Below are 112,572 nucleotides of genomic sequence, written 5' to 3' on the forward strand. Positions count from 1 at the left end.
CGGGCTCGCTGGATGTGATGACCGCCGCAGGCGGGCAGTTCCTCAACACCTTCTTCACAGCGGCCTACATTGCCGGCTGCATCGGATCGGCGCTGACGTCACAGGCCTCGGTGGCCAGAATCCTCTACGCGATGGGGCGCGACGGTATTCTCCCGCGGCAGGTGTTCGGCCGAATTCTGGCGCGCTTCGCAACGCCGGCGCTGGCCATTTTGGTGGTGGCGGTGATCTCGCTGGCCGCGATCTGGATCAAATTGGACTTCCTGGCCTCTATCGTGAGCTTCGGTGCGCTGGTGGCCTTCTCGGCGGTCAACCTGACGGTGATCAAGCACTACTTTGTCGATCAGGGTGAACGCGGTCTGCTCGGAGTGTTGCTCAACGTGGTGCTTCCGGCGATCGGTTTCCTGCTGACGGCGTGGCTGTGGACAAGTCTGTCCGGGTTGACGCTGAAGGTCGGAATCATCTGGCTGGCAATCGGTTTCGCATGGTTGCTCTTCGTCACCCGCGGATTCCAACGCCCGACGCCGGTTCTCGCTCTGGAGGAATAGCATTTCGAGTCAGGATTCCGAACCTCCGGGCGGCGCGGGAGAATTGGCACTGGTCTGCGTCGCCGCCATGATCGCCGGGGTCTTCATCGGCTTTATCGGCGGCGCGTTCCGCTGGTGTCTTCAAAAAGCTGACGTGTTGCGGGTGGATCTGTCCGAGTGGGCGCATCAGCTGCCGGGACCGGGTTGGCTCATCCCGATGGCCGCGACCGCTGTCGGTGCGGCACTTGCTGCCGCGGTGGTGCGGTGGATGCCGTTGGCGGCAGGCAGCGGGATCCAACACGTCGAGGCGGTGTATCGAGGGGACGCCGCACCCCCGGTGCTGCGCCTGCTTCCCGCCAAGTTCGCCGGCGGGGTCCTGGGGATCGGTTCGGGTCTGGTGTTGGGCCGTGAGGGACCAACGGTGCACATGGGTGCGGCGGTCGGGGCGACTGTCGCGCGATGCGCCCGGTTTTCCGATAGCACCGTGCGCATGTTGCAGACCGCCGTCGGCGGTGCCGGCCTGGCCGTCGCCTTCAACGCGCCCATCGGCGGCGCCCTGTTCACCCTCGAAGAGGTGACGAAATCCTTTCGGCTGCAGACGGTGCTGGCCACTGCCTTCGCCGCTGCCACGGCGGTGGGCTGCTCGCGGCTGGTGGTCGGGGATCATCCAGATTTCCTGGTGCAAGGAGTTGCCTCACCCGCTCTGGGGTGGCTTCCGTTGTTCATCGTCTTCGGATTGGCGACCGGATGCCTTGGCGCGCTGTACAACCGGTTGACATTGGGGTTCGTCGACCGGGTGAAGCTGCTCTCCGGTGTGCCCTCAGAGGTCAAGGCGGCCGCGATAGGCGCACTGATCGGCTTGATGATGTTCATCCAACCGCTTGCAGTCGGCGGCGGTGACACGCTGACGCAATCGATTCTCGGTGGGAATTCGATGATCCTGCCCGTGGTGATCGGACTTCTGGCGTTGCGGTTTGTGGCCGGCCCGCTGTCGTACGCCGCTGCCGTACCTGGCGGTCTGTTTGCCCCTCTTCTTGCGGTTGGCGCGCTGTGGGGACTGCTGTTCGTCGGTGGCTTCGGTTTTGTGTTGCAGCAGACTGGGTGGCCCGGTGACACGGCCGCACTGGCAGTACCGATGGCGATCGTGGGAATGGCGGCGTTCTTCGCGGCAACGGTCCGGGCGCCGGTGACGGGAATCGTCCTCGTCGTCGAGATGACCGCCACGACGTCGGTGCTCGTGCCGATGCTGGCGGCCACCGCTGCCGCAGTGCTGGCGGCGGAACTTCTGAGGTCGCCGCCGATCTATGACAGCCTTCGGGAACGGATGCCTCCCGAACCCGGTCTCACCCGCGCATAGCGTCGGGATTCACCAGCTTCGGGCGGCCGCAATCAGTCCGTGCACCAGCGCTGATGTTGCTCGCGACAGGCCGTCCTCGCCGGCCATCGGGCTCCGCGGGCTGATACCGCGTATCCGGGGGGAGAGCTCGAGCTGGGTACCGCCGCCACGCATCCGGTTGACCGGATTGTCGGGGTGCAGGCCGCGCAACTCCCTGGGGATGGCCTCCAGATCGGTGATCACCTGATAGCCCGGTATCTCGATGCTGCGGGCCAGATGAGCCGCCAACACCCGGTTGCCGCCGCCAGCCAGCACGTGGGTGCTGCGGCCCATCCGCCCGTAGCCGTGTAACGACACCGCCACGTCGACGTGGTCGAGGAACTCGGCCAGGCGCGCCGATTCCGTTGCGAGGTAACGCGCCGACGGCAGGTGATGCGGATAGCGATCGGGGTGCCGGACCAGATACACCGATGCGCCCGCCACGTCGGCGGCGCGTTCGGCGATGACGTCGGTCATCTGTTCCAGCCCGCCGCCATGGATCGCCAGGAAGCCGAACCGCGATCGCAAGGTACTGGTCTCGACGACGCCAGGTTCGGTCAGTAGTGCCGAAAGTGTCTGGGGCCCAACCGATGTAGATGACGCTACCGGGCGCGGCCAGTTGGCGGGATCCCACCGGCGCAGGAACTCGATCCAGCGGTAAGGCAGTTCGTGGTGGTGCGCACCGTCGATGATGCGTTCCAGATAGCCGGGCCTGGGCGGACCAGGATCGACGCGATGGTCGATATATACCCAGGCGTCCGATGGTCCGTCGTCGGTGTGCACGGTCAGCCGGTCGCGGCGATAACGCACCGGAACACCCTCGGCACTGTCCAACGTGGCCAGATCGCGGTCGGACACGTGCCACACCACACCGTGCACTTCCGAGCCGGCCAACGGCTCGATGGTGGCGACCCCGCGCTCGTTGATCAGCCAGTCATGGTCGGCGAGCGTTGCGCGGCGGGGCGCAACGGCGTCGGGGCAGCGCGCAGCCATCTGCTGCACGCACAGATTCGATCCGTACGCGAAGTAGGTGTGGCGGTCTGTGTGCACTCAGCCCGTCACGGTCAGATAGATGAGCACCACGTTCAGCAGCGTAATCACTGCGGCGACAATCCAGCCAAGCGCGGAGGTGACGCGGTGGTTGGCATCACTGCCCATCAGGGTGGTGTCACTGGTGAGCCGGATCAGCGGAATCAGGGCGAACGGAATACCGAACGACAGCACGACCTGCGATAACACCAATGCCCGACTCGGGTCGAAGCCGACGCCGAGGACCACAAGGGCGGGGATCAGGGTGACGACGCGACGCACCAGAATCGGGATGGAGATCTTCAGCAGCCCGCCCATGATCATCGCGCCGGCGTAGGCGCCGACGGACGTCGATGCCAGGCCCGACGCCAACAGGCCGATCGCGAAGAACAACGCGATCGTCGACCCGAGGGTGTCCTGGACTGCGTGGTAGGCGCCCTCGATCGAATCGGTGTCGTCGCGGCCCTGCAGGTTGGTCGCGGCAATCAGCAGCATAGACAGGTTGACCGCGCCGGCGACCAGCATCGCCAGCGTGACGTCCAATCTGGTGGCGCGCAGCAGTGTGCGACGCCGCGGACCTGCATCCGGATGACCGTGCCGGTCCCGGGCCAGCCCGGAATGCAGGTACACCGCGTGCGGCATCACCGTCGCCCCGAGCATGGCGGTGGCCAGCAAGACACTCTCGGCGCCGTCGAACCGGGGGATCAGGCCCTCGGCCACCTGGGCGGGATCGGGCGGCTCGACGAACAGGCTGGTCAGAAACCCAACTGCGATCACCATCAGTAGCCCGGTGATGACTCGCTCGAACATCCGCTGGCCGCGCCGGTCCTGGATCACCAGCAGCAGCAGCGACACCAGCCCGGTGATGACGCCGCCGACCAGCAGGGGTAGGTGGAAGAGCAGGTTCAGTGCGATCGCGCCGCCGACGACTTCGGCGAGATCTGTTGCCATAGCTACTAATTCGGCCTGTAGCCAGTAGGCGATCCGGGTCGGCCTGCGGGTGTTGTCGGCCACTGCCTCTGGCAGGTTTCGTCCGGTGACCAGGCCGAGCTTGGCCGACAGGTACTGGACCAGGCCGGCCATCACGTTGGCGACCACGATAACCCACAGCAACAGGAAACCGAATTGCGCGCCGGCGCTGACGTTGGCGGCGACGTTGCCGGGATCGACATACGCGATCGAGGCGACGAAGGCGGGGCCTAGGAGATAGAGGATGGGCCGCAGCGGAGCCTGGGTGCCCTGCACCAGCGAACCCACTTTCTACACGCGCGCCATTGATCCGCCGCGACGAACTAGAAAGTTAGGGTAGCCGAAAACTCACCGGCTGTCCCGTTGATCACCCGTTGATCAGCGGCCGATGATGATGCCGCCGCCCCACCCGCCGCCGAGGATGCCCCAGCCATAGTTATTCGACCTCACCAGCGGCGGTGAAGTGATGATCTGGGTGCTGCCGCCGGTGGTGCATTGTGTGGTGTACGGCGCGGTGGTGACGCACTCCGGCAGCGCGGCTGCGCTCGGAGCCAGGATCACGGCAGAGCCGAGTCCCGCCATCACCATCGCTGATGCAAAGAAGCCGTATTTTTTGGCCATGACCTGCTCCGATCGCTGGAGCAAGCATACGCGCGCGCGTGGCGGAAAGAGCCGACTAGCGCCGACCGCCACCGCCCCAACCGCCGACCATCAGGGCGGGTCCGAAGAACTCGTCATTCCACGGGTAGAGGTAGTTCTGGTCCTCGATCGGCGGCGACGCGTTCAACTGCACATTGCCCGGCGTCGCGCATTCGGTGGTGGTGCCGCCGGCAAACTGGTCACCCCCGACATTGGCGCACGCGGGGAGGCTGGGGGCCGGCGCTGGGGCCGCAGTCTCATCGGCGGCCGCCACCGGGGCAACCAGGATCGCGGCGGCTCCGGCCGCCACGACCAGGGGCGTGAGGTAGCGCAGAGCGTTCGTAGCCTTCATAACTGGCAGCGTATCCCCAGACAGAAGGCCTGTCACAGATCGGGGATGGGCAGGTCGAGATTGGGGAAGGTGATGCCGCCGTCGACCTCAAGGGTCTTGCCAGTCAGGTAGCTACCAGCAGGTGAAGCCAAATAGACTGCGGCAGCGGCGATATCGAGGGGATCACCGAGCCTGCGCAGTGGCGTCGCCTTTTCCATCGGGGTGCGCAGCTCCTCGTTCGAGGCCACGATGTCAAGCGCAGAGGTGAGGATCGAGCCCGGTGCGATGGCGTTGATCCGGATCCGCGGGCTCAGGTCGAGCGCGGCGAGCCGGGTGTAATGCGCCAGCGCGGCCTTGGCGGTGCCGTAGGCAGCAAACCCTCGCCCGGCCAGGCGCCCCATCGTCGAGGTGATGTTGATGATGCTGCCGCCACCGGAATGTTCCAGCATCAGCGGGACCGCGGCCGAAACCAGCGCGTGCGCCGTCATCACGTTGAAGGTGAAGGCATCCCGGAAATCTTTGGTGGAGGTGTTGAGTAGCGCATTCGGCATCGTCCCTCCGACATTGTTGACGACGATGTCGAGCTTGCCGAAAGCCGATACCGCGGCAGCGGCGAGTTCGGCCGTCGTCTCCGGATGGGCGAGATCGCCCACGACGATGTGGGCACGTCGGCCCGTTTCGCGGATCTGCGCCGCCACCGCTTCCAGCTCGGATTGCGTGCGGGAGGCGATCACGACATCGGCGCCGGCTTCGGCAAAAGCCAAGGCCATCGCCGCGCCGAGCCCACGTCCGGCCCCTGTGACGATGGCCACCTGATCGTCGAGTTTGAATCTGTCGAGTATCACCGGCCGAACGTTAACAAGCCGCTCCTGCCCAGGTGTGCCAATTGCGAACGTTGGTAGAACATGTTCTAGTTTTTCAGTTGGGCGACTATTGAACCGCCAGGAAGGGCATACCGTATTCCTCCATATGAACGCGCGAACACATAGCCTGAGCCGATGATCGACAGTAAGTCAGCGCCAGCGATCGCGGCTGCGGCCGTTGAGTTTCCGGCGGAGCGACATTCGCAGGACGAGGTCATCTCGGCGCTGGCAAAGTTCGCAGGCCCGGAGTTCCTCCGGTTTGCCGCCGCCAGCGGCGTGCAGAGCCGGCACCTCGCTCTGCCCCTGGCGCGTTATACCGAGCTCACTGGCTTCACCGAAGCCAATCAGCTGTACCTGGAGGTGGCCCTCGAAATCGGCGAACGCGCGCTGCGGTCCGCCTTGGACGCCGCCAAGATCAGGCCCCAAGACGTCGACGTCATCTTCTCCACGACCGTCACCGGACTTGCGGTCCCGACGCTGGATGCGCGACTGGCCGGGCGGGTCGGACTGCGCCCGGATGTCAAGCGGGTCCCGCTGTTCGGCCTCGGGTGCGTCGCGGGTGCTGCCGGGGTGGCCCGGATGAACGACTATCTGCGGGCCTATCCGAGCGAAACGGCGGTGCTGTTGGCGGTCGAGTTGTGTTCGCTGACGATTCAGCAGAACGACCTGTCGGTGGCGAACCTGGTGGCCAGCAGCCTGTTTGGTGACGGCAGTGCGGCGGTTGTCGCCAGGGGTGCACAGTGCTCGGTGCAGGGTCCACGCGTGCTGGCCAGCCGCAGCCGGCTCTATCCCGACACCGAGAACGTGATGGGATGGGAGATCGGCACCGACGGCTTCCGCATCGTCCTGTCCGCCGATGTGCCGACGGTCGCCGAGAAATATCTCGGCGAGGACGTCCGGTTGTTCCTCGCCGAGTTCGGTCTGGTCTCCAGCGATATCAGCACATGGGTCTGCCACCCCGGGGGGCCCAAGGTGATCGAGGCTGTCGAAAACGTACTCGAACTGTCCGATACCGCATTGGACCGCACTCGGGAATCGTTGCGGGACAACGGAAATCTGTCGTCGGCGTCGGTTCTGGACGTGTTGCGCGCCACCCTGGCCGATCCGCCAGCCCCCGGATCGCTGGGCATGATGATCGCGATGGGTCCGGGGTTCTGCTCCGAACTCGTCCTGCTGAGATGGTGACGGCGTGTACTACCTGTTGATCTTGGCGGTCGGTGTCGAGCGGCTGGCCGAGTTGGTGCTCTCCAAGCGTAATGCCCGGTGGGCATTTGCCCACGGTGGCAGGGAGTTCGGCCGTCGGCACTATCCGGTGATGGTCACCATCCACACCGCCCTGCTGGTGGGTTGCGTCGTCGAGGTGTGGGCGTTGGACCGGCCGTTCATCCCCTGGCTTGGTTGGCCGATGTTGGTGATCGCGGTGCTCGCCCAGGTGCTGCGCTGGTGGTGTATCACCACCCTGGGGCACCGGTGGAACACCTTGGTGATCGTGCTGCCCGACGCGCCTTTGGTGCAGCGGGGTCCGTACCGGTGGATCCACCATCCGAACTATGTCGCCGTCGTCGCCGAGGGTATCGCTCTTCCGCTGGTACACACCGCATGGGTGACTGCGCTGTGCTTCACCATCGCCAACGCGCTGTTGTTGACCGTGCGCATCCGGGTCGAGAACGCCGCACTGGGTTACGCGGTGGCAGCTGATCGATGACTGACTACGACGCGGATCTGCTGGTGGTCGGGGGCGGCCCCGGTGGCTTGGCCACCGCATTACACGCTCGTGCGCAAGGGCTTTCGGTGATTGTCGCCGACCCGCGTGACGGCCCCATCGACAAAGCCTGCGGGGAGGGACTGATGCCCGGCGGGTTGGCCGAGCTGACGAGTCTCGGCGTGGATCCGGCCGGAATGCCCTTACGCGGTATCGCCTATGTCGCGGGGGATCGGCGGGCGGAGGCGTTTTTTCGACACGGTCGCGGTCCCGGGCGCGGGGTGCGCCGCACGACGCTTCATGCGGCGATGGCGGGACAGGCCAAAGCGGTCGATACCGAGTGGGTTTCGGCCAAAGTGGGCACCGTCACCCAAGATGCCGATGGCGTGACCGCGGCCGGTATCAGGACCCGCTATCTGGTGGGGGCCGACGGCCTCCATTCGGCTGTGCGCCGGGCTGTCGGTATCGATGCGGTGGCTGGCACCCCGCGTCGCTTCGGTGTGCGCAGGCATTACGCGGTACCGACCTGGTCGGAGATGGTGGAGGTGCACTGGTCGCCTTACGGGGAGGCCTATGTGACGCCGGTGGAGCCTGATTTGGTCGGGATCGCCATTCTCAGTAATCGCCGGCCCGATCTGAGTTGGTTTCCTTGGCTGACAAGGTATCTCAAGAATGCCGAGCCCGGCCCCGAACGTGGGTGTGGTCCGCTGCGACAGGTGGTTTCCCGCCGCGTGGCAGGCCGCGTGCTGTTGGTCGGCGATGCCGCCGGGTATGAGGACGCCCTGACCGGCGAGGGTGTCAGCCTGGCCGTCAAACAGGCGGGAGCAGCCGTCGCGGCTATTGCCGCTGACCGGCCGAGCGCCTACGAACAGGACTGGCGGCGGATCACCAGGCCCTACCGATTACTCACCCGCGGACTGGTGTTGAGCACCAGCACCGAAATCGGCAGTCGCGCCATCGTGCCTGCCGCCGAGGCGTTGCCCTGGGTGTTCGACAAGGCCGTCAACATCCTGGGCCGGTGAGCGCGCTACCGCAGTCGCTGGACCAGTTCGGCTTCGACATCGCGCAACGGCTGCACCGAGCGCAACGCGCGGGCCTGCAGTAGCGCGCCCTCGATGGCACTGACCGTGAACGAGGCCAGTGCGACGGCGGAATCCATTTGAGTGCCGGTCATCGCCAATGCGGCCGAGACCCGTTCGCGCAGTAGCACAAAGGACCTGGCCGCTGCCGCGGTGATCTCCGGTTCGTCCGGACCTGCCAGGGCGGCCGCGGCGATGGGGCATCCGGTTGCAAAGTCCGTCTTCTCCAGTTCGGCGACCCAATGCGCGAGCATCGCGCTGATCACCTCTGCCGGGGTGTCGGCGGCGGCGGTCAGCCTGTCGATATACGACGCGGTGCTCTCACCCGCCGCCTCTGTCGCCGCCACCATCAGGTCGGTTTTCCCGCCGGGAAAATGCTGATAAATGGAATTGCGTGCTGTGGCACTGCGCCGCAACAGATCTGACAATCCGGTGGCGTGCACGCCGCGTTCCTGCACCATCGCGATCGCATTCGCGATCAATCGATCCCGTGGGCCGGGTGACCTCGTCATTTCTTGGATGTGCCCTTTTCCGCAGAAGCCTTCTTGGCAGGTGCCCTCTTCGCCGGCGCTTTTTTCGCGGCCGCCTTCTTGGCCGGCGCCTTCTTCGCAGGTGTCTCGGCCGACGCTGCGGACTGCCGCTTCTTCACACTCGCCTCCAGCTTGGCCAGCAGGTCGGAGACATCCTCGGTCTCATCGAGCTCGGTGGGCGTCTCGTCGACGGTGAAGGCCTCTCCGCCTTCGAGTTTGGCCTCGACCAGTTCCTTGAGCTGGATCTGGTAGTCGTCGTGGAACTGGTCGGGGTCGAAATCGTCGGCCATCGAATCGACCACCTGCCCAGCCATTTTCAGCTCGGCGGGTTTGATCTCGACCTTGGTGTCGAGTACCGGGAAGTCGGGGTCGCGGATCTCGTCTGGCCACAGCAGCGTGTGAATCACCATCACCTCGCGCTTGCTGAAATCCTTGACCCGCAGCGCCGCCAGCCGAGTCTTGTTCCGCAGCGCGAAGTGCACGATGGCCACCCGGTCGGTCTCCAACAGGGTCTTCGCCAACAGGACGTAGGACTTCGACGATTTCGAGTCCGGCTCCAGGAAGTAGCTGCGGTCATAGAGAATCGGGTCCAACTGGCTTGCCGGGACGAACTCCAGGACCTCGATCTCGCGGCTGCGCTCCTCGGGCATCGTGGCGATGTCCTCGTCGGTGATGATCACCGTCTGCCCGTCATCGGAGTCGTATGCCTTCGCGATATCGCGGTATTCCACCACCTCGCCGCAGACTTCACAGACCCGCTTGTAGCGGATGCGACCGTTGTCCTTGGAATGCACCTGGTGAAACTTGATGTCGTGGTCCTCGGTGGCGCTGTACACCTTGACCGGGACGTTAACCAGCCCGAAGGCGATGGAACCCTTCCAGATGGACCGCATTAAGCCAGTATGGACCAGATGACGGGTCGATCCCGGGTCGTTGGACCGGACGGTGTTGCGTGGACGGTGCGGCGGCGATGGTTTGCCTGGCGACGGGCGCTGGGTTTGCGGGAGGTCTGGTACAGCTCGACGGCGAACTCCGCGACGTCAGATTCCGACAGCGGGAGCGATTCGAAGCCGGACACAGAGCGCGGGAACCCCGTCGCCCGGGCGGCGCTGACGGTCGTCGGCCTGGCGCTGTGGCTGATCATCACCGGGGGCAAAGCGGTGCTGATCGCGATCGCGGTGGTGTTGGTGGTGATCGCCTCGACCGTAGATCTGGCCCTGCAGATTCTGGTGCTGCCGGTGGCGGTGGCGGCCCGGTTGGCGGGGATCGCGCGGTGGCCGGTGCAGGTCGAACGCGACAACCTGCACGTGCGCACCGAGCACGCCCGCACCTACGGCGCGGCCGCCGCCCTGCGTGACGAGCTGGTGGCTCAGATCAGGGCTGGTTCGCCGCCGCTGAATCTGAAGCAACAGCAGCATCCCTCGTAGCGCGGTCCGGCAGCTCGGCACCGGCCTTGGCGACGGTCAGTGCCGAATTGAGGACGGCGGCGTCGAGCACACTGCGCAGGCTCTCGGTGTCGATGCCGTGCAGCGCAGCTCGCCGGTCAGCCCCGAGTAGGTCCAGGGACCACAGTGCGTCGAGCAGCCCCGTCATGAAGGAGTCGCCCGCCCCTACCGTGTCCACGACCTGCACCTTGCGGGCCGAGACCCGGACATCGCCGGCAGCGCAGGTCGCGAAAGCGCCCTCATCGCCCATCGTCACGGCGACGACGGCGGGGCCCATCTGCAGCCAGCGCCCAGCCTGCTCCTCGGGGCTCACGCCCGGGTAGAGCCACTGCAGGTCCTCGTCGCTGGCCTTGACCACATCGCAACGCTCCACGAGCCTTTCGATACGGGTTCGGGCCAGGTCGGCATCTTCGATGAGGGCGGGACGAATGTTCGGGTCGAAGGTGATGGTCGCCGACACCCGGTAGGTGTCCAACAGGGCGGCCACCGCCAGGCAGCCGGGGTCGAGCACCGCCGCGATCGACCCGGTGTGCGCCACCAGTGGCGGGCGCACCTCCGGTGTCCCGGTCAATCGCCAGGCGATATCGAACCGGTAGGTCGCCGCCCCCGAGGCATCCAGCTTCGCCATCGCCACCGGGGTGCGGTCCGCGCTGATGCTGCCCGCGACAAGATGGGCACCCGACGCAGCCACATAATCGGCGATCCGGTGGCCTCGTGCGTCATCGCCGATGTGGGTGAGGAAGTCGACGTCGCGGCCCAGGCGAGCCAGCCCGACGGCGACGTTGAGCGGGCTGCCGCCCACATGCTCGCCGGTGACCGCACCGTCGCGTTCGACGATATCGATGAGCGCTTCGCCGATGACCAACGCGCGTTGTGTCGTGTCTTGAGTGCTCACGGCCGGACCAGCCTCTCCAGTGTGGCGCGGGAACCGTTGCGGTGCAGTGAATCCAATGCCCACAGATAGGCCTCGACGAATCGCGGCTGTTGTGCGAGGTCGCCGAACAGTGCGGTGTTCTCGATGAAGGCCGTGGGGTTGTCCCGTTGCGACTTGGCCAGCGGCACCAGGGAATCGGCGAGGTTGTCCTGTACGTCAATGGGCTCGCCCTGTTCGTCGACGCCCTCGGCGTAACGGGCCCAGCTCGCGACGACGGCTGCCGACAATGCGATGGGTGCGCCGGTCCTCAGGTTCTCCCGGATGACGGGTAGCAGCCACTGCGGGATGCGGTCCGAGGAGCCGAAACAAAGTCGGACGATGGTGTCGCGCACACCGGGATTGGCGAAGCGCTCGATCGCCGTCCGTTTGTAGTCGGGTAGGTCGATGCCGGGCACGGGCTTCAGCGTCGGCGTCGACTCCTCGTCCATGTACCGGAGCAGGAACTCGGCGAACAGCGGGTCGCCTGCGGCGTCGTGCACCAGTCGGTAGCCGGCCAGATAGGCGAAGTAGCACAGCGCCTGATGACCGGCATTGAGCAGTCGCAGTTTCATCAGTTCGTAGGGCATGACGTCGTCGACCACCATGACGCCGACATCCTCGAAGTGCGGCCGTCCGTCGGAGAAGTGGTCTTCGAGAACCCACGCCGTGAACGGTTCGGCCGCGACGGGCCACTGGTCCTCGACGCCGAAGTCGGAGGCCACGGTCTCGATCACCTCGGGTGTGGTGGCCGGGGTGATGCGGTCGACCATGGAATTGGGGAAACGGGTGTGCTCGGTCATCCATTCGGCCAGGCCGGGGTGCGTGCGCTCGGCGTATGCGGTGAAGGCCTTGTGGGCGATGTCGCCGTTGCCTTCGATGTTGTCGCACGACACGATGGTCGGCGACGGCAGACCGCGTTCCTTGCGCCGCGCGAGGGCTGCGGTGACGAGTCCGAATACGCTGTCGGGCCCGGCTTCGTCGATGGTGTAGCCGCCCTCGGTGATGGTCAACGACACGATCCGGGTGCTCGGCGCGGCGATCAACTCGACGACGCCCTCGGGATCGTCGGGCGCAAAACGATATTCGATGATCGATCCGATCACTCGTGCCTCGCGGCCGCCGTCGGCGCGTAGCGCGAGAAGTGTGTACAGGCCGTCCTGCGCGGCCATCACATCGGCCATCCGGCGGTCGGCGGGTAACACTCCGACTCCGCAGATGCCCCAATCGTCGGCATTGCCTGCTGCCAGCAGTCGGTCCACGTACATCGCTTGGTGCGCTCGGTGAAACCCACCGACGCCGAAATGCACTATGCCGACGTTGATTTTGCTGCGGTCATAGGTCGGCTTGACGATCGGGATGTCGGGCAGGGTCTCGCTTGTCAGTTTCATGACGGTGATTCACCGATCTCATCTGTGGGTATCGAAAGTGTTGCGTACGTCACATTTACCATGTTAGCGTGTTGAGCATATACACGCACCCTTGAGCAAATGCTCACGGGGGAGGAAGGCGACGCGGTGTCGATAACCGGTGCGGATGGCGCAGCCAACGGTCAGGCCGTTGGGGCTGTGATGGCTGCTGCCGGATCGGTCGCACCGGCGGGAACCAAGGCCGAGGATCTGCGGTTGGCCCTGCGTGCGGCCACCATGTACTACCTCGACGGCCTCACGCAGGCCGAGATTGCGCAACGCCTCGGGGTTTCCCGGCCGACTGCGGGACGCCTGGTCGCCCGCGCCAAGGCCAACGGTTTGGTCCGCATCGAAGTCGTCGTCCCGCCGGATCTGCGCGATGACCTGCATGCCGAGGAAGAGCGGGCACTTGAGGAGCGGTTCGGCCTGACCGAGGCTGTCGTGGCCGGCCACGGTGTCGATATCGGCGCAGTGGGGCGGCCCGAGGCGTACGCGAGTGTCGGTCGTGCCGCGGCGACTCTGCTGATGCGGCGGCTCGCGCCGGGTGACACCCTCGGATTCACCTGGGGCCCGGAGCAGGTGGCCGTCGCGACTGCCCTGTCGACGGGCGTGGCGGTCTGCCGGGCGGTGGTGCAACTCGACGGCGCCATGTCGACGGCCACGTATCAGACCGGCGCCGACTTCATCCTCAGCCGCTGCGCCGAGGTGTTTCATGCCGATGCGTTGCGACTGCCCGCCCCGCTGTATGCCGACCCTCCGACAGTGATGTCGATGCGCAGTGATTCGGTGATATCGCGAACGCTGGAAGCGGGCCGACACGCGGATGTGATGCTCTTCGGCGTCGGTGCGGTCTCCACGTCCACCACTCTTTTCGAGGGTAGCTTCCTCGACGTTCGGATGCTCGACGAGCTGATCACGCTTGGCGCGGTCGGCGAGATCGGTGGCAGATTCTTTGACGCTGACGGCAATCCGATCGCTACCGAACTGCAGGACCGCACCATATCGGTTGTGCTGGAAGATATTCGGTCCTGCCCGAAGTCAATTCTGGTCAGCAGTGGCGCAGCAAAGCATCACGCCACTCTCGGCGCGTTACGCGGCAAATTTGCCAAGCATCTGATTTGCGATATCGATTGTGCCCGTTGGCTACTGAGCCATTGATAGTTGAGGTGAAGTGAGGTGAAGGTGAAATCACTACAAAGAGGTGCGCGCCGACTGGCCGTATGTCTGGCCGCATCCGGCCTGGTGTTGACGTCCGGCTGCGCGGGCGCGGGCAGTTTGGGGGCCTCGGATAACGAGGTGACCATTGCCCTGGTATCCAACTCGCAGATGACGGACGCACAGAAACTGTCGTCGGAGTTCGAAAAGGACAACCCCGGTACCAAGCTGAAGTTCATCTCGCTGTCGGAGAATCAGGCGCGGGCGAAGATCACCATGTCGGCCGCCATGGGCGGTAGCGAGTTCGACGTCGCCATGATCAGCAATTTCGAGGCACCGCAGTGGGCCAAAGACGGTTGGCTGATGAATCTTTCGGAGTTCGCCAAGAATACCCCCGGGTATGACACCGATGACTTCATTCCGTCGCTGCGGGATTCACTGTCGTATGAGGGCAACATGTACGCCGTCCCGTTCTATGGCGAATCGTCCTTCCTGATGTATCGCAAGGACCTTTTCGAGCAGGCCGGGATCAAGGTCAATCCGGACCCGGCCTACCAGCCCACCTGGCAGGAGGTCGCTGGCTGGGCGAAGCAGTTGAAGACCGACGACCGGGCGGGCATCTGCCTGCGCGGCAAGCCCGGCTGGGGTGAGGTACTCGCGCCACTGGACACGGTGATCAACACCTTCGGCGGCCGCTGGTTCGACGATCAATGGAACGCACAGCTCGACAGCCCCGAGGTGAAGCAGGCCGTCAACTTCTACGTCAACACCATCAAGGAGTCCGGCGAATTGGGCGCCTCCTCAACCGGTTTCCAGGAGTGCGCCAACCTGTTCGGACAGGGTCAGACGGCGATGTGGTATGACGCGACGTCGGCGGTTTCGGTCCTGGAAGACCCCAAGACATATCCGGATCTGGTCGGCAAGATCGGCTACCTGCCCGCGCCGATTGTGGAGAAGCCCAACTCGGGTTGGCTCTACACCTGGGCGCTGGGCATTCCGAAGCACGCCAAGAATCCCGATGGCGCCTGGAAGTTCATCTCGTGGATGACCAGTAAGGACTACATGAAATTGGTGGGCGAGAAGCTGGGCTGGGCGCGCGTCCCACCCGGTAGTCGCACCTCCACGTACACCGATCTTCCGGAGTACGAGGCGATCTCGAAGTCCTATGGCCCGCTGACCCTGCAGTCGATCACCAACGCGACGCCGAATAAGCCGACGGTGCAACCGGTTCCCTACACCGGAGTGCAGTTCGTCGGGATTCCGGAGTTTCAGGATCTGGGCACGCGGGTGAGTCAGCAGATCAGTGCCGCGATCGCCGGGCAGATCTCGGTGGATGACGCATTGGCCCAAGCGCAGCAATATGCCGAGGTCGTCGGCAAGACATACCAGGAGAAGTGATGACGCTTACTGCTGATACAGGAACCCAAGCCGCCGAGACCGAGGTAGCCGAACGGGTCCGCAAGATCCGGGAGGCACAAGACACCGGCGTCAGCCGTGCCGAAGGGTGGCGCAGGCGGGGTCCGCTACTTCCGGCGTTGATCTTCATGATCGCCGTGACACAGGTCCCGTTCCTGTTCACCCTGTACTACTCCACGTTGTCGTGGAACCTGGTCAGGCCGGGGTCGCGGCAGTTCGTGGGATTGAACAACTACGTCGCGGTCGTCAAGGACAGCCAGTTCTGGTCGGTGGCCGGCAACACCGTCATCCTGATTGTCGGGGTGGTGCTGATCTCAGCAGTGCTCGGCCTGGGTATCGCCTTGCTGTTGGATCGCGCGTTCCTTGGACGCGGGGTGGTCCGGACACTGTTGATCACACCGTTCCTGATCACTCCCGTTGCGGGCGCACTGATTTGGAAGACCACGATTCTCGATCCCACCAACGGCATCTTGAACTGGGTGCTCTCCCTGGTGGGCCTTGGTCCGGTCGACTGGATCGGCCAGTTCCCGCTGACCATGGTGATGGTCGAATTGATCTGGCAGTGGACACCTTTCATGATGTTGCTGATCCTGGCCGGTCTGACGTCAATGCCTCGCGACCAACTCGAGGCGGGTCGGGTGGACGGGGCCGGCGCGCTCCAGCTCTTCCGGGAGCTGACCCTGCCGCACCTGCGCCGCTTCATCGAACTCGGCGTGGTCCTCGGTGCGGTCTATCTGGTCAACACCTTCGACGCCATCTTCATGATGACCCAAGGTGGACCGGGCGTCGCCAGCGCGAACCTGCCGTTCTACATCTACCAGCGCGCGTTCCTCGGTTTCGATATGGGCCAGGCCGCCGCCATGGGCGTGGTGGTCGTCATCTTCACGATGATCATCGCCAGCTTTGCGCTCCGATTGATCTTCAAATCATTCTCCGGCAAGGAAGAGGCGGCCTGACATGACCACTACTGCTACCGAAAAGGCCTCCGCAACAGCGGCTCCGGAAACTCCTCGAAAAAAGAAGTCCAAGAAGTTCAGCCCGTGGGCAGTCGTGGCCTGGCTCGTCGGGATCGGCTTCTTCTTCCCGGTGTTCTGGATGGTCCTGACGTCGTTCAAACAGGAGAGCGCCGCGGCGACCAATCCGCCGACGCTGTTCTTCACCCCGACCCTGGACCAGTACGCGGCGGTCTTCGATCAGGGCATCGGGGTGGCGATGCTGAACTCGGTATTCGCCACCGGCATGTCGACAATCCTGGTGCTGCTTCTGGGTGTGCCCGCCGCCTTCGCGTTGTCGTTGCGGCCGGTCCGCAAGACCTCGGATGCGCTGTTCTTCTTCATGAGCACCAAGATGCTGCCCGTCGTCGCGGCGATCCTGCCGCTGTATGTGATCGTGTCCAATACCGGTCTGCTGGACAATATCTGGGCCCTGGTCATCCTCTACACCTCGATGAACCTGCCGATCGCGGTCTGGATGATGCGCTCGTTCTTCCTCGAAGTGCCGGGTGAACTCCTCGAAGCCGCCAGCCTCGACGGTGCGAGCCTGTGGCGATCGGTGCGAGAGGTGATCCTGCCTTTGGTCTCACCCGGTATCGCGGCAACGGCGCTGATCTGCGTGATCTTCGCCTGGAACGAGTTCTTCCTCGCGGTGAACCTGACCGCGGTGAATGCCCAGACCATGCCGGTCTACCTGGTCGGTTTCATCGCCGGTGAGGGTCAGTACTGGGCCGTGCTGTCGGCGGCCGCAACCATGGCCGCGCTCCCGGTGATCCTGTGCGGTTGGTTCGCGCAGAACAAGCTGGTACGCGGACTTTCCTTCGGCGCCATCAAATAACGTCCCCCACTTCTACGAACAGAGAGCACAGACATGGCATCGATCACCTACAAGAACGCCTCCTGCATCTACGAGGGGTCGGACAAGCTTGCCGTCGACAACCTCAACCTGGATATCCAGGATGGCGAATTCGTCGTCCTGGTCGGCCCTTCCGGTTCCGGTAAGAGCACCGCCCTGCGCATGCTGGCCGGCCTCGAGGACATTGACGAGGGCGCCATCGAGATCGGTGGCAAGGATATGACGGGCGTGCCGTCCAAGGACCGGGATATCGCGATGGTGTTCCAGAACTACGCGCTGTATCCCAACAAGACGGTCGCCGAGAACATGGGCTTCGCACTCAAGCTGCGGGGCGTGTCGGCCGAAGAGCGGCGCAAGAAGGTCGAGGAGGCCGCCAAGGTGCTCGACCTGACCGAGCACCTGGATCGCAAGCCGGCCAAGCTCTCGGGCGGTCAGCGTCAGCGCGTCGCGATGGGTCGCGCCATTGTCCGTGAGCCGCAGGTGTTCTGCATGGACGAGCCGCTGAGCAACCTGGATGCCAAACTGCGTGTGCAGACCCGCACCCAGATTGCCGCACTGCAGCGTCGGCTGGGCACCACCACGGTCTACGTCACGCACGACCAGGTCGAGGCCATGACGATGGGCGACCGGGTGGCGGTCCTGCGCTTCGGGAAGCTGCAGCAGTTCGCGGCTCCGAATGAGCTCTACGATCGCCCGGCGAATGCTTTCGTCGCCGGTTTCATCGGTTCGCCCGCGATGAACCTGTTCACCGCGGCCGTCACCGATAGCGGTGTTCGGGTCGGCGACTCGGTGTTCGAGCTTGAGCGAGACCAGATTTCACTCCTCTCGGGAGCGGGGCTCAAGGAGGTGACCGTCGGGATCCGACCTGAGCAACTCGAAGTGACCGAATCCGGCGGCGTGGAGGTCGTCGTCGACCTCGTCGAAGATCTCGGCAGTGAGGCGTATGTCTACACGCACGCAGGCTCGGGTTCGGGCGGTGTCGAATTGGTGGCCCGTTGTAACCCGCGCACGGCACCGAGGTTGGCCGATACGGTGCGGTTGCGCAGGCATCCGGAAGGTGCGGTGCACCTGTTCCACCCGGAAACTGGCGAGCGTCTCAACTAGCGTGCCTCCACCGGAGCTGCGGCTCCGCGCGCCGACGCCGGAACTTCTCGGGTTGCCTTGGGATCGACCGCTTTCGGAGTGGGTGGTGCCGGAGGTCCCGCTCCGCGATATCGCGGTGGGGATGAGCAGGCACCTGGTTAAATTCGTCGACGCCGATGGCCACCTGTGGGCGGTCAAGGACATGCCGCCGCGGATCGCGATCAAGGAGTACAACGTACTGCGGCAGCTCGAGGAGATGGGGCTGCCCGCGGTCCGTCCGGCGGGGCTGGTGCTGCAACCTGAGTTCGAAACCGCGATCCTGGTCACCCGCTACCTGGAGGGGTCGTGGCAGTACCGCAGGTTGTTCATGCGGCTGCCAACAGACCAGCCGCGGCATCGGGCGCGGTTACTCGACGCGATGGCGGGGCTGTTGGTGGAATTGCACCGGCACGGGGTGTTCTGGGGAGACTGTTCCCTGGCCAACACGCTGTTCTCGCGGGACGGTCAGCTGCTGCAGGCCTGGTTGGTGGATGCCGAGACCTCGGAGGTGCACCCGTCGTTGAGCCGTGGCCAGCGCAACCATGACCTCCAGATTCTGGTGGAAAACGTCGCAGAGGGTCTGGTCGATCTGGCCGAGCGGTTGGGTACACCGGAGTCGTTGCAGGACACACTGATTGCCGAAGCGCAGCAGGTTCAGGCCCGTTACGACACACTGTGGGATCTTCTGCACGCCGAGCCGGTGTTCGGATTCACCGACCGGTACCGCGTCGAAGGGACCATCCGGCGCCTCAACGAGCTCGGCTTCGCCGTGGATGAACTGTCATTGGCCCCGGATAGCACCGACCCGAGCCGGTTGCGGGTGCGGGTCGCCGTCGGCGATCGGCGTTACCACGCACAGCATCTGCAAGAACTGACCGGTTTGGATGTGGGGGAGGGGCAGGCGGCCATCCTGCTGGGTGATGTGGCGGCCTACCAGGCGCAGTTGTGTCGCGAGAGCGGCCACGATGTCGACGAATCGACCGCTGCCCGGCTGTGGGTCATCGAAGTGCTGACACCGTATGAGCAATTGGCGCACGAGGCGGTGGGCTACACGGGTACCGCCATCCAGGCGTACTGCGATCTTCTCGAAGTGCGCTGGCTGCTCAGCGAAAAGGCCGGTCGCGATGTCGGGACCAATAAGGCCCTGGCCGCGTTGGCCGGTGACGTCATCCCCACCGATTCGGCGGCGAAGATGGCGATCGCCGAGGTGCCCACCGCACCGTTCGCGGTGCTGCGAGACGACGACCAGGTTTAGTTCGCTGGGAGTGCCTCACCGGAACCCGTGCCCACCGGCACCTCCGGATTGGCGCCGGGATTTCCGTCGTGAGTGAAGACCTGCGTGGGTGCGACGCGGCAGTTGCTGTCCATCGGTGTCTGATCGCCCGAGCAGTACGGCACGTGGTCGTCCGGTTCGGCCGCAACCGGCGCGGCGCACACGATTGCCGCCGTCGCGCCTAGTGCGGCGAGTACCGCAGCCAACCGGGTCATCTACACAGGTTAACGCTGCGAAGCGGGTATATGTGAACCCATGGAGCGCTTCGATCGGATTCGGCTGACCAATGCCGACAAGGTGCTCTACCCCGCCACGGGCACCACGAAGGCGGAGGTCTTCGACTATTACGTCGCGATCGCCCATGCCATGCTGCCGCATATCGCCGGTCGACCGGTCACCCGCAAACGCTGGCCGAACGGTGTCGGGCAGCCGGAATTCTTCGAAAAGCAACTGGCCTCGTCGGCGCCGGAGTGGTTACACCGCGGTTCCGTCACGCATAAATCGGGCACCACGACCTACCCGATCATCGACACGGCTGAGGGGTTGGCCTGGATTGCCCAGCAGGCATCTCTTGAGGTGCACGTACCGCAGTGGCGGTTCGTCAACTCAGAGCCCGGCCCGGCGACTCGCATCGTGTTCGACTTGGATCCCGGCGACGACGTCACCTTCCGTCAACTCTGCGAGGTCGCGCACGAGGTACGCGACATCATCGCCGATATCGGTCTGACCACGTACCCGTTGACCAGTGGCAGCAAGGGCCTGCACCTCTACGTTCCGCTGGCCGAGCCGGTGAGTTCCCGGGGGGCGTCCGTATTGGCCAAGCGGATCGCGGTGCAACTGGAAAAGACGATGCCGAAACAGGTCACCGCGACGATGACCAAAAGTCTGCGCACCGGAAAGGTCTTCCTCGACTGGAGCCAAAACAGTGCGGCGAAGACGACGATCGCGCCGTATTCGATGCGCGGCCGCGACGAGCCGACTGTCGCAGCGCCGCGCACCTGGGAGGAGATCGCAGATCCCGATCTGCGGCATCTGCGCTTCGGCGAAGTGCTGGAGCGGGTGGCCCGCGACGGTGACCTGTTGGCCGGGCTCGATGAGGTGATTCCGGTGGCGAGCCAATCGGATAAGTTGAGCACCTACCGCAGCATGCGCGACTCCTCGAAAACGCCGGAGCCGGTGCCGAGATCCAAACCCGCTGTCGGTCAAGATAATACGTTCGTCATCCAAGAACACCACGCCCGGCGACTGCACTACGACTTTCGGTTGGAACGCGATGGTGTGCTGGTGTCATGGGCAATACCGAAGAACCTGCCGGACACCCCGTCGGTCAACCACCTGGCCGTGCACACCGAGGACCATCCGCTGGAATACGGCACCTTCGAAGGCGATATCCCGCGGGGTGAGTACGGCGGCGGGAAGGTAATCATCTGGGACGCCGGTACCTACGAGGCGGAGAAGTTCCGGGACCCACCGCAGAAGGGGCAGAAGGGGGAGGTCATCGTCACGCTGCACGGCGAAAAGATCTCTGGCCGCTATGCGCTGATCCAAACCGACGGTAAGAACTGGTTGGCGCACCGCACCAAAGAGCAGCCGGAGCCCACCCCCGCTGATCTGGCACCGATGCTGGCCACGCACGGGTCGGTGGCGAAACTGACTGCGGCGCAATGGGCATTCGAAGGTAAGTGGGACGGCTACCGGGTGATCTTCGATGCCGACCACGGCCGGGTCACTCTGCACACCCGCAGCGGTCGTGACGTCACCGGTGAGTACCCCCAATTGGAATCGGTGGCCGCGGATCTGGCGAACCATCACGTGCTGCTCGACGGTGAGATGGTGGCGTTGAACGACTCAGGCGTGCCGAGCTTCGGGGAGATGCAAAACCGGGTGCGATCCACCCGCGTCGAGTTCTGGGCATTCGATCTGTTGTCGATCGACGGCAGGTCGCTGACGAAGGTGAAGTACCGAGACCGTCGGCGACTGCTCGAAACGCTGGCCGAGGGAACGAGTCTCATTGTTCCTGCGCAGCTGCCTGGCAGCGGTGCCGAGGCGCTTGAGTACTCACGTTCTCGGCGCTGGGAAGGGGTGGTCGCCAAGAAGTGGGACTCCACCTATCAGCCGGGCCGGCGATCGGCGGCGTGGATCAAGGACAAAAACTGGAATACCCAAGAGTTCGTGATCGGGGGGTGGCGCAAAGGCGAAGGTGGCCGGTCCAGCGGAATCGGCGCGCTGATGATGGGCATCCCCGGTCCGGACGGTCTGGACTTTGTCGGCCGGGTCGGCACCGGCTTCAGTGAGAAAGAACTGACCAAGCTCAAGGGGCTGCTCGCGCCACTGGAGACGGACGAATCACCTTTTGCGGCCCGGCTTTCCGCGTTGGACTCCCGAGGGGTGACCTATGTGCGGCCCGAACTGGTCGGCGAGGCACGCTTCAGCGAGTGGACATCCGACGGCCGGTTGCGTCAGCCGAGCTGGCGCGGGTTGCGGCCGGATAAATCGCCCGACGAGGTGGTGCGGGAATCCTAGAGATGGTCGGAAGTGCTCGTCTGTTCCATCCAATCCCACAGTGCCCGCTCGCGATCGGTGTCATACGACTCGGCGGAAGATGCCGTGGACCGGGTCCGGTGCCCCTGACGCCCCGGACGAATACTGCAAGCTTCGAATATCGCCTGTTGGAGGAGCCGACCTCAGTTGGTGGTCGCCTGCTGTGGTTGGAAGGGTGTGTACCACCACCATTGGGCGCGTTCTCCGGTAGGTCCGGGGCATGGTGGGACGTCGGGTGGGGGTGTGGTGGGGGGTCGGGCCAGGGAGCCGGGCTCGAGGGTGCGCCCGTCGCTGTCGGTGACGGTGAGGCGGTCGGCGGGACCGGTGATGGTGATGGCGCCTCGGTGGTGCTGCCGGTGATGAAACGGGCAGACCAACACCAGGTTGGCCAGGTCGGTGGGGCCGCCGTCTTCCCAGTGGATGATGTGGTGTGCGTGCAGACCGCGGGTGGCCCCGCAGCCGGGCACCACGCAGCAGTGGTCGCGGTGTTCCAGGGCGCGACGTAGTCGGCGGCTGATGGTCCGGGTCTCCCGCCCGGATCCGATCACCTGGCCGGCACGTTCGAACCATACTTCGCACGTCGCATCGCACAGTAGGTAGCGGCGGTCGTCGTCGGACAGCAACGGCCCCAAATGTAGTGAGGCGATGCGTGCTTCGACGTCAACGTGCGCGACGACGGTGGTGCGCTGCCCGTGCGGTCGGGCTGCGACGTCGGTGTCCCACCCGGCCTGGATCAGACTCATGAACCCGTCCACGGCGTTGGGGAATGGTGGGGTGTGCTCGGACACGGTGTCGGCGTGGTCGCGTTTCCACTCGGCGACCACCCTGTCCTGATGGGACTGCAGCGCGGCGTCGAACACCGCTGCTTCGTCATGCGGCAGGGTGATGTGCCACGTGGCGGACTGCTCGTCGGAGGTTGTGGTGATCGACCGTGGCGGTTCCGGGCGCAACTCCGCCTCCACCTCCGGCTCGGGTGTGGGTTCTGGCTGCGGTGGGGGTTCGAGTGTGACGGCGGTGCGCAGTTGGCTGACGGTGGCGCTCTGCGCCAACTGTGCGTAGTGCTCATCGGAGCCGTCGGCAGCCTTCTGGGCGATGACCCCGACCTGATCGAGGGAGAATCGGCCCTCGCGCATCCCGGCCGCGCACCGCGGGAACTGCGGCAACCGGTGGGCGATGGTGGCGATCGCGCCGGCATTGGCCGATGACAGGCCCAGCTTCCACGCCACCAACCCCTGCACCGATCGCGCCCCGGTGTTACCCCATAATCCGTCGTGGTCGATTTCGGCGACGATCTCCACGATGCGCCCGTCAATGGCATTGCGCTGACCGCTCAGCTCCGCGAGCTGTTCGAACAACACCTCCAGCCGCTCCTTGGGACTGAGCTCAGTCACCAAAGATGTTGCGGTCGAAGACATGACACCATCATGGCAAAGAGGTCCGACATTTTTCGGGCTGTGCTCGAGTGGTGCAGCGAAGCGCGGAGAGTGCGAGTTCGAGATGGCTTATCGCGCTACGGAGGCGATCGCTTCTTCCATACCCCGGGTGGCCAGTACGTCAGCGAGTTCGTTATCGGCGACGCCCGAGTGTCCCTTCACCCAGAACCACTCGACTTGGTGTTGAGCGCAGGCCAGCTGGAGTCGCTTCCAGAGGTCCACGTTTTTCACCGGTTGCTTCGCCGACGTCATCCAGCCGTTGCGTTCCCAGCCGAGGACCCACTTGGTGATGCCGTTGCGGACGTAGGTGCTGTCGGTGTGCAGATGCACGACCACCGGCCTGGTCAATGCCTCCAGCGCCATGATCGGCGCGGTCAACTCCATCCGGTTGTTACTGGTCTCGCCGGGCTCGCCACCGAACATCTCGCGGACATGCTCACGCATCCGCAGCACTGCCCCCCACCCGCCGGGACCGGGGTTGGGCCGGCACCCGCCGTCGGTGTGGATGACGACGACTTCCTGGTTAACGAGCCCGGTCATGCGCCGAGAATAGGCGCACTGATGAACGCCGACCGAACCGACATTCCGAACTCCTGCTGCTTGAGCGTGGTAATCCGGCGGCCTGGCTGCACGGCGTCCTTGACAGGCAGCGTGCGGTCTCCGAAGAACGCCACTGTCGCGTCGATATCCGCGACGACGTAGGTGATTCCCCAGAGGGTTGACGGGCCGTCGCTACTCGTTTCCGGCGAGCCGACCACCTCGACGATCACCTCACCCAACCGGAAGAAGACCTGACGGATCGGGCGTCCGCTGAGTTCGGCGTCGCGTACCCGGCGTGGCTCCAGGTCGACGGCTGCCAGCGCGGTGAGCGTGCGGGTCAGATCGGGGGAGAGCAGCACGACATGGTCGATCGCGGTGACGCCGTTCGGATGGGTAGCCGGGGCTGCGGTGCCGTGGGCGGAGCTGGCTGTTGTCGGAATACCGTCGATGTCATGGACCGTGCCACCGGGCAGACCACTCAGCGACCAGCCGACGATGCCGCTGCCCCGGCCCCGCCCGACCAACCGGATACCGACACCGCCGATCCGGCAGGTGTCGTCGTCGTCGTCGACATGGAACCCCGCGCCCGCCCAGGCGTCCGAAGGATCAGCGACGTCGAGCTGGTCGACGGTGAGGGTCATGGCGGAGAGAGTACTGGCTAGGACGTCGCGTCGAGGTCGCCGATGCAGGTGTCTGCCTCGGCAGCCGCGAGAGGCGTGAACGTGTAGCCGTTGACCCGCTCGAGGCACTCAGCGGTCAGGTTCTCGCTTGCACTGATCGCTGAACCCCGAGACATGGTACCGGCGACGTACAGGGCAACGCGTATCCGTCGTACGTTCGAGACCCGTTGTGCGGCATGGCTAGCCAGGCAGCCAATCATGACCCCGGCTGCGGCTGCGTGCTGAGCCGCCATCCGGCCGGTGTAGCCGATCGCGCCGCAGATCATCAAGCCGGCATGGTCAGTGCTGCCAGCTCTTGTAGGTGAATTCGAGGCTGTAGCCGTCCGGATCGAAGACGCTGGCCGCGTAGTAGCGCGGGTCGTAGTACTCCCGCACCGATGGCGGGATGTTATCCGTCGCGCCGGCGGTTATCGCCGCGGCGTAGGCGGCATCCACCTCGGCCTTGCTGTTGGCGACGAAGCCGACATGAACGGCGCGGCTGTCGGCAGCTCCTGCCCGCAGCCAAAAGAAGATGCGGCCTCCGGCTCCGAAGCCCTTCAGGTCCGGATGCCCTGGGGGACCGTCAGTTCCGTCGTAGTCAACCCGAATCGTGATGCCGAGCGGCGTCAACGCCGCGGTGTAGAAATCGATCGACCGGTCGATGTCGCGCACGGTGATGAAGATGTGATCAAGCATGTCGGTCTCGCCTTCTCAGTGGGTCTGTCATGTCACGTGATCGAACTCCAAAGCTTCCAGGTCGTCGACCAGTCGCCGCACCTCGCCGTCCCAGAGCTCGATTACGGCGGAGCGGTCAGTGAAAGCGCAATTGATGGCGAACTTCATGGAACCCACTCAACTGAGGATTCCGAACCCGGGGAAGGGCGAGCCTTCCTAGGAGTGCTGCACCCACCCTCTAATGGGGGCAGAAGTCAGGGACCCCAGCAAGACCAACGCATCCGCACTGGCCGATCCGGGGGCGGCGGTAGCCACTGTCAGCTGCTGGCCCGGGGCGCTGCGTACGTCAAAGACCTGGTGGGTAATCTGCAGCAGGCCGACGTCGGGATGGCGGATCGTCGTCCGTGTTGCGGTGAGGCCTTCCACGGTCTGGTCATCCCACAGGCCGCGGAACGCCGGACTGTCGCGGTAGAGACGTTCCATCAGGTCCGTGACCTCCGGATGCGCCGGGACGAAGCCCTCAGCCAGTCGGAGTGCGCTGACCGCGGCCTTGGAAACTTCCTCCCAATTGACGTAGAACTCCTGAGCGCAAGGGTCCAGGAAGATCGCAGCAATCACGCTTTCCTCTTGCCGTAGAAGCGGAGCCATGAACGCGTTGGCCGCGGGGTTGGCGACAAGAACACGGAGTGCGGGATTGGTGACGTATGCGATGGCGTTTGTGAACGCGTCCATCGTTTGGAGCAATTCCGGGCTAACTGTTTCACCGGCTGGTGCGGAACCGGGTGAGAGTTTCGCGAGGCGGAAGGCGTGCGCCCGGGCATCCGATGTGAGCCGCAGTGCGTGACAGATCGCATCGACGACCTGCGCGGACGGGGTTCGCTCGCGGCCCTGCTCCAAGCGGGCGTAGTAGTCGGCGCTGACGCCGGACAGGACGGCGACCTCTTCGCGCCTCAGGCCGACGACGCGTCTACCCGAGACCGCGGTAAGCCCCGCTTCCTGCGGTGTCACCCGCGCGCGTTGAGCGCGCAGGAAGTGCCCGAGCTGACTGGGTTCTGGCCGAGATGGACTACTCGGCATCGGCGAGTTCGCCGGTCGTGATCCGGTGTGAGGTACCAACCCCGTCGTCGGTGCCCCGGAGGTCGGAAGCGATCCACGTCAGCACATGAACGGACAGGGTCATCCTGCTGTTCGCGCTCATTTCTGCACCCATCCCGAACTCCGTGGGGGCTCATCGGCGGAAGTCGGTTCACTGTAACCGTTGCGGTTACAGAAGTCATCCGAAACTGGGTGCAGCACACCTAGGGAGGTTCGCTCTTCCGGCTGCGTCGGCTCGGGCGTTCGCTGGCCCTGATCGGCGAGCGATGTTGCGCCACAACATGATAAAGAACGCTCGTGGTGTGGGTGTGGGTGTGGGCAACGTTCAGCGCGCGAAGTCCGCAGGGCGGAACTTTCCGTCACTGAGCTTGCCTTCGATCTCCTCCAGGCTGCGTCCGGTGAGATCGGGCATTCTGAAGTAGACGAAGATCCACGCCGCGACGTTGAAGAGTCCGTAGAGCCACATCGCCGGACCCACCCCGATCCCGCTGATCAACGTGAGCAGTGTGAGCGTGATGAACAGGTTGGTTCCCCACAGCGCCGCGGACTGCGAGGCGGTGCCGGCGGGCCGCACGGCCAGCGGGTAGGTTTCGGAACCGGTCAGCCACCCCATAAGTTGCAACCCGCCCGCGTTGAAAAGCATGAACACGACGAGGCAGGCGATGATGAACGGCACCGATTCTTTGCCGCTGTTACCGGTGACGAACAGCGTGCCCAGGACGAAAAGACTAAGGGCTGCACCAGGAATCATGATCAGCGTGAGTCGCCGTCGGCCGACCTTGTCGATGATGGCCAGCCCGACGAGTTGAGCGACCAGGTAGCTCACCCCGAGCGCCACCGACACCTGCAGCGCGACGGATTCAGAGAACCCGTTGTCAGTCAGGATGGTCGGCGAATAGTAGATGATCATCTCGATACCGCTGAGCTGCGTGAAAATCGCTATGCCGCAACCGAGTATGAGCGCCGGCCGGACCCACGTCGCCCGCAGGCCAGGCCATCCGCGGGTCTTCGCGGACTGCTCCTTGTGGACCAGTTCAGCCATTTCGTCCAGCTCACCGTCCACGTCGTAGCCGGACGGGCGGACCCGGTCCAAGACCTCGCGGGCCTTATCGCGGTCGTCGTCCTTGAGGAGCCAGCGTGGGCTTTCCGGCAATCGCAGAAGTAGCGCGAGCATGATGGCGGCGGGCACGGCTGCGGCGCCGATCGACCAGCGCCACGGAATCGCCTCCGAGGCGCCAACGATGGTGGCGATCACGATGCCGACGCCGATGGCGATCTGGAAGCACAACACGAGCCGCCCGCGATATTTCGGCGGCGCCAACTCCGCGACGTACATGGGCGCGGTCTGGGTCGCCCCGCCGACCGCGAAGCCGAGGACTAGCCTGCCAAGCGACAGCATGACCGGATTCGGGGACAGGGCGCACCAGAGCGCGCCGACGACGAACACGATGGCGAGCATCACGAGCGTGCCCTTGCGACCACGCTTCTGCGAGAGATAGCTACACACCAGCGCACCGATGACCGCGCCGAGCAGAATGCTCGCCGCGATTACCTGCTTCCACGATTCTGCTAGACCGAAATCCTTCGTGATCTGCAACAGCGCGCCCGAGATGATGCCCGTGTCGTAGCCGTAGAGCATCCCGGACACCGCCGAGACCAAGGCGACGATGACGACCGCACCGGTCAATTGGCCGGGCGCTTTCGCCCGCGAGTCATCAGGATGCTTGGGGTCGGTGTCGGTGGAACTCATCCGGGGACGCTCCTGGTCAGATGTGTGGGGCGTCACACAGTTACCCGGCCTGCGCGCAGTCAAACGTGGTCGCGGCAGGCAACTATGACCGACTTTCGGTCGTTATCCTCCAGCCGGCCCCTATATCTAGCCCGCGATCGGGGCTGTGCCGGACCGAACTTACCGGCCCACCCCAGGTCAACCCGACTACGCCATCCGCAGGAGCCGGGCGAGGACGATCCGTGATGCCGAAACTCTTACTGCGGCCGCAGGATTGGACGCAACGCATCAAGGACACTCGGGTCCTCGATGGTCGAGGGGATGGGTTCATCCTTACCTGCGGCGATTCCGCGCATCGTCTTGCGCAGGATCTTGCCGGAGCGGGTCTTGGGCAGCGCGGGCACGACGTCGACGAGTTTGAACGATGCCACCGCACCGATCTCGTCACGCACGGCTTTCACGAGACTGGCGGGCAGACCTTCGCCGGATGCCCCCGCCTTCAGCACCACCAGGCCGTGGGGGACCTGGCCTTTGATCTCGTCGTCGATACCGATCACCGCGCACTCGGCGACCGCTGGATGGGTCGCCAGCACCGCCTCGATCGATCCGGTCGACAACCGGTGTCCCGCAACGTTGATGACATCATCGATGCGGCCCATCACGAACAGATAGCCGTCCTCGTCGATGTACCCGCCGTCGCCGGTCAGGTAGTAGCCAGGATGCTCCGTCAGATACGACCGCACATACCGGTCATCGTCACCCCACAAGGTGGGCAGGGTTCCCGGCGGCAACGGCAACCGGATGCAGATCGCGCCTTCTTCACCAGCCTTGCAGTCTTCCCCGTCGGCGTGCAAGATGCGCACGTCGTACCCGGGCATGGGCACGGTGGGCGAACCGGCTTTGAGTGGAAGTCGCTCCACGCCAATGGGGTTGGCGGCGATCGCCCAGCCGGTCTCGGTCTGCCACCAGTGGTCGATGACGGGGATGCCGAGCTTCTCGGTCGCCCAGTGATAGGTGTCGGGGTCCAGACGCTCGCCGGCGACGAACAAATAGCGCAGTGCCGATAGATCGTACTTGGGAATATAGGCCCCGTCCGGGTCCTCCTTGCGGATGGCGCGGATCGCGGTCGGCGCGGTGAAAAGCACATTCACGCCGTGCTCGCTGACCACCCGCCAGAACGCTCCGGGATCCGGCGTGCCGACCGGCTTGCCCTCATAGAGCACGGAGGTGCCGCCGAGGAGCAGCGGCGCGTACACGATGTAGGAGTGGCCGACCACCCAGCCCACGTCGGAGGCGGCCCAGAACACCTCACCCGGCGACATGCCGTACACGTGGCGCATGGTCCACAACAACGCCGTTGCATGTCCGCCGTTATCGCGAATGATGCCCTTGGGCTTACCGGTGGTGCCCGAGGTGTAGAGCACATACAGCGGATCTGTCGCTGCCACCGGCACGGCGGCGGCGGGCTCGGCAGTCGCCATCAGCTCATGCCAGTCCAAGTCGCGGCCGTCGATCATCTCGCACCGGTGGTGGTCGCGCTGCACCACGACGCAATGCTGCGGCGGGTGCTCGGCCAGCTGGATCGCGGCATCCACCATCGGTTTGTATTCGACGGTCCGCGACGGCTCAATGCCGCAGGACGCAGTGACGACCACCGCGGGACGGGCGTCGTCGATTCGGACGGCGAGTTCATGCGGGGCGAACCCACCGAAGACCACCGAGTGCACCGCACCAAGCCGCGCACAGGCCAGCATCGTGATCAACGCTTCGGGGATCATCGGCAGATAGACCACCACCCGGTCACCCTTACTCACGCCGAGGCCCTGCAGGACTCCGGCGAAACGTGCTGTTTCGTCCAATAATTCGGCGTAGGTGTAGGTGCGCTTCGTCCCGGTGACGGGGGAGTCGTAGATCAGTGCCGCCTGCTCACCGCGGCCATCGGCGACATGACGGTCTAGTGCGTTGACACAGGTGTTGAGCTCCGCGTCGGGAAACCAGCGGTAGAAGGGCGGGTTGGTGTCGTCGAGTATCCGCTGCGGTTCGCGGGTCCAGGAGACCGCTTCTGCAGCCTTCGCCCAGAACCCGATCGGATCGGAGATGCTGGAGTCGAAGAGTTCACGGTATCCGCTCATGCGGGCACCGTATCCCCTGGTACGGGCCGATGTCGCCAGAGTCGACGGAAACTCGTCAAACGGCGAGGACATGGGCCGCCGGAGCCACACCTAGGGCGGGCTAGTGTGCCCACATGGCTGCTGTGGACCTGGCGACGGTCGAAGACGGTATCGCGTGTATCACCCTCAACCGCCCCGAGAAGCTCAATGCGATCGACGGCACGCTCATCAATGAGCTCGACGCGGTCATGGACGAGATCAGTTCGGGTGGGTGCCGAGTCGCGATTCTGACCGGGGCGGGCCGTGGCTTTTGCGCAGGCGCGGACCTGTCCGGTGGCGAGCCATGGTCCGCGCCGGCGAAATCAGCACTCAAAAACACCTATAACGCGCAAGTGCGGCTGGCTGACCAGATGACCAGGCTCTACGAGCTGCCGATCCCCGTCATCGCCGCCGTCAACGGCGTCGCGGTCGGGGGCGGACTGGCCTATGCGCTGCACTGCGATATCCGAATCGTCTCGGAGAACGCACGTTTCGGATCGGTGTTCATCAAGGCCGGCTTCTCGTCGATGGATATGGGCACCAGTTACCTACTCCCGAGGATCGTCGGAGCGGGGGTGGCGCGCGAGCTGATGCTGACCGGGCGGATCATCGACGCCGCCGAGGCCTACCGCATCGGTCTGGCCAACGCACTGGTGCCACAGACCGATCTGATGGACACCGCCCTGGCCAAGGCACGCGAGATTGCCCGTAACAACGAGTACGGGGTGTGGCAGACCAAAACCGGTCTGAATGCCGCGCTGGACGCGCCGGGCCTGCGCCACGCCAAGGAAATCGAAAACCGTACTCAGGTCCTGAGCACGTTCACCAACAATCCCAAGGAGGCCGCGATGGCACATATGCAGAAGCGGTCGCCGGTGTGGGACGAGCTGTAGGCCCCTGCGGGCAATTACGCCTTGGCGATCACGTGCTCGGCGAACATCTCCAGATTGCGGATCTTGGCGTCCAGCGGTTCGGTATCGGGTCCCATGATGTAGGGAACGCGGAAACCGACGATCACATCGGTGACGCCCTTGTCTTCCAGTCGTTTGATGCCGTCGAGAGTGAATCCGTCTATCGAGATGACGTGAATTTGAAACGGACCCGTGCGGCCTTCTTCTTCGCGGAATTGCTTGAGCTTGACCAGAAGTCGATCCAGCTCTTCGGGATCGCCACCGCCATGCATCCAACCGTCGTTGCGGGCGGCCCGGCGTAGCGCGACATCGGCGTGTCCGCCGATCAGGATCGGGATGGGCTCGCTCGGCGCGGGTGTCATCTTGGTCTTCGGGATGTCGTAGAACTCGCCGTGGAATTCGAAGTAGTCGCCGCTGGTCAGGCCGCGGATAATGGCGATGCACTCATCCATCCGCTTGCCCCGCCGAGCGAACGGTACGCCCATCACCTCGTAATCCTCTGGCCATGGGCTGGTACCGACGCCAAGACCGAGCCGGTTGCCGATCAGCGATGTCAGCGAACCCGCCTGTTTGGCGACCAGGGCCGGTGGCCGGATCGGTAGTTTGAGGACGAACAGGTTGAAATGCAGGGTCGAGGTCACCGCGCCCAAAGCGCCCATCAGGACGAACGATTCGATGAACGACTTACCGTCGAGAAACTCGCGGTTACCGTCGGGGGTGTACGGATACTTCGAATCGGATTCGAAGGGATAGGCGATGCTGTCGGGGATCGTCATCGCGTGATACCCGGCCGCCTCGGCGGCCTTGGCCAACGGAATGTAGAACGTCGGGTCGGTCATGGCTTCCGCAAAGGTGAACCGCATGGCGCGATACTAGAACACGTTCTAGTTCTGGTGGTGCGAATGCGTCAACCGTCACTGACCGCTCGACGACACCAGATCCCCCCAGGACGCGCGCGCACCCGAATCCCCGATGCGATACACCTGCACGGTGGTGGCCACGCTGGCAAGCACGACGACGGCAGCGATCACCACTGCGACAACGGTGTTCACCGACCCGCGGGATTCACGCAGGTGCAAAAACGTCAGCAGCGCGGCGGCGATCAGAAGTGCGATCGCGAAATACAGCATGGTGTCGCCCAATTCGGCGTGCGCCTCCACCGCAGGCGACTCGCCGACCTTGTGTTCGAGCCATTCCCCGGCCTCGGTCGTCAACGGCGTCGTGATCATGGTGATCAGTGCCAAGGCCAGGACCAGCCATACCAGGCGCCGCCGGGCCGCAGGCCAGACAGCGCAGAGGATCGCCAATACCGCGGTCAGCGGCGCGAGCACAACGATGAGGTGAACGAGCAGGACGTGGGCGGGCAAGCCGTTGATCAAGGACAACACAGGCTCCTCTGGTGGGCGGACACCTGATGTGAACGCTGTAGAACACGCTACGGTTCAAATCGCGTCGAGGCGGTACGGCGGCGCGCCGACGCCGGCAATCGAATGCGTGCCCCACGGTGTCAGCTCGGTGATGCGGGCCGGTGCGGCATGACCATCGATCGCCAAGGTGACTGCCGTCGTGCGCCGGAGGGCGTCAGCGGGCAGGGTATCGAAAACTGTTCCCTGCCAGTGGTAGCGGCCGTCGATCGGGTCGAGGTGTCCGGTCAGGCGGACCCGCACGTCACGCCGCTCACCGCCCAGCGTCAGCACCGCGGTGCCGTCGTACACGCTTGAACTCACAGAAACTTGGCGCGCTTCCAGACGCGGCGGGCGATGGGGCCTAGCAGGCCCAACTCCGTCAGGAACGCGGCCAACGGCGCGAAACCGGCCACCTGGACCTCATGGCGGTGCGCGCTGTTGCGCGCCAACTGACGTGCCAACTCGCCATTGAGTCCGGCGCGTCGGTACTGAGCCGGATTGCTGAACAGATGCTGGAAGAACATTCCGCCCACACCGTTGATGTTGGCTACCACGAAGCGGTTCAACCGGGGCATCTCGGCGACGCGCTTACGTGCCCCATCACGGGCGAACTGGATGTGTCGGGCTTCTTCGGTGACGTGAATTCGCATGAGCCGCTGCACTATCGGCTGTAACTCGGGATCGTCCATCATCTGCCGTTGCAGCGAATCGAAGATTTCCTCACCGATCAACGCCGCCACCCACAGCACCGAACCGCGGAACGTCAGCGGCAACATGTTGATGATCCATCGCTGATAGCGCCGCGGCTGCATCGGCTTGGCGCCCACCCGCTCGATCGCCTTACCGAACATCACCATGTGCCGGGTCTCGTCGCCGAGTTCGGTCAGCGCGTAGTGCGTTTCTTTTGCAGTCGGATCCTTGTGGAGCATGTCGCGCAGGAGCGCCTGGTTGAGGATGTTCTCAAACCAGATCCCCGCCGAGAGCGTGTTCACCAACTCTTGCCGGGACAGTTCGATGCGCTGCTCGCGCGACATCTGCTCCCACATCGGCGTGCCGTAGATGGATACGACCTTCGGCGGCAGAAAGAACTTGTCCGGATCCAGTGGTGCGTCCCAGTCGATATCGACCACGGGCTCATAGGATTTCTTCACCGAACCTTTGAGCAGGCGCTCCGAGAATTCCTCGCGGGTCGGACCCGCAGCAGGTTTCACCGAGGAAGTCATGGCTAGGCAGTCCCTTCCCAAAAGGTTTCTGACTTGACGGTAAGGAGCGCCGGGGCAAGATGTCAATACCCCGGGTACCGGATACTTTTCCTCTCGCGCAGAGCGCGGCTACCGTTGCGGCATGCGTCTGATCCACGTCATCGGTATCGGGGCGGGCGACCCCGGCTACGTCACCGCGCAGGCCGTCGCGGCGCTGAACGATACGCAGGTGTTCTTCGCGATGGACAAAGGTGAGGCCACAGGTGATCTCATTGCCCTGCGTCGAGAGATCTGCGAGACGTTCATCGACGAACCCGGGTACCGATTCGTCGAACTTCCAGATCCCAAGCGCGCCAAGGACGGTGAGTACACCCAGATCGTCGCGGATTGGCATGAGGCCAGGGCGCGTCTCTGGGCCCGCGCCATCGAAACCGAACTGGGCCCCGATGGTGTCGGAGCGTTCCTGGCCTGGGGTGACCCGTCGCTGTACGACAGCACGCTGCGCATCCTGGATTTGGTGGCGCAGCATGTGGCGATCGACTATGACGTCATCCCCGGGATCACCGCCATCCAGGCGCTGACCGCCCGGCACCGCATCACGCTCAACGATATCGGCGAACCCGTTCTGATCACCACCGGCAGGCAGCTGCGCGCCGACGGCCTGTCCGGTACGGCGGTGGTGATGCTCGACGCGGAATGTTCGTTCCTGGGCTGCCCGGCCTCGACCAGGATCTGGTGGGGTGCTTACCTGGGTACACCCGATGAGATCCTGGTTTCGGGCACCGTCGGGGAGGTGGGGACGAGGATCGTGTCATTGCGTGCCGACGCTCGCGCCCGGCATGGCTGGATAATGGACACCTACCTGCTCCGCTCCGCGGGCTAGCGCTGCGGACGCCGCCCGGCGAGGGTGATATCCCCGCCGTAGTGATCTAGCACCCGGTGATCCATCACCCGGCGCCACAACGGCGGGCAGAGGGCCAGCAGCATCATCGTGGCGTACCCAGCGGGGAGCTGAGGAGCTTCGTCGGCGGGGCGCAGTGACTGAAAGCGCCGCCCCGGATGAGCGTGATGGTCGGAGTGGCGCTGCAGGTGGAACAGGAAGACGTTCGCGACCACGGTGTTGCTGTTCCAGCTGTGCGCAGGCCCCACCCGTTCGTAGCGTCCGTCGGGCCCCTTCTGGCGCCGAAGTCCGTAATGCTCAAGGTAATTCACCGTCTCCAGCAGGCAGAATCCAAAGATGGCCTGACCGATCAGCCACGGCAGCACGACGATGCCGAACCACGTCACCAGCACGGCGAACAGTCCGAGGCTCAGTAGCCACGCGTTGAGAACGTCATTGCGCAAGCTCCAGCGGGACTTCCCCTTACGCGACAGTCGTCGACTCTCGATCTGCCAGGCCGACTGCAGACCGCCCGCCACCGAGCGCGGGATGAAGCTGTACAGGCTCTCGCCGAGGCGTGAGCTGGCGGCATCCTCGGGGGTGGCGACCCGCAGATGATGCCCCCGATTGTGCTCGACGAAGAAATGTCCGTAACAGGACTGCGCCAGCGCGATTTTCGACAGCCGCTGTTCGAGTGAGGATCGGCGGTGGCCAAGCTCATGTGCGGCGTTGATCGCGACGCCGCCGATGGTCCCGACGGTCAGCATGAGTCCGAGGCGATCGACGAATGTCATTGTCAGCCAACCTCCGCCGGCCCACAGCCAACAGGCCATGGTCAGCGACAGATACTGGCCCGGGAGATACAGGTACGTCACCCAACGGTAGAACGGGTCGTCCTCCAGCCAGGCCAACGCACTGTCCGGCGGGCTGTCGGAGTCCGATCCGACGATGTGATCGAGCAGCGGAATCATTCCGAATGCCAACAGCGGCCCGCACCACCAGAACGAGTCGATACCGCAGAGGTAGACCGTGAGCCAGGCCAGCCCGACGAGGCCGGGGACGATCGACCCGAGTAGCCACAGGTACCGCTTGGGGTCGCGCCAACGGGGCTGGCGGCCCGCGTTGCGGCTGGGCGCCGTCCGCACAACTTCGTCAACCGGCGCTGTGGGTGCCATCTTACAATGTTTACCTTGCTGAACTTGATATCGCAAACGATATGACAAGTTGGTACGATCGATGAATCTAAACCTGAGTGGATCAGTATGCGGTGTTGAGGGACTCCGATCGAGGTCAAGGCAGCGTGTCGGGGCTCTAAATATTGCCGATCGGTTAATTTAGTAGTTAATTATTACAAGTTCGCCTAATCTGCACGAGCGGACGTTTTGCGCGTCGTGGGTGTGGTGTTGGTCGAGGAGGTGCGATGGCGTCGCTGTCGCGGAGGCGTTTTCTCGGCGTTGCGGCCGGGGTGGCGGCCGGCGCGGCCGGCGCGGGGATCATCGACCTGGTGACTCGTCACGGCAGTCCACTCGATGGGCGCCCGCACTATGACGCCATCGTCGTCGGCAGCGGCTACGGCGGTGGGGTCTCTGCTCTGCGGCTTGCTCAAGCCGGTGTGCAGACCCTCATCGTGGAGAAGGGCAGATTCTGGAACACCCCCGACGCCGACGGGAAGAGATTCTCCAGAATGCTGCCCGCCGACACCAGGGCGGGTTGGTTCTCCGACGTGCCGCCCAGTCTGGTGTCGTCCTATCAGGGCATCTCGATCGACGAGGTGGCCAAACACGCGCCGTCACCTCAGCCGATACAGGCGGGCATCTGCGAGAAGTCCACCCACGGCGCGCATCAAATATTTCGCGGAATCGGGGTGGGCGGCGGGTCGTTGGTCAACGCGGCCATCGCAGCAATCCCAACGCAGGGCCAGGTTCGCGAGGCCTTCCCCGATATCGATGTCAACCAGTTCCTCGGCACCTACATCGAACGTGCCAAGAACATGTTGCGGATCAACTACCGCGATATGGACTGGTTCGAGCAGACACCGTACTTTCAGTACGCGCGGGTGGGCCGCAAATATGCCGACGCGGCCGGTTACACCGTCGATTACAACGGCAGCGCATACTCGTTCGACTACATGAAACAGGAAGAGGCGGGCCAGGTTCCGCGTTCGGCACTGGACTTTGAGCAGCAGTACGGAAACAACTACGGCCGCTTCGGCAGTGTTGATCAGACCTACATCGCCGCCGCATTGGCCACCGGAAACGTCAGCCTGCGCACCCTGACCGAGGTGACCGGAATCCGGCGGGAGCGTTCCGGTGAGTACGTCGTCTCCGTCCGTGAAATCGACCGGTGGGGCAAGGAGGTAGCGCGCAGCGAAATAGGTTGCCGACAGCTGCATCTCAGTGCCGGGGTACTCGGCACCACCGAAATTCTGCTACGGGCCCGCGATAGCGGTGCACTGGCTGACCTCGGCGAGGAGATCGGTCGCGGGTACGGCAACAACGGGGACGTCATGGTCGCGCATCGGCTCGATGCCAACGACCCGGCGGGTACCGAGCAGTCCCTGATGGGCATGATCAACATCGACGGCCGAGGCGACCCCGATAACCCGGTCTATGCCAGCGTCTTCTCGATCCCGCTACCGGTCGAGACATTCGCGCTCGGCTACTACGTCATGGTGAAAACCGGTGATCGCGCCGATATCGCGTATGACCCGAAGTCCGACTCGGTCGCCGTCACATGGCCACAGGACAACACCGATCACGTGCAGGCGCGGGCGCAGAGCGTCTTCGACAGAATCACCGGAGCCAACGGCGTGGACTACCGCGATGACATCTTCGAAGGAAAAGTGTTCGCCCCCAACACCGTTCACCCGCTCGGCGGCTGCGTCCGTGGAGAGGCGACCGACGGCTACGGACGGGTCAACGGCTACGACAATCTGTTTGTCAACGATGCATCGTTGATCCCCGGCTTCATCGGCTGCAACCCGTTCATGTCCATCACCGCGCTCGCCGAACGCAATATCGAAGGAATTCTGCAAGGACGCAGGTGACGCGGGCAGACTGGAGGCATGCCTGAACTCCCCGAGGTCGAAGCGCTCGCCGATCATCTGCGCCGGCATGCCGTTGGGCTCATCGTGGGGCGTGTCGACGTCGCCTCGCTATCGGTGCTCAAGACGTTCGATCCGCCGGTATCGGCACTGGCCGGCCAGACGGTCACCGGGGCCAACCGGTGGGCCAAGTACCTGGGGTTGCAGGTGGGGGAGTTACACCTGATCACCCATCTGTCGCGGGCCGGCTGGTTGCGGTGGTCGGACAAGCTGGCACCCGCGCCGCTGAAACCAGGCAAGGGGCCGATCGCGCTGCGGGTGCACCTCAAGGACCCCGCCACCCCTGATGCGGCGCCGGGATTCGACCTGACCGAGGCGGGCACGCAAAAGCGGCTGGCGGTGTGGCTGGTCGACGACCCGATGAAGGTGCCGCAGATCGCCGCGCTGGGGCCCGACGCGCTGGCGCTTGACCGCGACGAATTCGCGGCGGTACTTGGGGGCCAAGGCGGCCGAATCAAGACGGTGATCACCGACCAGAAGGTGATCGCCGGTATCGGCAACGCCTACAGCGACGAAATTCTGCACGTCGCGAAACTGTCGCCCTTTGCGACGGCGGGCAAGCTCACCGACGCCCAACTGTCGGCCTTGCACGATGCGATGATCTCGGTGCTGACCGACGCCGTCGCCAGGTCTGTCGGCCAGGGGGCCGCGATGCTCAAGGGAGAGAAACGATCCGGTCTCCGGGTGCACGCGCGAACCGGCCTGCCGTGCCCGGTCTGCGGGGACACGGTGCGCGAGGTGTCGTTCGTCGACAAATCTTTCCAGTATTGCCCTACCTGTCAGACCGGCGGCAAATTGCTGGCAGATCGGCGAATGAGCAAGCTGCTCAAGTAGATTCCGCGCTAACTGCAGTAGGAGTGGGTGGCAAACCCGAGCGCCTGCTGGTACAGACCGTCGAAGTGGCGTTCCGCGACGACCGCTGAGGTTGCGTCGGCCAGATCGGCCCAGCAGGACGGCCCACGCAGTGAATCTTGATGCAGGGCAATTTCTTTGACCATCGTCTTGTTGAACCCGTCGATGGCGGTGCGGGACTCCGACAGGTCGGGGGCGGTGCTCGGCGCCGAGCTTGGGTCAAACTTCCACTGACCGAAACGGGCGTACTCGATGCCCTCAGTGGCGTTTATCTGATCGCCGAAGATCTGCTGCACGTATTGCGGGTCCACTCCGTGTGCCGAGGCATCGGCGCTGACGTTGTCGAGCACCACCTTGACCCGAGGTGGATCGGTGATGGGTCCGCCGTCGATCCACTTGTACGCGGCGACAGCGTCTGCGGTCTGCAGTCGCTGTGCTGCGGCGTCCACCAGTGGGTACAGCGGGCTGGAATCATCGGCGTGAGCGGCAGGCAGCGAGCCAAGCGCACTGAAGAGCAGGGTTGCGGCGACGACGAAACTGGCGGAGCGAATCCGGGTCATGTACCCATCATCGCTGGCCCTGGTTACGCTGCAGCGATGACCCGCCAGAAAATCCTGATTACTGGCGCGAGTTCGGGCCTCGGCGCCGGGATGGCCCGGGCCTTCGCAGCCAAAGGCCGTGACCTCGCGTTGTGCGCCAGACGTATCGACAACCTCGAAGCGCTCAAAGACGAGATCACGCAGCAACATCCGCAGGTCACCGTGGCGATCGCGGCCCTCGACGTCAACGACCACGAGCAGGTGCCGAAGGTGTTCGCCGAGCTCGCCGACCAACTGGGCGGTATCGACCGCATCATCGTCAACGCCGGTATCGGTAAGGGTGCGCGACTGGGGTCGGGCAAATTGTGGGCGAATAAGGCCACCCTGGAAACGAATCTGGTGTCCGCGCTCGTGCAGATCGAGACAGCGCTGGAAATGTTCACCGCGGCCGGATCTGGTCACCTGGTGCTGATCTCGTCGGTGCTCGGCAACAAGGGGGTGCCCGGGGTCAAGGCTGCCTACGCCGCAAGCAAAGCCGGAGTGACGTCGCTGGGTGAGTCGCTGCGTGCCGAATACGCCAAGGGGCCCATCAAGGTGACTGTCGTCGAGCCCGGCTATATCGAATCGGAGATGACCGCCAAATCCGCCACCACGCAATTGATGGTCGATAACGAGACCGGGGTGAAGGCGATGGTCAACGCGATCGAACGGGAGACCGGGCGGGCGGTGGTGCCCGCCTGGCCGTGGGTCCCGTTGGTGGCGCTGATGCGTGTACTCCCGCCGCGGCTGACGGGGTATTTCTCGTGATTCGGGCGCGCAAACCCTCGGTGAGCGCGGGTTCGCGCGCCGAAATCACTAGCTGGCCCGGCCCCTCTCAGTCCGGTAGTGGCGCACCAGCGCATCGGTCGAGCTGTCCGACTGCGCTGCCGGGGGCTCGTCGCCGATGAGGACCGGCAGTAGCGCCTTGGCCTGGGTTTTGCCCAGCTCGACTCCCCACTGATCGAATGAGTCGATACCCCAGACGACGCCCTCGGTGAACACCTGATGCTCATAGAGCGCGACTAGCTGACCCACCACCGACGGGGTCAGGCGCGTCGCCAGAATCGAGGTCGACGGCCGGTTACCCGGCATCACCTTGTGCGGCACCACTTCTGGCGGGGTGCCCTCGTCGGCGATGGCTTCGGCCGTTTTGCCGAACGCCAGCACCTGCGTCTGGGCGAAGAAGTTGCTCATCAGCAGGTCGTGCATGCTTCCGGTGCCATCGGCGGTGGGCAGGTCGTCCGTCGGCTGCGAGAAGCCGATGAAATCGGCGGGCACCAACCGGGTGCCCTGATGCAGCAATTGATAGAAGGCGTGCTGGCCGTTGGTGCCCGGTTCACCCCAGAAGATCTCACCCGTATCGGCGGCGACCGGCGAGCCATCCCTGCGCACCGATTTACCGTTGGATTCCATCGTCAGCTGCTGCAGGTACGCGGCGAACCGGGACAGATCGTTGGAGTACGGCAGCACCGCGCGGGACTGGGCGCCGAAGAAATCGGAGTACCACAAACCGATCAGGCCGAGTAGCGCCGGCGCATTCTCGGCCAACGGAGCGGTGCGGAAATGCTCGTCGACGAGGTGGAAGCCGGACAAGAAATCCGCGAACGCCTCCTTGCCGATGACCGCCATCACCGACAGACCGATCGCGGAGTCCACCGAGTAGCGGCCGCCGACCCAGTCCCAGAAGCCGAACATGTTGTCGGTGTCGATCCCGAACCCGTCGACCAGTTTCTTATTGGTCGACACGGCGACGAAGTGCTTGGACACCGCATCCTGTCCGGCGGCGCCGCCGAGCCCTTCGATCAGCCAGCGTCGCGCCGCTGTGGCGTTGGTCAGGGTCTCCAGCGTCGAGAACGTCTTGGAGGCCACAATGAAAAGCGTTGTGGCGGGATCTAATCCGTCGAGCTTGGCGACCAGATCAGCCGGGTCGACGTTGGAGACGAACCGCGCGGAGATACCGGCGTCGGCGTAGTGGCGTAGTGCGTCATAGACCATCACCGGACCGAGATCGGAGCCACCGATTCCGATGTTGACGACGGTTTTGATGCGCTCACCGGTAGCGCCGGTCCACTCGCCGCTGCGCAACCGGTCGGTGAACTCACCCATCGAGTCCAGCACCGAGTGCACGTCGGCGACGACGTCTTGACCATCGACCACCAGCGCGGCGTCCCTGGGCAGCCGCAGCGCGGTGTGCAGGACGGCCCGGTCCTCGGAGGTGTTGATGTGCTCGCCGGCGAACATCGCGTTGCGGCGGCCCTCCAGGTCGGCCGTCTTGGCCAGCTCGATCAGCAGTTTCAACGTCTCGCGGGTTACCCGGTGCTTGCTGTAATCGATATAGAGATCGCCCACCGTCAGCGTCAGTTCGCGCCCGCGGTCGGGGTCCTCGGCGAAGAGTTCGGTCAGGTGTTTCTCGCCCATCTCCTCGTGGTGACGAACCAGGGCGTGCCAGGCGGGGGTCTGGGAAATATCAGGAATCTGAACAGTGTCGGCGGACATACCCCGACCCTAGTGCGGCTCGTCTTTCGAAGGAGTAAAGAATTTATGTATGGACACCGCCAAGCTGCTGTCATCTGTTCCCACCGGTCTGTGGATCGGTGGTGAGGAACGACCAGGTTCTGCGACCTTCGAAGTATTGAACCCAGCCACCGACGAGGTGCTGATCAGCATCGCCGACGCCACTCCTGCGGACGGGATCGCAGCACTTGATGCCGCCGCAGCGGTGCAGGCGGAGTGGGCAGCCACCCCGCCGAGGGACCGCGGCGAGATACTGCGCTCGGTCTTCGAGGCCATCACCGCGCGCGCCGAGGAATTCGCCACGCTGATGACGTTGGAGATGGGCAAGGTGCTCGCCGAGAGCATGGGCGAGGTGAAATACGGCAGCGAGTTCTTCCGGTGGTTCTCGGAGGAGGCGGTCCGCATCGGCGGCCGCTACACCCAGGCCCCGGCGGGGACGGGCCGCATCATCGTGACGAAATCCGCGGTCGGCCCGTGTCTGGCGATCACGCCGTGGAACTTCCCGTTGGCCATGGCGACCCGCAAGATCGGTCCCGCGGTGGCGGCGGGCTGCACCATGCTCATCAAACCCGCGCAGGAAACCCCGCTGACGATGCTGCTGCTGGCCAAGCTGATGGACGAGGCGGGGTTGCCCAAGGGTGTGCTGTCGATTCTGCCGACCTCCAAACCCGGCGACTTGACCACCGCCCTGATCGACGACGGCCGGCTGCGCAAGCTCACCTTCACCGGGTCGACCGGAGTCGGTAAGGCGCTGGCCAAGCAGAGCAGCGACAAACTGCTGCGGCTGTCGATGGAATTGGGTGGCAACGCGCCGTTCATCGTGTTCGACGACGCCGATATCGATGCCGCCGTCGACGGCGCGATCCTGGCCAAGATGCGCAACGGCGGCGAAGCCTGCACCGCGTCGAACCGATTCCACGTCGCGAACGCGGTGCGGGCCGAGTTCACCGAGAAGCTGGTCAAGCGGATGAGCGAGTTCACCCTGGGCAACGGGCTGGACAAATCGTCGACGCTCGGGCCGCTGATCAACGCCAAGCAGGTCACCACCGTCGAGGATCTGGTGTCCGACGCGGTGTCGAAGGGCGCCACCGTCGCAGTCGGCGGCGTCGCACCGGACGGGCCCGGCCATTTCTACCCGGCCACCGTGTTGGACAGCGTCCCCGCGGATGCCCGGATCTTCAAGGAGGAGGTCTTCGGGCCCGTCGCTCCGGTGATCGGATTCGATACCGAGGAAGAGGGCATCGCAGCGGCCAATGACACCGAATACGGTTTGGCCGCCTACATCTACACCCAGGGGCTGGATCGGGCGCTGCGGGTCGCCGAGGCGATCGAGGCAGGCATGGTTGGCGTCAACCGCGGAGTGATCTCGGATCCGGCCGCACCGTTCGGCGGCGTCAAACAGTCCGGCTTCGGTCGCGAGGGTGGCACCGAAGGCATCGAGGAGTACCTCGACACGAAGTACATCGCGTTGACGAAGTAGGGATTCGGGCGCGTAGACCCGCGGTGAGCGCGGGTTTGCGCGCCCAAATCGCTAGTGACCGAGACGGCCGCGGCCGAGGCGTAGCAGCAGCATCGCGAGGTCTTTACCCTCGGGGCCGAGCTCGCTGTAGCGCTCGATAACCTTCATCTCGCGGCTGTGCACCAGTCGCGTGCCGCCGGAAGCCATTCGAGCCTTGCCGATCGTCTGCGACACCTCGGTGCGCCGCTTGACCGCGGCGAGGATGGTGGCGTCCAGCTGATCGATCTCGGTACGCAGGTCGTCGATATCAGGCATCTGTTCTGTTTCTACCGTCATCGGATCGGTCTCTCTCGTGTGTAGGTCGCGGAGCTAGCGTTTCCGAGCCTCTAGATAAGAGAGGAGCCCCGGATCCGGTTGCGGACCGCGGGGCTCTGGGGAAGCAGCTAAGCCACGGGGACCGTTGGCCGGTACCCGTAAAAAAATCGACGCTGCTCAGTCAGCACGAATCGAGTGTGCCACTAAGGGCCGCGCCAGCGCAAAAAGTGTCGCCGAGCGGCGGTAAGTTGGGTCAGACATGAGTGTGGACGTGATGAATTCCCAAGCTTCAGAATTACTGGACGGTCTCAACCCGCAGCAGCGCCAGGCCGTGCTGCACGAGGGCACGCCGCTGCTGATCGTCGCCGGCGCCGGTTCCGGTAAAACCGCGGTGTTGACCCGACGGATCGCCTACCTGCTGGCGGCCCGTGACGTCGGCGTCGGCCAGGTCCTGGCGATCACGTTCACGAATAAGGCCGCGGCCGAGATGCGCGAACGTGTCGCCGAGCTGGTGGGGCCGAGGGCGCGGTCCATGTGGGTGTCCACCTTCCACTCGACGTGCGTGCGGATCCTGCGCAATCAGGCGTCGCTGCTGCCGGGGTTGAACTCCAACTTCTCCATCTACGACGCCGACGACTCACGACGGCTGCTGCTGATGATCGCCAAGGACATGGGCCTGGACACCAAGCGCTACACGCCGCGACTGCTGGCCAACTCCATCTCCAACCTCAAGAACGAATTGATCGACCCCGATACGGCGGTGGCCGATCTCAACGAGGGCTCCGACGATCTGGTCCGCACGGTGGCGACGGTGTTCGGTGAGTATCAGCGCCGATTGCGCACGGCGAACGCACTGGACTTCGACGACCTGATCGGCGAGACGGTAGCGGTCCTGCAGGCCTTCCCGCAGATCGCGCAGTACTACCGGCGGCGGTTCCGGCACATCCTGGTCGACGAGTACCAGGACACCAATCATGCCCAGTACATGCTGATCCGCGAGCTCGTCGGCACAGATAGCGACGGGGTGGAGGGCGCGATCCCGCCAGGTGAGCTCTGCGTCGTCGGTGACGCCGATCAGTCGATCTACGCCTTCCGCGGCGCGACGATCCGCAATATCGAGGATTTCGAGCGCGACTACCCCAACGCCACCACGATTCTGCTGGAACAGAATTACCGATCCACGCAGAACATTCTGACCGCGGCCAACTCCGTCATCTCCCGCAACTCGAATCGGCGCGAGAAGCGGCTCTGGACCGATGCCGGCGAGGGCGAGCTGATCACCGGCTACGTCGCCGACAACGAACACGACGAGGCCCGGTTCGTCGCCGAAGAGATCGACGCGCTGGCCGACAAGAACGAAATCACGTATAACGACGTCGCCATCTTCTACCGCACCAACAACAGCTCGCGCGCGCTTGAGGAAGTTTTCATCCGCGCCGGTATTCCGTACAAAGTCGTTGGGGGAGTGCGCTTTTACGAGCGCAAGGAGATCCGCGATATCGTCGCCTACCTGCGGGTGCTGGACAACCCCGGCGACGCCGTCAGTATGCGCCGCATTCTCAACACCCCACGGCGCGGTATCGGCGACCGGGCCGAGGCCTGCGTCGCGGTACACGCCGAGAACACCGGGTCCAGCTTCAACGATGCGTTACAAGACGCTGCCGAAGGCAAGGTGGCGATGCTGAACTCCCGCTCGGAGAAGGCGATCGCATCGTTCGTGGAACTGCTGCACGGCTTGCGTGCGGGCCTCGACAACGAACTCGGCGATCTGGTGGAGGCGGTACTTGATCGCACCCGCTATCGCAAAGAGCTCGAATCATCAAGTGATCCACAGGATCTCGCCCGTCTCGATAACCTGAACGAACTCGTCAGCGTTGCACATGAATTCAGTACCGACCGGGCGAACGCGGTCGCGCTGGCCGATGCCGATGAGGAACCAGTCGACGAGGACATCCCCGAGACCGGCATCTTGGCCGAGTTCCTCGAGCGGGTCTCGCTAGTGGCCGATAGCGACGAAATTCCCGAGCACACGCACGGTGTCGTGACGATGATGACGCTGCACACCGCGAAAGGTCTTGAATTCCCTGTCGTTTTCGTCACCGGCTGGGAGGACGGCATGTTCCCGCATATGCGGGCGCTCGGCGATCCGATGGAACTTTCCGAAGAGCGCCGGCTGGCTTACGTCGGGATCACCAGGGCGCGCCAGCGGCTCTATCTGAGCCGGGCCAAGGTCCGCTCCTCGTGGGGTCAGCCGATGCTGAATCCCGAATCGCGGTTCCTGCGGGAGATTCCGCAGGAACTCATCAACTGGCGGCGAACCGATGCCGCGCCGTCGTTCAGTGCGCCGGTGAGCGGGGCGGGTCGCTTCGGCGGAACACCGCGCCCGGCGCCGGGTCGGGCGGGCGCAGGAGCCCGCAACCGGCCGATGTTGACGCTGGAACCAGGCGACCGCGTCACCCACGATAAATACGGTCTCGGCCGCGTCGAGGAAGTATCAGGGATGGGCGAATCGGCGATGTCCCTGATCGATTTTGGTAGCTCCGGTCGGGTGAAGCTGATGCACAATCACGCGCCGATCAACAAGCTCTAGCGGCAACCCAGCGCTTTGTCGACGGATGCAGGGCAAGGGCGGCGCTGATCACCGGCAAAACGGGGATCGTGTAGACGATCCACGGGATCTTCGCGCCCGCGATGAACACGCCGCCGAACGCGAGCAGCGCCACGACCGCGCCCGCCGCGATCAGGAAACGCCCGAGCTGGCGACCCAGTAGCAGCAGTATCACGCCGGAGGTGGTGCTGGTCGCGAAGATCAATGCGAGGAATCCGACTGCGGCACAGAACAATCGGTCCGTATTCCACCAGCCCGTGACGAGATTGGTGGCCACCACCGAGGTGGCCCATCCGCTGAGAATGGCCACCACACATCCGGAGATGGCGGTCTTGGCGGACGGACCAATGCCACGGCGAGTGCCAGGCACCTGCACGGGTTTGGCCCGGGGCAGCAGTCCCGTGGGAGCCTCGTCGAGGGAGCTGACGGGGACCGCGCCGGTCGGTGCGCGACGGATGATGCCGGTTCTGGTGTCGTCGGCCGCCGGTATCGGCGGGCTGGGGACAGGCGTCGCGATGGGTCCGGTGGGGGTGCGACGAATGATGCGGGTCGGCTCGCCGGACGGCTCGTCGCTCACCGGCTCAGGGGTGGTAGGCGCCGACGGTGATACCGCGCTGCGCGAGCCACGGCACCGGGTCGATGCGATCCGTCCCGTTGAGCAGAACTTCGAAGTGGCAGTGCGGGCCGGTGGAGTTACCGCGGTTACCGATGGTGGCGATCTCATCACCCGCCATCACGCGCTCACCGACACTGACCAACCACGTGTTGACGTGCCCGTAGAGGGTGACGGTGCCGTCGGCGCCGCGGATCTTGACCCACGCGCCGTACCCGGCGGTCGGGCCCACATCGGTGACGACACCATCGGTGACCGCGACAATCGGGGTGCCGATGGCGTTGGCGAGGTCGATACCCCCGTGTAGGGCGCCCCAGCGGTAACCGAAGCCCGAGGTGAAAATGCCCTGCGTCGGCTTGACGAACAACGGGCGCTGCAAGCGGGCCTCACGCTCGGCGCGTTCCTGCGCGAAAGCGGCGCCGTTGGCGAGTTCTTCTGAATGGACGCTGGCCATGGCGACCGGACTGGCAGCGACCACCTGCATTCCCTGCGAGGTGCCGCTGATGGAGCCGCCATCGCTGAACGTGGTCTGGCCGGTGGCAAGCACCGTCTCTGCCGAGGCGGTATCGGACGGGTTGATCGCGGAGTGCGCTGCCGCTGCGGCGGCGCCTGCGGCCATCGCAGCGATGAGCACACGGCCCTTCAGTGCACCAGGGTTGGCCGGTTTGCGGTGTTGGGCCCTCGGAGTGAGGCCGGCCCGCGGGATGACGTCGGTGATGTCGGGGTCATAGACGCAGTCGATATCGGTGCGGCGCATCAACGCATATGGCGTCAGGTCGTCGACGTCGTGGAGATCGTCGAGTTCGGGTGCCCTCAGCAGGGCGTGCGCTGCAGTCTCGCCGTCGAAGGCGCTATCGCGGAAATCGAGATCCTCGAGGTCGCCGAACTCGTTGAACGGGATGATGTCGGTGATCTCGTTGCGGCTCAGATCGTCTTCCGGATCCTGCCAACGGCCGCGCGCAGTTTTCGACACCCCTGAGACAGGTGATGGAGTCGATCGATGCTGCGGCAACCTGCAATGTCCCCTGAGTCGTGACCAAAGCGTTATCTCGGACCCAAGAGACGTTAACCAAACTCCAATGAAGGTGGCAAGCCGTAACCGTATTCCGGCGCAGATTGTGATTTGTATCACTACATCGGCGTCGTGACCTGTACCACATCGGTGGTGGGCGGTGCGATTGCGACGCACCCGCCTCGATACAGTTCCCACGGGCGACTTCCCTCAATCCAACTGACCCCCGTCAATGCAGACAGACAGACAGTGAGCACATGGATCTTTTCGAATATCAGGCGAAGGAGTTGTTCGCCAAGCACAACGTCCCGACGACCCCCGGACGGGTGACCGATACCGCCGAGGACGCGAAGGCGATCGCCGAGGAAATTGGCAAGCCCGTCATGGTGAAGGCGCAGGTCAAGGTCGGCGGCCGCGGTAAAGCCGGTGGCGTCAAGTACGCAGCCACACCTGATGACGCCTTCACGCACGCACAGAGCATCCTTGGTCTGGACATCAAGGGCCACGTCGTCAAGAAGTTGCTGGTCGCCGAGGCCAGCGATATCGCCGAGGAGTACTACATCTCCTTCTTGCTCGACCGCTCCAACCGGACCTACCTGGCGATGTGCTCGGTCGAGGGCGGTATGGAGATCGAAGAGGTCGCCGCTACCAAGCCTGAGCGCCTCGCGAAGGTGCCTGTCGACGCCGTCAAGGGTGTCGACCTGGCATTCGCCCGTTCGATCGCCGAGCAGGGCCATCTGCCTGCCGAGGTGCTCGACGCCGCCGCCGTGACCATCCAGAAACTGTGGGAGGTGTTCGTCGGCGAGGACGCCACCCTGGTTGAGGTCAACCCGCTGGTGCGTACGCCGGACGATCAGATCCTGGCTCTGGACGGCAAGGTCACCCTCGACGAGAACGCCAACTTCCGTCAGCCCGGTCACGAGGAGTTCGAGGATAAGGACGCCACCGATCCCCTTGAGCTCAAGGCCAAGGAGAACGACCTCAACTACGTCAAACTTGACGGCTCCGTCGGCATCATCGGTAACGGCGCTGGTCTGGTGATGTCTACCCTCGATGTGGTGGCCTACGCCGGTGAGAAGCACGGCGGCGTCAAGCCCGCCAACTTCCTCGATATCGGTGGCGGCGCCTCGGCCGAGGTGATGGCCAACGGCCTGGACGTGATCTTGGGCGACGAGCAGGTCAAGAGCGTCTTCGTCAACGTGTTCGGCGGCATCACGTCCTGTGACGCGGTCGCCAACGGCATCGTCGGTGCGCTCAAGAAGCTCGGCGACGAGGCCAACAAGCCGCTGGTCGTCCGTCTGGACGGCAACAACGTCGAAGAAGGCCGCCGCATCCTGGCCGAAGCGAACCATCCCCTGGTTGTCCAGGCCGAAACCATGGACGCCGGCGCCGATAAGGCCGCCGAGCTGGCCAACAAGTAGAAAGGGCCATGACTCATGTCAATCTTCCTTAACGCAGATTCCAAGGTCATCGTCCAGGGCATCACCGGCGGCGAGGGCACCAAGCACACCGCGCTGATGCTCAAGGCCGGTACCAAGGTCGTCGGTGGCGTCAACGCCCGCAAGGCCGGTACGACCGTGTCGCACACCGCCAAGGACGGGTCTGCCGTCGAACTGCCGGTGTTCGGCAGCGTGGCCGAGGCCATGAAGGAGACCGGCGCCGACGTGTCGATCGCTTTCGTGCCGCCGGCGTTCTCCAAGGACGCCATCATCGAGGCCATCGACGCCGAGATCCCGCTGCTGGTGGTCATCACCGAGGGAATCCCGGTGCAGGACAGCGCGTATGCGTGGGCTTATAACGTCGACAAGGGCGAGAAGACCCGCATCATCGGGCCGAACTGTCCCGGCATCATCACCCCCGGTGAGTCGCTGGTCGGCATCACGCCGAACAACATCACCGGTAAGGGCCCCATCGGCCTGGTCTCGAAGTCGGGCACGCTGACCTACCAGATGATGTACGAGCTGCGCGATCTCGGGTTCTCGACGGCCATCGGCATCGGTGGCGACCCCGTCATCGGCACCACCCACATCGACGCCATCGAGGCGTTCGAGAAGGATCCCGAGACCAAGATCATCGTGATGATCGGCGAAATCGGCGGCGACGCCGAGGAGAAGGCGGCGGCCTACGTCAAGGCCAACGTCTCCAAGCCGGTCGTCGGCTACGTCGCGGGCTTCACCGCGCCGGAGGGCAAGACGATGGGCCACGCCGGCGCCATCGTGTCTGACGGTGCAGGAACCGCGCAGGGCAAGAAGGAAGCGCTTGAAGCGGCAGGTGTCAAGGTCGGCAAGACGCCGTCCGAGACCGCCGCACTGGCGCGGGAGCTGCTTCAGTCTCTTTAGCCAGCGCGAGCAGACGCAGAAGTCCCTCACACCACAGCGTGTCGGGGGACTTTTGCGTCTGTTCGCCGGGAGGGAAAGGGGACGAATTGGAACACGTTCCTGTTTTCAGTTAGCCTCACGAATTAACACCCGCCAGGAGGCTCGTAATGCAGGTTGACCCGCGTACACCGGTGATCGTCGGCGTCGGCCAGTTCACCGAGCGCATCGACGATCCGGACTATCGGGGTATGTCGGCGGTCGACCTGGCCACCGAGGGCGTCCGCGCCGCACTGGCCGATACCGGCGCCGATGTGGCAGCTGTAGCGGAGGCGATCGAGGTGTTCGTCGGGCTGCGGCAGTTCGAGATCTGCACGCCCTACGCGAAACCGTCGCTGGGCGCCTCCGACAACTATGTGCGCTCGGTCGCGCAGCGCGTCGGCGCCGACCCCGCCCGCGCCGTGCTCGAGCCCATTGGCGGCAATGGCCCGCAGAAGCTGGTGACCGAATTCGCCGGGGCGATCGCCGCCGGCGATATTGAGGTGGCGCTGATACTCGGGTCCGAACCGGGTTCGACGGCGAAGTATTTTTCTCATCGCGAAGACAAGCCGGATTTCACCGAACACGTCGGCGGCCAGCTCGAGGACCGCGGCTACGGGTTCGAGCAGTACATGAGCGAGTACACCGCGAATCACGGGCTGACCGGCGCGCCAGTGCAGTACGGGCTGCTGGACAATGCGCGCCGGGCCCGGCTGGGCCTCAGTGTCGACGACTACCGGCGGCAGATGGCCGAGCTGTTCGCACCGTTCTCGAAAATCGCTGCCAAGAACCCGTTTTCATCATCCCCGGTGGAGCGGACGGTGGAGGAGATCGAAACCGTCACCGACGAGAACCGGATGATCTGCGACCCGTATCCACGGCTGATGGTGGCACGCGACACCGTCAACCAGGGGGCGGCGGCGGTGTTGATGTCGGTCGCGGCTGCCCGTAAACTCGGTGTGCCCGAAGAGAAGTGGGTGTACGTCCGCGGGCACGCCAACCAGACCGAGCAGGATCTGTTGGATCGCGTCGACCTCAGTGTCAGCTACTCGGCGAAACAGGCAGTGGCAGAAGCACTCCGGGTGGCCGGTATCGACGTCGACGCGGTATCGACGTTCGATCTCTACAGCTGTTTCCCGTTCCCGGTCTTCGCGGTATGCGACGATTTCGGGCTGGCGGCCGATGACCCGCGCGGTCTGACACTCACTGGTGGGCTGCCTTATTTCGGTGGTCCCGGTAACAGCTATTCGCTGCACGGGATCGCCGAGACGGTCGCACAGATGCGCGATAGGCCAGGGGCATTCGGTCTTGTCGGAGCCAATGGCGGCGTCATGAGCAAGTACTCGGTGGGGGTGTACTCGACCGAGCCCGCCGACTGGGTAGTCGACCGCAGCGCGGCTCTTCAGGCCGATATCGCCGCGCTACCGAAGGTGCCCGTGACGCGAAATGCCAACGGGCCGGGCGTCATCGAGACCTATTCGGTGCGCTATGACTGGCCGGAGCGCACCGGCGTCATCATCGGCCGCCTCGACGCCGACGACAGCCGGTTCATGGCCTTGACCACCGACGACGAACTGCTCACGCTGATGACCGACGGCGACCCGCTGGGCGCGCGGATTTTCGTGGTGGCAGCAGACGGCGGAATCAACCGCGCGACGCCTGCCTGACGCGGCAGATCAGCGCCAGTGCGTCATTGCTCGCGCTGACACCGTCATCACCGAGCCAGTCGCGCAGCCTCGCCCGTAGGTCGCTCTGGGCCGCGGGGTCCAGGACCACGTGGTTGGAGTGCGTGAAGACCAGGCCCAACCAGTCGTCGGTCGAGTAGTGCAGCTCCTGGCTGACCTCGACGCGTTCGACGTCGAAATCGGAATTGCGCAGCATCGTCTGCAGGGCGGTCTCGGCATTGTTCGCCGAGGTCGATGCGGGGGTGGTGGCGCCGAATTCGGCGGAGATCTCTTCGATGCGTGAGCGCTTCGCTTCGCTCGGGGTGATGCGGTTCCACATCAACACCAGACGGCCGCCGGGCTTGAGCAGCGACGCCAATTTCGGTAAGGCCACCTCGGGGTCCACCCAGTGGAACGATTGGCCGAAGGTGATGAGATCGAACGTCCGGCCACGGGCGTCCCACTGTTCGAAAGTGCTGCGCTCGACGGCAATTCCCTTGCCGGCGGCGACAGCGGCCATCCGGGCATCCGGCTCGACGGCCAGCACGTCAGCCCCCGCCTGGGCCAGTTGAGCCGAGGCGATACCGGTGCCTGCCCCCACGTCGAGAACAGTCAGGCCGGCAGACGTCACCAGCGCTTCGATCATGGCCTGCGGATACTGCGGGCGGTAGCGGTCGTAATCCTCTGCGACCGAACCGAATGATTCCGCGCGGCGGCGGTCGGTGAATACGCGCGTCAGCTCTGCCATGTCCCCAGCATGCCCGCGACAGCTGGGAACCCTCTCAGACGAGGGCGGCGAGCTTGCCTGCCAGGCGTTCGACGTACGCGGCTACCTCGGCCTCTGGTTTATCGGGCAGGCCGAACAGGACCTCGGTGACGCCCAGCTCGCGCCAGTGTGCCAGCTTCTCGGGCACCGGTTTGAAATCGAGGGCGACGATTTGCGGTGCGCCGTCGCGACCGGCTGCGGCCCAGGTGTCCTGCAGCAACTTGACCGGTTCGTCGATGTTGAAATCGCGCGGGGTGGTGATCCAGCCGTCGGCGCTGCGTGCGATCCACTTGAAGTTCTTCTCGTTACCCGCGGCACCGACGAGGACCGGGATATGGGCTTGTACCGGCTTGGGGTAGGCCCAGCTCGGCCCGAACTTCACGAACTCGCCGTCGTATTCGGCTTCCTCTTGGGTCCACAGCGCCCGCATCGCCTCGAGATACTCCCGCAGCATCGTGCGGCGGCGGCCCGGTGGCACATTGTGGTCGGCCAGTTCATCGGTGTTCCAGCCGAACCCGACACCGAGGCTGACCCGTCCACCGGACAGGTGGTCAAGGGTGGCAATCGATTTCGCCAAGGTGATCGGATCATGTTCGACGGGCAGTGCCACCGCGGTGGACAGCCGCACCTTGGTGGTGACCGCGCAGGCCGCGCCCAGCGAGACCCACGGGTCCAAGGTCCTGGAATAGCGATCGTCAGGGAGTGACTCGTCGCCGGTGGTCGGGTGCGCGGCCTCGCGCTTGACCGGGATGTGGGTGTGTTCGGGCACGTAGAACGTGGTGAACCCGTGGTCGTCGGCGAGTTTGGCCGCCGGCGCAGGGGCGATTCCGCGGTCACTGGTGAAGAGCACAAGCCCGAAGTCCATAGCCAGAATTAGAACGTGTTCCAGTCCGTCGGCGCAAGGCGGGTCCCGGTACTTGCCTGATCGGTCGCGATTTGCAGGTAGCCCGCTACGCGCGACCGGGGGTGGTTGCGAACGGAAGTGTTCCCGCCATGACGACCGAACGCGCGACAGAAAAGAAATGGCGGGAATGGGTGCGGCGATATTTGCCGTGCGAGATCGCCGGAACCACTTGCGAATTCGGTGGTGCAGCGATCGCCTACCTGATGACCGGTTCGTTCGCGGCCGCTGCGGTGGTCGCCACCATCGGCGCATCGGCCGGCTATTACGCCGCGGCGTACACCGCCGCGGTCCGCACCACCTACCGCGAGCACCGGCACCTGCCGTGGCTGCCGCGAGCCGCCGCCGCGAACGCGCTGGCCCTACGCAGTATCGCGATCGAGTTCGGTCCCGCCGAGGTGATCGACACCGTGGCGGTCCGGCCGATCGCCTTCTATCTCGGCCCCCTCCTGTTCGGGAACATGATCGCCGGCTGGATTTTCGCGAAGCTGGTCGCCGATATCGGCTTCTACGTGCTGGCCATCGTCAGCTATGAGCGCTTTCGGGGACTACTCGCCGTGCGTCGGACCGCTGTGAGTCAGACCGAGAAACAGGAGGTGCGGTATGGATCCGCAGCGACGAACACAGCTGTGTGACGGATTGCGTGGCCGCAGCGCACAGTGGCGCTCGTTGGTCGCCGAACACGGAACACCGCTGCTGGTTCTCGACCCCCACCGGGTGGCCGCGTCGTACTCGCTGCTCACCGAGGCGCTGCGCGGTTTTCGATTGCACTACGCAGTCAAAGCGCTATCGCATCCCGCGGTGCTGTCGGTGCTGGCGGCGTGCGGCAGCCGATTCGATGTGGCCACCACTGCCGAGGTAGATCTGGTGCGTTCGGTAGGCATCCTGATGAACCGGTGCATCCACACCCATCCGATCAAGAAGCCCGCGGATATCGATCACGCCTACCGTGCCGGTATCCGCACCTTCGTCGTGGACAACCAGTCTGAAGCCGAGAAATTCACCGGCCGCCCACCAGATATCGACGTCCTGGTCCGGCTGGCGTTTTCCAATCCGTCGGCGAAATCCGACCTGTCGACCAAGTTCGGCGTCGCGCCGGCCGAGGCCGAGCTCCTGGTCAAACACGTCGTCACCACCGGCGTCCGATTTGCCGGGTTCAGCTTTCATGTTGGGAGCCAAGGTCCCTCGGTCGAGCCCTACCGGGATGCGCTGCACACGACCCTGGAGCTCACCAGGGCGGTCGAGCGAACGCTGGGCCAGCGCGTGCCGATCATCGATATCGGGGGTGGGTTCCCGGTGTCCTACCGCGAGGAGATGCCACCGATCAGCGCCATCGGCGCGGTGGTCGACGACGTTCTCGGCGCTGATCGGGCGTCGTACACATTGCTCGCCGAGCCGGGCAGATACCTGGTCGCCGACGCGATGACACTGCTGACCAGCGTGGTCGGCACCGCGACCCGTAATGGCCGGACCTGGCACTATCTGGATGACGGGCTGTACGGCAGCTACTCGAATGTGATGACCGAGGACGTTCACCCGCCAATCGTGGCGCTGGCCGAGCTCGAGGGGAGGCCCGCCGCCGCGCTGGAGCCGGTCACCCTTGCGGGGCCGACGTGCGACAGCATCGACGTGATCGCCCGCGACTATCCGATGCCTGCGCTGCGCGCCGGGGACGTGGTCGTCAGTCCGACGATGGGCGCATACACCGCGGTGACGGCGTCCCGGTTCAACAGCATCGCCGAGACGCCCATCGTGCTCGACCGGCCGTCGAGATAAGCCGCCGGGATAAAAGTTCACGGCGAGTCATACCCGTGTCCCGTGCCGCGCGCGCTGGTGTGCTGGACCGTTATGAGCACAGAACGAATCGCTGAGAACGTCACATTCGCCTACTGGGTGCCGAACGTCAGTGGCGGCCTGGTCACCAGCGATATCGAACAGCGCACCGACTGGAACTACGAATACAACAAGAAACTCGCGCAGACCGCGGAGAACAACGGGTTCGAGTACGCGCTGTCGCAGGTCCGCTACGAAGCCAGCTACGGCGCGGAATACCAGCACGAGTCGACCAGCTTCAGCCTCGCATTGTTGCTGGCCACCGAACGGCTCAAGGTGATCGCGGCCGTGCATCCGGGGCTGTGGCAACCGGCGGTGCTGGCCAAGCTCGGTGCCACTGCCGATCACCTCTCCGGTGGCCGCTTCGCGGTCAACGTCGTCTCCGGTTGGTTCAAGGACGAGTTCACTCACCTGGGTGAGCCGTGGCTCGAACACGATGAGCGCTACCGCCGCAGTGCGGAGTTCCTTCAGGTCCTGCGCAAAATCTGGACCGAGGACGATGTTGATTTCCGTGGCGATTTCTACCGCATCCACGATTTCACGCTGAAACCGAAACCCCTCAATACCGCGGCGCGCCCCAACCCGGAGATCTTCCAGGGTGGCAATTCCACCGCCGCCCGCCGCAACGGCGGCCTGTACTCCGACTGGTACTTCTCCAACGGTAAAGACTTCGACGGGATCACCGAGCAGGTCGTCGACGTCCGCGAACACGCCCGCACCGTAGGCCGCGAGGTCAAGATCGGGCTCAACGGTTTCATCATCGCCCGCGATACAGAGAAGGAAGCCAAAGACGTCCTGCGCGAGATCGTCGATAAGGCCAACCGGCCGGCGGTCGAGGGTTTCCGTGGCGCGGTACAGCAGGCCGGTAACTCGACCGCTGACAACAAGGGCATGTGGGCCGATTCCACCTTCGAGGATCTCGTTCAGTACAACGACGGTTTCCGGACGCAACTGATCGGCACACCGGAGCAGATCGCCGAGCGGATCGCTGCCTATCGCAGACGCGGGGTCGATCTCATCCTCGGCGGGTTCCTGCACTTCCAGGAGGAGATCGAGTACTTCGGCGCCAAGGTCCTGCCGCTGGTACGGGAAATCGAGGCGGCCGAAAAAGATTCAGCGGAAGCGTTGTTCGACGCGTCGCTCGTCACCGCCTGAGTTCTCCATGTGAAAGAAGGGCCCGCACCGACGGGGTGCGGTGACACGCCCGTTGCCGTGCCTCGCCCGTCCGACGGTGCGCTAGCGTGGTTGTTCGTATCGCGTCCCAGCGCCAACGCAGGTCAATCGAATTGGCCGGTCGCGGTCTTACGTAAGCGCCGCCGGGGAGCGGCGCCCAACGACACAGGAGAGGTCATGACCTACTCACCCGGCAGTTCCGGCTATCAGCCCGCGCAGCCGCCTGGTTCTTATGGAGCCCCCACACCCGCGTACGGCCAGCCCGCCGTCGCCGCAGGCCCGAGCAAGCTGCCCTTCTATCTGACGGCGGCCGTGGCAGCGTTCGGACTGCTGGCCTATCTCTTCAGCTTCGGTCCGATGTTCACCTTCAATGTCGATATCGGCCCGTTCGGCACCGAACTGTCCGGTACCGGCGGCGTCGGCACGCAGATCGCGGTCATCGCCGCACTGGCGGCCGCCCTGCTCGCCGGCGTCAGCTTGCTGCCGAAGGCCAGCGGCCATCCCGCCATCATCGCGGTGCTCGCCGTCCTCGGCGTGCTGCTGGCGGTGTACCAAGTTTTCGTCAAACCGCAGGGTGTCTCGATCGGGTGGGGACTGTGGGTGGTGTTGGCGATGAGCCTGATCCAGGCCGTCGTCGCCGTCGGCGCACTGCTGTTGGAGGCCGGCGTCGTCTCGGCGCCCGCGCCCCGACCCAAGTACGAGCAGCCGCAGTACGGCCAGTACGGCCCGCCCGCGGGTTACTACGGCCAGCCGCAGGGACCGCCCCAGCAGGCTCCGCAGCACTCCCCGGCCATGGGCCCGCCCCAGGGTCAGCGTCCCGGCTACCCATCGCAGTACGGCGGCTACCAGCAGGGACCGTCGACCGGCGGTTTCGGTTCGGTCGGCCCGCAGGGCGGCGGTCTTGGCGCCCAGAGCGGCCCGCCGACCCCGCCGACCGGCTACCCCAGCTTCAGCCCGCCTCCCGCGGTCGGCTCGGGTCAGCAGCAGGCGCCTGCCCAGGATTCCGGGCAGCACCAGCCGCAGACGCCGGCCCCGTCACCCGGCCCGACGGCCCCATAGTTCGGTGCGCTGATATCCGGTAACCCCGGATGCAGCAGACCTGACGTGAATGCAGGACAACCGAACGGCGGGGGCACGCCAGGCCCGTGACTTGGTCAGGGTCGCATTCGGCCCGGCGCTGGTGGCGTTGGTCATCGTTGCGGCGGTGGTGCTGCTGCAGCTGTTGATCGCCAACAGCGATATGACCGGCGCTTTTGGCGCCATCGCGAGCATCTGGCTCGGTGTGCACCAGGTGCCGATTTCCATCGGCGGTCGTGAGCTGGGCGTGATGCCCCTGCTACCGGTTCTGCTGATGGTCTGGGGCACCGCGCGCACGACGGGTCAGGCCACCGCCGGCCGTGCCTCATGGTTCGTCATCAGGTGGATCGTCGCTTCGGCGCTCGGCGGCCCGTTGCTTCTCACCGCGATCGCCCTGGCCGTGATCCACGATGCGTCCTCGGTGATCACCGAGCTTCAGACGCCGAGCGCGCTGCGGGCATTCACCAGCGTGCTCGTGGTGCATGCGCTCGGCGCGGCGATCGGCGTGGGAACGAAGGTCGGCCGCCGGACCCTGGCCGCTCTGCGGCTGCCAGGGTGGGCCGGCGACTCGGTGCGGGCCGCCACCGCCGGGGTCCTGGCGCTGTTCGGATTGTCTGCGGCCGTCACCGCCGCCTCGCTGGTGGTGCACTGGGGGACCATGCACGATCTGTATTCGGTCACCGACTCGATGTTCGGTCAGTTCAGCCTGACGATCCTCTCGGTTCTGTACGCGCCCAACGTGATCGTCGGGACATCGGCGATGGCAGTGGGTTCCAGCGCGCACATCGGTTTCGCGACATTCAGTTCGTTCACGGTCTTCGGTGGTGACATCCCGGCGCTTCCGGTGTTGGCCGCCTCGCCCACCCCGCCGCTGGGCCCGGTGTGGGTGGCGCTGTTGATCATTGGCGCTGCGGCCGGGGTGGCGGTCGGGCAGCAATGTGCGCGACGGGCGCTGCCGCCGGTGCAGGCGGCGGCGAAGCTGGGCGCGGCGGCGGCACTGGCCGCCGCGGCGATGGCACTCCTGGGCCTTGCAGGTGGTGGACAGCTCGGTAATTTCGGTGACGTCGGGGTGGACCAGGCCACGTTCGCGCCTGCGGTGTTCCTGTGGTTCTTCGCGGTCGGCGCTGTGACCGTGGTGATGTCCGGCGGGTTGAGGCGGGCACCAAAACGGGTGAAGGCGACGGTCACCGCACCGCTGGAGTTGGCGGGCCCTCTCGCCGCCCAGGCAACGGCATTCGACGATGACGGTGAGCCGCCGACGACGCCGCTCGGCGAGGGCTTTTCGGAGCAACTGTCCGATCCACCGTCAGACGACACCGAAGAGATTCCCACCGATGCCACCATCGCACCGGTCGGCGACCCGTTCGGCGAGCCCCTCCACGAAGAGCCCGTCTTCGAGCCACCCGCCTACGAACCCGACCGTCCGCCGGTCGACTACCGGGCACTGGCCGATCTGCCGGACGCAGAAGATCTGTTCGACGCCGATAACGACCTGCCGCCGGATACCCACTAACCGCTCGATTAGGCTCTTGGCGTGCAGCGACCGCTTCGGGTGCCCCCCATCTCTGGCGGTACCGCACCCGCCCGGCTGGTGGTGCTGGCGTCGGGGACAGGTTCACTGCTGAGCTCGCTGCTCTCGGCCGCGGTCGACGATTACCCGGTACGTGTGGTTGCCGTCGGGGTTGACCGCGATTGTCGCGCCGTCGAGATCGCCGCCGCCGCTGGGTTGCCGACGTTCACCGCGCGACTCGGTGACTACGCCGACCGCGCCGACTGGGATGCCGCGATCGCCGATGCGACCTCCGCACATGACCCGGATCTCGTCGTATCGGCCGGTTTCAGGAAGATCCTGGGGCCGCAGTTCCTTTCACGCTTTCCCGGCCGGGTCGTCAACACCCACCCCGCGCTGCTACCGGCTTTCCCCGGCGCGCACGCGGTGCCCGATGCGCTCGCCTACGGCGTGCGCGTCACCGGTACGACGGTGCACCTGGTCGACGCAGGCGTCGATACCGGGCCGATCCTGGCCCAGGAGGCGGTACCGGTGCTCGACGATGACGACGAACAAACTCTGCACGAACGCATCAAAGTCGTCGAACGACGACTGTTGGTGGACGTGCTCGCCGCAATCGCCACTCGCGGCCTGACCTGGACTGGACGAAAGGCATACATAGGATGAGTGAACGGAAGCCGATCCGGCGGGCGTTGATCAGTGTCTACGACAAGTCGGGGCTGGTTGACCTCGCTCGTGGCCTTCATGACGCGGGTGTCGATATCGTCTCCACCGGATCGACCGCCAAAACTATTGCCGCCAGCGGTATTCCGGTGACTCCGGTGGAAGAGCTGACGGGCTTTCCCGAGGTGCTCGACGGCCGGGTCAAGACCCTGCATCCGCGGGTGCACGCGGGCCTGCTGGCCGATCTGCGCAAACCTGAGCATGCTGCTGCGCTGGAAGACCTCGGTATCGCGGCATTCGAGCTCGTGGTGGTGAATCTGTACCCGTTCACCGAGACGGTGTCCTCGGGCGCAACCGAAGACGAGTGCGTCGAGCAGATCGATATCGGTGGGCCGTCGATGGTGCGGGCCGCTGCCAAGAACCACCCCAGTGTTGCAGTCGTCGTTGACCCGCTGGGTTATGGCGGGGTGCTGGCCGCGGTGCGCGCCGGTGGTTTCACCCTCGCGGAACGGAAGATTTTGGCGTCGTTGGCATTTCGCCATACCGCCGAATACGACGTGGCGGTGGCGTCGTGGATGGGTGGGGTCCTGGCACCTGAAAAAGAAGATGCGCCGGCGTCCTTACCCCAGTGGTATGCCGGGACCTGGCGGCGGTCGGAGGTGCTGCGCTACGGCGAGAATCCGCACCAGCAGGCCGCGCTCTACACCGACGCCAGCGCGTGGCCCGGGCTGGCCCAGGCTGAACAGCTGCACGGAAAAGCGATGTCCTACAACAACTACACCGATGCCGATGCGGCCTGGCGCGCGGCGTTCGACCACGAGGACATCTGCGTGGCGATCATCAAGCATGCCAACCCGTGTGGCATCGCGATCTCGTCGGTATCGGTGGCCGATGCCCACCGCAAGGCTCATGAGTGTGATCCGCTGAGTGCGTTCGGCGGTGTCATCGCGACCAATACGACGGTCAGTGTCGAGATGGCCGAGACGGTCGCCGATATCTTCACCGAAGTGATCATCGCGCCCGCGTACGAACCGGGTGCTGTCGATATTTTGGCTCGTAAGAAGAACATTCGCGTTCTACTGGCTGCCGAACCGCAGGAGGGCGGAACCGAATTCCGCGCGGTCAGCGGTGGGCTGCTGGTGCAGCAGCGCGATGCCCTCGACGCTCCCGGTGACGACCCGTTGAATTGGACACTGGCCACCGGTACCCCGGCCGACCCCGAGACGCTGGCCGACCTGAAATTCGCCTGGCGTGCGTGCCGGGCGGTGAAATCCAACGCCATCGTGATCGCCAAGGACGGTGCCACCGTTGGCGTCGGAATGGGTCAGGTGAACCGCGTCGACGCCGCCCGGTTGGCGGTCGAACGTGCCGGAGACCGGGTCCCCGGCGCAGTCGGGGCCTCGGATGCGTTCTTCCCGTTCCCGGATGGGCTGGAGACGCTGACCGCGGCCGGCGTGACCGCCATCGTGCACCCCGGTGGTTCGATGCGCGACGACGTGGTGACCTCAGCGGCCGAAGCTGCGGGGATCACGCTCTATCTCACCGGTGCAAGGCATTTCGCGCACTGACTTCGTCAAAGCAGGGCGCTGGGCTGTCATCTCCCGGGGGGCCCACGCTTGAGCCGATGGCGTCGACCAAATGTTTGAAGTCGCGACGTTGCGCCGGAGTGAGGGCGGCCAGCACGCGGTCGTCGGCGATCCGCACGGCCGCCTCGGCCCGCTTCAGTAGTGACTTGCCCTCGGAGGTCAGGTGCGCGGGCAGGGCTCGGCCCGACGACACCGAGGCCGGCCGCTCCACGACGGCCATCTCCTGGAGCCCGCGCAGCACCGCGTTCATCGCCTGCGGTGACACATTCGTGTCGCGGGCCAGCTCGGCACTGGAACGTCCGGGGTGCATCGACAGGATGCGAAGGCAGACGAACTCCGGCAGCGTCAGGCCGAGTGGTTTGAGCTGCGCGGTGGCCGCGGGACGCAGCGCCGCCATGATCCGGTACAGCAAGTAGCCGAGTGGCTGATCGTCGGCTTGCTTGCGGGAGGGCGCCGTCATATCTAGCATCTTGACATATATCAACTAGGTTGATAATCATGGTCCATGACTGATCCGCAGCCGCCGGGGTGGCTCAAGCCGATGAACAAAGTCATGATGGTCATGCACAAGCTCGGGGTGGCGACCGGACCGGTGCGGGTATTGACGGTGGTCGGCCGGAAGTCTGGTCAGCCTCGGAGCACCCCTGCAACGCCATTTACGTTGCAGGGCAACACCTATGTCGCCGGTGGATATCCCAAGGCCGACTGGGTACTGAACGCCCGCGCCGCGGGGGAGGGCATCGTCACCAAGGGGCGTCACCGCGATCGGGTCGCGTTCGTCGAACTCACCGCGGACCAGGCGAAGCCGATACTGCGTGCGTTCCCCAACGAAGTACCCGCGGGCGTGGGGTTCTACAAACGAGCGGGTCTTGTCTCCAGCGGCACTCCGGACGAATTCGAAGCGTTGGCCGGCCGGTGCGCGGTATTCAGGTTGGACCCGATTTCGGCCCGATAGGTCGGCGTCTGAACCGGGAAACCGGTTATTCCCGGTTCCGACAGTGGATGTTAAAAGTTCGCTTCTAGCAGGGAGCCGGTGCCGTCGGGCACCGACCGTCGTAGCGTGGAGTGGTGACATCACCTAACAACCTGCCCCGCACCCTCGGCGAGCTGCGCGCCTCCGGCCATCAGGAGCGCGGTATCAAGCAGGAACTGCGCGAGAACCTGCTGGCAAAGCTGGCTGCTGGAGACGAGATCTGGCCCGGCATCCTCGGGTTCGAGGACACGGTGTTACCGCAGGTCGAGCGGGCACTGATTGCCGGCCACGACTTCGTCCTGCTCGGCGAGCGCGGCCAGGGTAAGACCAGGCTGCTGCGGTCGTTGATCGGTCTGCTCGACGAGTGGACGCCGGTGATTGCCGAAGCCGAATTGGGTGAGCATCCGTACTCCCCGATCACCCCGGCGTCGATCCGCCGCGCTGCGGTGCTCGGCGACGACCTTCCGGTGGAGTGGCGACACCGCAGTGCGCGCTACGCCGAAAAGCTGGCCACCCCCGACACCAGCGTGGCCGACCTGGTCGGTGATATCGACCCGATCAAGGTCGCCGAGGGGCGCAGCCTCGGCGACCCGGAGACCATCGCCTACGGACTGATCCCGCGGTCGCACCGCGGCATCGTCGCAGTCAATGAGCTGCCCGATCTGGCCGAGCGGATTCAGGTGTCGATGCTCAACGTGATGGAAGAACGAGATATCCAGGTACGCGGTTACACCCTGCGGTTGCCGCTGGACGTGCTCGTGGTCGCCAGCGCCAACCCGGAGGACTACACCAACCGCGGTCGCATCATCACACCGCTCAAGGACCGCTTCGGCGCCGAGATCCGCACGCACTATCCCCTTGAGCTTGACGCCGAAGTGGGTGTGATCGCGCAGGAGGCCCATCTGTCCGCCCAGGTGCCCGATCATCTGATGCAGATCATCGCCCGGTTCGCCCGTTATCTGCGTGAGTCGAGTTCGGTCGATCAGCGGTCCGGGGTGTCCGCGCGGTTCGCCATCGCGGCCGCCGAGACCGTCGCCGCATCGGCGCGCCACCGCGGTGCGCTGCTGGGCGAGACCGAGCCGGTGGCCCGCGTCGTGGACCTGAGCACGATCATCGACGTATTGCGGGGCAAGCTGGAATTCGAGTCCGGTGAGGAGGGCCGCGAACAGGCGGTACTCGAGCATCTACTGCGCCGGGCGACCGCCGACACCGCGCAACGGGCGCTCGGGGGTATCGACGTCGGGACGCTTGTCGTCGCTGTCGAGGGCGGCGCGGCCGTCACCACCGGAGAGAAGGTGTCCGCCAAGGACGTGCTGGCCGCCGTACCGGATCTGCCGGTCGTCGAGGCGATCGCCGAACGGCTCGGCGCAACATCCGAGGGTGAGCGCGCTGCGGCCCTCGAACTGGCATTGGAAGCGCTGTACCTGGCCAAGCGGATCGACAAAGTGTCCGGCGAAGGTGAAACCGTCTATGGCTAGATTGCGGTATTCGGGGTACACCGGCGGGCCCGATCCGCTGGCCCCGCCGGTCGATCTGCGCGACGCGTTGGAGCAGATCGGCCAAGACGTCATGGAGGGCACGTCCCCCCGGCGGGCACTTTCTGAGTTGTTGCGCCGCGGGACCAAGAACACTCCCGGCGCCGATCGGTTGGCTGCGGAAGCGAATCGACGTCGTCGAGAGTTGTTGGCCAACAACAATCTCGACGGGACGCTGCAGGAGATCAAAAAGCTGCTCGATGAGGCCGTGCTGGCCGAGCGCAAGGAGTTGGCCAGGGCGCTCGACGATGACGCCCGCTTCGGCGAACTGCAATTGGAGTCGTTGTCGCCGTCGCCGGCCAAGGCCGTGCAGGAGCTCGCCGACTACGACTGGCGCTCACCCGAGGCGCGCCAAAAGTACGACGAGATCAAAGATCTGCTCGGTCGGGAGATGCTCGATCAGCGCTTCGCCGGGATGAAGCAGGCGTTGGAGAACGCCACCGACGAGGACCGTCAACGGGTCAACGACATGCTCGATGATCTGAACAACCTGTTGGACAAGCACGCCAACGGGGACGATTCGCCGCAGGATTTTCAGGACTTCATGAACAAGCACGGCGAGTTCTTCCCGGAGAATCCGAAGAATATCGACGAGCTGATGGACTCGCTGGCCAAGCGCGCTGCCGCCGCCCAGCGGTTCCGCAACAGCCTGTCGGCCGATCAGCGGGCCGAGCTGGATTCGTTGGCGCAGCAGGCATTTGGTTCGCCGTCACTGCAGAATGCGCTGAACCGCCTCGACGGTCACCTGCAGGCGGCGCGACCCGGCGAAGACTGGAACGGTTCGGAACGGTTCACCGGCGGCGACCCGCTGGGGATGGGCGAGGGCGCCCAGGCGTTGGCCGATATCAGCGAGCTCGAGCAACTGGCCGAACAACTCTCGCAGAGCTACGCCGGGGCCACCATGGACGATGTCGATCTGGACATGCTGGCGCGTCAACTCGGCGATGAGGCGGCGGTCAACGCCAAGACGCTCGCCGACCTTGAGCGGGCGCTGATGAACGAGGGCTTCCTGGATCGGGGTTCTGACGGGCAGTGGCGGTTATCGCCAAAGGCGATGCGTCAGCTCGGACAGGCAGTCCTACGCGATGTGGCGCAACAGCTTTCGGGGCGACACGGGGAGCGGGACACCCGGCGCGCCGGTGCGGCCGGTGAATTGACCGGCGCAACGCGGCCCTGGCAGTTCGGCGATACGGAGCCGTGGAACGTCACCCGCACTTTGACCAACGCGGTACTGCGGCAGGCCGGGACGGGGGTGATCGAAGGTCCGCTGAAGATCACGGTCGACGATGTCGAGATCTCCGAAACCGAGACCCGCACCCAGTCGGTGGTGGCGCTGCTGGTGGACACATCGTTTTCCATGGTGATGGAAAACCGGTGGCTGCCGATGAAGCAGACCGCACTGGCGCTGCATCATCTGGTGAGCACACGATTCCGTTCCGACGACCTGCAGATCATCGCCTTCGGCCGGTACGCGCGCACCGTCAGCGCCGCCGAGCTCACCGGGCTGGAAGGGGTCTACGAACAGGGCACCAATCTGCATCACGCGCTGGCGCTGGCGGCCAGGCACCTGCGTCGGCATCCGAATGCGCAGCCGGTGGTGCTGGTGGTCACCGATGGCGAGCCGACGGCGCATCTTGAGGATTACGGCGGTGCGGAAGGTTCTGCTGTGTTTTTTGATTACCCGCCGCACCCACGGACCATCGCGCACACCGTGAAGGGATTCGACGAAATCGCCCGACTGGGGGCCCAGGTGACCATCTTCCGGCTGGGCAGCGATCCCGGTCTGGCCCGCTTCATCGACCAGGTGGCCCGACGGGTCGAGGGTCGGGTGGTCGTACCCGATCTCGACGGGCTCGGTGCCGCGGTGGTCGGCGATTATCTGCGGTCGCGGCGACGGCGCCGCTGAGCTAAGGATGTGGGCAAACCGCTGAGGTGGTAATGACGCAGGTCGGGGGCGTCGGCACGGGCGCCGCAGGGGCGGATCGCCCAACTCTTTGCCAGCCTCCGGCGCATGGGACGGGCAACGCAGAGGCCTGGTCTGGTGGTTTAATGGTCGGCGCGTCGATACATGTGACTTGAGCAACATGGGGCGGCGATATGCCCCCGTCGACGGCTGGCACTGGTTTGCGGGCGCTGGCCCGTCCGGGGCGAGGGAATCGGCGACCACGTCGGCTTACTAGGTCAGTGGCGTGAGCAAACCTGGTCGACGGTTGTCGGGTGTGGAGAGCGAAGGTCATTCCCGGCAAACATTTCGTGGCCGACGACGTCGCGTACTGGGTCTCGTCTGGGTAACGGAGGCGATGAGTCTGCCGCTAGTCGGCTTATTTGCCGGTAACGAAGCGGATGGCGCTGCAGACCTGCGATGATGTGACGGTCGTTACACAGGGGAACGATCCGGCTAATATTGACGAGCTCTTGCGCTTGCCGTAGGGCAAACTGCACCCTAATATCCATTAGGTTCTTCTAAGCATTTTGCAAGGAAGCTCTTCGTCTACGTCGACCCAGTCCCATAAGGGGGATCACTACATGGCACCACGGCCATATCTGTCCACTGCTGCCGCTCTCGTCGGCGCAGCCGTCATCGTCGCCGGTACGCCGGCGATCATGCCCCATGGAGATCTGCAGGTTACGGCGCAGGCTCCTACCCCCACCAAGGTCTCCAACGCCAAGTACGAGCTGACGGCACTGTCGGATATCTCGCTGACCGGCCTCGTTGACGCTTACTTCAACGGCTGGGGCGGCTACATCGGTAGCGGTTTCGATCCGGACACCATCTACCCGCCGGACGAGGACGGTAACCCGCCCTACGTCTCTGACCCGTACTACCCCGGGATCAACGGCGCGGTCGCGGTGTACGACTCCGAGACTGGCGACCTGATCGGTTACCGGTACGACCAGAACCCGGTCTTCGTCACGGGCGCCCCCGGCGCGGCGTACTACGTCATCTCCAACGCCCTCGATGACGGTGGCCTGCTCGGCGAGACCGGCATCTACCACTACTACTACGAGGTCGGCGCCGCCGGCGGTAACGCTATCGGTGCCGTGCTCTACGTCGGTGCCAGCGAGATCTTCGGTGCCGACTCGGTGGCGGCGCAGCTCGCCAAGACGGTCTTCGTCGACGGCATTCTGCCGAACGTCCAGGCGACGGTCATCGGTCTGGCCACCCTGGTGCCCGAGTTCAACGTCGGTCCGGTCACCGTCGGCGGCGGTAACCTCGCCAGCCTCTACTTCACCGGTTCGAACATCGACGGGTCCTACAACTACGGTGCGACCGGCCTGTCGGCCATCGCCGGGTACATCGCGTACTCGTTCGCCAACCCGCCGACCACGACGACCACCACAGCGGCAGTCACCGCGAAGGCTGCACCCGCTGAGACGGTTGCTGCTGACACGACCGCTGTCGAAACCAAGACCGAAGCGGCAGTTGCCGACACGACCGACACCCCCGCGGTGAAGTCGACGTCGACGAAGGTCGCGGAGCCCGAGGTTGAGGCCGCCGCAGTGGAGGCCGACACCACGACCGCGACGCCGGTCAAGACCACGGTCAAGGCCAACCCGCTCTCTGACCTGGCGAAGAGCTTCGACAACATCCTGGGTGGTGGCAAGTCCACTAAGGCCGACGCCGCTGCCGAGGGTGCCAAGGCTTCGTCCTCGGACGCCGGTTCGGGTACCAAGTCGACGGGCAAGAAGGGCACGAAGAGCTCGACGGCCAAGGCTTCGTCCTCGGACAAGGGCTCGGGCTCGGAGTAAATCTCCACTCGATCGGATAAACACCGGCCCCCTTCCGTCACGGAAGGGGGCCGATGTTTTGTCGTTTGTTGGTCGAGGCGCGGACTACGCGCTCTCCAAGCGGGTCTGCGGCCTGCGTTTCTTGCGTTTGATACCGATTCCGCCGCAGAGCGAGAACCCGGTGATGGTGATGTGCGGTGCACCAGGGGTCCCCGCTTCGTCGACGTTGTGGTCGAAGCCGCCCATCACGCCGACCCCGCGAATCCGGACGTTGACTTCCGGAGGGAGCAGAATCGTCTGCCCGCCCATGATCGAGTAGGCGCGGATAGCGACCTCCGACGACGTGAAGTCTGCGTACCGCAGATCCACCACACCGCCACCGAACAGCGTGAAGGTCGTCATTTTCCGCGGAACATTCCACCGGCCACGTCGTTCGAAGCCACTCATGATCGCCAGCAACACAGTCGACGGCGCAGGCTTGCACGCACCACGGCGGGTGTTGGCGATACCGGGTAGATCAGCGCTCAGTCGATCGAGCTCGTCGTAGGTCGTGGCCGCATAGGCCTTGGCCAATCGGTTCTCGTACTCGGTGAGGTCGAGTTGGCCCTGTGCGGCGGCATCGGTCAGCAACTGTGCGACCTGAATTCGATCGGTGTCGGCGGCTCGCAACGATGAATCCCGCGGCGCTGAATTGCTCATCGTTGACGAGCCTACGACTAACGTGGCAAACCGCAAAGGTAGGAGTCTCAACTTTTAGCGTCGGAGTCCGGCGCAGCCCATTTCGGCGGTCGCTTCTGCAGAAAAGCGAGCATGCCTTCGCGGGCTTCTTCGGAGACGAACAAGCGTGCCGAATCCAGGGTCAGACGTTCTGCGTCGCGATCGAATCCGGCCAGAATCGATGCTGTGGTCAGGGCTTTCGATGCCGCGAGACCCTGCGGTGAGGCTTTGCCAAGTGCCTCGACAAGTGGCTCGAGCGCGGCGGCAAGATCATCGGCGGCCAGCGTGATCAGGCCGATCTCGGCGGCTTGCGCTGCCGTGAACGTCTCACCGGTCAGGTAATAGCGACCTGCCGCACGTGCGGTGAGCTTCGGCAGCAACGTCAACGAGATGATGGCCGGCGCCACCCCGATCCGGGCTTCGGTCAAGGCGAATGTGCTGCGTGGACCGGCTACCACGATGTCGCAGGCACCCACCAATCCGAGGCCGCCGGCCCTGACATGCCCGTCGATGGCACCGAGCACCGGTAACGGACATTCGACGATCGCGCGCAGCAGCGTGGTCATCTCGCGCCCGCGGTCGACGGCGGCGGCCTGCGCGTCGATATTGGCGGCGCCCTCGGAGAGGTCGGCGCCCGCACAGAATGTCCCGCCGGTATGGCCGAGGACCACCACCCGGACCCGCGGATCGGCGACAGCAGCGCGCAGTCCTTCGTGCAACTGCCCGACCAAGGCCGCCGACAATGCGTTGCGGTTATGCGGTGAGTTCAGCGTCAGACGGGCGGCGGGGCCGGCCACGCTGTAGTCGACAACTTCTGGATCTGCGGGAGACATCAGTACGAGCGGGGGAGGCCGAGTGACGTCTGCGCGATGAAGTTGAGGATCATCTCGCGGCTGACCGGCGCGATCCGAGCCAGCCGTGATGCGGTCAGCATCGAGGCGATGCCGTACTCCTTGGTCAGGCCGTTACCGCCGAGGGATTGCACGGCCTGGTCGACGGCCCGCCCCGATGCTTCACCTGCGGCGTATTTGGCCATGTTCGCGGCCTCCGCGGATCCGGTGTCGTCGCCGTCGTCGTAGAGCGTGGCGGCCTTTTGCATCATCAGTTTGGCCAGTTCGATCTCGATGTGATTCTGCGCCAACGGATGGGCGATGCCTTGATGGGCACCGATCGGGGTTTTCCAGACCTGGCGGGTCTTGACGTACTCGGTGGCCTTGCCGATGGCGAAGCGACCCATACCAACCGCACTGGCCGCACCCATGATGCGCTCGGGGTTCAGCCCGGCGAACAGCTGCGCGATCGCGGCGTCCTCCGAACCGACCAACGCGTCGGCAGGCAGCCGGACATCGTCGAGGAAGACCTGGAACTGGAATTCGGGGCTGACGATCTCCATCGGAATTTTGGTGAAGGTGAAGCCGGGGGTGTCGGTGGGAACGACGAAGAGCGCCGGGCGCAGATTGCCGGTCTTGGCTTCTTCCGTGCGGCCGACGACGAGTACCGCCTGCGCCTGGTCGACGCCGGAGATGTACACCTTCTGGCCGCTCAGAATCCAGTCGCTGCCGTCGCGTCGGGCGGTGGTGGTGATGCGGTGCGAGTTCGAGCCCGCGTCGGGTTCGGTGATGGCGAACGCCATCGTGATGGACCCGTCGGCGATGCCCGGGATCCAGCGCTTCTTCTGCTCCTCGGTGCCGAACTTGGAAATGATGGTGCCGTTGATCGCGGGGGAGACCACCATCATCAGCAGGGCCGCGCCTGCCGCCGCCATCTCCTCCATCACCAGGGACAGCTCGTACATGCCTGCGCCGCCGCCGCCGTATTCCTCGGGCAGGTTGACGCCGATGAACCCGAGTCTGCCTGCCTCGCTCCATAATTCGTTTGTGTGCTGGCCAGCGCGAGCCTTCTCCAGGTAGTACTCCTGGCCGTAGTTCGCGACCATGGCCGCGACTGACTTACGTAGCGCCTGGCGTTCTTCGTTCTCGACGAAACCGTGGCTGTTCACGCTTCTCCTCCGTTTGTCTCTGGTGCTTGGACGCGGGCCAGCACGGCACCTACCTCCACCTGGTCACCCGCCTTGACGTTCAGTGCGGTGAGGACACCGGGACCGGGCGCGGTGATGGTGTGCTCCATTTTCATGGCTTCCAGCCACACCAGTGGTTGCGCCGCTGTGACGGTATCCCCGATCTCGGCGCCGACCCGGATCACCAGGCCGGGCATGGGTGCGACGAGCGATCCGAGTTGCACCGTCGAACCGGGTTCGGCGAATCGTGGCACGGCGCGCAGGTGTACTGAGCCCAGCGGTGAGTCGACATAGTGCTCGCAGCCGTACCGGGCGATATCGAAGGTGTACTCGACACGGGAGTCGGTCAGCACCACGCGGTCCGGTGTTATCGACACCACGCTGATCCCGGGATCGTCGGGCAGCTCAACCCCGCCGCGCTCGGCCCGGTAGGCGACTCTGATCTCTGCGCCAAAAAGCGAGTACGTCTTGGCCTGATCACCGGAGACGAGGTTGCGCCATCCGCTCGGCACGGCCGCGAAAGCCGTTGCCGCGCGGCGATTGAACGCGGACTCGGCGAGCGTCGCGGCGACCACGGATAGCCGGCCGGCGTGTTCGTCTGCCAGTGGCGCCGCCAGTTCGGCCAACCCGTGGGTATCGAAGAAGGCGGTGTCGGTGGCGCCGGAGAGGAACGCCGGGTGGCGCAGCACCCGCACCAGCAGATCGCGGTTGGTTCCGATACCGTGCAGCCGGGTGCGGGCCAGCGCACCCGCCAGCAGCACAGCCGCCTGCCGACGGGTCGGGGCGTAGGAGATGACCTTGGCCAGCATCGGGTCGTAGTGGATCGATACCACCGAGCCGTCGACGATACCCGAATCCAGCCGAATCCCCGCCTGCCCTGAGAGGCCGAATTCGGTTGGTGCCGAGGGTACTTCGAAACGGTGCACGGTGCCGGCCTGTGGTTGCCAGTTCGCCGCCGGGTCTTCCGCATAGAGTCGGGCCTCGATCGAATACCCTTGCGAGACAGGTGGTTGCGCGGGTAGCGCGGCGCCATCGGCGATCTGCAGCTGCAGTTGCACCAGGTCCAGTCCGGTGGTTGCCTCGGTGACGGGGTGCTCGACCTGCAGGCGGGTGTTCATCTCGAGGAAGTAGAACTCACCGTGATCGTCGGCCAGAAACTCCACGGTCCCCGCGCCGCTGTAACCGATCGCCCCCGCCGCCAGGCGCGCCGCCTCGAAGAGCTTCGCGCGCATACCGTCAATGCGCTCGACCAACGGCGATGGCGCTTCTTCGATGACCTTCTGGTGCCTGCGCTGGATGGAGCACTCCCGCTCGCCGACCGCCCACACCGTGCCGTGGCTGTCGGCGAGCACCTGCACCTCGACGTGATGCCCGGTCGGCAGATAGCGCTCGCAGAACACCGTCGGATCGCCGAACGCGGACGCCGCTTCGCGCCTGGCCGCTTCGACCTCTTGGGCCAGTACCGATAACTCGTGCACCACCCGCATGCCGCGCCCGCCGCCCCCGGCCGAGGCTTTCACCAGCACCGGTAGCTGCGCCTGCGTGACATGCTCGGGATCGAGTTCGTCGAGCACCGGCACGCCGGCCGCCGACATCAGTTTCTTGGCCTCGATCTTGCTGCCCATCGCCCGGACCGACTGCACCGGTGGGCCCACCCAGATCAGGCCCGCAGCCTGTACGGCCGCGGCGAAATCGGCGTTCTCCGAGAGGAATCCGTAACCGGGATGGATAGCGTCGGCACCGGCCGCCTGCGCCGCCGCGATCAGTGCGTCCGGGTTGAGGTAGTCAGTGGTCTGCTCCAGCCGGACCCGGGCGTCAGCCTCGGTGACGTGCGGGGCGTGCGCGTCGGGTTCGGTGTAGACCGCGACCGTGTCCAGTCCGAGCCTGCGGCAGGTGGCGAACACCCGACGGGCGATCTCGCCCCGATTGGCAACCAGAACTTTGGTGATCATCTGCTGGCGCCTCTCACATTCTGAAGACGCCGAAGTTCGACGTCCCCTCGATCGGGCCACTGGCAATGGCGGACAGACACATTCCGAGCACCGTGCGAGTGTCCCGCGGGTCGATCACGCCGTCGTCGTAGAGCCGTCCGGAGAGGAACATGGGGAGCGACTCGGCTTCGATCTGGGCTTCGACGGCCGCCTTCAGGGCTGCGTCGGCCTCTTCGTCGACCTGCTGGCCGCGCGCCTCCGCGGCAGCGCGGCTGACAATCGACAACACGCCGGCCAACTGCGCGCCACCCATCACCGCGGATTTGGCGCTGGGCCAGGCGAATAAGAACCTCGGATCGTATGCCCGCCCGCACATGCCGTAGTGCCCCGCGCCGTAGGACGCCCCGATCAGCAGCGAGATATGCGGCACCGTCGAATTGGAGACGGCGTTGATCATCATCGAACCGTGTTTGATCATCCCGCCTTCCTCGTAGGCCTTCCCCACCATGTAGCCGGTGGTGTTGTGCAGAAACAGCAATGGGGTGTTCGACCGGTTGGCCAACTGGATGAACTGGGTGGCCTTCTGTGCCTCGGCGCTGAACAGCACGCCGCGCGCGTTGGCCAGGATGCCCAGCGGGTATCCGTGCACGGTGGCCCAACCGGTGACCAGAGACGAGCCGTACATCGGCTTGAACTCGTCGAATTCCGAACCGTCGGCCACCCTGGCGATCACTTCGCGCGGGTCGAACGGGATGCGCAGATCGGGTGGGACGATGCCGATCAATTCGTCCTCGTCGAACAGCGGCGGTACCACCTGTTTGGGCGCGGGTCCTTGTTTGGTCCAGTTCAGCCGCGCCACCACGCGACGGCCGATGCGCAGCGCGTCGAGTTCGTCGACTGCCAGATAGTCTGCCAAACCTGATGTGCGGGCGTGCATTTCCGCACCGCCAAGAGATTCGTCATCAGATTCTTCGCCGGTGGCCATCTTGACCAGGGGCGGGCCTGCCAGGAACACCTTGGAGCGGTCCTTGATCATCACGACGTGATCGGACATCCCCGGGATGTAGGCGCCACCCGCGGTGGAGTTTCCGAAGACCAGCGCGATGGTGGGGATACCTGCCGCCGAGAGCCGGGTCAGGTCCCGGAACAGCTGACCACCGGGGATGAAGATCTCTTTCTGCGTCGGCAGGTCCGCCCCGCCCGATTCCACCAGCGAGATCACCGGCAGCCGGTTCTCGAAGGCGATCTGGTTGGCCCGCAGCGTCTTCCGCAGGGTCCACGGGTTGCTGGTGCCACCCTTGACGGTCGGATCGTTGGCTACCAGCATGCACTCGACACCTTCGACCACGCCGATCCCGGTCACCACGCTGGCGCCGACCTGGAATGCACTGCCGTACCCGGCCAGCGGACACAGCTCGAGAAAAGGGGAGTCCTCGTCGACCAGGAGTTCGATGCGTTCCCGTGCGGTCAACTTGCCCCGGTCATGGTGGCGTGCGACGTATTTGGCTCCGCCGCCGGCAAGGGCCTTGGCGAATTCACCGTCCATCTCGGCGAGTTTCGCGGCGGTCGCTTCGGCTGCCTCGGTGAAGGCGGGTCCCGTGGGGTCGAGGGTGGACTGCAGGATCATGATTGGTATCCAAGTGTCTTGGCGGCCAGGCCGGTGAGGATTTCGGATGTTCCGCCGCCGATACCCAGGATCCGCATATCGCGGTACTGCCGTTCGACCTCGGATTCGGCCATATAACCCATCCCGCCGAAGAGCTGCACGGCCTGGTTGGCCACCCATTCGCCGGCCTCGACGGCGGTGTTCTTGGCGAAACACACCTCGGTGATCAGGTTTGTCTCCCCCGCCAGTTGCCGCTCCACCACGTAACGGGAGTACACCCGCGCGACCTGGGTGCGACGGGCCATCTCGGCCAGGGTGTTCTGCACGGCCTGTCGGGAGATCAGCGGTCTACCGAACGTCTCCCGGTTCCGGCACCACTGCACGGTCAGGTCCAGGCACCGCTGCGCACCCGAATACGCTTGCCCGGCAAGGCCTATCCGTTCGGAGACGAATGCGGCGGCGATCTGCAGGAATCCGCTGTTCTCGGCGCCGACCAGGTTTTCGGCGGGTACCCGCGCATCGGTATAGGACAGCTCGGCGGTATCGGAAGAGCGCCAGCCCATCTTGTCGAGGCGGCGCGTCACCTCGAAGCCGGGCGTGCCTTTCTCCACCACCAGCAGCGATACGCCGCCGGCGCCTGGGCCGCCGGTGCGCACCGCAGTGACCACGTAATCGGCCCGGACGCCGGAGGTGATGTAGGTCTTGGCGCCGTTGACGATGTAGTAGTCGCCGTCCCGGACAGCTTTGGTGCTCAGATGCCCGACGTCGGATCCGCCGCCCGGTTCGGTGATCGCCAGTGCGCCGATCTTCTCTCCTGCCAGGGTGGGCCGGACGAAGCGATCGATCAGCCGCTGATCACCGGAGGCGACCATATGCGGTACCGCAATGCCGCAGGTGAACAACGACGCGAAAACACCACCGGGACAGCCTGCTTCGTGCAGCTCCTCGCAGACGACGAGACCGTCGGCACCGTCACCTCCGCCGCCACCGACAGCTTCTCCGAACTGCACCCCCAACAGCCCGGCCTCGGCGGCTTTGCGGTGCAGATCGCGCGGCAGCTCACCCGCGCGCTCCCACTCCTGGACGTGTGGCAACACCTCACGTTCGGTGAACGCACGCACCGTCTTGCGGAGCTGTTGGCGTTCGGGGGTGTCCCAGATGCTGCTCGAAACAGTCACAGTGGCAGTAACCCTTCAGGTATGTCGACGTATCTACTGCGTAACCACTCGCCGAGGCCTTTGGCCTGCGGGTCGAACCGGGCTTGATAGGCCACGCCTTGACCGAGGATTCCGTCGATGACGAAGTTCACCGCTCGCAGGTTGGGCAGCAGATGGCGGGTGACCGGCAGTTCGGCGGTTTCTGGTAGCAGCTCTCTGAGCGCATCGGTGGTCAGGGTGTGGGCCAACCAGCGGTACTGATCGTCGGTGCGTACCCACAGGCCGACGTTGGCGGAACCGCCCTTATCGCCGCTGCGCGCGCCGGCGATCAGCCCGAGCGGAACACGGCGTGTCGGGCCCGGCTGCGGTGGTTGCGGTAAGGCCGGTGCGGCGGCGGGCTCCAGCACCAGGGTGTCTACCGCGGGTTCGATGGCTACGCGGCTGCCGTCGGCGTGCACGGCGATGTGGGGCACCTCGGCGGCATCGACAAAACCTGCGTTGAACACCCCGTAGATCTGCCCTTCACCGGGCGGGGAGGTGACATGGAATCCCGGGTAGCTGGCGAGTGCGAGTTCTACTGCAGCGGAGGAGAAGTGCCGCCCCACCAGACCTGGGTCTGGGTCGCGCACCACGCAATGCAACAGGGCGCTGGCGGTTTCCTCGGTGACGGCGTCGGGGTGATCGGTCCGCGCCAGGGACCACTGGAGTTCGGCGGGTTTGACCGTCACGGCAGATTCCAGCTGTCGTCGGACCAGGTCGGCCTTGGCTTCGATATCGAGACCGGTCAGGACGAAAGTCATGGCGTTGCGGAAACCGCCGATGCTGTTGAGTGACACCTTGAGCGACGGCGGCGGCGGTTCGCCTTGCACACCGCAGATCCGGACCCGGTCGGTGCCGTCGGGCGTGAGTTCGACACTGTCCATCCTGGCCGTCACATCGGGGTTGGCGTAGCGGGCGCCGCCGATCTCATAGAGCAGTTGCGCAGTGACGGTGTCGACGCTCACCAGACCGCCGGTGCCGGCATGTTTGGTGATCACCGATGATCCGTCGGGATGGATCTCGGCCAACGGGAAACCGGGATGGAGAAGGTCAGGGATCTCCCGGAAGAAGGCGTAATTGCCGCCGGAGGCCTGGATCCCGCATTCGATGACGTGACCGGCGACGACCGCGCCTGCCAACTGGTCGTAGTCGGTTCGGGACCAGCCGAAGTGGGCGGCCGCCGGGCCGACGATCACCGAGGCGTCGGTCACCCGGCCGGTGACGACGACGTCGGCTCCGCTGTCCAGGCAGTCGACGATGCCCCAGGCGCCCAGGTAGGCGTTGGCGGTGAGCGGTGCGCCCAGCCCCAGCTCATCGGCACGTGCGAGCAGGTCATCGCCTTCGACATGGGCGACGCTGACGGTGATCCCCAGTCGCGTGGCCAGCGCGCGCACCGCGTCGGCAAGACCCGCGGGATTGAGCCCGCCGGCATTGGTCACGATGCGAACATTGTTGTCCTGTGCCAGCCCGAGGCATTCTTCGAGTTGGGTCAGGAATGTCTTGGCGTAGCCGCGGTCAGGGTGCTTGGCACGGTCTCGGCCCAGGATCAGCATGGTCAGTTCGGCGAGATAGTCCCCGGTCAGATAGTCCAGGTCGCCACCGGTGAGCATCTCGCGCATGGCGGAATGCCGGTCACCGTAGAAGCCCGAACAATTACCGATGCGCACCGCAGATGTCACCCGAACTCCCTCGTTCAACCAACCGGTAGGTTAGCGGTTACCGCCGGTACCGCGTCAAGGGCTTAGCCGCTGTTTTGGAGACGACGCTGATCACCAGCTATCCTGATGGGCAATCGTCGCCGCATACCTTCTTGTTCATGGACCGGCGATACCCCCTGATTTAGGAGATGCTCGTCATGGCTGTGCCCAAGCGCAGAATGTCGCGGTCGAACACCCGCAGTCGGCGCTCGCAGTGGAAGGCCGAAGCCACTGGCTTGGTCAACGTCACTGTGGCCGGCCAGGCGCACAAGGTTCCGCGCCGCCTACTCAAGGCTGCTCGCCTCGGCCTGCTCAACCTCGACAAGCGCTGATCCATCTCCCGATGAGGTTGCGCGGGTTGCTCCCCGCGCGCCTCTCAGGCCGCTCTCAGGCGGTGGGATAACACTGTTGTCGTGCGAATTCTTGTCGTTGATGACGATCGCGCAGTGCGTGAGTCGCTGCGCCGCTCCCTTTCCTTCAACGGCTATTCAGTCTCCTTAGCGGAGGACGGTGTCGAGGCTCTGCACTCGATTGCCAGCGATCGGCCCGACGCTCTCGTCCTCGATGTGATGATGCCGAGGCTGGATGGTCTTGAGGTCTGTCGCCAACTTCGCAGCACCGGAGACGATCTGCCGATCCTGGTGCTGACGGCGCGGGACTCGGTTTCGGAGCGGGTCGCGGGCCTGGATGCCGGTGCCGACGACTATCTGCCCAAGCCGTTCGCGTTGGAAGAGCTGCTCGCCCGCATGCGCGCACTGCTCCGTCGCACCACCCCCGAGGACGCCGCGGAATCGGTGGCGATGACGTTCGCCGATCTGTCGCTCGACCCCGTGACCCGAGATGTCACCCGCGGTCAGCGGCATATCAGTCTGACGCGCACCGAGTTCTCGTTGCTGGAGATGTTGATCGCCAACCCGCGCCGGGTGCTGACCCGTAGCCGCATCCTCGAAGAGGTGTGGGGATTCGATTTCCCCACCTCGGGCAACGCCCTCGAGGTCTATGTCGGATACCTACGCCGTAAAACCGAGGCCGAAGGGGAGGCGAGGCTTATCCACACCGTGCGCGGTGTGGGCTACGTCTTGCGTGAAACACCACCCTGATGCGTCTGTTCAGATCTTCGCCCGATCGCACCCGGGCACCTCTTCGTTCCACCACATCGCTGTCGTTGCGATGGCGGGTGATGCTGCTCGCCATGTCGATGGTGGCCATGGTGGTGGTGTTGATGGCTCTGGCCGTCTACAAAGTTGTCTCCTCGGCGCTGTACGACGATATCGACAATCAGCTCTCGAGCCGTGCCCAGTTGTTGATTTCCAGCGGCTCGTTGACCGTCGACCCGGGGAAGGCCATCGAGGGCACGGCGTACTCCGAAGTCAACGCGATGCTGGTCATCCCCGGTCGGTCCATCTACACCGCGAACCAGGAGGGTCAGAAGCTGCCGATCGGGGCGACCGAGAAAGCGGTGATCCGGGGTGAGTTGTTCATGTCCAGGCGGACCGCGCAGGGGCAGCGAGTACTGGCCGTCCACTTGCAGGACAACAGCACGTTGCTGATCTCGAAGAGCTTGGCTCCCACGGACGCGGTCATGAAGAGATTGCGCTGGGTGCTGCTGGCGGTCGGTGGTATCGGCGTGGTCGTGGCAGCGATCGCGGGTGGCATGGTGACTCGAACCGGCCTGCGGCCCGTCGGGCGACTGACCGAGGCGGCCGAACGCGTGGCGCGAACCGATGACCTGCGACCCATCCCCGTATTCGGTAGTGACGAGTTGGCCAGGCTCACCGAGGCGTTCAACATGATGCTGCGCGCGCTGACGGAGTCCCGCGAGCGGCAGTCCCGGCTGGTCAGTGACGCCGGCCATGAGCTGCGCACCCCGCTGACCTCGCTGCGCACCAACGTCGAGTTGCTGATGGCATCCATGGCGCCGGGCGCACCGCGGCTCCCCGACAGCGATTTGGCCGAACTGCGCGCCGATGTGATCGGGCAGATCGAGGAATTGTCGACGCTGGTCGGCGATCTGGTCGACCTCACCCGCGGCGATGCCGGCGGAGTCGTCTACGAGCAGGTCGACATGGCCGAGGTGGTGGACCATTGCCTCGAACGGGTTCGGCGCCGCCGCAACGATATTGAGTTCGACGTACACGTCATCCCGTGGCAGGTCTATGGCGACGAGGCCGGGTTGAACCGTGCCGTGCTCAATCTGCTCGATAACGCCGCCAAATGGAGTCCATCGGGCGGCCGGGTCGGCCTTCGGCTCACCCAGGTCGATGCGACGCACGGCGAATTGGTGGTGTCGGATCACGGTCCCGGTATCCCGCTGCAGGAGCGCAACCTGGTTTTCGAGCGGTTCTTCCGCTCGACCACGGCGCGGGCCATGCCCGGCTCCGGGCTGGGTCTGGCGATCGTCAAACAGGTTGTGCTCAAACACGGTGGCGCGCTTCGTGTTGCCGACACCATCCCGAACGGGCAGCCGCCCGGCACGTCGATTTACGTCTTGCTGCCGGGGCAGCCGGCGCGTGCTGCGTACCCGGACGCGGTGTATCAGGATGCGTCCCACGACGACGCGCCATATGAAGACGCGTCGTACGAAGATCAACGCCGCGAGACCCGGCACAATGGAAATGCGGTACATCTCACCGAAGAGGCTGGTGTGACACCCGGTTATCTCAGTGGATTCTCAGTCGATGAGGGCAAAGTAGGGGATAACGCCGTGGACGATCTCCCGAAGGACAAGTGACTTAACACCCATGAAAAGCCACGTATGACGAACCACCCGAGGTATTCGCCTCCACCGCAGGATCCGAGCCGCCGGCCGGACCCGAATCAACCTGTGGCGCCTGCGTATCCCGGCCAGTTTCGTCCAGGCCCGCAGCAGTCGCAGGGCTATGACTGGCGCTACGCGACTCAACACACCACGCAGCAGCATCAGCGTCCCCCGTTCGACCCATACGCCGCGCAACATCCGGCCATGCCGCCCAGCGGCGTCATGCCGGCGCTTCCGCCGCAACAGCAGCCGCGTAAGCGTTCGCGCGCGGTGGCGTTGACCGCGGGTGCGCTGGCTGTGGCCGTGGTCTCGGCCGGAATCGGCGGGGGAGTGGTGCTACTCGCCCAGCCGGACGGCCGCACCGCCGGTTCGTCCACGTCGCTGGACGGCGCAGCCCCGAGCATGCCCGCGGCCAATGTTCCGCCGGGGTCTGTCGAGCAGGTGGCCACCAAGGTGGTGCCGAGCGTCGTCAAGCTGGAAACCGATATCGGTCGGGCCAACGAAGAAGGGTCCGGCATCATCCTGTCCTCGGACGGGCTGATCCTGACCAACGCCCACGTGGTGTCGGCCGCCAATGGGAACGTCCCGCCGGCCTCCGGGGGTCCTTCCGGGCCTGCCGGACCATTGCTGCCGCTGCCATTACCGTCCGGCCCGTCGTCGGCACCCGACAGTCCGTCGGCGCCCGACCCGGGGAACGGCAAGCCCGTCACCACGGTGACCTTTGCCGATGGTCGCACCACCACCTTCACGATCGTCGGGATCGATCCCGCCAGCGATATTGCGGTCGTGCGGGCGCAGAATATTTCTGGCCTGACCCCGATCACGCTCGGTTCTTCGGGGAACCTGCGGGTCGGCCAGGATGTCGTGGCCGTCGGGTCTCCGCTCGGTCTTGAGGGCACGGTGACCACAGGTATCGTCAGCGCCCTCAACCGGCCGGTGTCCACCGCCGGCGATACCAGTAACCAGAACACGGTGCTCGACGCCATCCAGACCGACGCCGCCATCAACCCCGGTAACTCCGGTGGCGCGTTGGTGAACATGAACGGCGAGCTGGTCGGCATCAACTCCGCCATCGCCACGCTGGGCGGCGACTCCGCCGGTGCGCAGAGCGGATCGATCGGGCTCGGCTTCGCCATCCCGGTGGATCAGGCCAAGCGCATCGCCGACGAATTGATCAGTACCGGTACCGCGTCGCACGCGTCGCTGGGAGTGCAGGTCAGTAACGACAACACCACTCACGGCGCCAAGATCGTCGAGGTCACTCAGGGTGGCGCGGCCGCAGGTGCTGGGCTGCCCAGCGGGGTTGTGGTCACCAAGGTCGATGATCGCGTGATCGGTAGCGCCGACGCGCTGGTGGCCGCGGTGCGGTCTCGGGCGCCGGGGGACAAGGTGACGCTGACCTTCCTCGACGCCGCAGGCAAGCCACAGAATGTCCAGGTGACTTTGGGCAAGGCCCAACAGTGATCGGGACTATCGGTGGTGGCCTGACGCCGATGTCGTCGACCAGATATACGGTTGCAACCATGGAGCAGCCCGTGGAGCTGGTAGGTAGAGCGCTAGTCGTCGTCGTGGACGATCGGACCGCGCATGGTGACGAAGAGGATCACAGCGGGCCGTTGGTGACGGAACTGCTGACCGAGGCGGGATTCGTCGTCGACGGTGTGGTGGTCGTGGCTGCGGATGAAGTGGAGATCCGCAACGCACTGAATACCGCCGTGATCGGCGGGGTGGACCTGGTGGTGTCGGTCGGCGGAACAGGTGTGATGCCGCGCGACGTGACCCCCGAGGCCACGGTGGACCTGCTCGATCGTGAGCTGCTCGGTATCTCTGAAGCCTTGCGGTCGTCGGGTCTGGCGGCAGGTATCACCGATGCGGGGCTGTCCCGCGGACTCGCCGGCATCTCCGGAAGCACGCTGGTGGTGAATATCGCCGGGTCCCGCTACGCCGTGCGCGACGGAATGGCGACGCTCAACCCGCTGGCGGCTCAGATCATCAGTCAGTTATCCAGCTTGGAGATCTGAACGTCCCCCCAATCTGCGGTAACCACACAGCGCCGCTGCGGCCGATACACGGCTTCGCAGTGGCGCTGTACTGCAGAGACAGGCTGGAAAGCGCAATGCGGGTGTCTCGTCCGTGTTACACAGGCGTGAACAGCGCAAACGGCAGAAGTGTGATCTTCGTCACATTTGGAGTGAACTGTGATCGACCGCGTGCCTAGAGACTCAAGTTCAGTTAACAAGATCTTCGGGACGGAAATCCCCCGGGAATCCTCCGATGAGCGCGATCCGGACGCTGCGCGGGACGAATCTGACCGCGACCGCTGGCTTCGGGATAACGTTCCTCCGCACCACGATTGACGGTCAACGGCAGCTGAATAGGCCGTGAACTGGCCCGATCGTTAGCCGGACGAAGTTATGTCAGGTAAGCCTGTGTTCACCCGGTTTGGCCTGCTGTGAACGGTCCATTCGCCTGGTGGCAACCCGCGGTGCTTCGCTAGCAAACTTCTGATCGGCCTGGGTCGGGACGCGTCGATGATGTGTCCGCGTTGCCGGAGTGATGCCACCCCGTTATGTTCCTCGTGTCTAGAACGATGAGCGAAACGTAAGAACAGCCTGTGGGGGTTCTCATTTGGCGGTTTTTACTTCGGGTGCGGTGCAAATGTGGCCCACCCGAACCACAACTCGGTGAACCAGCTGGATCACCGCCGACCGCTAGGGAGAACATGAAGGTAATCAGTCGGGTGCTGGTGGCGATGATCGCCGCTATCGCTGCGCTGTTCGTAGGCACAGGCACCTCACATGCTGGCTTGGACAACGAGCTGAGCCTTGTGGATGGCCAGGGACGCACCCTGACCATTCAGCAGTGGGACACATTCCTTAACGGCGTCTTCCCGCTGGACCGCAACCGCCTGACCCGTGAGTGGTTCCACTCCGGTCGCGCCGTGTACTCGGTGACCGGCGCCGGTTCCGACGAATTCTCGGGCACCTTGGAACTGGGCTACCAGGTTGGCTTCCCGTGGTCGCTGGGCGTGGGCATCAACTTCTCCTACTCCACCCCGAACATCCTGCTCGACGACGCTGACCTGTCGCCGACCGGTTTCAACCCGCTGGGCTCGGTCATCACCCCGAACCTGTTCCCCGGTGTGTCGATCTCGGCTGACCTGGGCAACGGCCCCGGCATCCAGGAAGTCGCCACCTTCTCCGTGGACGTCTCCGGCCCCAACGGCGCAGTCGCAGTCTCCAATGCGCACGGCACCGTCACTGGTGCCGCCGGCGGCGTGCTGCTGCGGCCCTTCGCTCGGCTGATCAGCGGCTCCGGTGACAGCGTCACCACCTACGGCGAGCCTTGGAACATGAACTAACAGTTCATATCGTCAAAGAAATCGCCCCCGGCACTCTGCCGGGGGCGATTTCTGTTGCGCGAGGACATCATTCGCCGTCGTGGTCCAGTGGTTGGGGCGTCGTCGGTTGGGGCTTACTGCTTTGCTTGCCCACGGCCTCGACCCCGCCTTCGCGAAGAAGATCGCGGATCTCTGTGAGCAGGGTCAGTTCCGTATCGCCGGTGGCCACCTTCTTATCGCGTTCCTTCAACTTCTTGAATGGCGCGACGATAACGAAGTAGACCACCGCCGCGACGATCAGAAAGTTGAGCCCCGCGGTCAGTACGGCGTTGAAGTTGACGAAGGTGTCCCCGCCCAGCGGGATCTTCAGGAAGCCGTAGTCCCTGTCGGGGGTGGCACCGATCCGGTCGATGAGCGGTTGGACGACGCTATTGGTGAACGCCGTGACCAAACCGGTGAACGCAGTGCCGATGACGACTGCAACTGCCAGGTCGATGACGTTGCCGCGCGCGATGAAATCCTTGAACCCCTTCAACATGTGACTGAACCCTTCTGCGGTAGGACGGTGCACTTCTCAGACGTCGAAGGTTAGTCTCGACCGCTGCAACACGTCAGCTACCTGGAGGGGCGCACAGGCAACGTCGGCTGGTCGGTTGCCGGCGCTGCGCTGCGTGCACTCCACCAGATCCGCCGGACGCGCCGACGCCGATGGTGGCGCCGCCGCCTACTGCGCCGTCACCGCCCTGCGCCACGTCCGTGGCGTCATCGCTGCTGCAAGCTTCTAGTGCAGGGTGAGCGTTACTGTCGAAACCATGGCCGCGCCGGCGACCGCATTGGCCGCCGAGGCGGGAAGTGCCACCAGAAGCACCCGATCATTGGCGCCTGACGCACTTTTCGGTTTCGCCGACACCAAGACCACCACGGCGTCGGTAGCCACCACCCGCGATACCGCATCGGCGCCGGTATCGGGTGCGGCGAGGATATCCACCACATCGCCGGTCCGAATCAGGTCGACAACCGCGTCATCGGCCAGGTGCAACGGCACGATCCGAGCATCGGGCCCGGCCGCGGATTCGGCCAGTCGCGATCCCAGCAGGCGAACGTCGGTCAGTACCTCGCCGCGCCTGACCGGGCTGGCCAGCGTCGCGCCTGCCACGGTGTCGGCGCCCACCTGCGATCCGTCGGGAAGTGTTGTGGTCAAACGACTTTCGACTCTGATGTCATCGGCCGTCAACGCCACCCCCGGGCTGAGGTCCTTGGCTGCGACGACGACTGCGGTCCGCTCGCCCTCGGGATTGGACCTGACGGCGGCGACGCCGGCGAGCACCACCAGACCACCGGCCGCAATGCGGCGGGCCATGACGGTATGCACCCAATCGGGTTGGAGTGCCCGCCGGAATCGGGTCAGCAGTGTCGGGTTGAGAGATCTCGATCCCAGAGAGGTCGCGTCGCCACCAGCCATGGCGACACGCTAGAGACGCGAGACCGCGCAGGGGTGCAACGCCCGCGGCGGCTGTGGATAACTAGTTTGACGCGGCAGCGGCAGGAGCCGAACTGGTCGAACCGGAGCTCTTCTCCTTGGACCCGCTGGACTTGGACCCGCTGGACTCGTTCGAGCCACTGGATGCGCTGCTCTTGTCGCTGCTCTTCTCAGAACTCTTGTCCTGGCTTTTCTCGCCGGACGCGGCCGGCACGCTGCTGCCGCTGGAGGACTTCGCGGCCTCGCGACTGTCGGTGCGGTAGAAGCCGCTGCCCTTGAATACGACGCCCACCGAGTTGAAGAGTTTGCGCAGCCGTCCCGAACACTTGGTGCATGTGGTCAGCGCGTCATCGCTGAAGGCCTGCACCGCGTCGAAACGATCTCCGCACTCGGTGCACGCATAGCTGTACGTGGGCACAAAAACCTCCGGAAAGGGGTCAGAACGTATTAGCACTCTATCGTGCCAAGTGCTAGAACCGCCAGCTGGCCCGGCTCATTCCCGCGGTCGGAGCGCGGTGATGCCGGCAGCGGGCGTCACCGCATCCGTCATCGGCACGTCATGGGGTTCAACGGGTAGCTCCGCGACCAATTCGTCATCGCGGACCACCGCGATCAACCGTGCCCGTGGGTCCCGCAGCGGCAGTGACCTGTCATAGAAACCTGCGCCGCGCCCCAATCTGCCGCCGCGGCGGTCGACCGCCAGCGCGGGAACAAGCACGATCGCAGCCTCCGAGAGCGTCTGTGGCGGCAGCCGAACTCCGGCAGGTTCCAAGAGTCCGTAACGCGCCGCAACCAGTTCGCCGGGTCGGTACTCACCCCACAACAACGGAAGCGCGGTCCCATCGGCTGAATTCACCGCCACCGGCAGCAGCACCCGCGCGGAGGTCGCCCGCAAGACGTCCAGCAACGCGATCGAGCCAGGCTCGGTGCCGACGGGAACATACGCGCACACTGTGTCGACAGGGTTCGGAAGAGTAGCGATATGCTGTGCCAGCGCGAGCGCCTCGGCCTCGCGCGTCGCGGGGGCGAGCAAACGGCGGGCACGGAGCAGTTGTTCGCGCAACTGGGGTTTCGAGCCGTCGCTCACGGGTTCAACAATGTCAGCTGAGCGGTGAACACGTTGAGGTTAGGGTGTGAACGATGACGGTGCCGAAGGCAGCCAAGGTATTGATTCCGCGCACGGCGATCGTGCCAGCTGCGGGACTGGGCACGCGATTTCTGCCCGCGACCAAGACTGTGCCCAAAGAGCTACTGCCCGTGGTGGATACGCCGGGTATCGAGCTCGTTGCCGCCGAGGCCGCTGAGGCGGGTGCTGAGCGCCTCTTGATCGTCACCTCCGAAGGTAAAGACAGTGTGGTCGCGCACTTCGTCGAGGACCTCGTTCTTGAGGGCACGTTGGAGGCCCGCGGCAAGAAGGTGATGCTGGAGAAGGTGCGGCGCGCCCCGGCCCTGATCAAGGTCGAGTCGGTGATTCAGAAGGAGCCGCTCGGCCTCGGGCACGCCATCAGCTGTGTGGAATCCAGGCTGTCCGATGACGAGGACGCGGTGGCGGTCCTGCTGCCCGATGATCTGGTGCTACCGACCGGCGTCCTGGAGACGATGTCGAAGGTGCGCGCCAAACGCGGCGGGACGGTGCTCTGCGCCATCGAGGTACCCGAAGACGAGATCAGCGCCTACGGCGTCTTCGACGTCGAGATCGTGCCGGACGCCGTCAACCCCGACGTTCTCAAAGTCGTCGGCATGGTGGAAAAACCCAAGGCCGAGGACGCCCCTTCGCTGTTCGCCGCCGCAGGACGCTACATCCTCGACCGCGCGATCTTCGATGCTCTGCGCCGCGTTCAGCGTGGCGTCGGCAATGAAATTCAGCTCACCGACGCCATCGCGCTGCTGATCGCAGAAGGCCATCCCGTCCACGTCGTCGTGCATCGGGGTACTCGACACGACCTGGGAAATCCCGGCGGCTACCTTAAGGCTGCGGTTGACTTTGCCTTGGATCGTGATGACTATGGCCCGGATTTGCGCCGTTGGTTGGTTACGCGCCTCGGACTGAAGTAGCAGCAGGTGTGCTTCAGGCCGGGTAACGCAACGGCCTGACGGCAGAAAGGCGCACTGTGCGTTCGGTGGAAGACCAGCAGGCCCGGGTTCAGGCTGCCGCGGTGGCCCCCAGGCCGGTACGCGTCGCGATCGCCGAGGCGCAAGGCTTGATGTGCGCCGAGGAAGTCGTGACCGAACGGCCGCTTCCGGGTTTCGACCAGGCTGCGATCGACGGATATGCGGTCCGCAGCGTGGATGTCCTCGGCGTCGGTGAACCCGGCGGACGGGACGGCGACGGCGACCATTCGGCAGGCGAGATCAGTCTCCCCGTGATGGGTGCCATCGACGCCGGAACTCGCACGCCGAGTCGGCTGCAACCCAAACAGGCCGCCCGCGTTCAGACCGGCGCTCCGATGCCGACCCTGGCCGACGCGGTGTTGCCGCTGCGCTGGACCGACGGCGGCCAGTCGCGGGTGCGGGTGTTACGCGGTGTGCGCTCGGGTGCCTATGTGCGGCGCGCAGGTGACGACGTGCAACCAGGCGATGTCGCGGTGCGCTCGGGCACGATCATCGGCGCGGCCCAGGTGGGGTTGTTGGCCGCGGTCGGACGTGAGCGCGTGCTGGTGCATCCCCGCCCGCGGATGTCGGTGCTATGCGTCGGCGGCGAGCTCATCGATATCTCCCGCACGCCCGGTAACGGGCAGGTCTACGACGTCAACTCCTATGCACTGGCGGCGGCGGCCCGCGATGCCGGCGCCGAGGTCAATCGTGTCGGCATCGTCGACAGTGACCCCAAAGCGCTCAAGGAAGCGGTCGAGGGTCAGCTCAGCAGAGCGGAAATCGTGATCATCGCCGGGGCGGTCGGTGGCGCGGCCGCCGAAGGAGTGCGCTCGGTGCTCTCAGAACTCGGCGAGATGGAAGTGACCCGGATCGCGATGCATCCCGGCTCGGTGCAGGGCTTCGGCCAGCTCGGCCGCGACGCGGTGCCGGTCTTTTTGTTGCCTGCCAATCCGGTGAGCGCGCTGGTGGTCTTCGAGGTGATGGTGCGTCCACTCATCCGCCTGTCTCTGGGTAAGAGGCAGCCGACCCGTCGGATCGTCCAGGCCAGGGCCATCGCGCCGATCTCGTCGGTGCGCGGTCGCAAGGGTTTTCTGCGGGGACAATTGATGCGCGATCAAGACACCGGTGAGTATCTGGTGCAAGCGCTGGGCGGCGCGCCAGGGGCGTCATCGCATCTGTTGGCCACGCTGGCAGAAGCCAATTGTCTTGTCATCGTGCCGAGCGAGGCCGAACAGATCCGCACAGGCGAGGTCGTCGACGTCGCGTTCTTGGCGCAACGCGGCTGACCAGTAGCTGACGTGAGCTGGTTGCGTTCGAACGCCATGCATCCTGGGTGGCCCATGGTGGTCGGGCCGCTGCGGGTACCCGCTGGGGTGATCCAGTTGCGCCCGGTGCGGATGCGCGATGCCGCGCAATGGAGTCGCATCCGCACCGCCGACCGGGCCTTCTTGGAACCCTGGGAGCCCAGCGCTGATCTGGATTGGGCTGTGCGGCACTCTATGTCGGCATGGCCGTCGGTGTGTTCGGGCCTGAAAGCCGAAGCGCGTAAAGGCCGGATGCTGCCGTACGTCATCGAGGTCGACGGCCAGTTCGGCGGACAGTTGACGATCGGCAACGTCACCCACGGTGCGCTGCGTTCGGCGTGGATCGGCTACTGGGTGCACAGCGAACTGACCGGGCAGGGGGTCGCGACGGCCGCGCTGGCTCTCGGTCTGGACCACAGTTTTGGCGCGGTGATGCTGCACCGGGTGGAGGCGACCGTCCGCCCGGAGAATGCGGCGAGCCGAAAAGTGTTGGCCAAGGCGGGTTTTCGGGAAGAGGGCCTGCTGCGCAACTACCTCGACGTCGACGGGTCATGGCGGGATCACCTCCTGGTGGCGCTGACTGTCGAAGAGGTCTCAGGTTCGGTTGCCGCATCGCTGGTGCGGGCCGGGCGCGCCAGTTGGGCCTGAGTGTGGTCGCCGCGCCGCGTCGAGTTCGACGTGAGGGTTGTGCTGGAGATCTCTTCACAACCAAGGTGTCGAAATCGGTGAATAACCGCGGCGGGCGAACGCCTCTCGTACGCGGTGGACGCTGAACTTCGCGCTGTGTTCGGCGACCACACGTAGGTCGATCCAGCCCTGTCGCTCGATCATGTCGTAACGGCCTATGTCATAGACGTATCTGCGTCGATCGCTACCCGAAGGATCACCGACCTCCTCTCGATGTCGATGCCGACCATCGGCTCGTCCCAACCGAGATCGATGAACGCGATATTCGACCCGCCGGTCACCCTGATCTGAGTTCGGGGCCTCGGTAGGCCGGCGTCCAGTAGAACCATCCGAACCCAGCTCTCTTTCGGTGACTGCGAACCCCTGTCCATCAACGCGAGTGCTGTTCGCGCGCGGCGGATCCCACGTGCTCCGGGGTACCGGTCTGCGATCACAGCAGCATCCGCGAAGGTCACTCCGGTCGCGGCAGAGAGCGCGTCGAGGTGGGTGACCGCAAGATTGCGCGGCAAGTGACGGGCCAGGTCGAATGCCGTGCGGGCAACGGACGTCACCGGCAGTCCGGCGATGTTCACCACTTCGTCGTCACCGTGGCGTTCCTGGCGGACGGTGATTCCGGATTGTGGGCGCCCGTGTCTGGCTATCAGTTCGACAGGCGTAGCGGAGTCGACCCACCGCGCACCATGCAACGCCGCCGCGGCGCGCCCGGCGATAACTGCCCGTCTGCTCGTCCACAACCAAGCCGCATAGGTCCGGGCGAACAATGTCTGCTCGGCATCCTTCGCCAGGTAGATGCGCGGGTGCATTGGCGAGTAGTTCCATCGCAGTGTTCCGCGGGTGAGGGCGCCGTTGGCAATCGCTTCGGATCCGATAAGTGGCTTCGACATGCCTGAATGGTGCAAAGGGGCGCTGACGCGACGAGCTCACGCGCGGTAGCCGTCATGCGAATCTGTGAGCAACGGCGTGACTGTGCAGTGAGCGCACGCTCGATAACGAGTTCCACGGGTGGGCAGTGCGGCGGTTCGATATGCAACCTCTGTGTCGAACTCGCGGCCGATTTAGGTCCCGATCGTGTTACTAATGTGACATTTGTGACTAATGGTGCTTGTCACAGACGAATTACAGGTGTGTAATTGTCCTCGGCGCGCCACACCTGGATGCGCTGGTCGGGAGACCTAGCCTGAAGGGGAAAGGAGCTTGCCGCCATGCCAAGCATCCCCCAATCGTTGCTCTGGATCTCACTTGTAGTGCTCTGGCTATTCGTGCTGGTGCCCATGCTCATCAATAAGCGCGATACCGTGCGCCGCACCAGTGACGTCGCTTTGGCCACCCGGGTGCTCAACACCGGCCGGGCCGCGCGACTGATCAAGCGCCGCAAACCGGCGGCCGGGCACCGCAGTGACCCCGACTGGCAGCCCACCGCCGAGCAGGACGATGAGTCCGAAGAGTTCGACGAAGAGAAGACCGGCCCAGTTGTCGTGACCGGCAAGCCTTCTCGTGTGCGGTCGGTGGCCGTGGTGACCTCGGTGGCCGAAGAGGCCGAACCCGATTACCTCGACGTCGACGTGGTCGACGAAGACTCCGGCGCGTTGCCGGTCGGGCGGATCCGCGCCGAGGCTGCGGCCAAGGCCAAAACCGAACCCGTGGTGGCGCAGGCGGAGGACCCAGTTCAGGTTGAAGACCCGCAGCTCACCTTCGATGATGAGGCCGACGACGAAGACGTCACCGACACCGAGGGCATCCAGGCGCAGGCGGCGGCCGACAACTCCGAGGGCTCCGAACCTGACGGCACCGATGACGAGTACGAGTACATCGAGGACACCTCCGGACTTGAGGCCGAAGACGAGCCGCTCACGACGGCCAGCCCGCGGGTGTCCGCAGGGCCGTCGCGGCAGCGCAGTTACGAGTCCAAGACCGCTGTGGCGGTGACGGCACGCAAGTACCGGTTCCGCAAGCGTGTGCTGCTCACCATGGCCGCGCTGCTGGTGTTCTTGACTGCCGCCGCTTTCCTGCTGACGCCCAGTGCCTGGTATTTCTGCGGTGTCGTCGGCGCAGTGACGCTGCTCTACCTGGCGTATCTGCGCCGCCAGACCCGGATCGAGGAGCGGTTGCGGCGCCGTCGTATGCAGCGCGTGGCGCGGTCTCGACTGGGCGTGGAGAACACGCACGACGATGACCTCGACGTCGTACCGGCGCGCCTACGGCAGCCCGGTGCGGCCGTGCTGGAGATCGACGACGAAGACCCCGCTTTCGAGCATCTGGACTACGTCCCGTTCTCCCGCGAATACTCGTTGCCGCACGCCGCGGGGCAGTGACCCGTCGGTTTTCAGTTGACGCGCGCAGACTGATAACCTGCTAGCGGTCAAGGGGCTATGGCGCAGTTGGTAGCGCGCCTCGTTCGCATCGAGGAGGTCAGGGGTTCGAATCCCCTTAGCTCCACCCTTGGAGATAGATGAGAAATGGCAGATCAGGTAACTGATCTGCCATTTTTATTGCCGGCGTAGTCGACCGGCCAGTGCTTGATTCCGTTCAGCCAACCCGACCGCAAGCGTTGCGGCGGACCCAGTGCCGTGAGGTCGGGTACTGCATCGGCCAGCGCGCTGAACATCAGATTGACGGTCAACCGGGCAAGGTTTGCCCCCACGCAGTAATGCGCGCCGGTCCCACCGAAGCTGAGGTGCGGGTTAGGACTTCGCAGAATGTCGAAGCGGAATGGATCGTCGAACACCTCGTCGTCGAAATTGGCGGATCGGTAGGCGAGCACCACTCGCTGACCCTTCTTGATCTCGACTCCGCCGAGTTCCACGTCGGTCAGAGCCGTCCTCTGAAATGACGTGATGGGCGTGGCCCACCGGATGATCTCGTCGGCCGCGCTGTGGGGCCGCTGCCTCTTGAACAGCTCCCACTGCTCTGGATTGTCCAGGAACGCGATCATGCCCTGGGTGATCGAGTTCCTGGTGGTCTCGTTCCCAGCGACGGTCAACGTCACCATGAACAAGCCGAACTCGTCATCGGAGAGTTTCTGGCCGTCGACATCTGCCTCGATCAGCTTGGTCACGATGTCATCGCCCGGTTCGTCAGCCTTATGCGCCGCCAACTGCATGCCGTAGAACATCACTTCGCCGGCCGACACCAACGCCTCCGAATCCGCGAACTCCGGGTCTTCGTCGCCGACCATCTCGTTGGTCCACTCAAACAGCTTCTTTCGGTCCTCAGCAGGTACGCCCAGCAGGTTGGCGATGGCATGTAGAGGCAGTTCGGCGGCGACCTGCTGCACGAAGTCACCGCTTCCGGCGGCGGCGGCGTTCTCGGCAATGCTGCGGGCCGCCTGGCTCAGCCCGTCGCGCAGCCGCTCGATGGCCCGCGGCGTGAACCCGCGGGAGATGATCTTGCGTAACCGGCTGTGCTGCGGCGCATCCATGTTGATCATCGAGAACCGGCCCGCCTCGATCTGGCCTCGTCCCGACTCGGCGTTCGGGTAGCGCGGCACAATGCAGTTCGCGGCGCTGGAGAACACATCGTCTCGCAGCGACACCTCGCGCACGTCGCGGTGGCGGGTGACCAGCCAGTACCCCGTGTCGCCGAACGCCTCTGCACCGTGGTGCTGTTCGTTCCACCAGATCGGAGCGCAACGGCGCAGTTCGGCGAGTTCATCGACCGGTAGGCGCCGCGCGTAGATATCGGGGTCGGTGAAGTCGAATCCGGGAGGCAGGTCAGGTATCGACATCTCGGACGACGCTCCTCGCTCGAAGTACTCCTAAAAGGATTACATCGATGCGAATCAGCGGTGCCGGTTTTCACGCGTCGGGCTACGGGCGGGGTCACCTACTGCTACCGGCGGTGCTCATCGGCATCGGGCTGCTCATCCTCATCGAGGGCGGAGCTTTCGGCCTCTAGCGTGCGACGATGATGGCCATCGATCGATAGGAGTGGCATGCCTGGGCGGGCGATCACCGCGACCACCTACCGCACGGTGCCGGTCGACGGGGTGTCGATCTTCTACCGGGAAGCCGGTCCGGTCGACGCTCCCGTGCTGCTGCTCCTGCACGGCTTCCCCTCGTCGTCGAGGATGTTCGAGCCCTTGCTGAGCAGGCTGTCCGACCGTTTCCGCCTCATCGCCCCCGACTTCCCTGGATTTGGCCACAGTGACTGGCCTGCGCCGGAGACCTTCGCCTACACCTTCGACCACCTCGCGGACGTGATCGAAGATTTCGCCGAAGCCCTCAACCTGGCGAGCTATCACCTCTACGTACAGGACTACGGCGCCCCACTCGGGATGAGGCTCGTGGTTGCGCACCCAGAACGGTTGGAAAGCCTCATCATTCAGAATGCCGCGCTGCATCCGGATGCGCTTGGACCGCTGTGGGATGCGCGGCGGGCGTTCTGGGCCGACCGCGCCGCTCATGAGGCCGCGCTGCGGGTGAACTTCTTCTCGCTGACAGCTACCCGGCAACGGCATCTCGGCACTGACCCCGACACCGAACGTTACGACCCGGACCTCTGGACCGACGAGTACCGATTCCTCAGCGATCCGGCGCAGCGCGATATCCAGCTCGATCTGTTCTATGACTACCGGACCAATGTCGCCTCATACGAGGCGTGGGACGCCTGGCTGCGCGAGCACCAACCGCGAACTCTGGTGCTGTGGGGCAAGTACGACCCGTCGTTTTTGATCGCCGAGACGGCTGCCATCCAACGCGACGTTCCCGGCGCCGAGGTGCACGTCGTCGACGGCGGTCATTTCGCGCTGGACACCGCCGCACCCGAGATGGCCGACCATATTCGGAAGTTTCTGTCTTCGACTATCTAGTCAGTGTGCGAACGCACCGTCGAGGTAGCGACTCCGGCAGGCACGGCGGGCTAACTTGCCGCTCGTGGTGCGCGGGATGACCCCGGCGGCAACCAGATGTACGTCGGCAAGTCCGAGACCGTGGCGCCGCGATACCGCGGTCCGGATGGCTTCGGCGATCGGTTCTCCGTCGGCGCGACCCGCGCCGACGGCGCGCTCGGCGATGACGATGAGTTTCTCGGTGGCGTCATCGGTGGTGGCGCCCGGTAATTCATTGGCGGGCACCGAGAATGCGGCGACGAAACCAGCGCGGACCGCGGTCGAAGCCTCAGATACCGTCGCCTCGATATCCTGCGGATAGTGGTTGCGGCCGTCGATGATGACGAGGTCTTTGATCCGGCCGGTGATGTAGAGCTCGCCGTCGAGGTAAACGCCGAGATCGCCTGTCCGCAACCAGAAGCCGTTTTCCGGTGAACCCTCGGCATGACTTCCGGTTTCCAGCCGCGACTGCACTTTGTTCCGAAAGACCAGTTCGGTCTCGTGCGCCCGGCCCCAGTATCCGCTGCCGATATTGTCACCGTGCAACCAGATCTCGCCGACCTGGCCGTCGGGAACCTCTGCGCCATTGGCACCGTCGGCGATCACCGCCCATTGACCGATGATGACCTGACCGCACGACACCTGCGGAACCGCTTGTGGCGCATCGGCTGTCACGACCACAGCGCGGTCTTCGGCAAAACTGTCACGGTCGAGATAGATCGCGGTGGCACGGGCCTCAGGTGCGATCGTCGCCACCGACAGCGTGGCTTCGGCCATCCCGTAGGAGGGTTTGATGGCCGTGGGCGGCAGCCCATAGGGGGCGAAGGCCTCGTTGAAGCGGTTGATCGCACCCATCGTGACGGGTTCAGATCCGTTCAGCAGCCCGACCACGTTACGCAGGTCCAGGCTTTCGCCTTCGGCGGGCAAACCACGTTGGGCGGCAAGGTCATACGCGAAGTTCGGGGCGGCGGCAAAGGTCCGGCCCAGTGCTGCTTCGGCGGCGAGGTGTTTGATCCACCGGTGCGGACGCCGGACGAAAGCCAGCGGCGACATCAGCGTGATGTAGCCCCCGCACAGCGCCGGGAACATGATCATCATCAGGCCCATATCGTGATACAGCGGTAGCCAGCTGACGCTGTGGATATTCGTATCGAGGTCACCGGCGATGGCCATCTGCAGCACATTGGTGCAGACCGCGCGGTGACTGATCTCGACGCCGGCGGGCGTGCGCGTCGAACCCGAGGTGTACTGCAGGTAGGCGATATCGTCGCCGGCCGCGGCGACCGGGGTGAAGGTTCGGCCCACTGAGTCCGGTAGTGCGTCAACGGCGATCACCCTGGGACGTTTCTGCGGTGAGCGTGCCCGCAGGAACGTGTTGATGGACTCGGCGGCTGCGGCGGTGGTGAGGACCACGGCGGGCTGCGCGTCAGTGAGTACCGCGTCGAGCCGATCGGTGTGGCCGGGCAACTCCGGGGCGAATAACGGCACTGCGATGGCGCCCGCTTTGATCGCGGCGAAGAAGCTGACGACGTAGTCGAGGCCCTGTGGTGCCAGGATCGCCACCCGGTCACCGGGGGTTGTCAGCTGTTGGAGGCGGGCGCCGACCGCGCGGACCCTGGCGCCGAGTTGAGCCCAGGTCAGTTCAACCGTCGCGCCGTTGCTGTCGAGGGTGTAATCGAGGTAGCGATAGGCGGGGGCGTCGCCGAAAGTGGCGGTATTGCGATCAAGGTAGGCGGTCAACGTAGCGCCGTCAGGCAGCGCGATATTGCCCATCTCGTCGAGGTAGTCCTCGATCTTGATCTCGGCGGCATTGATGCTGTTGTACAGGGGATCCCGACCCATCCCACGGATATTAGTAGATGTTCTAATAAACGCCGCGTCGGAGCGCCGTGGGACTTCACACATTGGCAAACCGATGTTATTTACGTCTCAGCAGATAGCGCCTACACGCGCGTCGTGACTTCGGCCAGTGCGCGGTCCAGCGTGTTGAGCGCCCGCACCGCGCCGCGCACGGGCCCCGGCGGAATAGGGGATGACGCCATCACATCCAGGATTACTGTCTCGGTGGCCGTCGCCGACGTTTCGACGCCGGCCCCGGCCAGTGCCTGTTTTACCGCGTTGACCCTGGCGCATGCGTGGTCGGCGGCGTCACGCAACGCCGCGGCGGTGACGTCAGGGGGAGCGGAATCGGGATCCGCCCGTGCCGCGTTCACCCCCGCCCTGGCCAGCGCATGCGCCGACCGGTTACTGGCCTGCAATCCGCGCAGCAGGCGTTGCGCGCCGCGGCGACTCCGGATGGCAGGGCCGATCTGCAGCGGCTTACCGGCGGTGATGACGTCCTGCAGGGCGTTGTCGAGGCGACGGGTCTCGGCGACGAGGTCGGTCTCACCACCGGGTGCCAACACCGAGTCGATACCGGCATGGATCACCTCGACCATCCGGTCGAGGTAGTCGTTGACCTTGTCGATGAAGGTGGCGCGGGTACTGGTCGAGAAGATGAAGTACGCCGAGGCAATGCCGACGAGGCCGCCGGCGGCTGTTTCGGCGATGCGCAGTTCAAGCACCTGGACGCTGAAATTGCCGAGCAGCCCGTACAACATCGCCAACAGCACGGTGACGAAGAAGGTCAGCCACGCGTAGGCGACCGCGACCAGATAGAAGGCGCAGAACACACAGATCACCAGCAGGACGATCTGGACCGGCGCGTTCTGTCCGACCACGGTCGCCAGCGCTACCCCGGCCACCACGCCGGCGATGGTGCCGACGAGGCGGTGACCTGCCCGGGTGAGGATCTCACCGCGGGTGGACACGCCGGTAAAGACGAGGAAGGCGGTCAGCACCGCCCAGTACCAGCGGTCGGGGGATATCAGTTCCCCCAGGACGGTGGCCGCGCTGGTGGCGACGGCCACCTGGATGGCGGCCTTGGTGCTGGGATTGAGCCCGGGCGCCGCCTCGTCATCGGTTGCTTCCCCTGGTTCGGCAGCCGGGGACTCGGCAGCAGGGGGCTCGGCGGAGGCGAGGGCGTTCGTGGTGATGTGGTGGATGGCCAGGTGGGCCTGCACCGCCCGGTAGGCCAGCACGGTCGCCAGACCTTCGGAGCCGGACAGATCTGCACGGTCCGCGGCCGTTGCGGCACGTTTGCGGGCGGCGCGCAGCCGGTCCTCAGAGGGGTTGTGCTGCAAGCATATTCGCAGCGATGCGATGGCATCGTCGAGTCCGCTCGGCCAGACCTTGCTCGGATCAAGTGCCCAGAGCAGGCTGGCCAGTTGCTCCATGGCGATCTGGGCGTCGAAGACGCGCAGCGCAAGGTCTTCGCTGGTGATGCTCAGCGTCTGCGCTGCGTCGTGCCGATCGAGCCAGTCATCGATCATCAGCGCGGTATCGCTGAGCCGGTCCAGGCGTCGCCGAAGTATCGCCAGGTCGTAGTCGCCACTGTTGGTGGAGACCTCCAACACCGCCGTCGAGGCGCCGCGGAGCGCACGGACCAGGCGGCGCATCTCGACGCGGGGCCGGTCGGGAAAGATGACCGTCCGCACCAGCAGTGAGGCGCTCAACCCGACGGCGATCGCCACGGCCAGTATCGGGATCTGCTGCGGCGTCGCCCGCAGGAACAGGGCGAAGAAGTACGAGATGAAAGCGACCATGCCCAGGGCGTTACCGCGTGGGCCGAACCGCCGGACCCAGACGGCGCCGAAGAGCACCGCGATGAACCCGACGTCGGCGATCTTGCCCAGCGGCGTGAGCAGCGCAGCCAATGCGACCGCACCGATCGAGGGGAAGAACAGCAACAGGGTGGTGACGACTCGACTGTGCTGTTGGCGGTCTTTCACCGCGGCTGCGGATTGCATCGCGACAATCGTGCCCAGCATGGCGACGGTCACCGGTTGATGCGCGACGCGGGTAAAAGCCAGTAGCGCGATCATTGCCAGGATCAGCGAGAGCGTGGTCGCCGCAGCCGCGCGAAGCCGCAGCCGGCCGGGATCGGAACCGATGACAAAACGCGCTCTGCTGGTCAGCGCCGCGAGTTGCATTACCCGATTCTGCGCGTCAGGCAAAAGTGGCAGAGCAGGGCCGAAGTCACGGTGCTCCCACGCCGCGAGACAGCATGTCGGCGAGCAGGTCAAGGTAGGCCTCGTCGACGGGGCGGCCATGGGTGACCCGCCAGTAGGTCGGCGCCGCCAGCAGATCGAGCAGTAGGTCCGATTGCTCGGTTGTCACGTCGCCGCGTTGCTCTGCCCGCTCAAGAGCCTCTCGTGCCCACGCACGACGAGGGTTGCCGATATACGTCGCGCTGGCCTCGGCCAGGGCCGGGTTGCGCTCGTACTCGGCGATGAGGCTGGGCAGTATCGAGCGCATCCGCGGGTCGGTGAACCAGTTGGTGATGTCTTGCAGCAGTGCGCGGATATCGCCGCGCAGCGTGCCGGTGTCGACTGGGGCATCGACGGGGACGCTGAGCTTGGCCAGCAGGTCGATGACCATCTCGATTTTCGACGGCCATCGGCGATAGAGAGCGCTCTTGCCCACGCCGGCGCGTTTGGCGACGCCCTCCATGGACAACTTGGCGTAGCCGTTCTCCACCAGGGAATCGATCGCCGCATCGGTGATCGCGTCAGTCACGTTGGCACTGAAGACGGCGGCTCCGGTGGGCGCACGGGGCGCTGAGGTCATTGCCGAAGCCTATCTTGGACGGCACCGTATCGTCCAACTTCATGTACGGTCGAAGTCGGACGTTACCGTTCCGTCCAAGCGGAAGGCTGATGATGACCATTCACGATGTGGGCGATAAGCGCCGGGAGCACACCGACGCTGTCGTCGACCGCGCCCTGGAACTCCTCCTGGCGCACGATATGACCGGATTCGCTCATTTATGGACGCGCACGGGCACGATGGATTTCCCGTTCGCAGGACCAGGGCAACCCGCTCGCCTGGAGGGGCGGGCCGCGATCGTCGATTACCTGGCCGGCTATACCGACATGCTCGACGTCCGCGCAATCGCCTCCCAGACCAGGCATCACACCGTCGACCCAGAGACGGTCATCGTGGAATTCGAGGTCGAGGGCCTCGCCGTCGAATCCCAGTCGCCCTATGTCATGCGCTACATCGCGGTGATCGCGGTGGGCGCCGACGGCATCACGTCGTATCGCGACTATTGGAGCCCACTCGCCGCTGTCGCCGCGCTCGGTTCAACCGCGCCGATTGACCAAGTGCCGGGTCGATGAGCGCACCGATCCTGGTGACCGGGGCGACCGGGCACACCGGAACCATCGTGTGCCGACTGCTCACCGCCGCAGGTGCGACGGTCCGGGCGGCCTCCCGCCACCCAGGCCCCGGTGGTGTCCGATTCGACTGGACTGACTCCGGCACGCACGCCGACGCTCTTGCCGGCGTCGAGCGCATGTACCTCATCGCGCCTATCGGATCAGCCGATCCGGCGCCGATCGTTCGACCATTCCTCGAGCGTGGCCGCGCCGGCGACCTACGCCGGGTCGTCCTGCTCAGCTCATCGGCCACCGAGGCGGGCGACTCTGGACTCGGTGCACTGCACCGCCTCGTGTCCGACAGCGTTGCGGAATGGGCGGTGCTGCGGCCCTCCTGGTTCATGGAGAACTTCACCGGCAATCACCCGGTAGCGGTGGGCCTGCGCAGCGGCAATGTCAGCACCGCGACAGCAGATGGTCGGGTCGGCTTTGTCGATATTGCCGATATCGCTGACGTGGCAACGCATTTGCTACTGCAGGATGCCCCGCCTAATGGCGAGTACGTGGTCACCGGACCGGAAACCCTGAGCTACGACGATGTCTGCGGCATGTTCACGGAACTGACGGGGCGGCCTACCCGTCACATTCGCGTCAGCACGGCCGAGCAGGCACGCAACATTGCCGAATCGGGCGTACCCGCCGAGTTCGCGGCCATCCTCGCGAGCATGGAGGAAGCCATCAGTCGAGGTTCCGAGGACCGGGTAACCGACACGGTGCAGCGGATCACCGGGCATCAGGCACGGTCAGTGTTTAACTTCCTGGCGTCGCATCTCACTGCTTAGGTGGGGCGGTCGATGAACGCTCGATGAAATGCGTTGGCAGCAGGATGTTCTTGGGCGCCGACGAGGGATCCTCGGTCAACAACTGCGCTGCGACGCGGCCCTTCTCCAGGAACGACTGGTGGATCGTTGCCAGGCCTGCGTCGGCCGCTGCGGGTACATCGTCGAATCCGACGACAGACAGGTCCTCCGGCACCGCGATACCGCGCCGCCCACACGCGCGCAGCACCGCCATGGCGAGTTCGTCGTTGACCGCAAGCACGGCCGTCACATCGTGGGTATCCAGCAGGACATCGGCGGCGATGTCGAACAGCGGCACGGTCAGCCCGCCGGCTTCCAGGATCGGAACCGACGACCACGCGATACCCGCACCGGTCAGGGCGTCGCGGTAACCGCGGAGCCGTTCACGCGGCACCGCCTCGGCGGTCGCCTTCAGCCGCGCCGCGGTGACGAATCCGCGTTGCCCGTCGGGCACCAGCCGGTCGACAAGAATGGCGATCTTCTGATGGCCCAGCGATAGCAGATGCTCGGCCGCCTGCCGGGCCGCGGCTCGGTCGCGGATTCCCACGTAGTGCACACCCTTGTGCCGGGGGGAGTCGATGACGACGGTGGGCAGATGCCGGGCGATCGCGGTGACCACTGCGGGATGGTCATCGGGCATCGAATAGGCCAGGAAGCGATCGACCAGACTGCCCCTGACCACATCGGCATCACGCTCGCGTCGGGCGGCCACGTCTTCACCCGGTGTCGGCGGCGGAAACGGCAGCAGGGACAAGGTGAGATCGGCCCGCTCAGCGACCTGCGAAATGCCCTTCAGCAGAAGGACTGCCGAGGCATCGTCGAAGGCGAAGGACAGCGATTCGGTGAACATCGCGCCGATCGCGCCGATCACCCCAGTGCGGAGGGCACGCCCGGCCGGATCGGGCCCGTGATAACCGAGTTCGGCGGCGACCTCGAATATGCGGACGCGCTGGGCCTCGGAAAGCTTGCCCGGCCGACCACCGAAGGCATTCGACACCGTGGCAGGCGATACCCCCGCCGCCAGGGCCACATCCTTCATCGTCACCACCGCGAGAAGGTACCGCATCCGCGGTCGGCGAACCTGGCGGGGAAGCCCCGATGACCTCGATTTTTCCTGTCGAGTTGACAGCGGTGCGGACCGGCCCCAAGCTCAGGTAAATCGATTAACCAATCCGGCTCGTGTACCCAGGAGTGATCCGCTCATGCCGCTAATATCCGTCGGTCGCCCCAGGCGGACCGTCTGTCTCGCAGCAGCTCTGGCCGCTGCCCTCCTGCTTGCCGGGTGCGGTTCTGGCGGCTCGGATACGCCCAATGCCGCACCTGAGAGCACCACGCTGCAGCTGTCATTCCTGCAGGACCCCGGGCAGCCGCCGGATCCTGACGTGTTCTATGGCACGCAGGGGCTGCTGTTGACGACGAACGCCTACGAGGGCCTGCTGACGTTCGCCGCGGGCAAAGCCGACTCAGAACTCGCCCCGTCGTTGGCGACCAGCTGGACCGAGTCACCGGACCACAAGACCTTCACCTTCCAGCTGCGCGAGGGCGTCACGTTCCACGATGGGACCCCCTTCACCTCGGCGGCGATCAAAGCGTCCTTCGACCGTCGCGCCGCGGTCGACCAAGGCCCGGCCTACATGGTCTCCGATGTCGAGTCTGTTGAGCCGCAGGGTGATTACGCGGCGACCATCCGGCTCAAGGCGCCGAACTCGGCCTTCCTCTACGAGCTCGCGTCACCGTACGGGCCGAAGATGATGAGCCCGACCGCGCTGGCTGCCAACGCAGCCAACGATCACGGGCAGGCCTACCTGACGACTCACGATGTCGGAACCGGACCGTACACCCTCACCGAGGCGAAAGTCGGTGAGAAATATCAGCTCTCGTCATACCCCGATTACTGGGGTAAGAAGCCGTACTACACGGTGGTCGACATCCCGGTCATCACCGACAGCACCGCGCAGCAACTGCAACTCGATAACGGGTCGGTGGCCGCCATCCTGCATGATCTACCGTCGTCGGCGGTGCAGACCTACAAAAGGAACTCCAAGTTCTCCAGCTACACGTTGCCGACGGCGATGTCGGACTATATGTACGTCAATCCGCTGACGCCGGTGATGTCGAATGTGGCAGTGCGCCAGGCACTCCTGAAAGCTGTCGACATCGAGGCCTTGGCCGCGAATGCGTACTTCGGCAGGGGAACTGCCGCCAAACAGATCTACCCGGCCAATATCAACGACCCCAAATACGCCGTGCAGAACATTGCGCACGATCCGGCGGCGCTCACGGCGGCCGTCGAGGCGCTACCGGCCAACAACCGGGCGATCACCATCGGATACGACTCGTCATCGCCCGACAATCAGCAGGTGGCGGCGCTGCTGGGCACCCAACTGTCCCAAGCTGGACTGGTCGCGACCCAGACGGGCTACCCGGCCTCGCAGATGTTCGGCTGGATCGAGAACCGCGACGGTGCACCGGACATCCTGGTCAACCTCGGCTTCCCCGACGCCCCGCACCCCTACCTGTTCGAGCACATCAATTTCGATCCCGACGGCGGAGTGAACTTCTTCGGCTGTTCATCACCGGAGGCCACGGCGTTGATCGCCCAGGGTCTGGAAACCGGTTCACCCGATACCTTTTCGATCGCGGCCGAGAAAGCCCAGGAAACCGGGTGCTGGCTCAACCTCGTCGACGTCTCCGACTTCATGGTGGCCCAGCCATGGCTCAAGGGTGTCGAAGCGGCCCATAACGTCGCGGTGCCGACCAGTCTGTCGCTCAACGAGCTCTACCAGTGACCGCCCCGTGGTGGGTCGGCGGAACCATCTACCACGCCTATGTCCGATCCTTCAAGGATTCCAACGGTGACGGCTACGGCGATCTGCCGGGAGCGATCCAGGCGGTCGATTACCTGGTCGACCTCGGCGTCAGCGCGCTGTGGCTGTCCCCGATCATGCCGTCACCGGATCGGGACTGGGGCTACGACGTCGCCGACTACCGGGGGATCCACCCCGACCTCGGAACCTTGGTCGATTTCGACACGCTGATCTCGACCTACGCCGGGCACGGGATCAAGGTGGTAGTGGATCTGGTGCCCAATCACACCAGTGCGCACCATATCTGGTTCATCGAAGCGCGATCGTCACGTTCCTCGCCGTACCGTGACTATTACGTCTGGGCCGACGCGCGAGCCGACGGATCGCCGCCGAACAACTGGGTCGACGACACCGGCGAGCCGGCGTGGACCTGGGACGAGGGGACCTCGCAGTACTACATGCACAACTTCCTCGATGCCCAGCCGGACCTGAATTGGTGGAACCCGTTGGTACATGCCGAGTTCGGCCGGATCATCGAGTTCTGGTTGGACCGCGGTGTGGCCGGTTTCCGGATCGACGTCGCCAACGGGCTCTATCACGACCGCCTGCTGCGCGATAACCCCGAACACCCACGGGCCGTTATCGGGGATACCGAGATCCAGGGCCGGTACGGGATACAGCACGTCTACAACTTCAACCAGCCCGAAGTGCACGGGGTCTATCGGCAGTGGCGGGCCGCGGCGGAGCAGCGTGCCGAACCGCCGCTGCTGATGGGGGAGACGTGGGTGTCCCGGGTCGACGAGCTGGCCCCATATTACGGCGACGGTGACGAACTGCAGCTGGCGTTGAACTTCCCGTTCATCTTCGCGCCGTTCGAAGCACCGGCACTGGCCCGTGTTGTCGCCGACACCGTCGCGGCCACCCCGGCCGGTGCGGCCCTGGTGTGGGCAGCCTCCAACCATGATCTGTCCAGGGCAGCGACCCGGTGGGCGGCCGGTGATGACCGGCGCGCGCGACTGGCGCAGACCGTCGTCGCGCTGCTACCGGGCGCCTATGTCCTCTACTACGGTGACGAGCTGGGGATGGGCGATAGCGATATCCCGGCGTGGCACCACCGTGATCCACTGACCGCCGGTGGGTTGAACGGCCAGTGGCCACGGGATAATGCCAGGGCACCGATGCGTTGGGACGCAACGGAATCGGGTGGCTTCTCGCACGGATCGCCATGGTTGCCTGTGCACCCCGATACCGCGCAGAACGTCGCGGATCAGACCGCGGATCCGCGGTCGATGCTGGCGCTGGTGCGCACGCTGATCGCGGTGCGCCGGGCCCACCTGGCCGACCCGTCGGCCGGTTACCGCGAGGTCGCGGTCAATGAGTGCAGCTGGGCTTTCGACAGTGGTCCGCTGCGGGTGCACGCAAACTTCTCCGATCAGCCGGTCGCGGTGGCACCGATGGGTGCCGTCCTCGTTTCCAGTGCAGGCGTGCACGTTGAGGCGCCGACGGTGCTCGAACCCTGGGAGGCGATCGCCACCTGCCGGTAGTGCTGGGGGGATCTGTCAATACCCGGATCGCCAGTCACTCCCACAGTCGCATCTGTAAGGGTTGTATGGACCCTGCGACGAGAGGACCCCCCTATGCGTGCCACCGTGATGTACGGAGCTCATGACGTTCGGATCGAGAACGTTCCCGATGCAGCCCTGCGTGGGCCCACCGATGCGTTGGTCCGGATCACTTCGTCCTGTATCTGCGGTAGCGACCTGTGGCCCTACGCTTCGATGCCGGTCAGTGAGCGCGGGCGCCGGATGGGGCACGAGTTCATCGGCATCGTCGAGGACATCGGTTCCGATGTCGCAGGTCTCAAGAAGGGCGACCTCGTCGTCGCTCCGTTCCTGTGGGCCGATAACACCTGCGATTTCTGTCGGGAGGGCCTGCAGAGTTCGTGCCGGCACGGCGGAGGTTGGGGTTCGAAGAATGTCGACGGCGGCCAAGGAGAAGCGGTGCGGGTGCCGCAGGCCCAGGGCACGCTGGTGAAGCTGCCGGTGGCGCCGGACTCGGCATTGATGGCGTCCCTGCTGACACTGTCCGATGTGTTCTGCACCGGCCACCACTGTGCTGTCACCGCCGGTGTCGGGCCCAGCACCACCGTGACTGTCATCGGTGACGGCGCCGTCGGGTTGTCCGCGGTACTGGCCGCCAAACGCCTTGGTGCCGAGCAGATCCTGCTGATGGGCCGACACAAGGACCGCACCGACCTCGGTGTCGAATTCGGTGCCACCGAAGTGATTGCCGAACGTGGTGACGAAGGTATCGAACGGGTCCGCGAACTGACGGGTGGTGACGGCACCCATACCGTGCTGGAGTGCGTCGGCACCACGCCGTCACTACAGACGGCGTTCGGCGTGGCACGGGCCGGCGGTGTGGTCAGTCGGGTCGGTGTCCCGCAGGACAACGAAGTACCGTTCGGGGTAAGAGAATTCATGCGCAACATCACCCTCACCGGTGGCGTTGCACCCGCGCGGGCCTATATCGACGAGCTCATGCCCGACATTCTCGACGGTGTCATCGAACCCGGCAAGGTCTTCGACCGCACGATCGGAATCGACGAGGTGCCGCAGGGTTACCAGGCGATGGCCGACCGCACCGCACTCAAAGTCATGATCCGACCCTGAGAGGGAAAAAATCAATGCGCACAACAACATTGGGCGATAATGGCCCCAGCGTCGGCGTCATCGGCCTCGGTTGCATGGGTATGACGCACGCCTACGATATCGGCGGGACGCGCGATGAGGCGACCTCGATTGCGGTGATCCACCAGGCGATCGAGCTGGGTGTGACGCTGATCGATACCGCTGATGTCTATGGGCCCTTCACCAACGAAGAGCTGGTCGGCCGGGCGCTGGCAGGTGGGTATCGCGAACAGGTCGTGCTCGCCACGAAATGCGGTCTGACGACTGTGGATCAGAGCAACGGTCCCGGTGGTACGCCGAAGATCGCCCCCAACGGACGACCCGAGCACGTGCGGGCGGCAATCGACGACAGTCTGCGACGGCTGCAGACCGATCACGTGGACCTCTATCAGCTGCACCGGGTCGACCCGGAGGTCCCGCTGGCCGAAACCTGGGGTGCGATGGCGGAAACGGTGACCGCGGGTAAGGCCCGGTTCATCGGGTTATCCGAGGTCACCGTCAAGCAGATCGCGGTGGCGCAGTCGGTACACCCTGTGACCTCGGTGCAGTCCGAGCTGTCGTTGTGGACGCGCGACGTGCTGGCGGAGGTGCTGCCGTATTGCAGTGCCAACGGCATCGGCTTCCTACCGTTCTCCCCGCTGGGCCGCGGCTTCCTCACCGGCACGTTCGCCTCGGTGGACGACCTGCCCGAGCGGGATTTCCGGCGAGGGCTGCCGCGCTTCCAGCGGGATGCGCTTGAGGCCAATGTGGCCATCGTCGAACAGGTCCGCGCCATCGCCGAGCGCCTCGGCGCGACACCGGCCCAGGTTGCGCTCGCGTGGGTGGTCGCCCAGGGCGATCAGGTGGTCCCGATTCCCGGCACCAAGACGCCGAAGTACCTCGTCGATAACGCGGGCGCTGCCGACGTGGTGTTGACGGCGCAGGACATCGACGAACTCGATGCGCTGCCTGCCGCGCAGGGTGGTCGCTACTAGAGGTGAATGCTGCGCGTACGGCGGCAGTGATCTGGCTGCTCGGTGCAGGTGTGTACGTCGTCTGCGAAGCGGTTGCGGCGGGCCGCCATCCGGGCTACCGATACCTGAGCAACTACATCAGCGATCTCGGCACCTCGGCAGTGATGAACGTCGGCGGCTTCATGGTGCACGGCGTGCTGTTCCTGGCCGGCGCGGTCGTGCTGATCCGCGCGTGCCCGGCGCCGGGAGCCATCGGCTGGGCATTCATGCTGGCGGCCGCGGCCAACGCCGTCGGCAACATCCTCGTCGGCGCCTTCCCCAGCGGGCCGGACGGCGCGGTTCCGCTGCACATCATCGGTGCGGGGCTGGCGATCATCGGCGGCAACGTCGCCGTCATCCTTGCTGGTGTCGGCGGCGCGCAAATCGGGTTGTCGCCGGCCTACTCTCACACCAGCGTGGCGCTGGGGATATTCGGGATCGGCTGCCTTCTGGCACTGACCGTGTTCCCGGTCGGGGTGGTCGAACGCGGGGCTGTCTACTCGATCATCGCCTGGGAGATCATCACCGGTGTCGCCCTGCTCCGCGGGCTCAGTCGATGACCTGTGCGGTCCGCGTCATCCGACCGCGCGCCACCAGCTCGCCGACCACAGCGACCCCGCATGTCTGGGAGAGCAGCAACGCGATCAGCACCAGGACCTGAACCGCGCCGGCCTGTGCTGCCGAGCCTGTCGCGAGCAGGACCCCGACGAAAGCTCCTGGCAGCGTGACCAGTCCGGCGGTGCGGGCCTGATCGAGATTCGGCAGCAGCGAATCGCGGATGGGACGTTCGATCACCTCCATCCGCGAATCCCGTTCGGACAGGCCCAGACTCAGGGCTGCCTCGACCTCGCCGTGGCGCTGATTCAGTGTGTCCAGCGCCCGTCGGGCGGCGACCGCGGAGGCCGTCATGGTGCCGCCGAGCACGATGCCGAACACCGGGACGATGGCCGAACCGACCAACGGCACGACCCCGGACGACAACAGCAGCGGCAGAACAGCGACCATCCCCGCTCCGAGGGCGGCCATCAGCCACAGTGAACCGGTATCTGCCTGGCTGCGTCGCGCAGCTGTCAGCGTCGCGACCGTGAACATCACGGCGAGGACCAGGACTGAGGACCAGAGGTGGGTCATCGCGGCGGCCAGCACTGAGGCGACCGCAGCCAGCTGGAGCGCGGCGCGCGCCCCCGCCCGCGGCACGACCCACGGCGAGCTGCGCAGAAACAGCCGGCTGATCACGCCCGCGGCGATCGCCATCACCACGCAGACCACGATCAGGCCAAGGCCCAGCATCGGTTCGGAATTGCTCACCCGATCAGTGTGGACGCACGTAGGCTCGGTGCAATCGAAGGAATAGCTGGGATGTCCGGGATATGTCAGAACTGACTGAACTTCGGGCGGATGACCTCGCCACCATGGAGGTCTTCGCCGGTTGCCGCGTGAAAGATCTGATCCCGCTCGCCGAGCGGATGCAGCCGTTGCGGTCGGCGCCTGGGCAGGCACTGATGCGTCAGGGTGAGCGGGCGGTTTCCTTTCTGCTGATCTCGTCGGGCCGCGCGGAAGTCCGACACGTCGGCGATGACGGCGTGGTGATGGTCGACGAGGTATCCGCGGGCCGGATCGTCGGCGAGATGGCATTGCTGCGCGATCAACCGCGGACCGCAACGGTCACCACGATCGAGGCGCTGACCGGCTGGATCGGCGATACCGAGGCCTTTGCGTGCATGGCCGACATCCCCGGTGTCAAGGACCGCCTGGTGCGCACGGCGCGCCAGCGGCTGGCGGCCTTCATCACCCCGATGCCGGTCCGTCTGCGCGACGGCACCGAACTGCTGCTGCGTCCAGTGCTGCCGGGGGACAGTGCCAGGGCCACCAACGGGACGGTGGAATTCTCCAGTGAGACGCTCTATCGGCGGTTCATGACGGCCCGCGAGCCCACAAAATCGTTGATGGACTATCTGTTCGAAGTCGATTACGTCGACCACTTCGTCTGGGTGATGATCGACCCGGCTGTGGCGGAAGACAATATCGTCGCCGATGCGCGATTCGTCCGCGAGGAGGTCGACCCGACGCATGCCGAGATCGCCTTCATCGTCGGCGACGCTTACCAGGGCAAGGGCGTCGGATCGTTCCTGATGAAGGCGCTGGCCGTCGCGGCCTGGGTTGACGGTGTCGAGAAGTTCTCGGCCCGCGTACTTTCGGACAACTTGGCGATGCGTTCTATCCTCGACGGGTTCGGCGCCTATTGGGTACGAGAGGATCTGGGGATTGTGACCACAGTGATCGATGTGCCGGACCGGCGCGATGTTCATCTACCCCGGCAGTTGATCGAAGAGATCCGCGGGGTCGCCCGCCAGGTGATCGAGGCGGTCGGCTGAGATGGGCAGGCCCGCGCTGAACAAGGACACCACGTTGTGCATCTCGTTGGCCGCGCGGCCGAGCAATATCGGCACGCGGTTCCACAATTACCTCTACGACCGCCTCGGCATCGACTTCATCTACAAAGCGTTCACCACCACCGATATCGCCGGGGCGATCGGTGGTGTGCGGGCCCTCGGTATCCGTGGCTGCTCGGTGTCGATGCCCTTCAAGGAAGATGTCATCGCGCTGGTCGACCATGTGCAGGACTCGGCGCGCGCTATCCACTCGGTCAACACCATCGTCAACGACTCCGGTGTGCTGACCGCCTCCAATACCGACTACATCGCCGTCGAGCGGCTGATCGCCGAACACGGCCTGCGCTGCGATCAGTCGGTGCTGATCCACGGCAGCGGTGGGATGGCCAAAGCGGTGGGATCAGCCTTCCGGGACAACGGTTTTCACGACGGTATCGTGGTCGCCCGCAACGAGTCGGCCGGACCGGAACTGGCGGAGAAGCTGGGCTATCACTGGCGCTCACATATCGGTGGCGCGGCAGCGTCGATCATCGTCAACGTGACACCGGTCGGGATGGCCGGGGGAGCCGAAGAGCGCGACAATCCCTTTACCGCAGAGGCCATCGCGGCGGCCGACACGGTGTTCGACGTGGTGGCGTTGCCCTCGGAGACGCCACTGATCACCGCGGCCAGGGCCGCGGGTAAAAAGGTGATCACCGGCGCCGAAGTCATTGCGCTGCAGGCGGCCGAGCAGTTCGAGCGGTACACCGGTGTGCGGCCGACGCCAGAGCAGGTGGCTGAGGCGTCGGCCGCATCGCGGGCCTAGAGACCGGGGTTGAGCATGGCGGCAACGGCGGTGCGCGGTACCGAGACCTGGATGTCACCGAAGGCCGGATGCAACTGGTTCTTGTCGAAGAAGAAGATCACGGCATCGTTGGTGATAGCGAAGGACCGGTAGTTGGCCGGGTCGAGTCCGATAGTGGGATCGACGGTGATCGGCTGTCCCGCTTCACGTGTCATCGCATCCTCCACGATGGGCAGGATCGCGCCCAACGGTTGGCTGCCGGGCCGGAAGAGCGTGTCGAAGGTGATCGGCGCCTTGGTCGCAGTGTCGTAGACGAAGCTCTTGTAGTAGGTGTTCGGGTAGGGGCCGCCCTCGTTCTGGTACACCTTGACCACAGTGGTCTGCGTGCCCGCCCCGGGTGTCCCTGACGTGTACGCGGTCGTGGTGACGTCCAGTTCCTGCATCGGCTTGGGGTCGTCCAGGCCGCCGGGGGAGGTATTGGCGTTGAAGTCGTTCTGGATTCCGGTCAGGTAGTCGACGATGGCCTGCTCTTGCGGGTCATTCGCGGGAAACACCATGTCGATGTTGACCGACGGTGCCGACGCCGAGACCCAGCAGTCGCCCTTGTCGTTGTGGTAGCTGCACAGGCCTGCGGGGTCGTTCAGCGGTGCGGCGATGGCCGGTCCCGCCAGTCCGAGGCCGGCCGCGCTGAGGGCGGCGACCGCAATCGCGGTACGGATGATGGTTTTCATGATGATGTCCTCTCGGGTGGGGCGGGTCTGTGGTGCGCTCGGGTCAGCACACCACAGACCCGCGTCTTTGGGGTGGGTCAGCGACTCTGAACCACGGTGGTGTCGACCTGCGGAACCATTACCTCGGCGGTCTGGATCCATGAGCTCCAGGGCACGTAGGTGGTCGCCGGGTCGGCGTAGGTGTCGGGGGTGGCGACCGCGCCGCCACGGTCGTCGAAGGTGATGCTGGCACTGGCCGTGCTGGCCAGTCCGAGTGCGCCACCGAGGATTCCGGCGGTCAGCAGGGGCAGTGCGATGATGCGGGCGATGCGAGACATTGCGTTGTCCTTTTCTCTTCGGTGTGGCTCCGGTCGGGGCCGTTGAGAAAAGATTGCGCGTTAGGTCTCCAAGGATCCTTGGCGGATTCTTGGGAGTCGATACTTGCTGTTTAGACCGTTGCTCAGACGGTGTTGACCACGATGATGGGTTTCACGGCGCGTTCGGTCAGATGGCCGGTGAAACCGGCGTAGAACATCCGTGCCTGCACATACCAGTCCATCGACGAATGCACGGCGGCGGCGGTGGGCGGCGCGTCGGCCGGTAACGGAATCTCGAAGGCCACGGTGATGGGCACGCCGGCCCGTAACGGAATCCGCTTGTCCAACTGCACGATCGGGCCATCCAGCGAACCGCCCTCGGAGGGATTGCGGGTCAACGGGTGCGATGCCCGGCGCCGCTGCCAGCTCATCGCGAGGTCGCCGTCGGGCAGATCGATGGTCGGGGTGAGCACGGTGTGCCCACGGATGGGCGCACCTGCGACGAAGATGCGGGTCGGCAGCACGATATCGATCACGGTTTCCGCGGCACCGCTGAGCACTTCGACCGGTTCGTCCAGATGATCGAAATCAGGCACATCCGATTGCCCGATCTTGACGGTGAACTCGCTGTGCTCGTCGATATCACGTCCGGCCCGTTCGACGACCAGCCGGCACGACCAGGCGGCGATGAGCTTCGAGGAGCCGGGCGCCCACGACGGCACCCGGAACGACGACGTCCCACCGGTGAATTCACCGGTGGCAATGGGTAATTCGACCCTGGTGACGGCCACCCACTCATCGGTGTCACGGTCGCCGCCGTAGTTGGTCCCGACATCGCCGATGGTCGACAGGGAGTCGTTGCCCTGGGCCGCCATGGAGTCGGACCGACCGGCCCAGTGGTAGCGGAAGAAGTTCGTGTAACCCCACTCCAGGCGCGCCGCGGTGACATTGTGCACGGGCGCGGTGGTCGACACCGTCGCGGTGACCGTCTGTCGTGGGGTCACCACCGCAGGCGTCACCGTCACCTCGACGTCGGGGGAGCGCGTGAACAGGCCCACTACTTTTTTCGCTGGCTCTCGGCGTACTCCTCGGGGTGATGCTTCTTCTGATAGTTGCGCATGGGCCAGAACAGTACCCACAGCACCGGGTACACCGTGATGTAGAACAAGCCATAGACGACCATCGAGAACAGCACGCCAGCCACCCAGCCGGGATAGATCAGGATCAGACAGAACTGCAGGAACTGCTTGATCACCACCGGATAGCCCTCGGCCATCGACCAGACGAGCTTCGGGCTCATCGAGTGCAGAAACCGCTTCCACGCCGTTGGCGCCGCCTCGGCTTCGGCCTGCGCTGCGCTGATATCGCGACCGAGTTCTTCGCGGGTCCGTCCGCGCTGAGGTGCCTGCGGTTCGTCCGGAACGCGGTCACCGGTCGTCATTTGCTGCGCCTCTTCACCAGGTGGATTCATCGGGCATTGACATGTTTGCCGTGCGACAGTAACCAGAGCATGTTGGATTCTGATTGGAATATCGGCGAATCGGCGTTCGTGCCCGACATGGAGGGTGATGGATTATCTGCTGCTGGGGCCCATGGTGGTCTCGCGCGACGGTGCGCCGCTACCGATCGGGGGCCTGCGCCAGCGTTCCGTGTTGGCCGCACTGCTGCTCGATGCCGACCGTAGTGTCGAGATCGACCAGCTGATCGACTACGTCTGGCATGACGCCCCGCCGCCGAAACCTGTCGCGTCGCTGCGGGCTTATATCGCCAACCTGCGCCGGATCCTGGGCGATGAGGTCCGCCTGGTCACCGAGGCCAAGGGTTACCGGCTGTATCTGGGGGCGCACCGCCTGGACATCAGGGAATTCGAATCGCTGATCGTCGACGGCCGTCGGCTTCTCGACAACGGTGACGCCACCGGGGCAGCTCGGGTTCTGGCGCGGGCGCTCACCTTGTGGCGGGGGGCGCCGCTGGCCGACTTCCGGGATCAACCGTTCACCGATCACGAAGTACACCGGCTGGAGGCGCTTCGGGCCGATGCCGTCGAGACGCGTTTCGAAGCCGAGCTGCGGTTGGGCCATAACGTCGAACTGATCTCCGCCCTTGAGGCTGAGGTAGCGACCAACCCCATGCGCGAACGACTCTGGGGTCAGTTGATGCTGGCGTTGTATCGGGCCGGCCGCCGCACCGACGCCCTGCATGCGTACGCCAGAGTGGAGGCAGTGCTCGACGAGGAACTCGGCGTGCGCCCCGGATTGGCGCTGGAGCGGTTGGCCAACGAGATCCGCACCGAATCGACCGATCTGGATTGGCGGCCGCACCAATCCACTGTCGTGCGGTTATCCCCGAAGGCGCGCCGCCGTGACGGGCTTTTCGGTCGGTCCAGGGAGCTGCAGCGGTTACGCACGGCGCTGGTCGCCGCCTCGGATGGCCGTGGCGCCGTTGCTGTGCTGACCGGCGACCGGGGCGTCGGCAAGACCGCACTGGCCACCGAAGTGGCCAACCTTGCCG

109 protein-coding genes, 1 tRNA gene and 3 pseudogenes (2 of these 113 running past the window's edge) are annotated in these 112,572 nt (G+C 65.0%); 58 read left to right on the forward strand and 55 right to left on the reverse strand.

Translation table 11 applies throughout. The features are described 5' to 3' along the window. Together ADBZ9O_RS08245 and ADBZ9O_RS08250 are read left to right on the forward strand one after the other, a co-directional pair. Positions 1-545: the final stretch of an amino acid permease gene (locus ADBZ9O_RS08245; RefSeq protein ID WP_526530124.1), read on the forward strand. Its footprint begins 835 nt before the window's first position; 545 of the gene's 1,380 nt are visible here — the last part of the coding sequence; the start codon falls outside the window, past its left edge; it ends in the stop codon at positions 543-545. 67 nt (positions 546-612) lie between these two features. Continuing rightward, entirely contained in the window at positions 613-1,881 is a 1,269-nt protein-coding gene (locus tag ADBZ9O_RS08250; RefSeq protein ID WP_526532957.1) for a H(+)/Cl(-) exchange transporter ClcA, read from the forward strand. A gap of 9 nt (positions 1,882-1,890) precedes the next feature. Here ADBZ9O_RS08250 and ADBZ9O_RS08255 read toward each other — a convergent pair whose 3' ends face one another. From ADBZ9O_RS08255 to ADBZ9O_RS08275, 5 genes are all read right to left on the reverse strand, one after another. Beyond that, positions 1,891-2,892 carry a poly-gamma-glutamate hydrolase family protein gene (locus tag ADBZ9O_RS08255; RefSeq protein WP_526532959.1) on the reverse strand — a complete coding sequence of 334 codons (1,002 nt, stop codon included), beginning with the start codon at positions 2,890-2,892 and terminating at the stop codon, positions 1,891-1,893. A 57-nt stretch (positions 2,893-2,949) separates the two neighbouring features. Continuing rightward, a complete protein-coding gene (locus ADBZ9O_RS08260) occupies positions 2,950-4,176 on the reverse strand; it encodes an Nramp family divalent metal transporter (RefSeq protein ID WP_526532961.1) in 1,227 nt (408 codons plus the stop codon). Between the two features lie 99 nt (positions 4,177-4,275). Beyond that, positions 4,276-4,518, reverse strand: coding sequence for a hypothetical protein (locus ADBZ9O_RS08265; protein ID WP_526530126.1), 243 nt, complete (start codon positions 4,516-4,518; stop codon positions 4,276-4,278). A 55-nt stretch (positions 4,519-4,573) separates the two neighbouring features. After that, positions 4,574-4,888 carry a hypothetical protein gene (locus ADBZ9O_RS08270; RefSeq protein ID WP_526530128.1) on the reverse strand — a complete coding sequence of 105 codons (315 nt, stop codon included), beginning with the start codon at positions 4,886-4,888 and terminating at the stop codon, positions 4,574-4,576. A 32-nt stretch (positions 4,889-4,920) separates the two neighbouring features. Next, positions 4,921-5,712, reverse strand: a complete 792-nt coding sequence (locus ADBZ9O_RS08275; protein WP_526530130.1) for an SDR family oxidoreductase — start codon at positions 5,710-5,712, stop codon at positions 4,921-4,923. Positions 5,713-5,865: 153 nt separating this feature from the next. On the opposite strand from ADBZ9O_RS08275, the gene ADBZ9O_RS08280 reads away from it, so the two are divergent. The 3 genes from ADBZ9O_RS08280 to ADBZ9O_RS08290 are packed head-to-tail and all read left to right on the forward strand — an operon-like array spanning position 5,866 to position 8,454. Continuing rightward, the gene (locus tag ADBZ9O_RS08280; RefSeq protein ID WP_526530132.1) at positions 5,866-6,915 is read left to right on the forward strand and encodes a type III polyketide synthase; all 1,050 of its coding nucleotides are present in this window, start codon (positions 5,866-5,868) and stop codon (positions 6,913-6,915) included. A gap of 4 nt (positions 6,916-6,919) precedes the next feature. Further along, positions 6,920-7,435, forward strand: a complete 516-nt coding sequence (locus tag ADBZ9O_RS08285) for an isoprenylcysteine carboxyl methyltransferase family protein (protein ID WP_526530134.1) — start codon at positions 6,920-6,922, stop codon at positions 7,433-7,435. Continuing rightward, the gene (locus tag ADBZ9O_RS08290) at positions 7,432-8,454 is read left to right on the forward strand and encodes an NAD(P)/FAD-dependent oxidoreductase (protein ID WP_526530136.1); all 1,023 of its coding nucleotides are present in this window, start codon (positions 7,432-7,434) and stop codon (positions 8,452-8,454) included. The genes ADBZ9O_RS08285 and ADBZ9O_RS08290 overlap by 4 nt, the downstream gene beginning before the upstream one ends. A 5-nt stretch (positions 8,455-8,459) precedes the next feature. Here the strand turns inward: ADBZ9O_RS08290 and ADBZ9O_RS08295 are convergent, their stop codons facing one another. Beyond that, entirely contained in the window at positions 8,460-9,023 is a 564-nt protein-coding gene (locus tag ADBZ9O_RS08295) for a TetR/AcrR family transcriptional regulator (RefSeq protein WP_526530138.1), read from the reverse strand. After that, on the reverse strand, positions 9,020-9,934 hold the full coding sequence (ku, locus tag ADBZ9O_RS08300) for a non-homologous end joining protein Ku (protein ID WP_526530140.1): 915 nt from the start codon (positions 9,932-9,934) through the stop codon (positions 9,020-9,022). The genes ADBZ9O_RS08295 and ku overlap by 4 nt, the downstream gene beginning before the upstream one ends. 18 nt (positions 9,935-9,952) lie before the next feature. On the opposite strand from ku, the gene ADBZ9O_RS08305 reads away from it, so the two are divergent. Then, positions 9,953-10,468, forward strand: a complete 516-nt coding sequence (locus tag ADBZ9O_RS08305; protein WP_526530142.1) for a hypothetical protein — start codon at positions 9,953-9,955, stop codon at positions 10,466-10,468. Here ADBZ9O_RS08305 and ADBZ9O_RS08310 read toward each other — a convergent pair. Together ADBZ9O_RS08310 and ADBZ9O_RS08315 are read right to left on the reverse strand one after the other, a co-directional pair. Further along, the gene (locus ADBZ9O_RS08310; protein ID WP_526530144.1) at positions 10,416-11,381 is read right to left on the reverse strand and encodes a carbohydrate kinase family protein; all 966 of its coding nucleotides are present in this window, start codon (positions 11,379-11,381) and stop codon (positions 10,416-10,418) included. The genes ADBZ9O_RS08305 and ADBZ9O_RS08310 overlap by 53 nt on opposite strands. Next, positions 11,378-12,787 carry a mannitol dehydrogenase family protein gene (locus ADBZ9O_RS08315; RefSeq protein ID WP_526530147.1) on the reverse strand — a complete coding sequence of 470 codons (1,410 nt, stop codon included), beginning with the start codon at positions 12,785-12,787 and terminating at the stop codon, positions 11,378-11,380. The genes ADBZ9O_RS08310 and ADBZ9O_RS08315 overlap by 4 nt, the downstream gene beginning before the upstream one ends. A 180-nt stretch (positions 12,788-12,967) precedes the next feature. Between ADBZ9O_RS08315 and ADBZ9O_RS08320 the strand changes: the two genes are divergently transcribed. Genes ADBZ9O_RS08320 through ADBZ9O_RS08345 form a run of 6 tightly spaced genes read left to right on the forward strand, consistent with a single transcriptional unit; the run spans position 12,968 to position 19,601 of the window. Further along, positions 12,968-13,963: a sugar-binding transcriptional regulator gene (locus ADBZ9O_RS08320; RefSeq protein ID WP_526532963.1), complete on the forward strand. Its 996-nt coding sequence runs from the start codon at positions 12,968-12,970 to the stop codon at positions 13,961-13,963. A 24-nt stretch (positions 13,964-13,987) separates the two neighbouring features. Then, entirely contained in the window at positions 13,988-15,358 is a 1,371-nt protein-coding gene (locus ADBZ9O_RS08325) for an ABC transporter substrate-binding protein (protein WP_526532965.1), read from the forward strand. Then, positions 15,358-16,332, forward strand: coding sequence for a carbohydrate ABC transporter permease (locus tag ADBZ9O_RS08330; RefSeq protein ID WP_526530149.1), 975 nt, complete (start codon positions 15,358-15,360; stop codon positions 16,330-16,332). The genes ADBZ9O_RS08325 and ADBZ9O_RS08330 overlap by 1 nt, the downstream gene beginning before the upstream one ends. Position 16,333: 1 nt before the next feature. Beyond that, a complete protein-coding gene (locus ADBZ9O_RS08335) occupies positions 16,334-17,206 on the forward strand; it encodes a carbohydrate ABC transporter permease (protein ID WP_526530151.1) in 873 nt (290 codons plus the stop codon). A gap of 33 nt (positions 17,207-17,239) precedes the next feature. Next, the gene (locus ADBZ9O_RS08340) at positions 17,240-18,328 is read left to right on the forward strand and encodes an ABC transporter ATP-binding protein (RefSeq protein ID WP_526530153.1); all 1,089 of its coding nucleotides are present in this window, start codon (positions 17,240-17,242) and stop codon (positions 18,326-18,328) included. Between the two features lies 1 nt (position 18,329). Further along, positions 18,330-19,601 carry a DUF4032 domain-containing protein gene (locus ADBZ9O_RS08345; protein WP_526530155.1) on the forward strand — a complete coding sequence of 424 codons (1,272 nt, stop codon included), beginning with the start codon at positions 18,330-18,332 and terminating at the stop codon, positions 19,599-19,601. On the opposite strand, the gene ADBZ9O_RS08350 is transcribed toward ADBZ9O_RS08345, so the two are convergent. Next, positions 19,598-19,834, reverse strand: a complete 237-nt coding sequence (locus ADBZ9O_RS08350) for a hypothetical protein (protein WP_526530157.1) — start codon at positions 19,832-19,834, stop codon at positions 19,598-19,600. The two genes, ADBZ9O_RS08345 and ADBZ9O_RS08350, sit on opposite strands and share 4 nt — an antisense overlap. A gap of 40 nt (positions 19,835-19,874) precedes the next feature. On the opposite strand from ADBZ9O_RS08350, the gene ADBZ9O_RS08355 reads away from it, so the two are divergent. Beyond that, entirely contained in the window at positions 19,875-22,142 is a 2,268-nt protein-coding gene (locus ADBZ9O_RS08355) for an ATP-dependent DNA ligase (RefSeq protein WP_526530159.1), read from the forward strand. Positions 22,143-22,303: 161 nt separating this feature from the next. Here ADBZ9O_RS08355 and ADBZ9O_RS08360 read toward each other — a convergent pair whose 3' ends face one another. The 10 genes from ADBZ9O_RS08360 to ADBZ9O_RS08405 form a co-directional block, all read right to left on the reverse strand. Continuing rightward, entirely contained in the window at positions 22,304-23,575 is a 1,272-nt protein-coding gene (locus ADBZ9O_RS08360) for an HNH endonuclease signature motif containing protein (RefSeq protein ID WP_526530161.1), read from the reverse strand. Between the two features lie 87 nt (positions 23,576-23,662). Beyond that, a complete protein-coding gene (gene rnhA / locus ADBZ9O_RS08365) occupies positions 23,663-24,133 on the reverse strand; it encodes a ribonuclease HI (protein WP_526530163.1) in 471 nt (156 codons plus the stop codon). Continuing rightward, positions 24,130-24,774, reverse strand: a complete 645-nt coding sequence (locus tag ADBZ9O_RS08370; RefSeq protein ID WP_526530165.1) for a VOC family protein — start codon at positions 24,772-24,774, stop codon at positions 24,130-24,132. Before ADBZ9O_RS08370 ends, rnhA begins: the two co-directional genes overlap by 4 nt. A 17-nt stretch (positions 24,775-24,791) precedes the next feature. After that, the gene (locus tag ADBZ9O_RS08375; protein WP_526530167.1) at positions 24,792-25,082 is read right to left on the reverse strand and encodes a hypothetical protein; all 291 of its coding nucleotides are present in this window, start codon (positions 25,080-25,082) and stop codon (positions 24,792-24,794) included. Between the two features lie 10 nt (positions 25,083-25,092). Then, positions 25,093-25,488, reverse strand: coding sequence for a VOC family protein (locus ADBZ9O_RS08380; protein WP_526530169.1), 396 nt, complete (start codon positions 25,486-25,488; stop codon positions 25,093-25,095). A 27-nt stretch (positions 25,489-25,515) separates the two neighbouring features. Further along, positions 25,516-25,644 carry a hypothetical protein gene (locus ADBZ9O_RS08385; RefSeq protein ID WP_526530171.1) on the reverse strand — a complete coding sequence of 43 codons (129 nt, stop codon included), beginning with the start codon at positions 25,642-25,644 and terminating at the stop codon, positions 25,516-25,518. Positions 25,645-25,683: 39 nt separating this feature from the next. Beyond that, on the reverse strand, positions 25,684-26,544 hold the full coding sequence (locus tag ADBZ9O_RS08390; RefSeq protein WP_526530173.1) for a helix-turn-helix domain-containing protein: 861 nt from the start codon (positions 26,542-26,544) through the stop codon (positions 25,684-25,686). After that, on the reverse strand, positions 26,534-26,665 hold the full coding sequence (locus ADBZ9O_RS08395) for a hypothetical protein (RefSeq protein ID WP_526530175.1): 132 nt from the start codon (positions 26,663-26,665) through the stop codon (positions 26,534-26,536). The genes ADBZ9O_RS08390 and ADBZ9O_RS08395 overlap by 11 nt, the downstream gene beginning before the upstream one ends. A 222-nt stretch (positions 26,666-26,887) precedes the next feature. After that, positions 26,888-28,312 (reverse strand): sugar porter family MFS transporter, encoded by a 1,425-nt coding sequence (locus ADBZ9O_RS08400; protein ID WP_526530177.1) that lies wholly within the window; start codon positions 28,310-28,312, stop codon positions 26,888-26,890. 236 nt (positions 28,313-28,548) lie between these two features. Continuing rightward, complete coding sequence (locus ADBZ9O_RS08405) at positions 28,549-30,423, reverse strand: propionyl-CoA synthetase (RefSeq protein ID WP_526530179.1); 1,875 nt, start codon at positions 30,421-30,423, stop codon at positions 28,549-28,551. Positions 30,424-30,545: 122 nt separating this feature from the next. Between ADBZ9O_RS08405 and ADBZ9O_RS08410 the strand changes: the two genes are divergently transcribed. After that, positions 30,546-31,334: an enoyl-CoA hydratase/isomerase family protein gene (locus ADBZ9O_RS08410; protein WP_526532967.1), complete on the forward strand. Its 789-nt coding sequence runs from the start codon at positions 30,546-30,548 to the stop codon at positions 31,332-31,334. A gap of 14 nt (positions 31,335-31,348) precedes the next feature. Here ADBZ9O_RS08410 and ADBZ9O_RS08415 read toward each other — a convergent pair whose 3' ends face one another. The 4 genes and pseudogenes from ADBZ9O_RS08415 to ADBZ9O_RS08430 all read right to left on the reverse strand — a co-directional run bounded on the left by ADBZ9O_RS08415 (position 31,349) and on the right by ADBZ9O_RS08430 (position 33,981). After that, on the reverse strand, positions 31,349-32,215 hold the full coding sequence (locus ADBZ9O_RS08415; RefSeq protein ID WP_526530181.1) for an LLM class flavin-dependent oxidoreductase: 867 nt from the start codon (positions 32,213-32,215) through the stop codon (positions 31,349-31,351). Positions 32,216-32,266: 51 nt separating this feature from the next. Further along, complete coding sequence (locus ADBZ9O_RS08420; protein WP_526530183.1) at positions 32,267-32,737, reverse strand: DUF2231 domain-containing protein; 471 nt, start codon at positions 32,735-32,737, stop codon at positions 32,267-32,269. Positions 32,738-32,794: 57 nt separating this feature from the next. After that, a pseudogene (locus tag ADBZ9O_RS08425) lies at positions 32,795-33,127 on the reverse strand (DUF4873 domain-containing protein); the annotation flags it as partial. Next, the gene (locus tag ADBZ9O_RS08430) at positions 33,076-33,981 is read right to left on the reverse strand and encodes a diiron oxygenase (RefSeq protein ID WP_526530185.1); all 906 of its coding nucleotides are present in this window, start codon (positions 33,979-33,981) and stop codon (positions 33,076-33,078) included. The gene ADBZ9O_RS08430 and the pseudogene ADBZ9O_RS08425, both read right to left, overlap by 52 nt. Positions 33,982-34,102: 121 nt before the next feature. Between ADBZ9O_RS08430 and cobF the strand changes: the two genes are divergently transcribed. After that, positions 34,103-34,843, forward strand: coding sequence for a precorrin-6A synthase (deacetylating) (gene cobF, locus ADBZ9O_RS08435; RefSeq protein WP_526530187.1), 741 nt, complete (start codon positions 34,103-34,105; stop codon positions 34,841-34,843). On the opposite strand, the gene ADBZ9O_RS08440 is transcribed toward cobF, so the two are convergent. Beyond that, positions 34,840-36,015: an alkane 1-monooxygenase gene (locus tag ADBZ9O_RS08440; RefSeq protein ID WP_526530189.1), complete on the reverse strand. Its 1,176-nt coding sequence runs from the start codon at positions 36,013-36,015 to the stop codon at positions 34,840-34,842. The two genes, cobF and ADBZ9O_RS08440, sit on opposite strands and share 4 nt — an antisense overlap. A 245-nt stretch (positions 36,016-36,260) precedes the next feature. Here ADBZ9O_RS08440 and ADBZ9O_RS08445 point away from each other — a divergent pair, with 245 nt between their 5' ends. The 3 genes and pseudogenes from ADBZ9O_RS08445 (at position 36,261) to ADBZ9O_RS08455 (ending at position 38,777) form a co-directional block, all read left to right on the forward strand. Beyond that, a complete protein-coding gene (locus ADBZ9O_RS08445; RefSeq protein WP_526530191.1) occupies positions 36,261-37,886 on the forward strand; it encodes a GMC oxidoreductase in 1,626 nt (541 codons plus the stop codon). 18 nt (positions 37,887-37,904) lie between these two features. After that, positions 37,905-38,102 (forward strand): annotated as a pseudogene (locus tag ADBZ9O_RS08450) (DNA-formamidopyrimidine glycosylase family protein); the annotation flags it as partial. Between the two features lie 201 nt (positions 38,103-38,303). Then, positions 38,304-38,777, forward strand: coding sequence for a zinc finger domain-containing protein (locus tag ADBZ9O_RS08455; RefSeq protein WP_526532969.1), 474 nt, complete (start codon positions 38,304-38,306; stop codon positions 38,775-38,777). Between the two features lie 8 nt (positions 38,778-38,785). Here the strand turns inward: ADBZ9O_RS08455 and ADBZ9O_RS08460 are convergent, their stop codons facing one another. Beyond that, positions 38,786-39,355, reverse strand: a complete 570-nt coding sequence (locus ADBZ9O_RS08460; protein WP_526530193.1) for a chorismate mutase — start codon at positions 39,353-39,355, stop codon at positions 38,786-38,788. A 36-nt stretch (positions 39,356-39,391) separates the two neighbouring features. Between ADBZ9O_RS08460 and ADBZ9O_RS08465 the strand changes: the two genes are divergently transcribed. Further along, positions 39,392-40,141: an SDR family oxidoreductase gene (locus tag ADBZ9O_RS08465; protein ID WP_526530195.1), complete on the forward strand. Its 750-nt coding sequence runs from the start codon at positions 39,392-39,394 to the stop codon at positions 40,139-40,141. Positions 40,142-40,189: 48 nt separating this feature from the next. Here the strand turns inward: ADBZ9O_RS08465 and pgi are convergent, their stop codons facing one another. Then, complete coding sequence (gene pgi, locus ADBZ9O_RS08470) at positions 40,190-41,869, reverse strand: glucose-6-phosphate isomerase (RefSeq protein WP_526530197.1); 1,680 nt, start codon at positions 41,867-41,869, stop codon at positions 40,190-40,192. 49 nt (positions 41,870-41,918) lie between these two features. Here pgi and ADBZ9O_RS08475 point away from each other — a divergent pair, with 49 nt between their 5' ends. Continuing rightward, positions 41,919-43,367, forward strand: a complete 1,449-nt coding sequence (locus ADBZ9O_RS08475) for an NAD-dependent succinate-semialdehyde dehydrogenase (RefSeq protein ID WP_526530199.1) — start codon at positions 41,919-41,921, stop codon at positions 43,365-43,367. 51 nt (positions 43,368-43,418) lie between these two features. Here ADBZ9O_RS08475 and ADBZ9O_RS08480 read toward each other — a convergent pair whose 3' ends face one another. Beyond that, positions 43,419-43,682, reverse strand: coding sequence for a chorismate mutase (locus ADBZ9O_RS08480; protein WP_526530201.1), 264 nt, complete (start codon positions 43,680-43,682; stop codon positions 43,419-43,421). Positions 43,683-43,920: 238 nt separating this feature from the next. Here ADBZ9O_RS08480 and pcrA point away from each other — a divergent pair, with 238 nt between their 5' ends. Further along, positions 43,921-46,251 (forward strand): DNA helicase PcrA, encoded by a 2,331-nt coding sequence (gene pcrA / locus ADBZ9O_RS08485; protein WP_526530203.1) that lies wholly within the window; start codon positions 43,921-43,923, stop codon positions 46,249-46,251. Here the strand turns inward: pcrA and ADBZ9O_RS08490 are convergent. Both ADBZ9O_RS08490 and ADBZ9O_RS08495 read right to left on the reverse strand, forming a co-directional pair. After that, positions 46,238-46,846 carry a hypothetical protein gene (locus ADBZ9O_RS08490; RefSeq protein ID WP_526530205.1) on the reverse strand — a complete coding sequence of 203 codons (609 nt, stop codon included), beginning with the start codon at positions 46,844-46,846 and terminating at the stop codon, positions 46,238-46,240. The two genes, pcrA and ADBZ9O_RS08490, sit on opposite strands and share 14 nt — an antisense overlap. A 4-nt stretch (positions 46,847-46,850) precedes the next feature. Further along, a complete protein-coding gene (locus tag ADBZ9O_RS08495; protein WP_526530207.1) occupies positions 46,851-47,894 on the reverse strand; it encodes a M23 family metallopeptidase in 1,044 nt (347 codons plus the stop codon). Positions 47,895-48,151: 257 nt separating this feature from the next. On the opposite strand from ADBZ9O_RS08495, the gene sucC reads away from it, so the two are divergent. The 3 genes from sucC (at position 48,152) to ADBZ9O_RS08510 (ending at position 51,915) form a co-directional block, all read left to right on the forward strand. After that, positions 48,152-49,315 carry an ADP-forming succinate--CoA ligase subunit beta gene (sucC, locus tag ADBZ9O_RS08500; RefSeq protein WP_526530209.1) on the forward strand — a complete coding sequence of 388 codons (1,164 nt, stop codon included), beginning with the start codon at positions 48,152-48,154 and terminating at the stop codon, positions 49,313-49,315. A gap of 15 nt (positions 49,316-49,330) precedes the next feature. After that, positions 49,331-50,233 carry a succinate--CoA ligase subunit alpha gene (gene sucD / locus ADBZ9O_RS08505; protein ID WP_526530211.1) on the forward strand — a complete coding sequence of 301 codons (903 nt, stop codon included), beginning with the start codon at positions 49,331-49,333 and terminating at the stop codon, positions 50,231-50,233. Positions 50,234-50,379: 146 nt separating this feature from the next. Beyond that, the gene (locus ADBZ9O_RS08510; RefSeq protein ID WP_526530213.1) at positions 50,380-51,915 is read left to right on the forward strand and encodes an acetyl-CoA acetyltransferase; all 1,536 of its coding nucleotides are present in this window, start codon (positions 50,380-50,382) and stop codon (positions 51,913-51,915) included. Here the strand turns inward: ADBZ9O_RS08510 and ADBZ9O_RS08515 are convergent. Beyond that, positions 51,893-52,660, reverse strand: coding sequence for a class I SAM-dependent methyltransferase (locus ADBZ9O_RS08515; protein ID WP_526530215.1), 768 nt, complete (start codon positions 52,658-52,660; stop codon positions 51,893-51,895). The genes ADBZ9O_RS08510 and ADBZ9O_RS08515 overlap by 23 nt on opposite strands. Before the next feature lie 34 nt (positions 52,661-52,694). Beyond that, positions 52,695-53,543, reverse strand: a complete 849-nt coding sequence (locus ADBZ9O_RS08520) for an LLM class F420-dependent oxidoreductase (RefSeq protein ID WP_526530217.1) — start codon at positions 53,541-53,543, stop codon at positions 52,695-52,697. A 128-nt stretch (positions 53,544-53,671) separates the two neighbouring features. Between ADBZ9O_RS08520 and ADBZ9O_RS08525 the strand changes: the two genes are divergently transcribed. The 7 genes from ADBZ9O_RS08525 (at position 53,672) to purH (ending at position 61,403) form a co-directional block, all read left to right on the forward strand. Then, on the forward strand, positions 53,672-54,214 hold the full coding sequence (locus tag ADBZ9O_RS08525) for a hypothetical protein (RefSeq protein WP_526530219.1): 543 nt from the start codon (positions 53,672-53,674) through the stop codon (positions 54,212-54,214). Next, on the forward strand, positions 54,183-55,355 hold the full coding sequence (locus ADBZ9O_RS08530; protein WP_526530221.1) for a type III PLP-dependent enzyme: 1,173 nt from the start codon (positions 54,183-54,185) through the stop codon (positions 55,353-55,355). The genes ADBZ9O_RS08525 and ADBZ9O_RS08530 overlap by 32 nt, the downstream gene beginning before the upstream one ends. A gap of 72 nt (positions 55,356-55,427) precedes the next feature. After that, complete coding sequence (gene sfnG, locus ADBZ9O_RS08535) at positions 55,428-56,567, forward strand: dimethylsulfone monooxygenase SfnG (protein WP_526530223.1); 1,140 nt, start codon at positions 55,428-55,430, stop codon at positions 56,565-56,567. Between the two features lie 195 nt (positions 56,568-56,762). Further along, entirely contained in the window at positions 56,763-57,644 is an 882-nt protein-coding gene (locus ADBZ9O_RS08540; RefSeq protein WP_526530225.1) for a DUF5336 domain-containing protein, read from the forward strand. 49 nt (positions 57,645-57,693) lie between these two features. After that, positions 57,694-59,175: a cell division protein PerM gene (locus tag ADBZ9O_RS08545; RefSeq protein ID WP_526530227.1), complete on the forward strand. Its 1,482-nt coding sequence runs from the start codon at positions 57,694-57,696 to the stop codon at positions 59,173-59,175. A 21-nt stretch (positions 59,176-59,196) separates the two neighbouring features. Continuing rightward, positions 59,197-59,838 carry a phosphoribosylglycinamide formyltransferase gene (purN, locus tag ADBZ9O_RS08550; protein ID WP_526530229.1) on the forward strand — a complete coding sequence of 214 codons (642 nt, stop codon included), beginning with the start codon at positions 59,197-59,199 and terminating at the stop codon, positions 59,836-59,838. Further along, positions 59,835-61,403 (forward strand): bifunctional phosphoribosylaminoimidazolecarboxamide formyltransferase/IMP cyclohydrolase, encoded by a 1,569-nt coding sequence (gene purH, locus ADBZ9O_RS08555; RefSeq protein WP_526530231.1) that lies wholly within the window; start codon positions 59,835-59,837, stop codon positions 61,401-61,403. The genes purN and purH overlap by 4 nt, the downstream gene beginning before the upstream one ends. On the opposite strand, the gene ADBZ9O_RS08560 is transcribed toward purH, so the two are convergent. Next, entirely contained in the window at positions 61,375-61,890 is a 516-nt protein-coding gene (locus ADBZ9O_RS08560; RefSeq protein ID WP_526530233.1) for a MarR family winged helix-turn-helix transcriptional regulator, read from the reverse strand. The two genes, purH and ADBZ9O_RS08560, sit on opposite strands and share 29 nt — an antisense overlap. A gap of 36 nt (positions 61,891-61,926) precedes the next feature. Between ADBZ9O_RS08560 and ADBZ9O_RS08565 the strand changes: the two genes are divergently transcribed. The 4 genes from ADBZ9O_RS08565 (at position 61,927) to ADBZ9O_RS08580 (ending at position 67,679) form a co-directional block, all read left to right on the forward strand. Next, positions 61,927-62,376: a nitroreductase family deazaflavin-dependent oxidoreductase gene (locus tag ADBZ9O_RS08565; protein ID WP_526530235.1), complete on the forward strand. Its 450-nt coding sequence runs from the start codon at positions 61,927-61,929 to the stop codon at positions 62,374-62,376. 110 nt (positions 62,377-62,486) lie between these two features. Next, on the forward strand, positions 62,487-63,872 hold the full coding sequence (locus ADBZ9O_RS08570; RefSeq protein WP_526530237.1) for a sigma 54-interacting transcriptional regulator: 1,386 nt from the start codon (positions 62,487-62,489) through the stop codon (positions 63,870-63,872). Then, complete coding sequence (locus ADBZ9O_RS08575) at positions 63,865-65,835, forward strand: vWA domain-containing protein (RefSeq protein ID WP_526530239.1); 1,971 nt, start codon at positions 63,865-63,867, stop codon at positions 65,833-65,835. Before ADBZ9O_RS08570 ends, ADBZ9O_RS08575 begins: the two co-directional genes overlap by 8 nt. A gap of 620 nt (positions 65,836-66,455) precedes the next feature. Next, a complete protein-coding gene (locus tag ADBZ9O_RS08580; RefSeq protein WP_526530241.1) occupies positions 66,456-67,679 on the forward strand; it encodes a hypothetical protein in 1,224 nt (407 codons plus the stop codon). An 84-nt stretch (positions 67,680-67,763) separates the two neighbouring features. Here the strand turns inward: ADBZ9O_RS08580 and ADBZ9O_RS08585 are convergent, their stop codons facing one another. Genes ADBZ9O_RS08585 through ADBZ9O_RS08615 form a run of 7 tightly spaced genes read right to left on the reverse strand, consistent with a single transcriptional unit; the run spans position 67,764 to position 76,792 of the window. Then, positions 67,764-68,357 (reverse strand): DUF1707 domain-containing protein, encoded by a 594-nt coding sequence (locus ADBZ9O_RS08585; protein WP_526530243.1) that lies wholly within the window; start codon positions 68,355-68,357, stop codon positions 67,764-67,766. A 47-nt stretch (positions 68,358-68,404) separates the two neighbouring features. Next, positions 68,405-69,208, reverse strand: a complete 804-nt coding sequence (locus tag ADBZ9O_RS08590; protein WP_526530245.1) for an enoyl-CoA hydratase family protein — start codon at positions 69,206-69,208, stop codon at positions 68,405-68,407. Beyond that, positions 69,208-70,311 carry an acyl-CoA dehydrogenase family protein gene (locus ADBZ9O_RS08595; protein ID WP_526532971.1) on the reverse strand — a complete coding sequence of 368 codons (1,104 nt, stop codon included), beginning with the start codon at positions 70,309-70,311 and terminating at the stop codon, positions 69,208-69,210. Before ADBZ9O_RS08595 ends, ADBZ9O_RS08590 begins: the two co-directional genes overlap by 1 nt. 59 nt (positions 70,312-70,370) lie before the next feature. Next, positions 70,371-72,344, reverse strand: coding sequence for an ATP-binding protein (locus tag ADBZ9O_RS08600; protein WP_526530247.1), 1,974 nt, complete (start codon positions 72,342-72,344; stop codon positions 70,371-70,373). Positions 72,345-72,357: 13 nt separating this feature from the next. After that, positions 72,358-73,947: an acyl-CoA carboxylase subunit beta gene (locus tag ADBZ9O_RS08605; protein ID WP_526532973.1), complete on the reverse strand. Its 1,590-nt coding sequence runs from the start codon at positions 73,945-73,947 to the stop codon at positions 72,358-72,360. Then, a complete protein-coding gene (locus ADBZ9O_RS08610; RefSeq protein ID WP_526530249.1) occupies positions 73,947-75,107 on the reverse strand; it encodes an acyl-CoA dehydrogenase family protein in 1,161 nt (386 codons plus the stop codon). The genes ADBZ9O_RS08605 and ADBZ9O_RS08610 overlap by 1 nt, the downstream gene beginning before the upstream one ends. Further along, positions 75,104-76,792 (reverse strand): acyclic terpene utilization AtuA family protein, encoded by a 1,689-nt coding sequence (locus tag ADBZ9O_RS08615; protein ID WP_526532975.1) that lies wholly within the window; start codon positions 76,790-76,792, stop codon positions 75,104-75,106. Before ADBZ9O_RS08615 ends, ADBZ9O_RS08610 begins: the two co-directional genes overlap by 4 nt. Positions 76,793-76,980: 188 nt before the next feature. Between ADBZ9O_RS08615 and rpmF the strand changes: the two genes are divergently transcribed. From rpmF to mspA, 6 genes and pseudogenes are all read left to right on the forward strand, one after another. Then, positions 76,981-77,154: a 50S ribosomal protein L32 gene (rpmF, locus tag ADBZ9O_RS08620; RefSeq protein WP_526530251.1), complete on the forward strand. Its 174-nt coding sequence runs from the start codon at positions 76,981-76,983 to the stop codon at positions 77,152-77,154. A gap of 81 nt (positions 77,155-77,235) precedes the next feature. After that, positions 77,236-77,922: a response regulator transcription factor gene (locus tag ADBZ9O_RS08625; protein ID WP_526530253.1), complete on the forward strand. Its 687-nt coding sequence runs from the start codon at positions 77,236-77,238 to the stop codon at positions 77,920-77,922. Then, positions 77,922-79,515: pseudogene (locus ADBZ9O_RS08630) on the forward strand (HAMP domain-containing sensor histidine kinase). Before ADBZ9O_RS08625 ends, ADBZ9O_RS08630 begins: the two are co-directional and overlap by 1 nt. 62 nt (positions 79,516-79,577) lie before the next feature. Beyond that, positions 79,578-81,044 carry a S1C family serine protease gene (locus ADBZ9O_RS08635; RefSeq protein WP_526530255.1) on the forward strand — a complete coding sequence of 489 codons (1,467 nt, stop codon included), beginning with the start codon at positions 79,578-79,580 and terminating at the stop codon, positions 81,042-81,044. 29 nt (positions 81,045-81,073) lie between these two features. Next, positions 81,074-81,601, forward strand: a complete 528-nt coding sequence (locus tag ADBZ9O_RS08640; protein ID WP_526532977.1) for a MogA/MoaB family molybdenum cofactor biosynthesis protein — start codon at positions 81,074-81,076, stop codon at positions 81,599-81,601. A gap of 701 nt (positions 81,602-82,302) precedes the next feature. Further along, positions 82,303-82,941, forward strand: coding sequence for a porin MspA (gene mspA, locus ADBZ9O_RS08645; protein WP_526530257.1), 639 nt, complete (start codon positions 82,303-82,305; stop codon positions 82,939-82,941). A gap of 67 nt (positions 82,942-83,008) precedes the next feature. Here mspA and mscL read toward each other — a convergent pair whose 3' ends face one another. From mscL to ADBZ9O_RS08665, 4 genes are all read right to left on the reverse strand, one after another. Further along, positions 83,009-83,458 (reverse strand): large-conductance mechanosensitive channel protein MscL, encoded by a 450-nt coding sequence (gene mscL, locus ADBZ9O_RS08650; protein ID WP_526530259.1) that lies wholly within the window; start codon positions 83,456-83,458, stop codon positions 83,009-83,011. Positions 83,459-83,701: 243 nt separating this feature from the next. Further along, positions 83,702-84,358: an SAF domain-containing protein gene (locus tag ADBZ9O_RS08655; RefSeq protein ID WP_526532979.1), complete on the reverse strand. Its 657-nt coding sequence runs from the start codon at positions 84,356-84,358 to the stop codon at positions 83,702-83,704. Positions 84,359-84,443: 85 nt separating this feature from the next. Further along, a complete protein-coding gene (locus tag ADBZ9O_RS08660) occupies positions 84,444-84,818 on the reverse strand; it encodes an FmdB family zinc ribbon protein (RefSeq protein ID WP_526530261.1) in 375 nt (124 codons plus the stop codon). 75 nt (positions 84,819-84,893) lie between these two features. Beyond that, the gene (locus ADBZ9O_RS08665) at positions 84,894-85,487 is read right to left on the reverse strand and encodes a 5-formyltetrahydrofolate cyclo-ligase (protein ID WP_526530263.1); all 594 of its coding nucleotides are present in this window, start codon (positions 85,485-85,487) and stop codon (positions 84,894-84,896) included. Between the two features lie 53 nt (positions 85,488-85,540). Between ADBZ9O_RS08665 and ADBZ9O_RS08670 the strand changes: the two genes are divergently transcribed. From ADBZ9O_RS08670 to ADBZ9O_RS08680, 3 genes are read left to right on the forward strand one after another with little or no spacing between them, the layout of a single operon-like run. Continuing rightward, a complete protein-coding gene (locus ADBZ9O_RS08670; protein WP_526530265.1) occupies positions 85,541-86,455 on the forward strand; it encodes a UTP--glucose-1-phosphate uridylyltransferase in 915 nt (304 codons plus the stop codon). Positions 86,456-86,511: 56 nt separating this feature from the next. Further along, positions 86,512-87,780, forward strand: a complete 1,269-nt coding sequence (glp, locus tag ADBZ9O_RS08675) for a molybdotransferase-like divisome protein Glp (RefSeq protein WP_526530267.1) — start codon at positions 86,512-86,514, stop codon at positions 87,778-87,780. Positions 87,781-87,792: 12 nt separating this feature from the next. Beyond that, positions 87,793-88,446: a GNAT family N-acetyltransferase gene (locus tag ADBZ9O_RS08680; RefSeq protein ID WP_526530269.1), complete on the forward strand. Its 654-nt coding sequence runs from the start codon at positions 87,793-87,795 to the stop codon at positions 88,444-88,446. Positions 88,447-88,640: 194 nt separating this feature from the next. Here the strand turns inward: ADBZ9O_RS08680 and ADBZ9O_RS08685 are convergent, their stop codons facing one another. Next, a complete protein-coding gene (locus tag ADBZ9O_RS08685) occupies positions 88,641-89,369 on the reverse strand; it encodes a hypothetical protein (RefSeq protein ID WP_526530271.1) in 729 nt (242 codons plus the stop codon). A 318-nt stretch (positions 89,370-89,687) separates the two neighbouring features. Between ADBZ9O_RS08685 and sepX the strand changes: the two genes are divergently transcribed. Together sepX and ADBZ9O_RS08695 are read left to right on the forward strand one after the other, a co-directional pair. Then, complete coding sequence (sepX, locus tag ADBZ9O_RS08690; protein WP_526530273.1) at positions 89,688-90,797, forward strand: divisome protein SepX/GlpR; 1,110 nt, start codon at positions 89,688-89,690, stop codon at positions 90,795-90,797. Positions 90,798-90,848: 51 nt separating this feature from the next. Then, a tRNA-Ala gene (locus ADBZ9O_RS08695) sits at positions 90,849-90,921 on the forward strand. Between the two features lie 28 nt (positions 90,922-90,949). Here ADBZ9O_RS08695 and ADBZ9O_RS08700 read toward each other — a convergent pair. Beyond that, positions 90,950-92,209, reverse strand: coding sequence for a cytochrome P450 (locus ADBZ9O_RS08700; RefSeq protein WP_526530275.1), 1,260 nt, complete (start codon positions 92,207-92,209; stop codon positions 90,950-90,952). A gap of 47 nt (positions 92,210-92,256) precedes the next feature. Here ADBZ9O_RS08700 and ADBZ9O_RS08705 point away from each other — a divergent pair, with 47 nt between their 5' ends. Further along, a complete protein-coding gene (locus ADBZ9O_RS08705; RefSeq protein WP_526530277.1) occupies positions 92,257-92,379 on the forward strand; it encodes a hypothetical protein in 123 nt (40 codons plus the stop codon). Positions 92,380-92,416: 37 nt separating this feature from the next. Beyond that, complete coding sequence (locus tag ADBZ9O_RS08710; RefSeq protein ID WP_526530279.1) at positions 92,417-93,292, forward strand: alpha/beta fold hydrolase; 876 nt, start codon at positions 92,417-92,419, stop codon at positions 93,290-93,292. Here the strand turns inward: ADBZ9O_RS08710 and ADBZ9O_RS08715 are convergent, their stop codons facing one another. The 3 genes from ADBZ9O_RS08715 to ADBZ9O_RS08725 form a co-directional block, all read right to left on the reverse strand. Then, entirely contained in the window at positions 93,293-95,152 is a 1,860-nt protein-coding gene (locus ADBZ9O_RS08715; RefSeq protein WP_526530281.1) for a fatty acyl-AMP ligase, read from the reverse strand. Positions 95,153-95,253: 101 nt separating this feature from the next. Next, positions 95,254-97,341 carry an FUSC family protein gene (locus tag ADBZ9O_RS08720; protein ID WP_526530283.1) on the reverse strand — a complete coding sequence of 696 codons (2,088 nt, stop codon included), beginning with the start codon at positions 97,339-97,341 and terminating at the stop codon, positions 95,254-95,256. 46 nt (positions 97,342-97,387) lie between these two features. Continuing rightward, positions 97,388-97,978, reverse strand: a complete 591-nt coding sequence (locus tag ADBZ9O_RS08725; RefSeq protein WP_526530285.1) for a TetR/AcrR family transcriptional regulator — start codon at positions 97,976-97,978, stop codon at positions 97,388-97,390. An 89-nt stretch (positions 97,979-98,067) separates the two neighbouring features. Between ADBZ9O_RS08725 and ADBZ9O_RS08730 the strand changes: the two genes are divergently transcribed. Next, positions 98,068-98,529: a nuclear transport factor 2 family protein gene (locus ADBZ9O_RS08730; RefSeq protein WP_526530287.1), complete on the forward strand. Its 462-nt coding sequence runs from the start codon at positions 98,068-98,070 to the stop codon at positions 98,527-98,529. Continuing rightward, positions 98,526-99,350 carry a Rossmann-fold NAD(P)-binding domain-containing protein gene (locus ADBZ9O_RS08735; protein ID WP_526530289.1) on the forward strand — a complete coding sequence of 275 codons (825 nt, stop codon included), beginning with the start codon at positions 98,526-98,528 and terminating at the stop codon, positions 99,348-99,350. The genes ADBZ9O_RS08730 and ADBZ9O_RS08735 overlap by 4 nt, the downstream gene beginning before the upstream one ends. On the opposite strand, the gene ADBZ9O_RS08740 is transcribed toward ADBZ9O_RS08735, so the two are convergent. Beyond that, positions 99,340-100,434, reverse strand: a complete 1,095-nt coding sequence (locus tag ADBZ9O_RS08740; RefSeq protein ID WP_526530291.1) for a LacI family DNA-binding transcriptional regulator — start codon at positions 100,432-100,434, stop codon at positions 99,340-99,342. The two genes, ADBZ9O_RS08735 and ADBZ9O_RS08740, sit on opposite strands and share 11 nt — an antisense overlap. Positions 100,435-100,570: 136 nt before the next feature. Here ADBZ9O_RS08740 and ADBZ9O_RS08745 point away from each other — a divergent pair, with 136 nt between their 5' ends. The 5 genes from ADBZ9O_RS08745 to ADBZ9O_RS08765 all read left to right on the forward strand — a co-directional run bounded on the left by ADBZ9O_RS08745 (position 100,571) and on the right by ADBZ9O_RS08765 (position 106,417). Then, positions 100,571-102,157, forward strand: a complete 1,587-nt coding sequence (locus ADBZ9O_RS08745) for an ABC transporter substrate-binding protein (RefSeq protein ID WP_526530293.1) — start codon at positions 100,571-100,573, stop codon at positions 102,155-102,157. Beyond that, on the forward strand, positions 102,154-103,719 hold the full coding sequence (locus ADBZ9O_RS08750) for an alpha-amylase family glycosyl hydrolase (RefSeq protein WP_526530295.1): 1,566 nt from the start codon (positions 102,154-102,156) through the stop codon (positions 103,717-103,719). Before ADBZ9O_RS08745 ends, ADBZ9O_RS08750 begins: the two co-directional genes overlap by 4 nt. A 93-nt stretch (positions 103,720-103,812) precedes the next feature. After that, complete coding sequence (locus ADBZ9O_RS08755) at positions 103,813-104,847, forward strand: zinc-binding dehydrogenase (RefSeq protein WP_526530297.1); 1,035 nt, start codon at positions 103,813-103,815, stop codon at positions 104,845-104,847. A 14-nt stretch (positions 104,848-104,861) separates the two neighbouring features. After that, positions 104,862-105,839, forward strand: a complete 978-nt coding sequence (locus ADBZ9O_RS08760) for an aldo/keto reductase (protein WP_526530299.1) — start codon at positions 104,862-104,864, stop codon at positions 105,837-105,839. 2 nt (positions 105,840-105,841) lie between these two features. Next, positions 105,842-106,417 (forward strand): DUF998 domain-containing protein, encoded by a 576-nt coding sequence (locus ADBZ9O_RS08765; protein ID WP_526530301.1) that lies wholly within the window; start codon positions 105,842-105,844, stop codon positions 106,415-106,417. Here the strand turns inward: ADBZ9O_RS08765 and ADBZ9O_RS08770 are convergent. After that, on the reverse strand, positions 106,407-107,165 hold the full coding sequence (locus ADBZ9O_RS08770; RefSeq protein ID WP_526530303.1) for an ABC transporter permease: 759 nt from the start codon (positions 107,163-107,165) through the stop codon (positions 106,407-106,409). The two genes, ADBZ9O_RS08765 and ADBZ9O_RS08770, sit on opposite strands and share 11 nt — an antisense overlap. A 62-nt stretch (positions 107,166-107,227) precedes the next feature. Here ADBZ9O_RS08770 and pat point away from each other — a divergent pair, with 62 nt between their 5' ends. Further along, entirely contained in the window at positions 107,228-108,232 is a 1,005-nt protein-coding gene (gene pat / locus ADBZ9O_RS08775) for an acetyltransferase Pat (protein WP_526530305.1), read from the forward strand. Position 108,233: 1 nt separating this feature from the next. Next, positions 108,234-109,055 carry a shikimate 5-dehydrogenase gene (locus tag ADBZ9O_RS08780; protein WP_526530307.1) on the forward strand — a complete coding sequence of 274 codons (822 nt, stop codon included), beginning with the start codon at positions 108,234-108,236 and terminating at the stop codon, positions 109,053-109,055. Here the strand turns inward: ADBZ9O_RS08780 and ADBZ9O_RS08785 are convergent. The 4 genes from ADBZ9O_RS08785 to ADBZ9O_RS08800 form a co-directional block, all read right to left on the reverse strand. Beyond that, positions 109,052-109,765 (reverse strand): esterase, encoded by a 714-nt coding sequence (locus ADBZ9O_RS08785; protein WP_526530309.1) that lies wholly within the window; start codon positions 109,763-109,765, stop codon positions 109,052-109,054. The two genes, ADBZ9O_RS08780 and ADBZ9O_RS08785, sit on opposite strands and share 4 nt — an antisense overlap. Before the next feature lie 77 nt (positions 109,766-109,842). Then, positions 109,843-110,082, reverse strand: coding sequence for a hypothetical protein (locus ADBZ9O_RS08790; RefSeq protein WP_526530311.1), 240 nt, complete (start codon positions 110,080-110,082; stop codon positions 109,843-109,845). A gap of 122 nt (positions 110,083-110,204) precedes the next feature. After that, positions 110,205-111,119 carry a hypothetical protein gene (locus ADBZ9O_RS08795; RefSeq protein ID WP_526530313.1) on the reverse strand — a complete coding sequence of 305 codons (915 nt, stop codon included), beginning with the start codon at positions 111,117-111,119 and terminating at the stop codon, positions 110,205-110,207. Continuing rightward, positions 111,119-111,502: a hypothetical protein gene (locus ADBZ9O_RS08800; protein WP_526530315.1), complete on the reverse strand. Its 384-nt coding sequence runs from the start codon at positions 111,500-111,502 to the stop codon at positions 111,119-111,121. The genes ADBZ9O_RS08795 and ADBZ9O_RS08800 overlap by 1 nt, the downstream gene beginning before the upstream one ends. Before the next feature lie 127 nt (positions 111,503-111,629). On the opposite strand from ADBZ9O_RS08800, the gene ADBZ9O_RS08805 reads away from it, so the two are divergent. Beyond that, positions 111,630-112,572: the 5' end (the start) of an ATP-binding protein gene (locus ADBZ9O_RS08805; protein WP_526530317.1), read on the forward strand. 2,084 nt of this gene lie beyond the right edge of the window; 943 of the gene's 3,027 nt are visible here — the first part of the coding sequence; it begins with the start codon at positions 111,630-111,632; its stop codon lies off the right edge, out of view.

This window comes from Mycobacterium sp., from assembly GCF_965229105.1.
GTDB lineage: Bacteria > Actinomycetota > Actinomycetes > Mycobacteriales > Mycobacteriaceae > Mycobacterium.

Coding starts and splice junctions, on each gene's coding strand:
- rnhA (WP_526530163.1), bottom strand. CDS start 24,133: ATGACCGGGCTCGTTAACCAGGAAGTCGTCGTCATCCACACCGACGGC.
- ADBZ9O_RS08440 (WP_526530189.1), bottom strand. CDS start 36,015: ATGGCACCCACAGCGCCGGTTGACGAAGTTGTGCGGACGGCGCCCAGC.
- ADBZ9O_RS08790 (WP_526530311.1), bottom strand. CDS start 110,082: ATGTCTCGCATCGCCCGCATCATCGCACTGCCCCTGCTGACCGCCGGA.
- ADBZ9O_RS08270 (WP_526530128.1), bottom strand. CDS start 4,888: ATGAAGGCTACGAACGCTCTGCGCTACCTCACGCCCCTGGTCGTGGCG.
- ADBZ9O_RS08405 (WP_526530179.1), bottom strand. CDS start 30,423: ATGAGCGGATACCGTGAACTCTTCGACTCCAGCATCTCCGATCCGATC.
- ADBZ9O_RS08785 (WP_526530309.1), bottom strand. CDS start 109,765: ATGAAAACCATCATCCGTACCGCGATTGCGGTCGCCGCCCTCAGCGCG.
- sfnG (WP_526530223.1), top strand. CDS start 55,428: ATGAGCACAGAACGAATCGCTGAGAACGTCACATTCGCCTACTGGGTG.
- pcrA (WP_526530203.1), top strand. CDS start 43,921: ATGAGTGTGGACGTGATGAATTCCCAAGCTTCAGAATTACTGGACGGT.
- ADBZ9O_RS08290 (WP_526530136.1), top strand. CDS start 7,432: ATGACTGACTACGACGCGGATCTGCTGGTGGTCGGGGGCGGCCCCGGT.
- ADBZ9O_RS08455 (WP_526532969.1), top strand. CDS start 38,304: ATGAAGGTGCCGCAGATCGCCGCGCTGGGGCCCGACGCGCTGGCGCTT.
- ADBZ9O_RS08320 (WP_526532963.1), top strand. CDS start 12,968: ATGGCTGCTGCCGGATCGGTCGCACCGGCGGGAACCAAGGCCGAGGAT.
- pgi (WP_526530197.1), bottom strand. CDS start 41,869: ATGTCCGCCGACACTGTTCAGATTCCTGATATTTCCCAGACCCCCGCC.
- ADBZ9O_RS08540 (WP_526530225.1), top strand. CDS start 56,763: ATGACCTACTCACCCGGCAGTTCCGGCTATCAGCCCGCGCAGCCGCCT.
- ADBZ9O_RS08635 (WP_526530255.1), top strand. CDS start 79,578: ATGACGAACCACCCGAGGTATTCGCCTCCACCGCAGGATCCGAGCCGC.
- ADBZ9O_RS08780 (WP_526530307.1), top strand. CDS start 108,234: ATGGGCAGGCCCGCGCTGAACAAGGACACCACGTTGTGCATCTCGTTG.
- ADBZ9O_RS08715 (WP_526530281.1), bottom strand. CDS start 95,152: ATGGGTCGGGATCCCCTGTACAACAGCATCAATGCCGCCGAGATCAAG.
- ADBZ9O_RS08670 (WP_526530265.1), top strand. CDS start 85,541: ATGACGGTGCCGAAGGCAGCCAAGGTATTGATTCCGCGCACGGCGATC.
- ADBZ9O_RS08685 (WP_526530271.1), bottom strand. CDS start 89,369: ATGTCGAAGCCACTTATCGGATCCGAAGCGATTGCCAACGGCGCCCTC.
- ADBZ9O_RS08545 (WP_526530227.1), top strand. CDS start 57,694: ATGCAGGACAACCGAACGGCGGGGGCACGCCAGGCCCGTGACTTGGTC.
- ADBZ9O_RS08725 (WP_526530285.1), bottom strand. CDS start 97,978: ATGACCTCAGCGCCCCGTGCGCCCACCGGAGCCGCCGTCTTCAGTGCC.
- ADBZ9O_RS08760 (WP_526530299.1), top strand. CDS start 104,862: ATGCGCACAACAACATTGGGCGATAATGGCCCCAGCGTCGGCGTCATC.
- ADBZ9O_RS08265 (WP_526530126.1), bottom strand. CDS start 4,518: ATGGCCAAAAAATACGGCTTCTTTGCATCAGCGATGGTGATGGCGGGA.
- ADBZ9O_RS08530 (WP_526530221.1), top strand. CDS start 54,183: ATGGATCCGCAGCGACGAACACAGCTGTGTGACGGATTGCGTGGCCGC.
- ADBZ9O_RS08520 (WP_526530217.1), bottom strand. CDS start 53,543: ATGGACTTCGGGCTTGTGCTCTTCACCAGTGACCGCGGAATCGCCCCT.
- ADBZ9O_RS08560 (WP_526530233.1), bottom strand. CDS start 61,890: ATGCTAGATATGACGGCGCCCTCCCGCAAGCAAGCCGACGATCAGCCA.
- ADBZ9O_RS08355 (WP_526530159.1), top strand. CDS start 19,875: ATGGAGCGCTTCGATCGGATTCGGCTGACCAATGCCGACAAGGTGCTC.
- ADBZ9O_RS08250 (WP_526532957.1), top strand. CDS start 613: ATGATCGCCGGGGTCTTCATCGGCTTTATCGGCGGCGCGTTCCGCTGG.
- ADBZ9O_RS08575 (WP_526530239.1), top strand. CDS start 63,865: ATGGCTAGATTGCGGTATTCGGGGTACACCGGCGGGCCCGATCCGCTG.
- ADBZ9O_RS08800 (WP_526530315.1), bottom strand. CDS start 111,502: ATGACGACCGGTGACCGCGTTCCGGACGAACCGCAGGCACCTCAGCGC.
- ADBZ9O_RS08705 (WP_526530277.1), top strand. CDS start 92,257: ATGCGAATCAGCGGTGCCGGTTTTCACGCGTCGGGCTACGGGCGGGGT.
- ku (WP_526530140.1), bottom strand. CDS start 9,934: ATGCGGTCCATCTGGAAGGGTTCCATCGCCTTCGGGCTGGTTAACGTC.
- ADBZ9O_RS08745 (WP_526530293.1), top strand. CDS start 100,571: ATGCCGCTAATATCCGTCGGTCGCCCCAGGCGGACCGTCTGTCTCGCA.
- ADBZ9O_RS08445 (WP_526530191.1), top strand. CDS start 36,261: ATGGCGTCGCTGTCGCGGAGGCGTTTTCTCGGCGTTGCGGCCGGGGTG.
- sucD (WP_526530211.1), top strand. CDS start 49,331: ATGTCAATCTTCCTTAACGCAGATTCCAAGGTCATCGTCCAGGGCATC.
- ADBZ9O_RS08295 (WP_526530138.1), bottom strand. CDS start 9,023: ATGACGAGGTCACCCGGCCCACGGGATCGATTGATCGCGAATGCGATC.
- ADBZ9O_RS08700 (WP_526530275.1), bottom strand. CDS start 92,209: ATGTCGATACCTGACCTGCCTCCCGGATTCGACTTCACCGACCCCGAT.
- ADBZ9O_RS08740 (WP_526530291.1), bottom strand. CDS start 100,434: ATGCGGTACCTTCTCGCGGTGGTGACGATGAAGGATGTGGCCCTGGCG.
- ADBZ9O_RS08390 (WP_526530173.1), bottom strand. CDS start 26,544: ATGCCGAGTAGTCCATCTCGGCCAGAACCCAGTCAGCTCGGGCACTTC.
- sucC (WP_526530209.1), top strand. CDS start 48,152: ATGGATCTTTTCGAATATCAGGCGAAGGAGTTGTTCGCCAAGCACAAC.
- ADBZ9O_RS08640 (WP_526532977.1), top strand. CDS start 81,074: ATGTCGTCGACCAGATATACGGTTGCAACCATGGAGCAGCCCGTGGAG.
- ADBZ9O_RS08350 (WP_526530157.1), bottom strand. CDS start 19,834: ATGACCCGGTTGGCTGCGGTACTCGCCGCACTAGGCGCGACGGCGGCA.
- ADBZ9O_RS08360 (WP_526530161.1), bottom strand. CDS start 23,575: ATGTCTTCGACCGCAACATCTTTGGTGACTGAGCTCAGTCCCAAGGAG.
- purH (WP_526530231.1), top strand. CDS start 59,835: ATGAGTGAACGGAAGCCGATCCGGCGGGCGTTGATCAGTGTCTACGAC.
- mscL (WP_526530259.1), bottom strand. CDS start 83,458: ATGTTGAAGGGGTTCAAGGATTTCATCGCGCGCGGCAACGTCATCGAC.
- ADBZ9O_RS08330 (WP_526530149.1), top strand. CDS start 15,358: ATGACGCTTACTGCTGATACAGGAACCCAAGCCGCCGAGACCGAGGTA.
- ADBZ9O_RS08460 (WP_526530193.1), bottom strand. CDS start 39,355: ATGACCCGGATTCGCTCCGCCAGTTTCGTCGTCGCCGCAACCCTGCTC.
- ADBZ9O_RS08340 (WP_526530153.1), top strand. CDS start 17,240: ATGGCATCGATCACCTACAAGAACGCCTCCTGCATCTACGAGGGGTCG.
- mspA (WP_526530257.1), top strand. CDS start 82,303: ATGAAGGTAATCAGTCGGGTGCTGGTGGCGATGATCGCCGCTATCGCT.
- ADBZ9O_RS08415 (WP_526530181.1), bottom strand. CDS start 32,215: ATGCGGTTCACCTTTGCGGAAGCCATGACCGACCCGACGTTCTACATT.
- rpmF (WP_526530251.1), top strand. CDS start 76,981: ATGGCTGTGCCCAAGCGCAGAATGTCGCGGTCGAACACCCGCAGTCGG.
- ADBZ9O_RS08585 (WP_526530243.1), bottom strand. CDS start 68,357: ATGAGCAATTCAGCGCCGCGGGATTCATCGTTGCGAGCCGCCGACACC.
- ADBZ9O_RS08730 (WP_526530287.1), top strand. CDS start 98,068: ATGATGACCATTCACGATGTGGGCGATAAGCGCCGGGAGCACACCGAC.
- ADBZ9O_RS08370 (WP_526530165.1), bottom strand. CDS start 24,774: ATGACCCTCACCGTCGACCAGCTCGACGTCGCTGATCCTTCGGACGCC.
- ADBZ9O_RS08565 (WP_526530235.1), top strand. CDS start 61,927: ATGACTGATCCGCAGCCGCCGGGGTGGCTCAAGCCGATGAACAAAGTC.
- ADBZ9O_RS08755 (WP_526530297.1), top strand. CDS start 103,813: ATGCGTGCCACCGTGATGTACGGAGCTCATGACGTTCGGATCGAGAAC.
- ADBZ9O_RS08465 (WP_526530195.1), top strand. CDS start 39,392: ATGACCCGCCAGAAAATCCTGATTACTGGCGCGAGTTCGGGCCTCGGC.
- ADBZ9O_RS08480 (WP_526530201.1), bottom strand. CDS start 43,682: ATGACGGTAGAAACAGAACAGATGCCTGATATCGACGACCTGCGTACC.
- ADBZ9O_RS08475 (WP_526530199.1), top strand. CDS start 41,919: ATGGACACCGCCAAGCTGCTGTCATCTGTTCCCACCGGTCTGTGGATC.
- ADBZ9O_RS08305 (WP_526530142.1), top strand. CDS start 9,953: ATGACGGGTCGATCCCGGGTCGTTGGACCGGACGGTGTTGCGTGGACG.
- ADBZ9O_RS08515 (WP_526530215.1), bottom strand. CDS start 52,660: ATGGCAGAGCTGACGCGCGTATTCACCGACCGCCGCCGCGCGGAATCA.
- ADBZ9O_RS08430 (WP_526530185.1), bottom strand. CDS start 33,981: ATGACTTCCTCGGTGAAACCTGCTGCGGGTCCGACCCGCGAGGAATTC.
- ADBZ9O_RS08280 (WP_526530132.1), top strand. CDS start 5,866: ATGATCGACAGTAAGTCAGCGCCAGCGATCGCGGCTGCGGCCGTTGAG.
- ADBZ9O_RS08710 (WP_526530279.1), top strand. CDS start 92,417: ATGCCTGGGCGGGCGATCACCGCGACCACCTACCGCACGGTGCCGGTC.
- cobF (WP_526530187.1), top strand. CDS start 34,103: ATGCGTCTGATCCACGTCATCGGTATCGGGGCGGGCGACCCCGGCTAC.
- pat (WP_526530305.1), top strand. CDS start 107,228: ATGTCAGAACTGACTGAACTTCGGGCGGATGACCTCGCCACCATGGAG.
- ADBZ9O_RS08590 (WP_526530245.1), bottom strand. CDS start 69,208: ATGTCTCCCGCAGATCCAGAAGTTGTCGACTACAGCGTGGCCGGCCCC.
- sepX (WP_526530273.1), top strand. CDS start 89,688: ATGCCAAGCATCCCCCAATCGTTGCTCTGGATCTCACTTGTAGTGCTC.
- ADBZ9O_RS08595 (WP_526532971.1), bottom strand. CDS start 70,311: ATGGTCGCGAACTACGGCCAGGAGTACTACCTGGAGAAGGCTCGCGCT.
- ADBZ9O_RS08580 (WP_526530241.1), top strand. CDS start 66,456: ATGGCACCACGGCCATATCTGTCCACTGCTGCCGCTCTCGTCGGCGCA.
- ADBZ9O_RS08510 (WP_526530213.1), top strand. CDS start 50,380: ATGCAGGTTGACCCGCGTACACCGGTGATCGTCGGCGTCGGCCAGTTC.
- ADBZ9O_RS08395 (WP_526530175.1), bottom strand. CDS start 26,665: ATGAGCGCGAACAGCAGGATGACCCTGTCCGTTCATGTGCTGACGTGG.
- ADBZ9O_RS08335 (WP_526530151.1), top strand. CDS start 16,334: ATGACCACTACTGCTACCGAAAAGGCCTCCGCAACAGCGGCTCCGGAA.
- ADBZ9O_RS08600 (WP_526530247.1), bottom strand. CDS start 72,344: ATGATCACCAAAGTTCTGGTTGCCAATCGGGGCGAGATCGCCCGTCGG.
- ADBZ9O_RS08400 (WP_526530177.1), bottom strand. CDS start 28,312: ATGAGTTCCACCGACACCGACCCCAAGCATCCTGATGACTCGCGGGCG.
- ADBZ9O_RS08380 (WP_526530169.1), bottom strand. CDS start 25,488: ATGCTTGATCACATCTTCATCACCGTGCGCGACATCGACCGGTCGATC.
- ADBZ9O_RS08720 (WP_526530283.1), bottom strand. CDS start 97,341: ATGCAACTCGCGGCGCTGACCAGCAGAGCGCGTTTTGTCATCGGTTCC.
- ADBZ9O_RS08735 (WP_526530289.1), top strand. CDS start 98,526: ATGAGCGCACCGATCCTGGTGACCGGGGCGACCGGGCACACCGGAACC.
- ADBZ9O_RS08315 (WP_526530147.1), bottom strand. CDS start 12,787: ATGAAACTGACAAGCGAGACCCTGCCCGACATCCCGATCGTCAAGCCG.
- ADBZ9O_RS08255 (WP_526532959.1), bottom strand. CDS start 2,892: ATGGCTGCGCGCTGCCCCGACGCCGTTGCGCCCCGCCGCGCAACGCTC.
- ADBZ9O_RS08525 (WP_526530219.1), top strand. CDS start 53,672: ATGACGACCGAACGCGCGACAGAAAAGAAATGGCGGGAATGGGTGCGG.